The organism is Nitrosopumilus sp. S6, assembly GCF_054515815.1.
In genome coordinates, this window is record NZ_JBTNRI010000002.1 from 56,552 (window position 1) to 169,938 (window position 113,387).

At 33.0% G+C, this 113,387-nt stretch carries 139 protein-coding genes and 3 tRNA genes (2 of these 142 running past the window's edge); 70 read left to right on the top strand and 72 right to left on the bottom strand.

The annotated features are described in order from the left end of the window. Positions 1–468: the 5' portion of a V-type ATP synthase subunit E gene (locus ACX12B_RS01660; protein ID WP_459352323.1), read on the bottom strand. 129 nt of this gene lie to the left of the window's left edge; only the first 468 of its 597 coding nucleotides appear in the window; it begins with the start codon at positions 466–468; the stop codon falls past the left edge of the window. A gap of 89 nt (positions 469–557) precedes the next feature. Between ACX12B_RS01660 and ACX12B_RS01665 the strand changes: the two genes are divergently transcribed. After that, positions 558–2,657 (top strand): V-type ATP synthase subunit I, encoded by a 2,100-nt coding sequence (locus tag ACX12B_RS01665; protein ID WP_459352324.1) that lies wholly within the window; start codon positions 558–560, stop codon positions 2,655–2,657. A gap of 16 nt (positions 2,658–2,673) precedes the next feature. Here the strand turns inward: ACX12B_RS01665 and ACX12B_RS01670 are convergent, their stop codons facing one another. The 4 genes from ACX12B_RS01670 to ACX12B_RS01685 form a co-directional block, all read right to left on the bottom strand. After that, positions 2,674–2,838, bottom strand: a complete 165-nt coding sequence (locus ACX12B_RS01670) for a hypothetical protein (protein WP_459352325.1) — start codon at positions 2,836–2,838, stop codon at positions 2,674–2,676. A 56-nt stretch (positions 2,839–2,894) separates the two neighbouring features. Next, on the bottom strand, positions 2,895–3,674 hold the full coding sequence (locus tag ACX12B_RS01675; RefSeq protein ID WP_459352326.1) for a hypothetical protein: 780 nt from the start codon (positions 3,672–3,674) through the stop codon (positions 2,895–2,897). A 99-nt stretch (positions 3,675–3,773) separates the two neighbouring features. Next, the gene (locus tag ACX12B_RS01680; RefSeq protein WP_459352327.1) at positions 3,774–4,550 is read right to left on the bottom strand and encodes a sulfurtransferase; all 777 of its coding nucleotides are present in this window, start codon (positions 4,548–4,550) and stop codon (positions 3,774–3,776) included. A 415-nt stretch (positions 4,551–4,965) separates the two neighbouring features. Beyond that, on the bottom strand, positions 4,966–6,531 hold the full coding sequence (locus ACX12B_RS01685; RefSeq protein ID WP_459352328.1) for an ammonium transporter: 1,566 nt from the start codon (positions 6,529–6,531) through the stop codon (positions 4,966–4,968). Positions 6,532–6,659: 128 nt separating this feature from the next. Here ACX12B_RS01685 and ACX12B_RS01690 point away from each other — a divergent pair, with 128 nt between their 5' ends. Genes ACX12B_RS01690 through ACX12B_RS01705 form a run of 4 tightly spaced genes read left to right on the top strand, consistent with a single transcriptional unit; the run spans position 6,660 to position 9,345 of the window. Next, positions 6,660–7,325 carry a hypothetical protein gene (locus tag ACX12B_RS01690; protein WP_459352329.1) on the top strand — a complete coding sequence of 222 codons (666 nt, stop codon included), beginning with the start codon at positions 6,660–6,662 and terminating at the stop codon, positions 7,323–7,325. A gap of 59 nt (positions 7,326–7,384) precedes the next feature. Then, positions 7,385–8,419: a V0D/AC39 family V-type ATPase subunit gene (locus ACX12B_RS01695; RefSeq protein ID WP_459352330.1), complete on the top strand. Its 1,035-nt coding sequence runs from the start codon at positions 7,385–7,387 to the stop codon at positions 8,417–8,419. 8 nt (positions 8,420–8,427) lie between these two features. Beyond that, complete coding sequence (locus ACX12B_RS01700) at positions 8,428–8,664, top strand: hypothetical protein (protein ID WP_459352331.1); 237 nt, start codon at positions 8,428–8,430, stop codon at positions 8,662–8,664. Positions 8,665–8,697: 33 nt separating this feature from the next. Then, positions 8,698–9,345 carry a hypothetical protein gene (locus ACX12B_RS01705; protein ID WP_459352332.1) on the top strand — a complete coding sequence of 216 codons (648 nt, stop codon included), beginning with the start codon at positions 8,698–8,700 and terminating at the stop codon, positions 9,343–9,345. Between the two features lie 42 nt (positions 9,346–9,387). On the opposite strand, the gene ACX12B_RS01710 is transcribed toward ACX12B_RS01705, so the two are convergent. Then, the gene (locus ACX12B_RS01710) at positions 9,388–9,549 is read right to left on the bottom strand and encodes a hypothetical protein (protein ID WP_185736689.1); all 162 of its coding nucleotides are present in this window, start codon (positions 9,547–9,549) and stop codon (positions 9,388–9,390) included. Positions 9,550–9,587: 38 nt separating this feature from the next. Continuing rightward, entirely contained in the window at positions 9,588–10,142 is a 555-nt protein-coding gene (locus ACX12B_RS01715) for a hypothetical protein (protein ID WP_459352333.1), read from the bottom strand. A 202-nt stretch (positions 10,143–10,344) separates the two neighbouring features. Between ACX12B_RS01715 and ACX12B_RS01720 the strand changes: the two genes are divergently transcribed. The 4 genes from ACX12B_RS01720 (at position 10,345) to ACX12B_RS01735 (ending at position 12,287) form a co-directional block, all read left to right on the top strand. Next, positions 10,345–11,133, top strand: coding sequence for a hypothetical protein (locus ACX12B_RS01720; protein ID WP_459352334.1), 789 nt, complete (start codon positions 10,345–10,347; stop codon positions 11,131–11,133). A 2-nt stretch (positions 11,134–11,135) separates the two neighbouring features. Further along, on the top strand, positions 11,136–11,429 hold the full coding sequence (locus ACX12B_RS01725; protein ID WP_459352335.1) for a hypothetical protein: 294 nt from the start codon (positions 11,136–11,138) through the stop codon (positions 11,427–11,429). A gap of 55 nt (positions 11,430–11,484) precedes the next feature. Further along, positions 11,485–11,865 (top strand): hypothetical protein, encoded by a 381-nt coding sequence (locus tag ACX12B_RS01730; protein WP_459352336.1) that lies wholly within the window; start codon positions 11,485–11,487, stop codon positions 11,863–11,865. Between the two features lie 71 nt (positions 11,866–11,936). Then, positions 11,937–12,287, top strand: coding sequence for a hypothetical protein (locus ACX12B_RS01735; protein WP_459352337.1), 351 nt, complete (start codon positions 11,937–11,939; stop codon positions 12,285–12,287). A gap of 2 nt (positions 12,288–12,289) precedes the next feature. On the opposite strand, the gene pyrH is transcribed toward ACX12B_RS01735, so the two are convergent. Genes pyrH through tmk form a run of 3 tightly spaced genes read right to left on the bottom strand, consistent with a single transcriptional unit; the run spans position 12,290 to position 14,783 of the window. Next, positions 12,290–12,973 carry a UMP kinase gene (gene pyrH / locus ACX12B_RS01740; RefSeq protein ID WP_459352338.1) on the bottom strand — a complete coding sequence of 228 codons (684 nt, stop codon included), beginning with the start codon at positions 12,971–12,973 and terminating at the stop codon, positions 12,290–12,292. Next, on the bottom strand, positions 12,970–14,205 hold the full coding sequence (locus ACX12B_RS01745; protein ID WP_459352339.1) for an HD domain-containing protein: 1,236 nt from the start codon (positions 14,203–14,205) through the stop codon (positions 12,970–12,972). The genes pyrH and ACX12B_RS01745 overlap by 4 nt, the downstream gene beginning before the upstream one ends. After that, positions 14,202–14,783 (bottom strand): dTMP kinase, encoded by a 582-nt coding sequence (gene tmk, locus ACX12B_RS01750; protein ID WP_459352340.1) that lies wholly within the window; start codon positions 14,781–14,783, stop codon positions 14,202–14,204. The genes ACX12B_RS01745 and tmk overlap by 4 nt, the downstream gene beginning before the upstream one ends. Before the next feature lie 285 nt (positions 14,784–15,068). Between tmk and hsp14 the strand changes: the two genes are divergently transcribed. Beyond that, the gene (gene hsp14, locus ACX12B_RS01755) at positions 15,069–15,449 is read left to right on the top strand and encodes an archaeal heat shock protein Hsp14 (protein WP_459352341.1); all 381 of its coding nucleotides are present in this window, start codon (positions 15,069–15,071) and stop codon (positions 15,447–15,449) included. A gap of 2 nt (positions 15,450–15,451) precedes the next feature. Here hsp14 and ACX12B_RS01760 read toward each other — a convergent pair whose 3' ends face one another. The 7 genes from ACX12B_RS01760 to ACX12B_RS01790 all read right to left on the bottom strand — a co-directional run bounded on the left by ACX12B_RS01760 (position 15,452) and on the right by ACX12B_RS01790 (position 21,337). Then, positions 15,452–16,996, bottom strand: coding sequence for an ABC1 kinase family protein (locus ACX12B_RS01760; protein WP_459352342.1), 1,545 nt, complete (start codon positions 16,994–16,996; stop codon positions 15,452–15,454). 3 nt (positions 16,997–16,999) lie between these two features. Beyond that, positions 17,000–17,383: a hypothetical protein gene (locus tag ACX12B_RS01765; protein WP_459352343.1), complete on the bottom strand. Its 384-nt coding sequence runs from the start codon at positions 17,381–17,383 to the stop codon at positions 17,000–17,002. 55 nt (positions 17,384–17,438) lie between these two features. Further along, a complete protein-coding gene (locus ACX12B_RS01770; RefSeq protein ID WP_459352344.1) occupies positions 17,439–17,627 on the bottom strand; it encodes a hypothetical protein in 189 nt (62 codons plus the stop codon). A 167-nt stretch (positions 17,628–17,794) separates the two neighbouring features. After that, positions 17,795–18,136 (bottom strand): hypothetical protein, encoded by a 342-nt coding sequence (locus ACX12B_RS01775; protein WP_459352345.1) that lies wholly within the window; start codon positions 18,134–18,136, stop codon positions 17,795–17,797. Between the two features lie 39 nt (positions 18,137–18,175). Then, positions 18,176–19,483: a COG1361 S-layer family protein gene (locus tag ACX12B_RS01780; RefSeq protein WP_459352346.1), complete on the bottom strand. Its 1,308-nt coding sequence runs from the start codon at positions 19,481–19,483 to the stop codon at positions 18,176–18,178. After that, positions 19,483–20,160 (bottom strand): ABC transporter ATP-binding protein, encoded by a 678-nt coding sequence (locus ACX12B_RS01785; RefSeq protein ID WP_459352347.1) that lies wholly within the window; start codon positions 20,158–20,160, stop codon positions 19,483–19,485. Before ACX12B_RS01785 ends, ACX12B_RS01780 begins: the two co-directional genes overlap by 1 nt. A 19-nt stretch (positions 20,161–20,179) precedes the next feature. Next, positions 20,180–21,337 carry an ABC transporter permease gene (locus tag ACX12B_RS01790; RefSeq protein ID WP_459352495.1) on the bottom strand — a complete coding sequence of 386 codons (1,158 nt, stop codon included), beginning with the start codon at positions 21,335–21,337 and terminating at the stop codon, positions 20,180–20,182. A gap of 146 nt (positions 21,338–21,483) precedes the next feature. Between ACX12B_RS01790 and ACX12B_RS01795 the strand changes: the two genes are divergently transcribed. Both ACX12B_RS01795 and ACX12B_RS01800 read left to right on the top strand, forming a co-directional pair. After that, positions 21,484–22,386, top strand: coding sequence for a winged helix-turn-helix transcriptional regulator (locus ACX12B_RS01795; RefSeq protein WP_459352348.1), 903 nt, complete (start codon positions 21,484–21,486; stop codon positions 22,384–22,386). A gap of 24 nt (positions 22,387–22,410) precedes the next feature. Further along, positions 22,411–22,926, top strand: a complete 516-nt coding sequence (locus ACX12B_RS01800) for an NUDIX hydrolase (protein ID WP_459352349.1) — start codon at positions 22,411–22,413, stop codon at positions 22,924–22,926. Here ACX12B_RS01800 and ACX12B_RS01805 read toward each other — a convergent pair whose 3' ends face one another. Beyond that, on the bottom strand, positions 22,927–23,907 hold the full coding sequence (locus ACX12B_RS01805; protein ID WP_459352350.1) for a PhoU domain-containing protein: 981 nt from the start codon (positions 23,905–23,907) through the stop codon (positions 22,927–22,929). A gap of 65 nt (positions 23,908–23,972) precedes the next feature. Here ACX12B_RS01805 and ACX12B_RS01810 point away from each other — a divergent pair, with 65 nt between their 5' ends. The 7 genes from ACX12B_RS01810 to ACX12B_RS01840 are packed head-to-tail and all read left to right on the top strand — an operon-like array spanning position 23,973 to position 29,240. Further along, positions 23,973–24,884 carry a pantoate kinase gene (locus tag ACX12B_RS01810; protein WP_459352351.1) on the top strand — a complete coding sequence of 304 codons (912 nt, stop codon included), beginning with the start codon at positions 23,973–23,975 and terminating at the stop codon, positions 24,882–24,884. Positions 24,885–24,894: 10 nt separating this feature from the next. After that, the gene (locus tag ACX12B_RS01815; protein WP_459352352.1) at positions 24,895–25,659 is read left to right on the top strand and encodes a 4-phosphopantoate--beta-alanine ligase; all 765 of its coding nucleotides are present in this window, start codon (positions 24,895–24,897) and stop codon (positions 25,657–25,659) included. Beyond that, positions 25,652–26,491 (top strand): 3-methyl-2-oxobutanoate hydroxymethyltransferase, encoded by an 840-nt coding sequence (panB, locus tag ACX12B_RS01820; RefSeq protein WP_459352353.1) that lies wholly within the window; start codon positions 25,652–25,654, stop codon positions 26,489–26,491. Before ACX12B_RS01815 ends, panB begins: the two co-directional genes overlap by 8 nt. Further along, positions 26,481–27,725: a bifunctional phosphopantothenoylcysteine decarboxylase/phosphopantothenate--cysteine ligase CoaBC gene (gene coaBC / locus ACX12B_RS01825; RefSeq protein ID WP_459352496.1), complete on the top strand. Its 1,245-nt coding sequence runs from the start codon at positions 26,481–26,483 to the stop codon at positions 27,723–27,725. The genes panB and coaBC overlap by 11 nt, the downstream gene beginning before the upstream one ends. Next, entirely contained in the window at positions 27,722–27,895 is a 174-nt protein-coding gene (locus tag ACX12B_RS01830; protein ID WP_459352354.1) for a hypothetical protein, read from the top strand. The genes coaBC and ACX12B_RS01830 overlap by 4 nt, the downstream gene beginning before the upstream one ends. A 2-nt stretch (positions 27,896–27,897) precedes the next feature. Beyond that, on the top strand, positions 27,898–28,740 hold the full coding sequence (locus tag ACX12B_RS01835; protein WP_459352355.1) for a methyltransferase domain-containing protein: 843 nt from the start codon (positions 27,898–27,900) through the stop codon (positions 28,738–28,740). Between the two features lie 17 nt (positions 28,741–28,757). Beyond that, positions 28,758–29,240: a hypothetical protein gene (locus tag ACX12B_RS01840; RefSeq protein WP_459352356.1), complete on the top strand. Its 483-nt coding sequence runs from the start codon at positions 28,758–28,760 to the stop codon at positions 29,238–29,240. Positions 29,241–29,242: 2 nt separating this feature from the next. On the opposite strand, the gene ACX12B_RS01845 is transcribed toward ACX12B_RS01840, so the two are convergent. After that, complete coding sequence (locus tag ACX12B_RS01845; RefSeq protein ID WP_459352357.1) at positions 29,243–30,307, bottom strand: M24 family metallopeptidase; 1,065 nt, start codon at positions 30,305–30,307, stop codon at positions 29,243–29,245. A gap of 72 nt (positions 30,308–30,379) precedes the next feature. On the opposite strand from ACX12B_RS01845, the gene ACX12B_RS01850 reads away from it, so the two are divergent. Both ACX12B_RS01850 and sepF read left to right on the top strand, forming a co-directional pair. Next, the gene (locus tag ACX12B_RS01850) at positions 30,380–31,393 is read left to right on the top strand and encodes a tRNA (5-methylaminomethyl-2-thiouridylate)-methyltransferase (RefSeq protein ID WP_459352358.1); all 1,014 of its coding nucleotides are present in this window, start codon (positions 30,380–30,382) and stop codon (positions 31,391–31,393) included. A 73-nt stretch (positions 31,394–31,466) separates the two neighbouring features. Continuing rightward, positions 31,467–31,745, top strand: a complete 279-nt coding sequence (gene sepF / locus ACX12B_RS01855; protein WP_141977190.1) for a cell division protein SepF — start codon at positions 31,467–31,469, stop codon at positions 31,743–31,745. Here sepF and ACX12B_RS01860 read toward each other — a convergent pair. Together ACX12B_RS01860 and psmB are read right to left on the bottom strand one after the other, a co-directional pair. Further along, on the bottom strand, positions 31,737–33,677 hold the full coding sequence (locus tag ACX12B_RS01860) for a beta-CASP ribonuclease aCPSF1 (RefSeq protein WP_459352359.1): 1,941 nt from the start codon (positions 33,675–33,677) through the stop codon (positions 31,737–31,739). The genes sepF and ACX12B_RS01860 overlap by 9 nt on opposite strands. Before the next feature lie 7 nt (positions 33,678–33,684). Next, positions 33,685–34,317 carry an archaeal proteasome endopeptidase complex subunit beta gene (gene psmB / locus ACX12B_RS01865; protein WP_459352360.1) on the bottom strand — a complete coding sequence of 211 codons (633 nt, stop codon included), beginning with the start codon at positions 34,315–34,317 and terminating at the stop codon, positions 33,685–33,687. Positions 34,318–34,394: 77 nt separating this feature from the next. Here psmB and ACX12B_RS01870 point away from each other — a divergent pair, with 77 nt between their 5' ends. Beyond that, complete coding sequence (locus tag ACX12B_RS01870) at positions 34,395–35,459, top strand: NAD(P)-dependent glycerol-1-phosphate dehydrogenase (protein ID WP_459352361.1); 1,065 nt, start codon at positions 34,395–34,397, stop codon at positions 35,457–35,459. A gap of 1 nt (position 35,460) precedes the next feature. On the opposite strand, the gene ACX12B_RS01875 is transcribed toward ACX12B_RS01870, so the two are convergent. Genes ACX12B_RS01875 through ACX12B_RS01885 form a run of 3 tightly spaced genes read right to left on the bottom strand, consistent with a single transcriptional unit; the run spans position 35,461 to position 37,930 of the window. Beyond that, the gene (locus ACX12B_RS01875) at positions 35,461–36,207 is read right to left on the bottom strand and encodes an FKBP-type peptidyl-prolyl cis-trans isomerase (protein ID WP_459352362.1); all 747 of its coding nucleotides are present in this window, start codon (positions 36,205–36,207) and stop codon (positions 35,461–35,463) included. A gap of 42 nt (positions 36,208–36,249) precedes the next feature. After that, the gene (locus tag ACX12B_RS01880; RefSeq protein ID WP_459352363.1) at positions 36,250–37,395 is read right to left on the bottom strand and encodes a pyridoxal-phosphate-dependent aminotransferase family protein; all 1,146 of its coding nucleotides are present in this window, start codon (positions 37,393–37,395) and stop codon (positions 36,250–36,252) included. Positions 37,396–37,435: 40 nt separating this feature from the next. Then, complete coding sequence (locus ACX12B_RS01885; protein WP_459352364.1) at positions 37,436–37,930, bottom strand: nicotinamide-nucleotide adenylyltransferase; 495 nt, start codon at positions 37,928–37,930, stop codon at positions 37,436–37,438. A gap of 62 nt (positions 37,931–37,992) precedes the next feature. Between ACX12B_RS01885 and rtcA the strand changes: the two genes are divergently transcribed. Further along, entirely contained in the window at positions 37,993–39,015 is a 1,023-nt protein-coding gene (gene rtcA, locus ACX12B_RS01890) for an RNA 3'-terminal phosphate cyclase (RefSeq protein ID WP_459352365.1), read from the top strand. On the opposite strand, the gene ACX12B_RS01895 is transcribed toward rtcA, so the two are convergent. Then, complete coding sequence (locus tag ACX12B_RS01895) at positions 38,995–39,492, bottom strand: CopD family protein (protein WP_459352366.1); 498 nt, start codon at positions 39,490–39,492, stop codon at positions 38,995–38,997. The genes rtcA and ACX12B_RS01895 overlap by 21 nt on opposite strands. A 99-nt stretch (positions 39,493–39,591) precedes the next feature. On the opposite strand from ACX12B_RS01895, the gene ACX12B_RS01900 reads away from it, so the two are divergent. Further along, the gene (locus ACX12B_RS01900) at positions 39,592–40,068 is read left to right on the top strand and encodes a hypothetical protein (RefSeq protein WP_459352497.1); all 477 of its coding nucleotides are present in this window, start codon (positions 39,592–39,594) and stop codon (positions 40,066–40,068) included. Between the two features lie 8 nt (positions 40,069–40,076). Here the strand turns inward: ACX12B_RS01900 and ACX12B_RS01905 are convergent. Continuing rightward, positions 40,077–40,150: transfer RNA gene (locus ACX12B_RS01905), tRNA-Val, on the bottom strand. 82 nt (positions 40,151–40,232) lie between these two features. Between ACX12B_RS01905 and bluB the strand changes: the two genes are divergently transcribed. The 3 genes from bluB (at position 40,233) to ACX12B_RS01920 (ending at position 41,628) form a co-directional block, all read left to right on the top strand. Continuing rightward, positions 40,233–40,943 carry a 5,6-dimethylbenzimidazole synthase gene (gene bluB / locus ACX12B_RS01910; RefSeq protein ID WP_459352367.1) on the top strand — a complete coding sequence of 237 codons (711 nt, stop codon included), beginning with the start codon at positions 40,233–40,235 and terminating at the stop codon, positions 40,941–40,943. A 24-nt stretch (positions 40,944–40,967) separates the two neighbouring features. Then, positions 40,968–41,060 (top strand) — tRNA-Arg (locus tag ACX12B_RS01915). 43 nt (positions 41,061–41,103) lie between these two features. Beyond that, on the top strand, positions 41,104–41,628 hold the full coding sequence (locus ACX12B_RS01920; protein WP_459352368.1) for an NADPH-dependent FMN reductase: 525 nt from the start codon (positions 41,104–41,106) through the stop codon (positions 41,626–41,628). A 375-nt stretch (positions 41,629–42,003) separates the two neighbouring features. Here ACX12B_RS01920 and ACX12B_RS01925 read toward each other — a convergent pair whose 3' ends face one another. Then, positions 42,004–42,462 carry a hypothetical protein gene (locus ACX12B_RS01925; RefSeq protein ID WP_459352369.1) on the bottom strand — a complete coding sequence of 153 codons (459 nt, stop codon included), beginning with the start codon at positions 42,460–42,462 and terminating at the stop codon, positions 42,004–42,006. An 84-nt stretch (positions 42,463–42,546) separates the two neighbouring features. Next, positions 42,547–42,777, bottom strand: a complete 231-nt coding sequence (locus ACX12B_RS01930; protein ID WP_459352370.1) for a hypothetical protein — start codon at positions 42,775–42,777, stop codon at positions 42,547–42,549. A 235-nt stretch (positions 42,778–43,012) separates the two neighbouring features. On the opposite strand from ACX12B_RS01930, the gene ACX12B_RS01935 reads away from it, so the two are divergent. Together ACX12B_RS01935 and ACX12B_RS01940 are read left to right on the top strand one after the other, a co-directional pair. After that, positions 43,013–43,489: a peptidylprolyl isomerase gene (locus ACX12B_RS01935; RefSeq protein ID WP_459352371.1), complete on the top strand. Its 477-nt coding sequence runs from the start codon at positions 43,013–43,015 to the stop codon at positions 43,487–43,489. Further along, a complete protein-coding gene (locus ACX12B_RS01940; RefSeq protein WP_459352372.1) occupies positions 43,490–44,386 on the top strand; it encodes a hypothetical protein in 897 nt (298 codons plus the stop codon). On the opposite strand, the gene ACX12B_RS01945 is transcribed toward ACX12B_RS01940, so the two are convergent. Together ACX12B_RS01945 and ACX12B_RS01950 are read right to left on the bottom strand one after the other, a co-directional pair. Continuing rightward, positions 44,373–44,528 (bottom strand): hypothetical protein, encoded by a 156-nt coding sequence (locus ACX12B_RS01945; protein ID WP_185736579.1) that lies wholly within the window; start codon positions 44,526–44,528, stop codon positions 44,373–44,375. The two genes, ACX12B_RS01940 and ACX12B_RS01945, sit on opposite strands and share 14 nt — an antisense overlap. Positions 44,529–44,757: 229 nt before the next feature. Then, entirely contained in the window at positions 44,758–45,237 is a 480-nt protein-coding gene (locus ACX12B_RS01950; RefSeq protein WP_459352373.1) for a hypothetical protein, read from the bottom strand. 131 nt (positions 45,238–45,368) lie between these two features. Here ACX12B_RS01950 and ACX12B_RS01955 point away from each other — a divergent pair, with 131 nt between their 5' ends. From ACX12B_RS01955 to ACX12B_RS01965, 3 genes are read left to right on the top strand one after another with little or no spacing between them, the layout of a single operon-like run. Then, positions 45,369–45,818 (top strand): hypothetical protein, encoded by a 450-nt coding sequence (locus tag ACX12B_RS01955; RefSeq protein ID WP_459352374.1) that lies wholly within the window; start codon positions 45,369–45,371, stop codon positions 45,816–45,818. Between the two features lie 11 nt (positions 45,819–45,829). Beyond that, positions 45,830–46,723 carry a PfkB family carbohydrate kinase gene (locus ACX12B_RS01960; RefSeq protein ID WP_459352375.1) on the top strand — a complete coding sequence of 298 codons (894 nt, stop codon included), beginning with the start codon at positions 45,830–45,832 and terminating at the stop codon, positions 46,721–46,723. Between the two features lie 40 nt (positions 46,724–46,763). Further along, positions 46,764–47,111 (top strand): dUTPase, encoded by a 348-nt coding sequence (locus tag ACX12B_RS01965; RefSeq protein ID WP_459352376.1) that lies wholly within the window; start codon positions 46,764–46,766, stop codon positions 47,109–47,111. On the opposite strand, the gene ACX12B_RS01970 is transcribed toward ACX12B_RS01965, so the two are convergent. Further along, a complete protein-coding gene (locus ACX12B_RS01970) occupies positions 47,108–47,584 on the bottom strand; it encodes a tetrahydromethanopterin S-methyltransferase subunit A (RefSeq protein WP_459352377.1) in 477 nt (158 codons plus the stop codon). The genes ACX12B_RS01965 and ACX12B_RS01970 overlap by 4 nt on opposite strands. Then, positions 47,577–48,710: a DegT/DnrJ/EryC1/StrS family aminotransferase gene (locus tag ACX12B_RS01975; RefSeq protein WP_459352378.1), complete on the bottom strand. Its 1,134-nt coding sequence runs from the start codon at positions 48,708–48,710 to the stop codon at positions 47,577–47,579. Before ACX12B_RS01975 ends, ACX12B_RS01970 begins: the two co-directional genes overlap by 8 nt. Before the next feature lie 34 nt (positions 48,711–48,744). On the opposite strand from ACX12B_RS01975, the gene ACX12B_RS01980 reads away from it, so the two are divergent. Both ACX12B_RS01980 and ACX12B_RS01985 read left to right on the top strand, forming a co-directional pair. After that, complete coding sequence (locus ACX12B_RS01980) at positions 48,745–49,317, top strand: hypothetical protein (RefSeq protein WP_459352379.1); 573 nt, start codon at positions 48,745–48,747, stop codon at positions 49,315–49,317. A 53-nt stretch (positions 49,318–49,370) separates the two neighbouring features. Then, positions 49,371–49,559, top strand: coding sequence for a C2H2-type zinc finger protein (locus tag ACX12B_RS01985; protein WP_459352380.1), 189 nt, complete (start codon positions 49,371–49,373; stop codon positions 49,557–49,559). 8 nt (positions 49,560–49,567) lie between these two features. Here the strand turns inward: ACX12B_RS01985 and ACX12B_RS01990 are convergent, their stop codons facing one another. Next, positions 49,568–49,777, bottom strand: a complete 210-nt coding sequence (locus tag ACX12B_RS01990) for a hypothetical protein (RefSeq protein ID WP_459352381.1) — start codon at positions 49,775–49,777, stop codon at positions 49,568–49,570. Positions 49,778–49,871: 94 nt separating this feature from the next. Between ACX12B_RS01990 and ACX12B_RS01995 the strand changes: the two genes are divergently transcribed. Next, a complete protein-coding gene (locus ACX12B_RS01995) occupies positions 49,872–50,918 on the top strand; it encodes a tyrosine--tRNA ligase (RefSeq protein WP_459352382.1) in 1,047 nt (348 codons plus the stop codon). Here ACX12B_RS01995 and cobJ read toward each other — a convergent pair. The 6 genes from cobJ to ACX12B_RS02025 are packed head-to-tail and all read right to left on the bottom strand — an operon-like array spanning position 50,912 to position 56,074. Next, positions 50,912–51,709, bottom strand: a complete 798-nt coding sequence (gene cobJ, locus ACX12B_RS02000; protein WP_459352383.1) for a precorrin-3B C(17)-methyltransferase — start codon at positions 51,707–51,709, stop codon at positions 50,912–50,914. The genes ACX12B_RS01995 and cobJ overlap by 7 nt on opposite strands. A gap of 44 nt (positions 51,710–51,753) precedes the next feature. Next, positions 51,754–53,217, bottom strand: coding sequence for a DUF7482 domain-containing protein (locus ACX12B_RS02005; protein ID WP_459352384.1), 1,464 nt, complete (start codon positions 53,215–53,217; stop codon positions 51,754–51,756). A 38-nt stretch (positions 53,218–53,255) separates the two neighbouring features. Then, on the bottom strand, positions 53,256–54,659 hold the full coding sequence (locus ACX12B_RS02010) for an aspartate kinase (protein WP_459352385.1): 1,404 nt from the start codon (positions 54,657–54,659) through the stop codon (positions 53,256–53,258). A 35-nt stretch (positions 54,660–54,694) separates the two neighbouring features. Next, complete coding sequence (gene pcn / locus ACX12B_RS02015; RefSeq protein ID WP_459352386.1) at positions 54,695–55,441, bottom strand: proliferating cell nuclear antigen (pcna); 747 nt, start codon at positions 55,439–55,441, stop codon at positions 54,695–54,697. 34 nt (positions 55,442–55,475) lie between these two features. Then, a complete protein-coding gene (locus tag ACX12B_RS02020; RefSeq protein WP_459352387.1) occupies positions 55,476–55,793 on the bottom strand; it encodes a transcription factor S in 318 nt (105 codons plus the stop codon). A gap of 2 nt (positions 55,794–55,795) precedes the next feature. Then, entirely contained in the window at positions 55,796–56,074 is a 279-nt protein-coding gene (locus ACX12B_RS02025; RefSeq protein WP_459352388.1) for an RpoL/Rpb11 RNA polymerase subunit family protein, read from the bottom strand. 51 nt (positions 56,075–56,125) lie between these two features. Here ACX12B_RS02025 and ACX12B_RS02030 point away from each other — a divergent pair, with 51 nt between their 5' ends. Genes ACX12B_RS02030 through ACX12B_RS02040 form a run of 3 tightly spaced genes read left to right on the top strand, consistent with a single transcriptional unit; the run spans position 56,126 to position 57,002 of the window. Next, positions 56,126–56,662 carry a hypothetical protein gene (locus tag ACX12B_RS02030; RefSeq protein ID WP_459352389.1) on the top strand — a complete coding sequence of 179 codons (537 nt, stop codon included), beginning with the start codon at positions 56,126–56,128 and terminating at the stop codon, positions 56,660–56,662. Between the two features lie 30 nt (positions 56,663–56,692). Then, positions 56,693–56,845, top strand: a complete 153-nt coding sequence (locus ACX12B_RS02035) for a hypothetical protein (protein ID WP_459352390.1) — start codon at positions 56,693–56,695, stop codon at positions 56,843–56,845. A 10-nt stretch (positions 56,846–56,855) separates the two neighbouring features. Then, positions 56,856–57,002, top strand: coding sequence for a hypothetical protein (locus ACX12B_RS02040; protein ID WP_459352391.1), 147 nt, complete (start codon positions 56,856–56,858; stop codon positions 57,000–57,002). Here ACX12B_RS02040 and ACX12B_RS02045 read toward each other — a convergent pair. Both ACX12B_RS02045 and ACX12B_RS02050 read right to left on the bottom strand, forming a co-directional pair. Beyond that, positions 56,999–57,493: a dual specificity protein phosphatase 23 gene (locus ACX12B_RS02045; RefSeq protein ID WP_459352392.1), complete on the bottom strand. Its 495-nt coding sequence runs from the start codon at positions 57,491–57,493 to the stop codon at positions 56,999–57,001. The genes ACX12B_RS02040 and ACX12B_RS02045 overlap by 4 nt on opposite strands. 32 nt (positions 57,494–57,525) lie before the next feature. After that, positions 57,526–58,176, bottom strand: a complete 651-nt coding sequence (locus tag ACX12B_RS02050) for a cyclase family protein (RefSeq protein ID WP_459352393.1) — start codon at positions 58,174–58,176, stop codon at positions 57,526–57,528. Positions 58,177–58,251: 75 nt separating this feature from the next. Here ACX12B_RS02050 and ACX12B_RS02055 point away from each other — a divergent pair, with 75 nt between their 5' ends. After that, positions 58,252–58,509, top strand: a complete 258-nt coding sequence (locus tag ACX12B_RS02055; RefSeq protein WP_459352394.1) for an Lrp/AsnC ligand binding domain-containing protein — start codon at positions 58,252–58,254, stop codon at positions 58,507–58,509. Here ACX12B_RS02055 and ACX12B_RS02060 read toward each other — a convergent pair. Further along, on the bottom strand, positions 58,504–59,646 hold the full coding sequence (locus ACX12B_RS02060; protein ID WP_459352395.1) for an aminotransferase class V-fold PLP-dependent enzyme: 1,143 nt from the start codon (positions 59,644–59,646) through the stop codon (positions 58,504–58,506). The genes ACX12B_RS02055 and ACX12B_RS02060 overlap by 6 nt on opposite strands. A gap of 26 nt (positions 59,647–59,672) precedes the next feature. Here ACX12B_RS02060 and ACX12B_RS02065 point away from each other — a divergent pair, with 26 nt between their 5' ends. The 3 genes from ACX12B_RS02065 to ACX12B_RS02075 all read left to right on the top strand — a co-directional run bounded on the left by ACX12B_RS02065 (position 59,673) and on the right by ACX12B_RS02075 (position 62,604). After that, positions 59,673–60,281: a hypothetical protein gene (locus ACX12B_RS02065; protein WP_459352396.1), complete on the top strand. Its 609-nt coding sequence runs from the start codon at positions 59,673–59,675 to the stop codon at positions 60,279–60,281. Between the two features lie 109 nt (positions 60,282–60,390). Beyond that, positions 60,391–60,690, top strand: coding sequence for an ATP-binding protein (locus ACX12B_RS02070; RefSeq protein ID WP_012216147.1), 300 nt, complete (start codon positions 60,391–60,393; stop codon positions 60,688–60,690). Positions 60,691–60,855: 165 nt separating this feature from the next. Then, the gene (locus ACX12B_RS02075) at positions 60,856–62,604 is read left to right on the top strand and encodes a HAMP domain-containing protein (RefSeq protein WP_459352397.1); all 1,749 of its coding nucleotides are present in this window, start codon (positions 60,856–60,858) and stop codon (positions 62,602–62,604) included. On the opposite strand, the gene ACX12B_RS02080 is transcribed toward ACX12B_RS02075, so the two are convergent. Continuing rightward, positions 62,601–63,755, bottom strand: a complete 1,155-nt coding sequence (locus ACX12B_RS02080; protein ID WP_459352398.1) for a J domain-containing protein — start codon at positions 63,753–63,755, stop codon at positions 62,601–62,603. The two genes, ACX12B_RS02075 and ACX12B_RS02080, sit on opposite strands and share 4 nt — an antisense overlap. 101 nt (positions 63,756–63,856) lie before the next feature. After that, entirely contained in the window at positions 63,857–64,279 is a 423-nt protein-coding gene (locus ACX12B_RS02085; protein WP_459352399.1) for a universal stress protein, read from the bottom strand. Between the two features lie 108 nt (positions 64,280–64,387). Here ACX12B_RS02085 and ACX12B_RS02090 point away from each other — a divergent pair, with 108 nt between their 5' ends. After that, the gene (locus ACX12B_RS02090) at positions 64,388–65,683 is read left to right on the top strand and encodes an APC family permease (protein ID WP_459352400.1); all 1,296 of its coding nucleotides are present in this window, start codon (positions 64,388–64,390) and stop codon (positions 65,681–65,683) included. Here ACX12B_RS02090 and ACX12B_RS02095 read toward each other — a convergent pair. From ACX12B_RS02095 to ACX12B_RS02105, 3 genes are all read right to left on the bottom strand, one after another. Further along, positions 65,680–66,333: a hypothetical protein gene (locus ACX12B_RS02095; RefSeq protein WP_459352401.1), complete on the bottom strand. Its 654-nt coding sequence runs from the start codon at positions 66,331–66,333 to the stop codon at positions 65,680–65,682. The genes ACX12B_RS02090 and ACX12B_RS02095 overlap by 4 nt on opposite strands. Before the next feature lie 68 nt (positions 66,334–66,401). Further along, complete coding sequence (gene glnA, locus ACX12B_RS02100; protein ID WP_459352402.1) at positions 66,402–67,847, bottom strand: type I glutamate--ammonia ligase; 1,446 nt, start codon at positions 67,845–67,847, stop codon at positions 66,402–66,404. Between the two features lie 72 nt (positions 67,848–67,919). Continuing rightward, positions 67,920–69,284 carry a KamA family radical SAM protein gene (locus tag ACX12B_RS02105; RefSeq protein ID WP_459352498.1) on the bottom strand — a complete coding sequence of 455 codons (1,365 nt, stop codon included), beginning with the start codon at positions 69,282–69,284 and terminating at the stop codon, positions 67,920–67,922. 148 nt (positions 69,285–69,432) lie between these two features. Between ACX12B_RS02105 and ACX12B_RS02110 the strand changes: the two genes are divergently transcribed. From ACX12B_RS02110 to ACX12B_RS02130, 5 genes are read left to right on the top strand one after another with little or no spacing between them, the layout of a single operon-like run. Next, positions 69,433–71,214, top strand: coding sequence for a mechanosensitive ion channel family protein (locus tag ACX12B_RS02110; protein WP_459352403.1), 1,782 nt, complete (start codon positions 69,433–69,435; stop codon positions 71,212–71,214). A gap of 51 nt (positions 71,215–71,265) precedes the next feature. Continuing rightward, entirely contained in the window at positions 71,266–72,141 is an 876-nt protein-coding gene (locus ACX12B_RS02115; RefSeq protein WP_459352404.1) for a ribose-phosphate diphosphokinase, read from the top strand. Next, a complete protein-coding gene (locus ACX12B_RS02120; RefSeq protein ID WP_459352405.1) occupies positions 72,141–73,088 on the top strand; it encodes a TRM11 family SAM-dependent methyltransferase in 948 nt (315 codons plus the stop codon). Before ACX12B_RS02115 ends, ACX12B_RS02120 begins: the two co-directional genes overlap by 1 nt. Continuing rightward, positions 73,085–73,984: a ribonuclease Z gene (gene rnz, locus ACX12B_RS02125; RefSeq protein ID WP_459352406.1), complete on the top strand. Its 900-nt coding sequence runs from the start codon at positions 73,085–73,087 to the stop codon at positions 73,982–73,984. The genes ACX12B_RS02120 and rnz overlap by 4 nt, the downstream gene beginning before the upstream one ends. After that, entirely contained in the window at positions 73,984–74,706 is a 723-nt protein-coding gene (locus tag ACX12B_RS02130) for an SIR2 family NAD-dependent protein deacylase (protein ID WP_459352499.1), read from the top strand. Before rnz ends, ACX12B_RS02130 begins: the two co-directional genes overlap by 1 nt. A 1-nt stretch (position 74,707) precedes the next feature. On the opposite strand, the gene ACX12B_RS02135 is transcribed toward ACX12B_RS02130, so the two are convergent. From ACX12B_RS02135 to ACX12B_RS02145, 3 genes are all read right to left on the bottom strand, one after another. Further along, positions 74,708–75,433 carry a hypothetical protein gene (locus ACX12B_RS02135; protein WP_459352500.1) on the bottom strand — a complete coding sequence of 242 codons (726 nt, stop codon included), beginning with the start codon at positions 75,431–75,433 and terminating at the stop codon, positions 74,708–74,710. Positions 75,434–75,507: 74 nt separating this feature from the next. Beyond that, complete coding sequence (locus tag ACX12B_RS02140) at positions 75,508–75,912, bottom strand: RNA-binding domain-containing protein (RefSeq protein WP_459352407.1); 405 nt, start codon at positions 75,910–75,912, stop codon at positions 75,508–75,510. Then, positions 75,909–76,457 (bottom strand): AAA family ATPase, encoded by a 549-nt coding sequence (locus ACX12B_RS02145; RefSeq protein ID WP_459352408.1) that lies wholly within the window; start codon positions 76,455–76,457, stop codon positions 75,909–75,911. The genes ACX12B_RS02140 and ACX12B_RS02145 overlap by 4 nt, the downstream gene beginning before the upstream one ends. A 72-nt stretch (positions 76,458–76,529) precedes the next feature. On the opposite strand from ACX12B_RS02145, the gene thpR reads away from it, so the two are divergent. From thpR to ACX12B_RS02160, 3 genes are read left to right on the top strand one after another with little or no spacing between them, the layout of a single operon-like run. After that, entirely contained in the window at positions 76,530–77,072 is a 543-nt protein-coding gene (thpR, locus tag ACX12B_RS02150; RefSeq protein ID WP_459352409.1) for an RNA 2',3'-cyclic phosphodiesterase, read from the top strand. After that, positions 77,069–78,400 (top strand): CCA tRNA nucleotidyltransferase, encoded by a 1,332-nt coding sequence (gene cca / locus ACX12B_RS02155; RefSeq protein ID WP_459352410.1) that lies wholly within the window; start codon positions 77,069–77,071, stop codon positions 78,398–78,400. The genes thpR and cca overlap by 4 nt, the downstream gene beginning before the upstream one ends. Next, positions 78,375–79,136 carry a serine/threonine protein kinase gene (locus ACX12B_RS02160; protein WP_459352411.1) on the top strand — a complete coding sequence of 254 codons (762 nt, stop codon included), beginning with the start codon at positions 78,375–78,377 and terminating at the stop codon, positions 79,134–79,136. The genes cca and ACX12B_RS02160 overlap by 26 nt, the downstream gene beginning before the upstream one ends. A gap of 60 nt (positions 79,137–79,196) precedes the next feature. Here ACX12B_RS02160 and ACX12B_RS02165 read toward each other — a convergent pair whose 3' ends face one another. Further along, a complete protein-coding gene (locus ACX12B_RS02165) occupies positions 79,197–79,676 on the bottom strand; it encodes a hypothetical protein (RefSeq protein WP_459352412.1) in 480 nt (159 codons plus the stop codon). A gap of 70 nt (positions 79,677–79,746) precedes the next feature. Continuing rightward, a tRNA-Pro gene (locus tag ACX12B_RS02170) sits at positions 79,747–79,820 on the bottom strand. 56 nt (positions 79,821–79,876) lie between these two features. Here ACX12B_RS02170 and ACX12B_RS02175 point away from each other — a divergent pair. Then, positions 79,877–80,086, top strand: a complete 210-nt coding sequence (locus ACX12B_RS02175) for a hypothetical protein (protein ID WP_459352413.1) — start codon at positions 79,877–79,879, stop codon at positions 80,084–80,086. On the opposite strand, the gene ACX12B_RS02180 is transcribed toward ACX12B_RS02175, so the two are convergent. Then, complete coding sequence (locus tag ACX12B_RS02180; RefSeq protein ID WP_459352414.1) at positions 80,087–81,235, bottom strand: NAD(P)/FAD-dependent oxidoreductase; 1,149 nt, start codon at positions 81,233–81,235, stop codon at positions 80,087–80,089. A 1-nt stretch (position 81,236) separates the two neighbouring features. Further along, positions 81,237–81,977: an SDR family oxidoreductase gene (locus ACX12B_RS02185; RefSeq protein ID WP_459352415.1), complete on the bottom strand. Its 741-nt coding sequence runs from the start codon at positions 81,975–81,977 to the stop codon at positions 81,237–81,239. A gap of 101 nt (positions 81,978–82,078) precedes the next feature. Between ACX12B_RS02185 and ACX12B_RS02190 the strand changes: the two genes are divergently transcribed. Beyond that, entirely contained in the window at positions 82,079–82,300 is a 222-nt protein-coding gene (locus ACX12B_RS02190) for an AN1-type zinc finger domain-containing protein (RefSeq protein ID WP_459352416.1), read from the top strand. Here the strand turns inward: ACX12B_RS02190 and ACX12B_RS02195 are convergent. After that, positions 82,297–82,581, bottom strand: coding sequence for a hypothetical protein (locus tag ACX12B_RS02195; protein ID WP_459352417.1), 285 nt, complete (start codon positions 82,579–82,581; stop codon positions 82,297–82,299). The two genes, ACX12B_RS02190 and ACX12B_RS02195, sit on opposite strands and share 4 nt — an antisense overlap. 32 nt (positions 82,582–82,613) lie before the next feature. Further along, positions 82,614–83,171: a DNA replication complex subunit Gins51 gene (locus ACX12B_RS02200; RefSeq protein WP_459352418.1), complete on the bottom strand. Its 558-nt coding sequence runs from the start codon at positions 83,169–83,171 to the stop codon at positions 82,614–82,616. Between the two features lie 54 nt (positions 83,172–83,225). Between ACX12B_RS02200 and glnA (ACX12B_RS02205) the strand changes: the two genes are divergently transcribed. Further along, positions 83,226–84,686: a type I glutamate--ammonia ligase gene (gene glnA, locus ACX12B_RS02205; protein WP_459352419.1), complete on the top strand. Its 1,461-nt coding sequence runs from the start codon at positions 83,226–83,228 to the stop codon at positions 84,684–84,686. Positions 84,687–84,691: 5 nt separating this feature from the next. Here the strand turns inward: glnA (ACX12B_RS02205) and ACX12B_RS02210 are convergent, their stop codons facing one another. After that, the gene (locus ACX12B_RS02210; RefSeq protein WP_459352420.1) at positions 84,692–84,961 is read right to left on the bottom strand and encodes a hypothetical protein; all 270 of its coding nucleotides are present in this window, start codon (positions 84,959–84,961) and stop codon (positions 84,692–84,694) included. Between the two features lie 55 nt (positions 84,962–85,016). Then, positions 85,017–86,726 (bottom strand): thermosome subunit beta, encoded by a 1,710-nt coding sequence (gene thsB, locus ACX12B_RS02215; RefSeq protein WP_459352421.1) that lies wholly within the window; start codon positions 86,724–86,726, stop codon positions 85,017–85,019. A gap of 103 nt (positions 86,727–86,829) precedes the next feature. Here thsB and ACX12B_RS02220 point away from each other — a divergent pair, with 103 nt between their 5' ends. After that, on the top strand, positions 86,830–88,152 hold the full coding sequence (locus ACX12B_RS02220) for a serine hydroxymethyltransferase (RefSeq protein ID WP_459352422.1): 1,323 nt from the start codon (positions 86,830–86,832) through the stop codon (positions 88,150–88,152). Here the strand turns inward: ACX12B_RS02220 and ACX12B_RS02225 are convergent, their stop codons facing one another. Then, positions 88,153–91,530 carry a DNA polymerase II large subunit gene (locus tag ACX12B_RS02225; protein ID WP_459352423.1) on the bottom strand — a complete coding sequence of 1,126 codons (3,378 nt, stop codon included), beginning with the start codon at positions 91,528–91,530 and terminating at the stop codon, positions 88,153–88,155. A gap of 12 nt (positions 91,531–91,542) precedes the next feature. Then, positions 91,543–92,295 (bottom strand): phosphoglycerol geranylgeranyltransferase, encoded by a 753-nt coding sequence (locus tag ACX12B_RS02230; RefSeq protein ID WP_459352424.1) that lies wholly within the window; start codon positions 92,293–92,295, stop codon positions 91,543–91,545. Positions 92,296–92,360: 65 nt separating this feature from the next. Between ACX12B_RS02230 and ACX12B_RS02235 the strand changes: the two genes are divergently transcribed. The 3 genes from ACX12B_RS02235 (at position 92,361) to ACX12B_RS02245 (ending at position 93,750) form a co-directional block, all read left to right on the top strand. Next, positions 92,361–92,723 (top strand): hypothetical protein, encoded by a 363-nt coding sequence (locus ACX12B_RS02235; RefSeq protein WP_459352425.1) that lies wholly within the window; start codon positions 92,361–92,363, stop codon positions 92,721–92,723. Positions 92,724–92,860: 137 nt separating this feature from the next. Beyond that, a complete protein-coding gene (locus tag ACX12B_RS02240; protein WP_459352501.1) occupies positions 92,861–93,463 on the top strand; it encodes a winged helix DNA-binding protein in 603 nt (200 codons plus the stop codon). Positions 93,464–93,588: 125 nt separating this feature from the next. Beyond that, on the top strand, positions 93,589–93,750 hold the full coding sequence (locus tag ACX12B_RS02245; protein WP_012216180.1) for an AbrB/MazE/SpoVT family DNA-binding domain-containing protein: 162 nt from the start codon (positions 93,589–93,591) through the stop codon (positions 93,748–93,750). 5 nt (positions 93,751–93,755) lie between these two features. On the opposite strand, the gene ACX12B_RS02250 is transcribed toward ACX12B_RS02245, so the two are convergent. Next, positions 93,756–94,142 carry a hypothetical protein gene (locus ACX12B_RS02250; RefSeq protein WP_459352426.1) on the bottom strand — a complete coding sequence of 129 codons (387 nt, stop codon included), beginning with the start codon at positions 94,140–94,142 and terminating at the stop codon, positions 93,756–93,758. A gap of 477 nt (positions 94,143–94,619) precedes the next feature. Here ACX12B_RS02250 and ACX12B_RS02255 point away from each other — a divergent pair, with 477 nt between their 5' ends. Continuing rightward, positions 94,620–95,822 (top strand): Cdc6/Cdc18 family protein, encoded by a 1,203-nt coding sequence (locus tag ACX12B_RS02255; protein WP_459352427.1) that lies wholly within the window; start codon positions 94,620–94,622, stop codon positions 95,820–95,822. Here ACX12B_RS02255 and ACX12B_RS02260 read toward each other — a convergent pair. Continuing rightward, positions 95,799–97,244 carry a DNA-directed DNA polymerase II small subunit gene (locus ACX12B_RS02260; RefSeq protein ID WP_459352428.1) on the bottom strand — a complete coding sequence of 482 codons (1,446 nt, stop codon included), beginning with the start codon at positions 97,242–97,244 and terminating at the stop codon, positions 95,799–95,801. The genes ACX12B_RS02255 and ACX12B_RS02260 overlap by 24 nt on opposite strands. Before the next feature lie 71 nt (positions 97,245–97,315). Here ACX12B_RS02260 and ACX12B_RS02265 point away from each other — a divergent pair, with 71 nt between their 5' ends. Both ACX12B_RS02265 and ACX12B_RS02270 read left to right on the top strand, forming a co-directional pair. Next, positions 97,316–97,861, top strand: a complete 546-nt coding sequence (locus tag ACX12B_RS02265) for a stage II sporulation protein M (RefSeq protein ID WP_459352502.1) — start codon at positions 97,316–97,318, stop codon at positions 97,859–97,861. 76 nt (positions 97,862–97,937) lie between these two features. Next, positions 97,938–98,843, top strand: coding sequence for a cupredoxin domain-containing protein (locus ACX12B_RS02270; RefSeq protein ID WP_459352429.1), 906 nt, complete (start codon positions 97,938–97,940; stop codon positions 98,841–98,843). Here the strand turns inward: ACX12B_RS02270 and cbiE are convergent. Next, positions 98,840–99,556 carry a precorrin-6y C5,15-methyltransferase (decarboxylating) subunit CbiE gene (gene cbiE / locus ACX12B_RS02275; RefSeq protein ID WP_459352430.1) on the bottom strand — a complete coding sequence of 239 codons (717 nt, stop codon included), beginning with the start codon at positions 99,554–99,556 and terminating at the stop codon, positions 98,840–98,842. The genes ACX12B_RS02270 and cbiE overlap by 4 nt on opposite strands. Positions 99,557–99,558: 2 nt before the next feature. Beyond that, positions 99,559–100,050 carry a hypothetical protein gene (locus ACX12B_RS02280; RefSeq protein ID WP_459352431.1) on the bottom strand — a complete coding sequence of 164 codons (492 nt, stop codon included), beginning with the start codon at positions 100,048–100,050 and terminating at the stop codon, positions 99,559–99,561. A 72-nt stretch (positions 100,051–100,122) separates the two neighbouring features. On the opposite strand from ACX12B_RS02280, the gene ACX12B_RS02285 reads away from it, so the two are divergent. Beyond that, on the top strand, positions 100,123–101,658 hold the full coding sequence (locus ACX12B_RS02285) for a peptidylprolyl isomerase (protein WP_459352432.1): 1,536 nt from the start codon (positions 100,123–100,125) through the stop codon (positions 101,656–101,658). Here ACX12B_RS02285 and ACX12B_RS02290 read toward each other — a convergent pair whose 3' ends face one another. After that, positions 101,659–103,014, bottom strand: a complete 1,356-nt coding sequence (locus ACX12B_RS02290) for an NAD(P)/FAD-dependent oxidoreductase (protein ID WP_459352433.1) — start codon at positions 103,012–103,014, stop codon at positions 101,659–101,661. Positions 103,015–103,087: 73 nt separating this feature from the next. Further along, complete coding sequence (locus tag ACX12B_RS02295) at positions 103,088–103,738, bottom strand: ACT domain-containing protein (protein WP_459352434.1); 651 nt, start codon at positions 103,736–103,738, stop codon at positions 103,088–103,090. Between the two features lie 119 nt (positions 103,739–103,857). Here ACX12B_RS02295 and hsp20 point away from each other — a divergent pair, with 119 nt between their 5' ends. The 4 genes from hsp20 to ACX12B_RS02315 all read left to right on the top strand — a co-directional run bounded on the left by hsp20 (position 103,858) and on the right by ACX12B_RS02315 (position 107,278). Next, entirely contained in the window at positions 103,858–104,355 is a 498-nt protein-coding gene (gene hsp20 / locus ACX12B_RS02300) for an archaeal heat shock protein Hsp20 (protein WP_459352435.1), read from the top strand. 27 nt (positions 104,356–104,382) lie between these two features. Continuing rightward, on the top strand, positions 104,383–106,524 hold the full coding sequence (locus ACX12B_RS02305) for a CDC48 family AAA ATPase (protein WP_459352436.1): 2,142 nt from the start codon (positions 104,383–104,385) through the stop codon (positions 106,522–106,524). Positions 106,525–106,553: 29 nt separating this feature from the next. Beyond that, positions 106,554–106,772 (top strand): hypothetical protein, encoded by a 219-nt coding sequence (locus ACX12B_RS02310; protein ID WP_048083098.1) that lies wholly within the window; start codon positions 106,554–106,556, stop codon positions 106,770–106,772. Between the two features lie 95 nt (positions 106,773–106,867). After that, complete coding sequence (locus tag ACX12B_RS02315; protein WP_459352437.1) at positions 106,868–107,278, top strand: hypothetical protein; 411 nt, start codon at positions 106,868–106,870, stop codon at positions 107,276–107,278. A 14-nt stretch (positions 107,279–107,292) separates the two neighbouring features. On the opposite strand, the gene ACX12B_RS02320 is transcribed toward ACX12B_RS02315, so the two are convergent. Further along, on the bottom strand, positions 107,293–108,213 hold the full coding sequence (locus tag ACX12B_RS02320; RefSeq protein ID WP_459352438.1) for a transcription initiation factor IIB: 921 nt from the start codon (positions 108,211–108,213) through the stop codon (positions 107,293–107,295). A 174-nt stretch (positions 108,214–108,387) separates the two neighbouring features. Continuing rightward, positions 108,388–108,579: a DUF1059 domain-containing protein gene (locus ACX12B_RS02325; RefSeq protein WP_459352439.1), complete on the bottom strand. Its 192-nt coding sequence runs from the start codon at positions 108,577–108,579 to the stop codon at positions 108,388–108,390. Positions 108,580–108,706: 127 nt separating this feature from the next. Between ACX12B_RS02325 and crcB the strand changes: the two genes are divergently transcribed. Both crcB and ACX12B_RS02335 read left to right on the top strand, forming a co-directional pair. Next, entirely contained in the window at positions 108,707–109,087 is a 381-nt protein-coding gene (gene crcB / locus ACX12B_RS02330; RefSeq protein ID WP_459352440.1) for a fluoride efflux transporter CrcB, read from the top strand. 6 nt (positions 109,088–109,093) lie between these two features. After that, positions 109,094–109,321 carry a hypothetical protein gene (locus ACX12B_RS02335; protein ID WP_459352441.1) on the top strand — a complete coding sequence of 76 codons (228 nt, stop codon included), beginning with the start codon at positions 109,094–109,096 and terminating at the stop codon, positions 109,319–109,321. On the opposite strand, the gene ACX12B_RS02340 is transcribed toward ACX12B_RS02335, so the two are convergent. Both ACX12B_RS02340 and ACX12B_RS02345 read right to left on the bottom strand, forming a co-directional pair. After that, positions 109,322–109,594, bottom strand: a complete 273-nt coding sequence (locus ACX12B_RS02340; RefSeq protein ID WP_459352442.1) for a hypothetical protein — start codon at positions 109,592–109,594, stop codon at positions 109,322–109,324. Between the two features lie 56 nt (positions 109,595–109,650). Next, entirely contained in the window at positions 109,651–109,881 is a 231-nt protein-coding gene (locus tag ACX12B_RS02345) for a hypothetical protein (RefSeq protein ID WP_459352443.1), read from the bottom strand. 102 nt (positions 109,882–109,983) lie between these two features. Here ACX12B_RS02345 and ACX12B_RS02350 point away from each other — a divergent pair, with 102 nt between their 5' ends. Next, entirely contained in the window at positions 109,984–110,283 is a 300-nt protein-coding gene (locus ACX12B_RS02350) for a hypothetical protein (RefSeq protein WP_459352444.1), read from the top strand. Here ACX12B_RS02350 and ACX12B_RS02355 read toward each other — a convergent pair. Beyond that, positions 110,280–111,224 carry a COG1361 family protein gene (locus ACX12B_RS02355; protein WP_459352445.1) on the bottom strand — a complete coding sequence of 315 codons (945 nt, stop codon included), beginning with the start codon at positions 111,222–111,224 and terminating at the stop codon, positions 110,280–110,282. The genes ACX12B_RS02350 and ACX12B_RS02355 overlap by 4 nt on opposite strands. Positions 111,225–111,340: 116 nt before the next feature. Between ACX12B_RS02355 and ACX12B_RS02360 the strand changes: the two genes are divergently transcribed. After that, the gene (locus ACX12B_RS02360) at positions 111,341–112,246 is read left to right on the top strand and encodes a transcription initiation factor IIB (protein WP_016939443.1); all 906 of its coding nucleotides are present in this window, start codon (positions 111,341–111,343) and stop codon (positions 112,244–112,246) included. A gap of 3 nt (positions 112,247–112,249) precedes the next feature. Here the strand turns inward: ACX12B_RS02360 and ACX12B_RS02365 are convergent, their stop codons facing one another. After that, positions 112,250–113,387, bottom strand: partial view of a cation:proton antiporter gene (locus ACX12B_RS02365; protein ID WP_459352446.1) — the 3' portion only. 326 nt of this gene lie beyond the right edge of the window; the window shows 1,138 of its 1,464 coding nt (coding positions 327–1,464); its start codon lies off the right edge, out of view; its stop codon occupies positions 112,250–112,252.

Genomic DNA, 113,387 nt, shown 5'->3' on the forward strand with positions numbered 1-113,387 from the left:
ACAATCAATTGTATCAGAAGACATTTCAGCTCCTGAGAATTGAGATAAAGTTGATTGGACTACATCTTTGTCTTTTGCATTTGTAGCAACTGTAATTTCTGAAGTTCCCAAAATTTGAGTTGCTTCTTCAATCATTGTTTTAATTAAATTAGAATAATCACCACTGCGATCAGCATTTGCAATTTGTTCAAGTGCTTTTGAAAATACTTTATCGACTGCATCTTCTAATGCGATTAATTGTTTATTTCTAGCCTCAATATCGGCACTTCCCATAATCTGTTTTTCAATTTTATCGGCTTCTTTTTTTCCATCTGCAATAATTTTATCAAATTCTTGTTCAAGTTTAGGAACAGAATCATCAAGTGATTTGAGAGATTCATTTAAAGCAGATTCAACATTTGAAAGGACAGATTTCTCGGTTTGTTCAAGAATTTTGCTAATAGTGGTTTCTAAAGCAGAATTTGCCAATGAGTCGCGTAAATCCGTAATAGATTTTAATGTTTGGGAATTGCGTTTCAGAAAGATATTAAAATCAAAGGAGTTCCTGTTGGATTATCTTGGTAGTAGCCGATCTAAAACTTGGAAGCATAATTTTACCAAGAAGTGAGTCTCCAAGTGCAGTTTCTAGACTAACAGAGTTTGAATGGTTTCATAAGATCGATACTGAAAATGACTTAGTCACACCAGAAATCGATGATCTTCTGTTAGAAGCACAAAAAACCTACCAATCAATTGATGATGTGATTAAAGGACTAGGAGTTCCACCAACTGTAGGAATTTTAGAAATTTTGTTCAAAGGAACTATCATCAAAAAGAAGGATTATGAAATTGGTGAAATTGAAGATATGGTAAATGATCTCAAAAAGAGAGCTCCATCAATAATTGACGAACCAGCAAAGCTTCTAGAAGAACAAGCAGACACAAAAAGAGGAATTGAAGAATATCGTTCATTAAAAGAGACTTTAGAAGTTGCTAAGAAACTCAACATTGATCTTTCAGGATTTGGATTGATGAAATATTTCTATACAAATCTCTTTGTGATAAATTCTGAAGACTTTGAAGAAATTAGTAGAGCATTAGAAGGTATTACATTTTACAAATATGATTTAGAAAGTAAAGACAAAGCTGCAATTCTAGTAATTTGTGGAATTGACGATTCAGAAAAAGCACTCAAAGTACTAAGAGGCTTTAACGCAAATCCATTTTCCATTCCAGATGGCATGTCACAAATTCCATCAGAAGCCTATACCAATGCTGAAGCAAAATTAAAAGAACTTACAGCAAAACAGGCACAAATTGCAAAGCAGATTGCAGGAATTAAGAAAAAGATTAGACGTGATATTCTTGTATTACACGAAGAAGCACTTGTTGCAAAAGATGTTCTTGAGACTTTAAGAAAACCAGGAGGAACTAAACACTTTGCAGTAATTCAAGGATTCATTCCAAGTAAGATGGAAGAGAAGTTCAAAAATATTACAAAACAATGGACTTCACTAACTGAAGAAATTACAGATCCTAAACATAAAGAGCAAATTCCAACTTTATTTGATAACAAAAAATTCGTTAGAACTTTTGAAGTAATTACAGAAAGCCAGGGCATTCCAAGAAAAGGAGAAGCAGACCCTACACCAATGATTGCCTTGATGTGGCCAATTTTCTACGGACTGATGTTTGCAGATTTGGGTCACGGTTTATTGTTGATGGCAATGGGATTGTTATTCAAATTCAAAGGACAAGGTAATCTTTCCAGATGGGGAATGTTAATTGCTATTTCTGGAGCAGCAGCAGCTATTGCAGGTGTAGGAGCAGGAGAAGCGTTTGGTTACCATCTCGATCATATGGGACCATTAGAAGGATTGTTAGAAGAAGGAGGAGCATTACATTCAGTAAGTTGGATTGTAGGTATTCTCAGTGTTGCAGAATTAACATTTGAACAAGTAATCAATATTCTCAAAGTTTCATTATTCATTGGAATTATTCATCTTGTTTGGGCAATGGTTCTTAGAATTAAGAGATTAGCTAAAGAAGGTCATAAAATTGTGATGTACATGGAAGCAATTCCAAACATCACACTCTATGGCGGTATTGTAGTTATCATGATGTGTGCAATTGGTTCACAATATGATGTCATGAACATGTATTCCAAAGTACACACAGAAGCAGTCCCATGGGTTACAATATTCTTAGGAGAATGGGCACAAGTATGGATTGTTACAAGAATTGCAGTTGTAATTGTAATTGCATCTATGGCATTAATGATGGTTGGAGGAATATTGCATGCAAAGAAACATCCAGAAGATGGAGGTTCGGCGGCAAATGTAGTAATGGAGGTATTCCTTGGAAAAACGGTAGAAAGTTTAGCTCACACAATCAGTTATGCTCGACTTGGAATTATGTTATTGGTGCACGCAGCACTGTTACTCACAGTAAATAATGCATTTTCATCATTGGGCGGTGCAGAATCAATTGGTGCATGGGCAATGATAATTGGAGGTAACTTGGGAATTATGATGATTGAAGGATTAATTGTGTACATTCAATCACTCAGATTGCATTTGTATGAATACTTTACAAAATGGTATGATGGTGGTTCACAACCATTTAGACAAATTAGACCAGAATTAATTTACAACCAATTTGTTTGGAAAAGAAAATAAATTTTAAAAAAAGAATTTAGTCGCCTTTAGCTTTATCGTATCCTTTTTTGGCAGCATCTTTTGCTCCCTCATATCCTTTGGTTCCAAGTTCTGTACCTTTTTCAACACCTTTCTTGCCAAGGTCTGTTCCTTTTTCAACACCTGCTTCAGCAGTGTCTTTGAGTTTCTTTAGAAATCCCATGAATTCTTTAGAGAATTTCTCACATAAAACATTGTCATGAAATTCCTAAAAATGGGTTATGTCTCTATTAGATTAATAGAAATTTCTGTAATTGGTCTTGACAACTCATCAGGAACTACAATTAGCAATCCGCCATTCTTATCAACTCCATTACATGTTCCTGAGAATTTTTGAAAGTTGTTTGCAAAACATCCTTCATTAGAATAATGCTCAAAGTTTTCAGGGTAAAGGAAATAGTACCATTGCTGAACATATGAGGGTACAAAGTACACATCAAATCCTATGGTATCATCATTAACAGATACAGTGTATTCATAATTTGTTGATTCTTTAGATGTGCAAATTGGAACAAATTGTGCAAATCCATTTTGGAGTTTTTGTTTTTGAGATTCATCAGAATATGCAGAATTTGGGATTGAAGTATTTTCTTCAAAAAAGTTTAGTTGATATCCAATAAAATCAAGACCAGTCTTTGCATAATGGAACCACTGAGATTCACAGTCTCGGTAATCATATTGCACTGCAACAACTGGTTTGCTGTTAACGTATTGAAGACCATTTTGTCTTTGTTTTGCACCATGTTTTGTAATGTCAGATTGCTCTTCTTCTCCTGAAATGACTTCACGTTCCCATGTTGTTGTAACATCAACAATGAGATTCCTAGGATAGCTCTTCCATTCGGGTTGGAAATGAACATAATTTGCATATTCGTTTGTTTGACTGATTTTGATAGTATCTCTTGATTCTCTAAGAGTTCCAAAAGCATCATCAAATACTACATTAACAGATAGCAGGATCATTAGTCCTAACATTACAGAAATTATCGCAATTTTCATTTTTGTATCTCCAGTTATATCATCAAGGCATTATTCTAATTAAAGTCATAGTAGATTTTCATAGTTGTACCACAGAATGTTATACGCTAAATATTTGAGTTAATTTTCTACAGGTAAATCCAATCTATTTCCCCACTCTCCCCAAGAACCTAGATAGACTTTGATATTTTCAAATTCTAATTTTTTCAAAACCAAAAATGTGTTAGCTGCTCGATATGCCCCTTGACAATAAGTTACAATTTCAGTGTCTTTTGGAAAATCATACATTTTTGATAATTCCTCATCACTTTTGAAAGTCCCATCTTCGTTGAGATTCTGATTCCAATCAATATTGATGGCATTTGGAATGTGACCTGACTGGGCAGCACGGATTGTACTTCCATTGTATTCCCCAGGTGAACGGGCATCAAGAATTTTCAGATTTTCAAGATTGTCTTGAATATATTCAAATCCTGAAATTATATCAGAATTAATTTTGCCTGAAAAATTAGATGGTTTGAAACCATTTGGTTTTGTTTCAATTGCAAGATTTTCTTTTTGCCATTTTGTGATTCCTCCATCTAACATCATGACATTTTGATGAGAGAAATACATCAACATCCATACTCCTCTGGCTGCAAGCATTCCAGATACAGAATCATAAAAGACGACTTTTTTTTCAGGAGTTACTCCAAGAAAAGATAATAATGATTTTGATTGGTTATTGAAATTCTCAATTCCTTGTTTTGTTGTGTCAATCCAATGAAATGCAAACAAGTCTAAATGAACTGCTCCAGGGATATGACCTTCTGAATATTCTTTGAAAGAACGTGTATCAGCTACAATGAAATTAGGATCATCTAAAATAGAATTTAGTTCAGATGTGGAAATTAACATAAAATAGATTTTCAGTGATCAAATTAATTTCTTTGATTTATGGTAGATTTAGGCGTAAAGTTCCTCTATTTACTATGAGTACTCGATGAGATAGAGGAATCCCAACTTTAGGTTTTTTAATAATTCTAAGAGATTTTGTGCCCTTTTGGATTGTTAATTTCAGACCTATTTTTGAAAATTGTGTTGCGTGTTTATTTTTTGTAAATCTATTGTCATGTAGTTTTTTAGAACTAAACGATGAGGTTCCTTTACAATTATTCATTAAGAATAAATTCATATAATCATACTTTGAATCTACGTATATAGATGTTTCATATAATATGAAATTATGTAAAGATGAAAAATAAATTACATAATTTTCTTAATCTAAGATTAAAGAGTGAATAATAAAAAGAAGAAAAGAAAAGGGTTTTTTCTATTCGTTGACGTATGCTCTTTCGCCGTGCTGTGCTAAATCGAGACCAATCTCCTCTTCTTTAGGAGTTACTCTGATTCCGCCAGGCCATACTGCGTCCATTACCTTTAGGATTACAATGGTTACACCAAATGCATATCCTATTGAGACTAATGCTGCAACGATACTGATTGCTTGTTGCTCCATTCCTTCTGGAGTTCCAGTCCATGCACCAATACCATCTCCGGTATCCCATACATGTGGACTTGCTAATGTACCAGTCAAAATTGCACCGGTAAGACCACCCATTCCATGTATTCCCCATACATCTAATGCGTCATCCCACTTTCTTGCATTCTTGAATGCTACACAGGCATAACAAACTGTACCTGCGGCAATTCCCATAATAATTGCAGCCATTGGACCTACCCAACCTGAAGCTGGAGTGATTGTTACCAATCCTGCTACTGCACCTGATGCTGCACCAACAACACTTGGTTTTCCTGTATGTGCCCATGACATCAAGACCCAAGTAACTGCGGCCATACCAGTTGCGGTATTTGTAACAGTCCATGCGCTGACGGTAATGCCGTCTACCATTACTTCACTACCTGCGTTAAAGCCGAACCATCCGAACCAGAGAATACTTGCACCAAGTACTACCATTGGGATGTTGTGTGGCTCCATTGGCACTTTGCCATATCCAAGTCTTCTGCCAAGGACTAAGGCTCCAGCCAATGCTGCAAATCCTGAAGAAATGTGTACTACAGTACCACCAGCAAAGTCTAATGCATATGACGGCGAGAGGTCTGGATCAAAGTCTAATCCACCTCCTCCTATGAAACCGCCTCCCCAGACCCAGTGTGCAATTGGATCGTAAACGAAGGTACCCCATAAGAGTACGAATATGACTAACGCGCTGAATTTAATTCTGTCAATTAATCCACCAATGATAAGAATTGGTGTGATAATTGCAAAGGTTCCTTGGAACATTGCAAACATCTGGTGAGGAACAGTTCCTGGCCAAGATTGACTACAATAGTCACCATCCTTAAATTCATTCATCTGATAGGCTGCCGACCATGTATCATGACATGGGCCTAGTTCACCAATTGGTGCCCAAGCTGAAACCATGTTAAAGCCTGCATAATCTAGACTTCCCATATACATATTGGCGCCTTCATCAGCGTTTGGAGCAAATGCTAGAGAGTATCCCCATAGAATCCATTGTACTGACATGAGTCCCATAACAATGAGAGTCATACCAAGAACGTTGACGATATTCTTTGATCTGGCTAAGCCACCATAAAAGAAACCGACACCTGGAGACATGAAGAGTACTAATGATGTTGCGGTAAGCATCCATGCTGTGTCACCTGTATCTATCATACAAGGTAGCATGCCACCTTCGCCATCATCAAACCAACATTCGTTAGGGTTACCAGTGTAAATTCCACTGGTTCCTTTTACATATCCGTCCATACCATCTTCAACACTTTGTGCATATGCCTGTGACATTGCACCTGCTGCTGTGATGGATACTGCGGCTACAAGTAATAGAGCATACTTGTAGTTCCTAGAATTCATTGAATTTATCGAAATTGGATTTTATTTAAGGGTTGGAGACTCAAGAATGTCTAAAAAAGTAAATTATTATATTTTAGTATATTCTGATAGTAACATAAAATATGGAAATTATGTTAAGGTGATCGTAAATGGGCAAATCAAATACTAAACTAGCAATTTTTGATACCTTCAAGACCAAAGGGGAAGAACTGACAGGAGAAGCACAACGTCAAAGAGCAATCATTGGAATTCTTGCAAGTGATGCAAATCCAGCTGAAAAAACTAGAACAGGGATATCACAAAAAATGGCAAAAAAACAAGGAATTGCCTGGAAGAATATCTATTCAGGAATTTTCAGAGATCTAGATGAGATACTTCTTCCCATGGGAATTGCAGAAGAAGATGGGAGATTACCTCTTCAGAGAGGCCCCAAAGCTCTTCAAGAAAAAGGGATTCCATATTATCATCTTACAAAAAAAGGAATTTTGGTAGCCCTTTCAATTAATGACGTTAAGAACAGAGAAAATTTGTTAAAAGAGTTTTTTTCAAATTCAGAATCTAAAGAAAAAGAGTTTGAGAAAATACTATCGAGTCTTTTAGAGAAGAGCCCAAAATTTGCATATTCTATTTTTCAAAAATATGTCAAGGCATTTTGTGATAATAAGATCAAAGAATTGCTCCCATTTGACCTTACAAAATTAAGAGATATTTCAGATGAGTCATTGGCAATTCAAAAGGAGATTCTGATAGCTTTTGCAGAGCTCTCAAAGCAAGAAAAAGAGGATGCCATCAAATTTCTAGATAAAATCACTTAGAATTTGTTCCTAGTTAGATCGCCAAACATTAAAATCCGTTACTCATAAACAATTTTCAAATGGGCAAAAACGTCTATGCATCAGTAAAGTCATACAGTCAAAGAGGAAAATTACTCAATAGGGCTGATTTTCAGACTTTGGCAGAATCAAGAGATCTTGATGAGTTTATGACCAGAATAAAAAATACAGTCTATGGCGATTCAATAAATGATGTTCAAAAACCATACACTTCTCAAGGAATTGAATCAGCCTTCAGAGGACAATTAGCTGACGTTCATTATTCTATTGCAAAAACTGCAGGTGACTCTGATATTCTTGATGCATATTATATGAAATTCATTATCTCAAATCTAAAATTAATACTCAAAGGAAAAGTTTTAGGAAAATCACAAGAAGAGATTGAAAATCACATCAATCTTCGTGCTGAAGAATTAGTCAAACAACGAGACGTTATCATCAAATCTCTTGTTGCAAAAGATCTTGAAGAAGCAGTTGCAAGTCTAAATTCAGTTCAGTTTGGAGATGAGATTGCAAAGGCTGCAACACTTTACAATGAAACTAAAAACATACAAGTCTTTGACACATATTTTGATAAAATTTTGTACCAACAGTTAGGACGGGCTCTAAAGAATACAAGAGACAGAGATGTCATAAAGATTGTTGGAATGGATGTAGACTTTTACAATCTTCTCAGTGTAATTAGAGGAAAATTCTGGGGATTAGAAGAATCACAAATTCAAGATTTGATTGTGACTCAAACTCCAACTGTTCCAAGAGAACTTCTCGGAAGAATGATGGCAGCAGGTACAGTCAGAGATGCACTAAATGAGCTTGCCACAACCAAATACAAAGACATGATTCCACAAAATGAAAATGAGTTAGACGCAGTTGCTGAATTTGAAAGAGCATTTGAGATGAGTATCTATCATTCATCTGCCAGAGCATTTACCAAAATGTTTAGCTTTGCTACAATAATCGGAATCACAAAACTAACAGGATTTGAAGTAAGGAATTTAGCTGCAATTGCATATGCAGTAGAACAAAAAATTCCTACAGAAACAACTATGTCAAAATTGATTCTTGAAGAAGAATAGATCTGAAAATGATAAAATTTCCAAAGAAGAAAAACGAGATCACTACAGAGACAGTAATCAATACTATTTGGGTTAGTGCGTTTTTGGCCATGATATTTTCATTGCCGCCTTTAGCATTATTTTTGGGAATTTATTTCTGGGCAGGTGAATTAGTCATAGGAGCAGTAGTAGGTTTTGGAGTACATTTTGTAACATTAGCATTTGCAGGCAAAATCTCAAAATTTTTGACCAATATGATGAGTTAACCTATAAGGATCCAATTATCTAAGTGAAATACCATGATGGGAGATAGAGATTTTCGAACTACTATTCAAAATGCCATAAAATCAATTGGAAATGAATTAGAAATCGACATAGACTCTAAGAACTTTCAAACTATCCATCTTCAAGAAGTCGTTAGGTGTATGAGACGGTCATACTATGATAGAATGGATCCTCAAGAAATTGAAAGAAGAGGGTTCAATGAGCTTCTTTCAGGATTATTAAGAAAATTAGAATATGGCAGCAATCCAAAAGATTTCGATATTAACGATCTAAAGCTTAGAGGTCAAGCAGATATGATTGTAGATGATGCCATTCTCCTATTCAGATCAGCTACTGAAGAATTAGAAAATCCTCATGCAAGTGATGTTTTGTATCTTAATGCATGCATGTGGATATATGACAAGGAAGATGGAATGGTTGTCTACATCACAGGAGATAGAAAAGAATCAACATTTTCATTAACACGCAACAAAAAGATGTTTGAAGATACAATACGTAGAGTAAGGGTTCTAAACAATCTTCTCACAGAACAAAAAACACCAATTTTAGAACCATCTGCAGAATGTACTGAATGTCAATATTATGAGAGATGTTACACAAAGAGGAAAAATACCAAACAAACATCCCTTTCTGAAATGCTAGGACTTGGCAAACAAGATTAGTCTAGATAAATGAAAAATATTGTAAAGGAAAAATTCCTTTGGTTAATCTAGTGGTTCTGGATGTCCTTTACCACGAAGAGCGAAACACACTACTGCTAGTGCAATTGCGACTCCTGCTGCTGCGCCATAAGCGGCCATTCCTGCTTCTGCCATTTGATAAAATCCCAATGAAATTGCTTTTATAACTTTGCCAATATTTTGCATCTAAAAACAAATTATCATAATTTTATAATTTTATGATACTATTGAGTAAATTCAAACATTAGTTCGTTTTCCTGACCACTTGTCATAGAACTCAAATTGTAAAACACAACACCTGAAACTTTCCAAGTGTTTGTATTAGATTCAAAATTAGCCCACAATTCAGGAGTATTACCAGAATTTTTCAATACAATTTCATCTCTTAGTATGATAGAGTTTCCACCAAGTAGAGTATAGTAATTTGAACCAAATTCTACCATTCCTTCAGCTCTATGTCCAATTTGTCCTCCACCGAGTTGTTCAGAATGAGAATATCCTGTTTCATACAATTGGTAATCCATAGTTGTGACAATCATAGATCGTTCATTAGGATTTGAAATTTTAAATGCAACATCAATTGTTGCAGAACGTTCTGATATTTTTGAGACGACAACTTCTTCTAATTCAATTTCAATAGGTCTAATTTGTGGAATGTCTGAAGTACCAGAAGTTGATGTTGGAGAGTCTATATCAATAGAAGGTCCCATAATTAGAATTCCACCCAATATTGCAGCAAGTGCAACAGCTGCGATTCCAACAAAAATTTTAGGATTCATGATTTTTCAGACTCGTTAGATATCTTAAATGTTGAGATACTAACTATAAGGGATTCGATAACAAGAAATTAGTTTTGGAGAGGACTAATTCGCAAACAAGTGAGAACATACAAGTTTCATACAATATTCTTATAATTTAGATTAACGTAAACTTTCTACGCAGAAAAATAAAATATTACAGTGTTTTGCAGTAGTTTCTTTATTGTTAGTTAGTATCACTACTCCAATTTTTGCCCAAGTTCCTGGTGTTGGTCCTAGTGGATGTGTTGATCCAACTGGATGTGATGCTGATCGAGACGGTGTACCCGATAGTGTTGATGCATGTCCTAATGTTCCAGGTTCTAAATCAAACAATGGTTGTCCAGACACAAAACCAAGACCCAGTCCATCGGATGATGGTTCAGGAGTAGCAGTTGCAGCAATATTTGGATTAATTTTGGCAGGAGTAGCAATAGCTGTAATCAAAGCAAAAGCAGGAAAAGGAAAACAAGGTAAAATAGGTTCAAACTTACAACAACGCAGTACACCTTTACGAGATTACAAAAGTTATTCAGGTCCAAAATATTCTCAACCCAGTTCCCCTTCTACTACATCAAGTACTGATTCTGTTCCAGAACCAATCAAAATGGATAATGGACAAAATATTGAAGGAGTAGGGATTACAGCAGGAGGTCCAGATTTTCCAAAACCAGAAAATGTGAAATTAGTAAGAACCGGAAATTTTACAGAAATTAGTTGGAGTTTACCATCACAAACAGATTATGAAGGAAGGAAGCTTGTGGGCTATGAAGTGTATAGGGAAATTCAGAAGTATTCAGGAGGAGAATGGGTAACACAAGAAATGAGAATAGATGATCCAAATGTTACCAAACAACAATGGGAGAATGTTCATGCAGAAAAATTCTATGGAGTAAAATCGATTTATCGTGATCAGGTAGGTAATGAATTTTTTAGTATTGGCGTAAACCCAAACTTCCCTAACGAGGTATAAAATTGTCTGAATCAGATTCAAAAGATGAGAAAAAAGATAATCCATTTGACGCAATTAAGAGTCGTCTAGTTACTGGTCAGATATCATCAAAAGATTATGAGAAAATGAAGAAATTTTTAGAGAAAAATGGACCACCAAAAAATTTAGAATCAAATGCTGAATTTTTCAATGATTTTATGCTTTTGACTATGCGTTTTGCATGGGGGGAGATTGATGAAAAAGAATTCAAACAAGTAAAAAAAATTCTAGAAAAAGAAGTATCAAATAAATCGAAAAAAAATTGGTTTAGCAGGTAAGAATTGTGATGATCATATACTCAAAAACTATCAAAATTGAGGATATTTCTAACTTATGAAAAATAAGTATGTTATTGTAATAATTATTGTATTTGGTATTAGTATTCTAATAATAAATTCATTATATGTCCAACAAACACGGTTTATTGATTTTGTAGAATCAGGAGGAGATTTAACAGAAACTGAATGTTTGGCAATTGATGGAAAATGGGAGATACGGGCGTATGTTAGAAATTCACAACCACATTGTAATTTACCAACATCTGATGAGGGAAAAAGATGTACAGACTCAACTCAATGTGAAAGTTTTTGTCAAGCCGAAGATGATGTTCAATATGGAACTCAGAGTATTGGAATATGTTATGGATACCAATTTGCAACATGTGCAAATCAAGTAATCAATGGAACAGCATCAGGTATGATATGCGTAGATTAAGTTATGATTTCGTATAGATTAGAATTTTCGTGTATCATGTAGTTATTATATCAATTAGCAGAAAAAAAGCTATGCAGTATTTTCAAGCAGTGCAACAAGGCAAACAAAGAGCAGGAAAATCTCAAATGAAGATGTTTGAGGCAGCAGGATTTGGAATGTTAACTTTAACCACAAAAAAAGTGGATGGAAAATTCCAACCTGTAGGAGAGGAAGATTTTACGGCAGTTGTTAGTTCAGAAGAAGGATATGTTGCAATAATAGTAGACAAGGATGGATACACCAAAGCTCAATCAAAGGCAGTTGAAAAAGATGAAGCCTTGGCAATCTACAAGAAACTTCGAGATTCAGGAATTGAAGAATATCCAGGAAAAGAGATACTGATATGGACTGAAACTAGACCTACGATTCAAAATGAATCATAAAATTATTTTGTTGGAATAATTATCTCAGTTCCCAAATTACCACCTTTAATGGCTTTTTCAATAATTTTGGGATTGGCTTTGAGAATTCTTGTTTTAATTTTTGAGCGTTCAATAATTTTTAGTGCAACTATATCCATTAGATCATAACCTCCTGCTACTGAATCCTCATGAACTAACATATTTTTTAGATTTTTCAATTCAATTCGTTTGAATTTTTTTGCTTTTTTGAATTTGTTTGGATCCATGTCATAAACTCCATCAACATCAGTAGCATTAAGAAATTGTTCAGCTTTGACTTTTTCTGCAATCAATGCAGCAGTTCCATTGGTGCTTTGGCCAGGATGAAGACCTCCTGCAACAACGATTAATCCATCATCTACTGCATGTCTAACTTCTTGCAGAGTAGTTGGAGGATGAGAATATGCTTTGTTTTTTAGAGCATAAATCAACAGTTTTGCATTTAATCTAGAAATCTCAATTCCCAATTCATCAAGAGTTGACTCATCAGCTCCAGAAGATCTTGCATGATTAATGTAGTGTCTGGCAATATTTCCACCTCCAGCAACAATTATTGGCTGACAAACCTTGCTAATTTTTACTAGAAATTCTGCCCAATCCTTTAGGAGTTTTACATTATCCATAGCAAAAACTCTCCCAGACAGTTTGATTACAATTCTTTTTTTCACTCTAATTCACCAATGATGGATTTTGCGGCAATTTCAACTTTTTTTCTATTCTTTTGATGTGTATAGATTCTTAGAATATTCATAAAGCCTGAAATTGCTGAGACTACAGGAATTTTAGAAATAGGCATCTCCTTTGCTGATGATTTACCGTCCTCTTTTGTAATCAGTATTACTGATTTTGACTCATTTTTTGAGGGCGCAAGAGGAATTGAAGGGGTTACAGAACTATCAACAAAAATCTCATTTTCTTCGACTTTGGATTTTTTAGAAATGGCAGATCTAAGTTCGTTTGTTTTCATTTTCTTTAGGTTTTTTCTACTTGTCAAAATGCTCTCAAATACACATTTTAGCAATTTCCTATTTTGATAGTCTTGAGCAAATCTCCTTGCTCGTTTTAATTTAGAAGTTTTTGATGAAAGCAAACTGGATAGAACATATTCATCTGTTAGTTGAACAAATTCATCTAGATTAAAAGTAGAAAATCCAAACTCATCATCTGAAGATCTCAAAGCTTCAAGTAACATTACTTCTGCAGATCTTACTGTTTTGTGAAAATAAACTGCTTTGAACATTTGATATCTAGAGTGCATCATTGATTCAAAAGAATACAATGCTGAACGTTCTAAGGCAAGTTTCTTCTTATGAACATCAAGGGATTGTGTAATTCTCTTATGATCAATTTTTGCATGTTCTGCTCCTGTAAAATAACCATCTCTGAGCAAGTAATCCATCATATCTGCACTAAGAGCACCTGAAACAATTTCATTCATGTATTGAAATTTTGAGTCACCAAATGCAACTTTTGTTACAAGTTTTTTATCAAAACCGTTTTTTGTCAAGATGTCACCAATTTCAGATTTTAGAATAATCTCTTTACCAAAGTCTTCATGAGAAATTTTCTTTTCTTGAATTATTTCCTCAAACAAATGCGAGAATGGCCCATGACCAATATCATGTAAAAGACCAGCTAATCTAAGGATCTCAATATCATCAGATTTGAGAAATCCTTTTTCATTAAGGGCATGACCAGCCTGACTAGCAATGTGCATAACTCCAAGAGAGTGCTCAAATCTTGTATGCTGTGCTGCAGGATATGTCAAATGTGCTCCAGATAATTGTCTTATTCTCCTTAATCTCTGAAAAACAGGATTATCAATTATAGACAGTTCATGATCATAAACACGAATGAAATCATGAATCGGATCTATAATGTCTAGATAATTTTTTTTCATAATCCTAATTTCTTTGAAAATGTTTTCATGATTTCTTCATGAACTTCTTGTTTAGATTTTGTAGCATCAATTATTTTCCAACGTTTTTTCTTGGCAGTGGTTTTATAGATTTTAGAGATTTTTTTTAAAAATTCTTCATTTTTTTCAAATTTGTCACGGTTGGTTTTTTGTCTGTTAAAGGATTCTTTTTGACTCACATCAAGTAAAATAACAAGATCAGCTTTTGGTAATCCCTCATCTAGATTCTCAAGCCATTTTTCTTTTATTCCATTTGCCAAACCATAAACAAGATTAGAGTGGTAATACCTATTCATTATAAGAACAGAATTTTTTTCTTGAGCAACTTTGATTTGTTCTAATTTTTCCCATCTATTTGCAGATAATAGGCAGTGAATTACTTGTGGTGGAAATTTTCTTTTCCCATCAAGATATTTCCTAATTTCTTTTCCAATAGGAGTGGTGTAATCTGGAAAATGAAACAGTTTGGTTTTGATTTTCCTTTTTTTTAGTGCTTTTTCTAGCATAGTTGATTGTGTTAGTTTTCCTGCTTGATCTCCACCTTCAATTACAATAATCATAAGTTATCAAAACAGAGAAAGTAATTGATTAAAAATCTATCAAAACAGACTCTAGAATTTACGAACTGTTTAATATCCTCTTAAGATAATTCAGGATATGGCTGAAGAATACTCATGTCCTTATTGTGAATCAATATTTGAGAGTAAAGATGATCTTTCAAAGCACATAGATAGAATTCACGGAGATTCTGGAATTTTAGAAGGCTCAAAATAATCCTAAACTTTTTTGTTTTTCCAAAAATTTCTCTCAAGGTTTATAACCAAAAATTTGCCACATAACACAAAATGGGATTAGTAAAAGAAGTGATAAAAGAAATTGGAAACAAATCACGAGAATTCTATGAATTTGTTTTACCACCAATTGACATGTATCTTAGTTCTGATAATCTCAAAGTGATTATTGACATACCAGGATTCTCAAAAAAAGATATCAAGCTTACATTATGTGGAGACATTCTATCAATTCAAGCATGCAAAGAAGTAGATGAGAAAGAATCTGAATCATTAATTTCAAAACAGAGACCAAACATTATTGATAAAAAAATAAGATTACCAATTGATATCAAACAAGGAGAAGAGAAAATTGATTCAGCAAAATACGAAGATGGTGTTTTAACACTGATAATTCCTGTAACTAAAAAAGGAAAAGATATTTCAATAGAGTAAAACTAGTATTTTCTAAAAACTATAGAACCTATCATTATCAAACCAGATGTAATCATTCCAGCCATACCAAATATTTCATTTGTTTGATACAACAAGACTGAACCAACAAAAACTGCAGATGCAAAAATGCTACCACCAAGAAATGCTATTGGCTTTCTTTTTTGTAGAGAAAGTTTTGCTTCATCCATGAATTTTTCCATTTCAGGTACTAATCGCAATGCAGAATCAATTGATTTTGAAAATTTTTCAAATGAAATTTTCAACTCTTCAACGTAAGCTTTTGGAATCAGATTCTCTTCTTGAAGAATATTTCTTAGAACTTTAACAAATTTGAAATCAACATCATGTGTTTTGTAAATTCCCTCAATAATTGATGCCATCCTCATGTAGAGGGCCAAATTTTTTGGTAAAACAAAAGGAAATTTACTCATAGTTTGATTTGCAAGCTCCATCAAACTTTGGACTTCCATCTCATCAGGTTTATTTCCATGCATAGCACGAATTGATAATTCAATTCCTTTTTCGATAACTTGGCGGTTGTAATCAGGAGTAAGCATTCCTAGTTCTGCCATTGCATTAACTACTCGAGGAGGATTTTTTTCTACTAATGCAAGATATAGCCTAATGAGTTTGTATCTTGTTTCATTGTTTATTCTACCTACCATTCCATAGTCATATAGGATTAGTTTTCCATCATCTGTTACGGAGATGTTTCCAGGATGAGGGTCTGCATGGAAAAGAGAATGTTTGAGAAGCATCGTAAAAAAAACCTTATGCACATCGATTACTAGTTGTTCTCTATCAACACCTTTCTCATCAAGTTCTTGTACATTTGTAACCTTAATTCCTGGCAAATACTCCATAGTAAGGACATTTTTTGACGAATAATCATCATAAACTGAAGGAACTATTACTTTGTCATTGCTTTCCATATCTTGTTTGATTTTTTTGAGATTTTCAGATTCATTTGTGTAATCCATTTCTTCATGAATAGTTTCAATAAATTGAGAAAGCATAGCTTTTGCAGAATATCTAAGATTAGGATCAACAAATCTCAGAGCCAGTGGCAAAATTTTCTTTAAAACTTTGAGATCTTCGCGTACAACATTCTCAATGCCAGGTCTTTTTACTTTGATAACAATTTGTTGACCAGAAATCGAACCTCGATACACTTGGCCTAATGATGCCCCAGAGATAGAATTCGTATCAATATCATCAAATTTTTCATTAATTGGTCCCAAATCTTTTTCGATGATTGGTTTTACTTGTTCAAACGGTGCAGAAGGAACACTGTCTTGTAGTTTAGATAATTCTTCAAGATAGGGTTGAGGCAAAATATCTGCTCTAGATGACAACCACTGTCCTAGTTTTATGTACACAGGCCCTAAAGATACAAAAGTATCAAGAGCTTTTCTTGCATTTTTTCTAAATTGTTCAGAATCTATTGTGTTTTTTTCTTGTTGTGACCATTTTTTTCTATCTTTACGTAGCGCTAAAATTGATGGTAAAAGTTTGATCAGCACATAGATTGTTCTTCCTGCAGACATGATTTACTCCAAATAATCTTTGATCTTTTTTGATGCAACGTATCCAATGTATCCAGAAAGAACTGATGAGACCAATCCAGATGCCAAAGAAAGTTTTTTTGAATTATTATTTAAAACAGATTTTGCAATTTTAGATCCACCAAAAAGTGCACAAGCTAAACCAATCAAGACTTCTGGTGCATCATAAACAAGATGTCCAATAGGATCTTTTCTTGGATCAATTTTATCAGTATGTACTAAAAATTTGTCATCATATTCCCTAATGTGTAAGTTACCATAACGATATTGTTTTAGTGCACCATTTTTTTGTCCCAGAATAGTTTCTTCAGCTCCATCAATCATGAATTCACGTAATTCTTTGGGAACTTCAATCTCATCAAATGGCATGATCGCAAGATCGATTAATTGCTTATATTTTTAGTGTAAAGTATAGAATTCTCAATTAATTTTTGAGCCTATCTTTTGTAAATATTACAAAACTAATTCCAAATGCTATAAGCATTCCAATTCCAGTTGCATATGCATAATTGAATCCGACTCCAGGATGAGTTTCTTGGTGATAGTTATTTATCATAAATGTTGCAACCAGCAAAATAGAACCAATTATCGTTAGTTTTCTATGGGTTTCCATAATCATAATTTTTACAGTTACTATATGAATTTAGAAAAAATTACAGTAGTGGAGTTGTAATAAATCCCACAATGCTACCAGCTAGAAATAGAAATATTCCCTTTGCCATACCGATTCCCAATTTTATATCACACAATTATGATATAAGTTTTGAATTAATTTTCAGATCAAGGATTAGATTTCATTTTAGATAATCGTTGAATAACTTGTTCAAGTTCTGCCTTATTGTCATTAATTACACGTTTTACAACTTCAATCTCTTTATTGATTTGTGCCAATTGCTCATTATCAGAATTTTTTATTTGATTTTCCAAGTCTTTTAAGACTTGTTGATTGTATTGATTGATTTTTTCTAATTCATTTTTGTATTTCTCTAATTTTGTATATGGATCAGAAAGTTCTGAAAGTTCAGGAACATCTGTAATTTGTTGGTTTGTAATAAAACCAGAAATGGCGACAATGCCTCCTACTGCTAATGCTGCAATGATAACAACAATACTTGATCTCATTTTAAATTGCCTTTAATTCTCCAAAATAACATTAAAAATTTATTCACTTGCCGTGATTGTGGCATTTTTACGCCTACGCATTATGTAAATTCCTACACCAATTGCAATTACAATTGGAATGATAATCATTGAAGAATCAGGACCAGACTCATCACCATTTGTTGGTTCATTTACAAAGATAGTAGTATCTTCAATTACAAAGAGCTCATCTCTAACACTATCCTTGTATCTTAAAGTAATTGTAATGTCATGTTCTCCATATTCTGGTTCACCATCAAATTCAATTGGAATGTTAAATGGTACAGGTGCATCTATTTCAATTTCATCGATAAATTGGGTATTTGGTTTGATGTTTGAATCACCACGAGGTGCAATACTAACAAATCCAAACAAACCATCTTCATTACCTTCATTGATAATTTCTCCAATTACCATCTGAGTTCCAGACAATTCAATTACATCAACATTGAATATTGTAAGATCTATCAATCCCTTAATGTAAAAATCAACAATTTTTGAAATTACATGTTGATCACCATGTGCGTTATAGTATGATATGGTCAAAGGAATTCTAAGAGTATCACCTTTCAATCCCTCTGGAACATAGACTGTTGCTGTAAGATGTCTAGTAGATTTCGGATCAATATTTCCAACATCCCAATTAGATTCTAAAATTACAACATTTTCTACATTAGTAGTAGAAGATGCAGTTGATGCACGTTCTGTTTGTGTGTTAGATGCAACAATATCAACACTAGATATTGGTGCTGTTCCATCATTAGAAATTTCAATTACTACATTGTTTGTTCTAAGAGATGTAAGAAATGGTTCTAATGCTCTTACGTTTATCACACTATCACCAGTTACCTTAAATTGAAAGTCTTCAAACGCAGTTCTAACACCAGACTCTCTTAATCTAGAATAATCTACTTTTACTGTTCCAGGATACTGTTGAATGTTGACATTTTTATCAATATTTACAAAGAATGTCAAATGGAAATTTTCTCCTGCCAAAGAATTTGAATCACTGTCAGCTTTAATGATTGAACCTGGTCCATCAGAAGCTGAAAATCCAAAAGGCAATGATAATTGTCCTTTGATTCCTGTAATGTCTTGTGTTCCAACATTTGCAAATACTACAGTAAATGGAGCATTACTATCACCTGCTTCAACTTCGATTTTTTTATTTAATGTACCAAAATATGCATCTAAGAATTTAACATCACCAAAGTCTCGCTCAAATGGAGAGTCTCCAAATCCACCAGATGAAATTTGTGCATACGAATTACCCATGAATAATGGAACTGACAAAACTCCAAGTAACAATAAAAATAATTTTTGATTCATTATGCTAAAACCTCCATTTCAGATGGCATATCTCCTTCAAAGGCCTTACCGTCTTTAATTGTGATTACTTTGTCTACATCACCAAAATGTTGACGATCGTGTGTAACAATAACAAATGTTTGATTGAGTTTTTTTGCCATAGATTTCATCAATTGAACTATTGTTTCAGATGTAACAGAATCAAGATTTCCTGTTGGTTCATCTGCTAAAACAATTGACGGTTTATTGATTAATCCTCTTGCAATAGCTGCTCTTTGAGCTTGTCCACCTGAAATTTTATTTGCACGTTTATTCATTTGATCTTCTAGTCCAACTGCTTTTAGCAAGTCTCTTGCATCCTTCTCAGCAGTATTATTCGTTCCACCAATTTGTCGGGGTAACAAGACATTTTCTAGAACTGTCAAGTCAGAAAGCAAATTTGAGAATTGGAAGATAAATCCTAATTTTTTATTTCTAAATGAAGAAATTTTATCATCATCAAGAGTAGTAGTATCAACTCCATCAATGAAGATCTTACCAGTTGTAGGACGATCAAGTAAACCAATCATGTTAAGTAATGTAGATTTTCCTGAACCAGAACTTCCAACAATTAAAACAATTTCACCTTGTTCAACTGAAAAAGTTGCATTATCAAGAGCTTTGACTTTATTTTCTCCTTCCCCATAGATTTTGGTCAAATTATTAATCTCTAATACCTTAGACAGTTCTCATCGCCTCCACTGGTAATAGCTTAGTTGCCCTATACGACGGATAGAGTGATGCAATAATTGCTAAAATAAATGAAGTCAAAGCAGTTTGGATGATCTTTTCCCAATTGTAAGTAACCTCAAGAGGCAAACTATTGTTAAATGACATTTTTGTTTCCTTTGCATAGAATGTATAACCCAAGCCTGCAGCTGTGCCTACACCAGCACCAATTGCTCCTATAATCATTCCTTGAAAAATAAAGATAATTAGAATGTCTTTTCTTTTTGCTCCAATTGATCTCATTACACCAATTTCACGAGTTTTTCCATTTACTAACATCATCTGAATTGTTACAATAGCAAAAGCTGAAGACATCATTCCAAAATAACCAATCATGTTAATCATTGCAATACCAGATCGAAAACCAGCAAGTTGTTCTTCAGCTGATTCCTCTATTGTTTCAGCTTTAAAATCATCATTTGGAAATGAACGTAAGAAAAATTCTTTTACTTCAAATGCTTTTGTAGGATCATTTAATTTTACCATAAAAGATCCTGTATCACCTTGTCTATCCATCATGTCACGTAAGGTATCAATATGGATAACTGCAGTATAATCAAATCCTTGACCACCAGGAGATTGTGCAATTCCTGAAACAGTAAATCTTCTGATTTGATCTTCTCCCCGTCTATCAACTACTAGAACTTTAATGCTATCACCAACTTGAGCTCCACCAAGATCTCTTGCAACATTAGAACCTAGTACAATTGAATTTCTTGAAAAGACATAACTTCCTTCTGAAACAGTTTCATGAACAGTTGATGCTCTAATATCTCTGAAAGGATCAATTCCAACTATGGGTACACGTGTTTCTTCAATTAGTTTTCCATTTTTTGTCATATTCATTTCGGCAGTTGATGAAAGCCGCGGTGTTGCCGCCTCTACATATGGAATTCTTTCAAACCAACTTACAATAGATAAATCAGATTTATCGATATAGTCTGCTTCATCAGTAACAAGTATGTCACCATTTCTGTAATCGCTAATATCCCTAACAATTGCATCAAACAATCCTTGGAAAATTACAAAATTCACATGAATTACTAAAATTCCAATTGTAACAGCTAAAACAGCTCCAATTAAGCTTCCTTTTTTGTTGAATAGCATTCTTTTTGCTAATCTTAATCGATATTCCACGAGATCAGTGAAATAGTCTGATATTTAATGTCTATGACATATAGTGCTAACAATATAGACAATTTTATATGATATTGGTTTTTTATGAATTGTAGAATAGTGTTGGAGATTACAAAATGGACAATTTAGATATGAAAATTTTGAGCAGATTGCTCAATAATTGTAGAGAATCAGACAGACAGATTGGAAAAGAACTAAGACTCTCAGGAGGAGCAGTTCGAGTCAGAATAAAAAAAATGCAAGAAAGTGGAATAATTGAGAAATTTATCGTCAAAATTGAACCGCCAACTTTGGGTCATGGCGTATTGTACTTTGTTGTATCAGGTGAAAATATTCAAGAGATTTTAGAGCAAGTTAGTTTAGTGGGTGAGCCATACATTATGGTTCCATGTATTGGCGGGGTAACAGTATGCGGTATTGCAATTAAAGAAAATTTAGAACAAAAGATTGAGCTTGCAAAAAAATTGATGAAAGATCTTAGAGTCTTGTCAATTTTTGAAGCTGAAAATTCAGTATTCAATTCAAATTTAACAAAAACAGATTTAGAAATTTTAGAAGAATTAATCAAAGAACCAAGACAAAAAATTGAAAAAATTGCAAAGAATACAAATCTATCAACAAAGACGATAACAAGATGCATAGAGAAACTACATGATAATGATGGTTTTCAATTCACTTTAATTTATGATCCAACAAAAATTGAAGATTTCATTCCACATGCAGTACTTACGTGGGTTAATGGGGATTTGAAGGAGGTATTAGAAAATTTGAATAACACATTTTCAGAATCATATTTACAAATTCCTTTTATTGCTAAAAATCAGATTGTATTATTTTTGTATAGTGACAGCATATTCAAGATGGATGAATTAACGCAAAAAATTAGAACAAGTAAAAATGTAAAATCTGCAGATCTGTTCATCCCTAAAAAAATCTCATTTTATACAAATTGGATTAAAAAATCAATTGAAGAGTCAAAAAAATCACCAAAATTGCATCTTACATATCAAACCAATTAAATAATAATAATTTCATCAAATTACATGAAGAAAAAGAAGATCTATGAAGGAAAAATTCTAGGTCTTAGTGTTTATGATGGAAAAATTGAAGGAAGAAAAGTAAAACGAGAAGTAATAGAACACAGAGGAGCTGCAGCTATGCTTGCCTTTGATGAAAATAAAAAAGTGATTTTGGTAAAACAACATAGGTTTCCACACGGATATGTTCTAGAGATTCCTGCAGGAACATTAGAGAAGAGAGAACAGCCTATCAAATGTGCATTTAGAGAATTAGAAGAAGAAACAGGATACAAAGCAAAGAAAATGACTCCTCTAATCACTTACTACCCATCAATTGGCTATAATTCAGAGGTTATCCACTGTTTTGTAGCCTCAGGATTAAAGAAGATTGCAGATTTGAAACTTGATGAAGATGAGATCCTCTCAGTAGTAAAAGTGGATATGAAAAAATTACTTAGCATGATAAAGTCTGGAAAAATTCAAGATTCAAAAACCATTTGTGCCGTTTTAACATATGCTGCAAAAAAGAAGCTATACTAGTTATTCATTATAGATTGGTTGAACAAGATCTGCCACATCAGCCCAAGATTGAGCTATACGCTCAAACATAAACACTATATCAAGAAAATCTATTGGAATTTCTTTTTTATTGTCTAATGTGGTTCTGAGTTTACCAAGTTGTTCTTCAAATTTTTTGTGTAAAGATATTGCTTCAATTGCTAAGAATCTATCAGGTTTTGTAAAAGCATCAATTGATTTTTCGGCTAATGCATTAAAGTCTTTTACAACATTATGAATTTTTTTATATTGTTCTTTTGACAAAGATGAATTGTAAATAAAATCAGATAGTTCCACAATAGAGTCACCAGCATTTTCTAAAAGATTTGCTGCAACTCTATAATCAAGAACATCAATGTTTTCTAGATTAAATGCATTTGCTAATCTTTTATCAACAAGTGTACTACGAATTAATCGTACAAGCAAAAAGTATTGTCTATTTACTTCTGCATCACGTTTTGATAATGTTTGCAAGTTTGATTTATCATCTGCAATTAATCCATTTGACGCATCATCATACATTCCAAGTGCAATAGAACTCATACGTTTGAGAATTTTTTCAGGATTAAGGGTTGTAGAATCCAATAAGAACTGCATGTTAATGTGAGATGAATCTTCTTCAATTATTTCCATTCCAACAAGTCGTCTCATAGAATTACGAATTTTTTCTCTATCTTCTCCAGGAATTATAGAATCAGAAGTAATCTCAATAATGTCATATCCTAAAAGATAAGCACCAGTAATGTCAGCTACAATGTTTTCTTCTTTTGGTAAGGGATATGATATTACAACTTCTTTTGTTGGACGAGTTTCTCTATTTGCAGAAATTGAAATACTGTCTTGACCAGTTTCAATTTCAACTTGACTACTTTTGTCTAAATTATTTGCATCAACCCATTCTTTTGGAAGGGAAACCAGAATGCTACTTCCTATTCTTTGTAGGCGTCTAACAAATTTAGTCAATTTATACTAATTTAATTAATTTAAGCCATATTCTTATATTTTGTGTAAAATTTAAACTCAGATCAATGGAGGGAATAGCATTTTGTCCTGCACATATTACCGGTTTCTTCAAGGCTCATTTAGAGAACAATCAAAACAATTTAGAAGATCTAGGCTCAATGGGAGCAGGTTTTTCAATCAAACAAGGAGTCACAACAAAAGTAAGAATTGGTAAAAAAAATAATCAAGATTCAAACTTTAGAATTACAACAAAGGGATATCAATCTGACAAAATAGATGTGTCAGAGTTTGTATTAAATGAATTTCTAAAGATTGGGGATTTTCAAGACAAGTTCTTTGATATTGAACATGAGATTTCAATTCCAGTAGGATATGGTTTAGGTTCTAGTAGCGCAGTTGCATTATCATTATCATTTGCATTAGATCAAGCACTTGAAACAAAATTAGATAAAAACATTATTGGAAAAATTGCACATAATGCAGAAATTAATTGTAAGACAGGATTAGGAGATGTTTTAGCTTCATTTCATGGAGGATTTGAAGTGCGTGTAAAGCCGGGAGCACCAGGAATTGGAACAGTTGAGAAAATTTCTACAGATAAAATTTCAGTTATTATGATTTGCTTCTCACCAATTTCAACTAACAAATTCATCAAAGAAAGACTTTCTCAAATTAATGGACTTGGTGGAAAAATGGTTAACAGGTTATTAGAAACAAAAGATTACCAACACTTTCAAGATATGTCACTAGAATTTGCAAAATATGTAGATGTAATGACACCAAGAATGCAAAAAATAGTAAATGAGTTGGCTCAAAATAATATCAAATGTGGAATTGCACTTTTTGGTGAAACAATTTTTTCAATGGTTCCAAAAGAGAATGAAGATAAGGTTTTAGGAATTTTACAAAAATATTCTGATGGAGTGATAATAAATTCAGAATTAGATGATATCGGAGCAAGAGTTCTAAATAATTAATTGAAGTTACATGCCATTAATTCCAAAGTCACATCCAAGAGCAAAGTCACTTTTAATTCGTGAAAAACTTGTTAGTGGTTTTGACAAAGGGTTAGTAGCAAAAGAAGGACTTTTGGCTCAAGGAAGAGGAGAAGCATTTGACTATTTACTTGGTGAAAAGACAAATCAGGCTGCAAAACGGGCCATAAAGGCAGCAGCAGCACAATTACTCCAGGCTCAAAGACCAGTTATCTCAGTTAATGGGAATGTCGCAGCCTTGTGTCCAAAGGAGATTATCAAATTATCAAAGCAAATCAAAGCTAAACTCGAGGTAAATCTATTCTACACAAATGAAAAGAGAAAGCAAGCAATTATCAAAACTCTCAAAAAAAATGGCGCTAAAGAAATCTTAGGTACAAATTCTGCAAATTCTAGAAGATTAACAGGAATTGATTCTGCACGAAGGATAGTAGATAAAGATGGAATTTTTGCAGCTGATGTGGTAGTTGTGCCTCTAGAAGATGGAGATAGAACCATGGCGTTAAGGAATGCAGGAAAAACCGTGATTACATTTGATCTAAATCCACTTTCACGAACTTCACAAACTGCTAACATTACAATTGTAGATAATGTAACACGAGCAATAGAGTTACTAATTTCTGAATCTAAAAAATTAACAAAGAGAAATGAAACAAGCCTTCAAAAAATAATTTCAGACTTTGATAACAAAAAAAATCTATCAGAAAATGTGATTCAAATAAAAAATAATCTTACAAGGAGGGCAAGAGTTGCATAAATCAGTCCAAGATATCATAAACATGAAAAAAGAGAAAAAGAAAATCTCTGTAATTACAGGTTATGACTATACATTAGCATCATTATGTGACAAGGCTGGAATTGATGTAATGTTAGTTGGAGATAGTGCAGGAATGGTGATGCTTGGTTATGATAATACAATTCCTGTAACAATGGATCATATGTGTATGTTTACTGAAGCAGTTAGTAGAGCACGAAATAATGCATTGCTTGTTGCAGATTTACCATTTATGTCATATCAAGCAAGTATAGAAGATGCAATTAACAATTCAGGTAGACTAGTTAAAGCAGGAGCTGATGCTGTTAAACTAGAAGGCGGTTTAATCATGGCTGAGACAATTAGTGCAATTGTTGATATTGGAATTCCTGTAATGGGACATATTGGATTACAACCTCAAACAACAATGCTTTCACAAGGTTACAAAGTACAAGGAAGAACAAAAGATTCTGCAATGAAATTAATCCAGGATGCAAAAGAACTTGAAGAAGCTGGAGTGTTCAGTATAGCTTTAGAGATGGTAAGCCATGAAGTTGCACAAATAATTTCTGAAACTGTTAGTATTCCTACAATTGGAATTGGTTCAGGAGTAAATTGTGATGGACAGGTACTAGTGGTTCAAGATTTGCTTGGAATGTATGATAAGATAAAACCAAAATTTGCAAAAAGATACATGAATCTCTCAGAAGATATTGTAAAATCCCTTGAGGATTACAAAAATGATGTAGAATCAAGTACATTTCCTGCTGAAGAAAATTGGTTTTCAATGGATCCTGAAGAATTAAAGAAATTACGTGAGCAAATTGGCAGCTAAAAAGAGAATAAATGATCATCCATCATTAGATATTGTTTCTTCACATGGGGTAGAGTTAACGGGGAAAAAAATTGTATTGTGTGTAGCTGGGAGTGTTGCAGCATACAAAGCAATAGAGCTTGCAAGGTTGCTTATGAGACATGGTGCAGATGTAACATGTGTAGCAAGTGGAGCAGTAACAAAGCTAATTCAGCCTGATTATTTCAAATGGGCTACAGGTAATGATGTAATTACAAAACTTACTGGAAAACTTGAACACATAAAATTGGCTGATTACAATCAATCAGATTTAGTGATTGTGTATCCTGCAACTGCAAACACATTAGGAAAACTAGCAAATGGAATTGACGATACTCCAATTTCAACAGTTTTGACTGTGGGATTTGGCTCAAAAATTCCAATTCTCATGTGTTTGGCAATGCATGAATCAATGTATGATAATTCAGCGGTTAAAAAGAACATTGAATTTCTAAAAAACAAGATTCAGTTTCTTTCTCCACAAATGATTGAAGGAAAAGCAAAAGCGCCAGAACCTGAAGACGTTTTAGAATTTGTACTAAAGAAATTTGGTTTCTCATCTACATTACAAAATAAAAAAGTGTTAATGACTGCAGGGCCAACAATTGAATACATTGATCCAATCAGAGTAATAACAAATCTTAGTTCAGGAAAAACAGGAGTATTGTTAGCTTCAGAATTAATTTCAGCTGGAGCTAAAGTCACTTTGATTTACGGTCCAGGAAAAGAAGAACCCCCAAGAGGTGCCAGAATAATCAATGTTACAACAAACAAAGAAATGTTTGATGCAACAAAAAAAGAACTAGAGAAAAAATATGATATTGTGATTATGGCAGCAGCTGCATCAGATTATACTCCTGAAAATACATCAAAATCCAAGATAAAGAGTAACAAAAAATCACTCACAATTAGACTCAAAAAAGCACCAAAAATCATAGATCAGGTAAAAAAATCTCAAAAAAACATAATCTTAGTTGGATTCAAGGCTGAAACAAATCTATCAAAATCTGCTCTAATCAAATCAGCTAAAACAAAATTAAAAGAATCAAATGCTGATTTAATTATTGCAAATGATATTGGAACAAAATATCAAAAAAATCCAAATAATAATCAAATCATAATTGTTGATAACAAAAACACTACAGCATCAGGATGGAAGAAAAAAGAAAAGATTGTAAAAATAATTAGAAAAGAGATTGAAAAGAAAATAAAATGAAAAATTCAGAATTAAGAAAACTAGTATCACAATACAAAGAAATTACAAATAAACAAAAAAAGAAACATGCGGATAGCTTCAAACTAGTTGAAAAACTAAAAGAAATAGAACATAGATATTTTCATGAAACAGGAAGAACATTAAAATCAGATCTAAAAGAGTTTAAATAAAATTGAAAGTAAAACCATTTGATTATAAAAAACGAAATATGTCAGTTTGGAATGAAGTTGCACCAAGATATCATAAAAGATGGGCAACAGCTAAAAAAGGTCCATTCCAAAGCACAAAAAAGCTAATTGAATTAATTGGTGTTAAAAAAGGAGATCATGTTCTTGATGTTGCAAGCGGAACAGGTGTTGTTACAAAATTATTAAATCAAAAGGTGGGAAGATCAGGGTTTGTAGTAGGTGCAGATACAGCAACTGCAGCAATTAAAGTTGCAAAAAAATGGAATAAAAAATCTTCAAACCTATTATTTGTAAATGCAGATGCTGAAAACTTTTCATTCAAAGAAAAATTTGACATCATAACATGTCAATATGCATTGTTTTTCTTTCCAAATGCTCAAAAGGCACTAAAAAATATGAAAAATAGCCTCAAAGAATCAGGTAAATTAGGAATATCTGTTCATGGACATCCTGATAGAGTGCCATATTTTGATAGTATTTTTGAGGCCGTAACTCAATTTATCCCAAATTATGTTCCACCTGGAACTCCAGATTTTGATAGATTCGGAACAAAAAAATCACTCAAAGATGAAATAAAAAAAGCTGGTTTTAGAAAAATCACAGTAAAAGATTACAATTTTCCGTATAGCCCAGGTACCTTTGATCAATATTGGAGTAATTATCTCAAATATGTAGCAAAACCAATCAAAGAAAAATTAGATACACTTGAAAGATCTCAAAGAAAAGAGCTCAAAGAAATGGTAAAAGAAAATACAAAGCCCTACACAAAAAGGAATGGAATAATTCAATTTCCTTGGGAAGTTTTAATTTTAACAGCAAAACACTAGAAAATTAGAAGACAAAAATGGCTAAAGACAAGAAAAAGAAGGAAGAAGATAAACCAAAGAAAACAGGTTTAAAGGCATTTCTTAAAAAAAGAGCACCATTTTATCTTGCAGCCATTGCATTAATTGTGATTTCAGCTCAAAGTGTTTTATCAGAAAAAAATTTTGAGAATAGTCTACCAGAATTATCAGGAGAAGAAAAAATGGCAGTAGATTTTTTGTTAAACTATAATGCAGGTGTAGAATCCAAACTAACTGTAAAAGAAGTGATAAAAAATCAAATAGATGAAGAGTATCCAGATGAGAAAATTTATGGACACAAGAAAACTGTTCTAGACCTATCAGTTACAAATGTAAATTCAGATGAATACAATATAATTTTGAATTTCAAATCATACAAGGGTGAGATGAATTTTGATTGGAATGTTAATGTAGAGTCTCAAGAAATAACATCAAACAATTCTGAATCAAAGCACATAATTGATGTAGTAACCTTTTCTTAGGCTCAAATTGTAACTAGATCTTTAGTAAATTTGTGCATTACAACTGGTTTTTTCTTAACAATTAAGGAATCTTCAATTCGAATTCCAAATTTATTTTCAATATAGATTCCAGGTTCTACTGTAATTGCCATATTTTCTTCAAGTTTTGTATCACTTCTGTATGAAACTGTTGGGAGTTCATGTACTTCTAATCCAATTCCATGACCAGTTGAATGGATAAAGTATTGACCATAATTTCTTTCATCAATGTATTTTCTACATGCAGCATCTACATCTTTACAATGTGCATTTGGTCTTACAGCTTTTAGTCCAAGTTTTTGAGACTCTTTAACAATTTCATATGCTTCTTTTGCTTGTGATGAGATATTTCCAATTGCAAATGTTCTTGTTGCATCAGAGACATATCCCTTGTATCTTAATGTGAGATCAGTTACAACAAGATCACCTTTTTTGAATTTTCTATTTGTTACTTGAGCATGCGGTAAGGCACCATTTGGACCACCAGCAATAATTAACGGATTAAGAGTTGATTTGTATCCAGTATCAAACATTTGTTGTTCCATTGCATAAGTCATCAAAGTTGTTTGTAATTCTGACTCTTTTTGCCCTACTTTGATCTTTTTTGAGCAGATTTCAAACATTTCATCAATGATTTTAGATGCTTTTTTGAGAATTTTGATCTCATTTTCATCTTTGATTATACGAGAATTGTAAAATGGTTCTGTAGAGGATTTTATTTTTGGAATAGATTTTTTCAAAGATGTCATAATAGAGTAATTTTGACAATCAGTGCAAACACGATTTTTTTTGATTTTCTTTACAAGTGAAGATACAAGACCAGTTCCTCGTTCTGCTGTAATTACATCACAATCTTCAGATTCATCTTTGGCTCTTCCGACCTCAAGTTCTGGAGCAATAATGGTAGTTTTTCCATTTTTTTCTAACAAACCAATAGCTTCGCCCCAAAATCCAGTCATGTAAAAGAGATTTTCAGGCTCAAAAGTAACCAAGGTGTCACAACCGATCTTTTGGGCATGTTTTAGTAGATTTTTTCTACGCTGCTTCACACACAAAAAACACTTGTTTCTCAATTTATGTATGATGCAAAGTTTGTATATGGAAATTCAGCCTAGATCGCTGTGACTGAAGAAAAAGAAAAGAAGAAAGTTGTTGCATTATTGTCTGGGGGTCTAGACAGTCAGCTTGCTGTCAGAATGATGCAAGAGCAGGGATTTGATGTATCTGCAGTTGCAATAAAGACTCCATTTTGTGATTTTGATTGTGGTAGAGGTTGTGGATTTGAAATTAGAGAAAGAGCAGACGATCTTAATGTAAATTTGAAGACAGTGTATCTTGGTGATGAATATATCGAGATGTTAAAGAAACCAAAACATGGAATTGGTGCAGGATTTAATCCATGTATTGATTGCAGAGCCATGATGTTTGATGCTGCAAAAAAACACATGGAAGAAATTGGTGCTGAATTTATTGTGTCAGGGGAGGTATTAGGTCAACGTCCTATGAGTCAACATGGACCTGCATTAAGAACTATTGAAAAAGAATCAGATCTTGTAGGAAAAATTGTAAGACCATTATCTGCTGCATTATTACCAGAAACAATTCCTGAAAAAGAAGGATTGATCAAAAGAGAAAATCTTGGAATGATAAGAGGACGAACAAGAAGAAATCAATTAGAGATGGCAAAACAATATGGAATTGAAAATCCTCCTAATGCCGGTGGAGGATGTCTATTAACTGAACCACAATTTGGAATTAAAGCTAAAGATCTTTTCAAACATGTTGAAACTCCAACAATTAATGATATTGATTTGTTAAAAATTGGAAGACATTTCAGATTAGATGAAGAAACAAAATTTGTTGTTGGTAGAAATAAAGATGAAAATGAAATGATCAAAGCAATTGCATTACCAAATGATATTTTACTTGAAGCAAAAGATCATGTTGGACCAACATCAATTCTAAGAGGTAAAAATGCAAAAGATCATACAAAATTTGCAGCATCTGTAACTCTAAGATATTCAGATGCACCAAAAAATCAAGCAGAAGTTGTTTTAGTAAAAAATGGAGATGTTAGTGAAGAAATTAGTGCTAAAAGTATAGAAGAAGAAAATTACATTAAATTCAGAATTTAGGCGTAAATTTTTTAAAAAATTAGTTAAAACTAAGGAAGAGTTTTTGAGGGAGTAGATCGCATTTTCATTTAGAATGCAAAAACAAGAAAATACGACATTTCTAAAGGCCATAACCATTAGAGATATCAGCGATGTACATTCAATTCAAGAAGATATCAAAAAAGATATGATTTTGATTCTTAGAGTAACACCGCTAGCACAAAAAGATGTGGAACAGCTTCGAAAAGTTGTTGAAGAATTGTATTCTATTGCAAAAAGTGCTGGTGCAGATATTGCAAGGTTGGGTGAGGAGAGAATTATTGTTGCTCCATCCAACATAAAGATCTGGAAACCAGAATATGATCTAAAATAATTTTATTGCTTCTTGAATTTGAGGATAATGAGCAGGAACTCTGTGCATTCGTCTAATGTTCATGGCAAGATTTTCTGATTTCTTTCTTTCACCGTGATTAACCAGAACTCTTCGCAGTTTTGGTCTAAGTCTTTGTACAAAGGACATTAGTTGATTATAATCACTGTGTCCACTAAATCCATCTAGTTTTTCTACACCACAATTGATCGTAACAACTTCAACTTTACCTTCTTTTCCCAACATTGTTGCCTGTTTTGATCCGTCAAGAACTCTTCTTCCTAGAGTTCCATTTACTTGGTAGGATACAAAGAGAACTTTGTTCTTTTTGTCAGGAGCAATATTTTTGAAATATTCTAAAACAGGTCCACCTTCCAACATTCCAGATGTTGCTAAAATTATACAAGGAGAATCTTCCCTCATAGGTTCTTCTCTAGCATCTGCGTGCTCAATGTTTGTGAAATATTCAGAATCAAATGGATTATCGTCAGTTTCTAGAATTTTTTGCTTTAGCTCACGTGCAAGATATTCAGGATATGATTCATGTATTGCTGAGGCTTCTGAAATCATTCCCTCAGTAAATACTGGAGCCTCAATCATTTCACCAGATTTCATATAATGATCAATTACCATCATAATTTCTTGTGCACGACCAACAGCTGGAATAGGAATTAGAACTTTACCGCCATCTGCAAGAGTGTTATTTACGGCATTGATGAAAGCAGATTCAACTTCTTGTCTACTAGGTTGAATGTCTTCTTTAAGACCATACGTACTTTCTATGAGTAATGTTTCTACTCTAGGGAAATTCCAACTAGCGGCTTCAAACAAAATACTTTTTCCAAATTTAATATCACCAGAGTAAACAAAGTTGTGATCACCATTTCCGATATGAAAGTGGCATAATGCAGAACCTAGAATATGACCTGCATTGGCAAGAACTAGTTTAATGTCAGGAGAAATATCAGTTACAGTTCCATATGGTAAAGTAATTGTTTGTCTCATGATTTGTTTTACATCACGTTCAGAATAGATTGGAGTTCTTCCTTGAGCTGCTGCAACTTTGATTGCATCTAATTGAATTAGATTCATCATAGGTAATGTTGGCTCAGTACAGTAGATTGGTCCTTTGTATCCATATTTACACAATGTAGGTAAGAATCCAGTATGATCCAAATGTGCATGGCCAATAACTATAGCATCAAGATCATCTAGTGTGATATTCAAAGAGTCTAATCTAGGAAATGCATCCATTGGAGAACGTGCTCCAGGATTTATTCCGCAATCAATGAGTATCTTACTTTCAGGTGTAGATAATAATAATGAAGAACGTCCAACTTGACCAAATCCACCAAGAGTATAAAGTGAAACTTCTGTTCTTTGAGTTAGTCTAGGTCTGAAAATTTCATCGCCAACTTGTTTTAGTTGTTTACTTCTCTCAGCAGAAGCTTGTTTGAGAGTTGCGTTAATTGTTTGAATGGTACGAGATGGAATGGTTGTAGCCTTTCTTACACGTATTTTCCAGCCTGTTTTCTCAGTTACTTCAGCATGATTGAATTCTTTTGCATTTCTTTGTAATAACCAAGGTCGTTTTGCTTCAATTGAGACTTCACCAGTTGCAGTATCAAATAGAGTGTTCTGTAGTTTAGCATCATCTGGAACTAAACTTGCAATAATTTTTCTAGCATCATCTTCAGGTTTTCTAATTGATTCATCAGTTCTAACAACAATTCGTTTTTTGATTACACTTACAAGATTTGAAATTGTTTCGTTATGTTCCATCAAATAACGAGGAGCATTTGTATAAAGTGCAATACGCGGTCCTTCATATTCAATTTTTGTAACATTAGCTTCTTTAGGTATACTTTGCAGTATGGTGGCCATTATATTCTGGCTGCTAGGAGGTAATTCTTTTTGTTGTTGTTTTCTTTGCATTAAATCACTAAAGTTCAATGACTGCTTTCTTTTGTTCTTCAGTCAAAAGACGGAATCCATCTTTATCCATTATTGCGATGTTAATTCCATCGCCGGTACCAATGTTTCTAACAATTGCTGCTTTTACAGCTCTTAGAGCAATTTTTTTTGCTTCTTCAACTGTAAGATCTTCTCTATATTCTTCTTCAAGTAAACCATAAGCTACTGGTGAACCACTACCAGTTGTAACATATGATTTCTTTTCAACTGAACCAAACATATCGATGTTAAACAATGCAGGACCTTCTGTATCATATCCACCAACCAAAATATCAGCCATGAATGGGTAGCCTCTGTTTTGATGGAAAATCAATGAGCAAAGTCTTGCAAGTGAATGAATGGATATTGGTCCATGTTTTTCAACTCTATGAAGATTAGAATGATAACGTAAAATATCAACAATGTTTTGTGCATCAGCAACACCACCTGCTAGAGTTAATCCAGCATGATCATCTATTTTTTGGATTTTCATTGTGTTATTGTTTGCAATGAAATATCCAGCACTTGCCCTCATATCGGCACATAAAACTACACCATCCTTTGCCTTGATACCTACAGTGGTAGTCCCGTGCAGAATTTTTTCTTCGACATTATTTGACAAAAAATACACCTATTAAGATAAAGTAAATGGCATTTCACCCTTTTAAATAACTTTTTGATCTCTGGAAATCATAAATAATGACAAAAAATCAAGATCGCATGAAATCACATACAATGGAATTACCCAGGCAGATTGTTGTAGGTGAAAAAAACATAAATGAATTTGGTGAATTTTTGCACAATTTAACAAAACCAAAAAAAATTTCCCTAATTTCAGGAATTCATGTTAAAAAAGTTCTTAGACAAAGAATTGAAAAATCATTAAAAAGTAAAAAAATCAAGTTTGTATGGCATACATCAAAAGATAATCAAATTAACACTCTAAATAGAATTCAAAAAGAAGTAAAAAAAGATCATAGTGATATTATTGCAGGTATTGGTGGTGGGCGATCTGTTGATACTGCAAAATTAATTTCTTTTAATTTAGACATTCCATTTGTTAGCGTACCAACTGCAGCATCTCATGATGGTGTATCAAGTCCATTTGTTTCAGTTAAAAGTGATAAACCACATTCTATTGTTGCATCTGCACCATTAGGAGTGTTTGTGGACATAGATATTATCAAAAAAGCACCATCAAGATTGCTTGCTAGCGGTTGTGGGGATCTGATAGCAAATATCATTGCAGTCAAAGATTGGCAATTAGGCCATCAAAAAACTGGAGAGTATTATGGAACTTACTCAGCAGAATTAGCTATGATGAGTGCCATGATGGTACTAGATAATTCAAGTAGATATGCAAAAAATGGATTAGATGCAAGAGTGATCATTGAGGCTTTGATTAGTGCAGGAGTTGCGTCATGTATTGCAGGAAGTAGCAGACCATGTTCTGGTGCAGAGCATCTTTTTTCACATGCATTAGACAAAATTGCACCAAATAAGGGACTACATGGAGAAAAATGTGGAATAGGATCTATCATGATTGCAAAACTCCAAGGACAGGATTGGAAAAAAATTGTTAAAACATTGAAAAATGTTGGTGCACCAACAACTGCAAAACAAATTGGTTTAACTGAAGATCAAATAGTTGATGCTTTAGTTATTGCACAAGACTTGAGGCCTGAAAGATATACAATTCTAAAAGAGATAGAGATGACAGAAAGAAAGGCAAAAAGTCTTGCTAAGAGTACTAAAGTAATTTAATTTAAGCAGCCTTTTGTTCAGGTGCTTTTTCTTTTGTTTCGGTTTTCTTTTCTTGAGTTTGTTTGTTGACATGAGTCTCAACAAAGTTTACTTTTTCTAAAGTAGGAACAAATTTGAAAATATCTAATTGAATAAAGTGTTTCATAATTTGTAAACCATCAGCACGTAGAATCTCTTCAGGAATAGTAATGCTTACTTCTTTATCTTTCAAGTCAAATGAAATTTTTGAGTCTTCTACTGGGAGTCTGTTTTTTAGAATTCCATCAACTTTGTCGTTTGGAGAATCAAGAGATTTGATAACATTTACATCAAAAAGAATTGTTTTTCCTGCGTATCTATGATTATAATCAATTTGAACTCTTCCTGAACCAATAAAACGAATTATTCCACGTTTATTATCAACTTCAATTGTATCACCAACTGAAACTTTCTCGGCATCTTCACCTAGTTTTCTAATTGGAATCATCCTGACTTTACCAGTATCTCTTTCACCAAATCCTTTGTCAGGTGTAACTTCAACTGTAAGTTTGTCACCAACAGCTGTTTTTGCAAGAGCCTCATCAAGTCCTTTTAGAACAGGATATGAAACTTCACCAATTGAAACCAGTTTTGGTTGATACTTGACATTTTGTTCATGAATAGAATATTTTTTTGCATCTTCTTCAAGAGTCGTGTCAAATACTTCTTCACTATCTTTGACCTTAGCTGTATAATCAACTAAAACTAGTGAACCTTTATCGAAAGTCAATGTGATCGGTCTCGAATTTCCTTATATTAAGTTAACACGGTTTTAGAGAGACTTTAGTTTTTCTTCAGCAGTTTTTAGTCCTGCTTGAGCATCCACTTCATATCCCATCATTGCTAATGTTGATGAGATTGCAGAAATTGTTCTCATTACATGATATGGACTAACTTCACCCATACATCCAACTCTAAACACTTTACCTTTGAGATTTCCAAATCCTCCTGCAACAAGAACTTTGAATTTGTTTGCAAGTGTATTTCTAAATGTCTTATCTTCAAGACCGTCAAGATAGTTTAATGCAACAATAGAGATAGAACGATCTTCTTCTTTTGCAAATGGAGATAATCCCATAGCACTAAGTCCAGAGTATAATGCATCTGAACATACTTTGTGTCTATTGAATACGTTTTGTAATCCTTCTTCAAGTAGGATTGCTAATGCTTCTCTGTATGCATAAAGTAGAGGTAGTGCAGGTGTGAAAGGAGTGTGCTTTTCCTCATCATAATATTTGAAGTATCTTGCTAAATTGAAATACATTGTAGAGGGAGGATTTTCTTGCATGTATTTTTTAGCTTTAGGACTAACTGAGATTGGAGAAATTCCTGGAGGTGCTGCAATTGCTTTTTGTGCTCCAGTCATACATACATCAATGTTCCATTTATCAACTGGAAGTTGTGCACCACCTAAGAGAGATACAGAGTCTACTACATAGAATGCATCATTTCTAGAGGTTAAATCAGATATCCTATCAAGATAATTGACCATAGTTCCTGTGGAGGTTTCATTATGAACAACATAGAATGCTTTGACATCTTTGTTATTGTCAAATGCTTCTTTTACTTGATCAAAAGTTGCGTTTTCTCCAGGAGGAGTTTCAAGTTTTACTACATTTGCTCCTTGGCCTTCAATTAATTGAGATAATCTATTACTAAATTCACCATTTACTGGAATGATTACTTTATCGCCTTTCTTAACTAAATTTACAACTCCTGCTTCAACAGCACCTGTTCCAGATGCAGACAATGCTACAATATCATTTTTAGTTTCAAAGACTTGTTGGGTTTTGTCAACGACATCTGTGTATAATTCAACAAAATCATCACTTCTGTGATTAATGATTGGTGCCAACATAGCTCTCATTACACGATTAGGTACATTTGTTGGTCCTGGAAGCATTGAAAGATATTCCATGTGTATCTACCAGTCAGTACTATACGGGGTTTATTTATAATTAGAGATTTTTCAGACGTTCTTTGGCATTATTATTTATCAAAAAATTTTCTGTACCTTTGGGTACCAATACATTCCAGTTCTGATCGCTAATTATCAAATCTCTAACATTTGTTCCAGATAATTCGTTTCTTTTCAAAAAAGGAATTGGAGCAACTTGAATATCTCGTTTTGAATACAAATGATTAGTCAGTTCATCATTTGAGAAGACAATATCAAATTCAGGAACTATTGTATCTATTTTTTCAATCCATTTTATGTGATTATCTAAATCTGGGATAAAATAGATTGAAATTTTTTCTTTCATGGAATCATCTATGGAGGATAGAATCATTTCTTTACGTTCTTCAGCTGAAAAAGGATTATTCTTTTCTGGAGATTTGTTAGAACTACCCAAGCCTACCCATAATTTATCAACTTTTGATAAAGCAAATCGTAGTGCCTCAAGATGACCTAAATGAAAAGGTTGGAATCTTCCTATTAACAAACCATTCATACAAAATGATAGATAATTTCTTTTTAAAAAACTATCATAAAGAGTCCTACGAAGAAAAAATTATGAAATTTCTTAAAATCAATGGTGCATTTGGCGAAGGAGGAGGACAAATAATTCGCTCTGCAATTACTCTTTCATGTATTACAAAACAACCAATACATATTGAAAATATCAGAAAGAATAGAAAGGTTCCAGGATTAAAGCCGCAACATCTAACTGCAATTAAAATTTTAAAAAAAATTTCAGATTCAAAAGTTATTGGAGATGAAATAGGTTCTACAGAATTAAAGTTCATTCCAGGAGAAATTAAAAGTTCAAAATTATTTGAAGATGTAGGAACTGCAGGAAGTATTTCATTAATTTTACAAATTTTAATTCCAATAGTATCAATTTCACAAAATAAACTTGAACTTTCCATCAAGGGAGGTACAGACGTACAGTGGAGTCCTACAATGTATTACACTCAACATGTTTTAAAAGAAGCATATTCAAGAATGGGAATCAAATTTTCATTTGAGTTAAAAAAAAGAGGGTATTATCCAAAGGGGAATGGAGAAATAAATTTAGAAATTAATCCATCAAATGTTAAAGCTGTTTCATTATCAAAAAGAAAAACAAATCAAGCCAAAATTCTATGTACATTTTCAAAAATATCAGATGAAAAAATTGAAAATGAAATTAAGAGAATAAATGAAAAATTAACCAATGAAAATTTTGTTGTTGAAGTAGAAATCAAAGAGCAAGAAGCATTAGATTCAGGTGCATCTTTACTAGTTTACAGTATTGATGAGAATTCAATTATTGGGATAGATGTATTATTTGATAAAAAGAAACAGAGTTTTGATATGAATCTTGATGGGTTTTTGGAAAATCTATCAGTAGACGAAAATCTGGCAGATATGCTTGTAGTTCCAGCAAGTCTTGCTAAAGGTAAAACTACATTCCAAGTAAAAAAAATTACAAAACATTTGGAAACTAACTTGTTTGTAACATCAAAAATTACAGGTTGCAAATACGGGATAGGGAAATTGCCTAATGGTTTTGAAGTAATTATTGAGGGAATATCATACCCCAGCATCAAGTAACGCTGCAAAAAACAATATTGCTATGGATAAAACCACAGTAACTTCTCCAAGAATAATGATTTTTTTTCTTAATATTTGAATTTGGTCTTCAGGCATTTGGTTTGACATTATTTTATCTTCAACATCTTTTCTAATTACTCTAACATGTATAATGTATGTAATAATTAATGCAATTACAAGAAGTATTTTGATTATAAGAAAAGTTCCATAACTTGTTGCCACAAGAAGGTCTGGTTTGCTTAGCAACACATATGAACTATACAATCCTGTTGCCATTAAAATAATCAGGGAAGGAACAGCTACTTTGTTAAATCGTCTTCCAACACGAATCATTATTTTCATTCTTTCTTCAATAGAATTTGTCATAGTTTTGAGAAGTGGAGAAAAAACTATTCCAATGAATAATGAACCACCAACCCATATTGCAGCTGCAACAAGATGAATCCAAGTTAAAATTGCTTGTTCTAATGCTGCCATGATTAATCATATTTTGAATGAAATATTATGTATTTGGATCCTGACAACCTTTTTTAGTTGTACGTAATGTGATACATTGAAATGGCACTTCAGAGCAAAATGACAGTTTATGTTGCAATAGCAGGAGTTCTTGCTTTAATGGGAGGAATTGTTTTCTATGCAAGTTTAGATAATGCTCAGTTAGAACAAGCAGAAATTGAATTGTTTAGTGTTGAATTGATAGATGTAGATAACGTGAATAATCAAGCAAAGTTTAACGTTACATTTCTTATAAAAAATCCAAGTGACAAAGCATTTACAGTTGGAGTTATTGATTATCAACTTTTTACTAATGGAATTGAATTAGGTTCAGGGCAATATTCTGCAATGGATGTTGCATTACCAGGTAGAGCAGTATTTTCTTCAGGTGATCAGATACCCTTGAAGAGCATATTTGTTCTAACAAAATCTGAGACAAATCCAGAAATTTACGAAGATATGATAAATGAAAGAATCAATAGTTTTTCTGCTGAAGGAATGCTCACCACTCAGACTTCATGGAGTACTATTGACAAAGAATTCAGTACTGGTTTTTAATTAAAAAGTGGGCCGAGAGAGATTCGAACTCACGATCACCGCCGTGTCGAGGCGGTATCCTAACCAGCTAGACTACCGGCCCATTGAAATACAAAACTAAATGGTGGCATTATTAACGTTTAACAAAAGAAAGGATGAATAAAAAGAAGAAAGGCGTGAATTAGTTGAAAGATAATTTTACTGAAGAAGAAAAAAGAGGATTCTACAAGGCAATTTATTCGAGAAGGGATGTGAGATCTCATTTTACATCAAAGCCTATAGAAGACGAAATTCTCTCAAAAATTCTTCATGCAGCACATCATGCACCATCTGTAGGATTTTCCCAACCATGGAATTTTATTTTGATAAAAGATATTGAAACAAAAAAGAAAATCAAAGCATCATTTGAGGAAGAAAAGAATCGTTCATCACAATTAGTAGAGGAGCCAAAAAGATCCAAATATCTCTCATTCAAACTAGAAGGGATTTTAGAATCTCCAGTTAATTTGTGTGTAACATATGACCCATCAAAATTTGGTCCATTTGTAATTGGAAGATCCAGTATTCCAGAAGCAGGATTGTATAGTGTATGTTGTGCAATTCAGAATTTGTGGTTATCAGCAAGAACAGAAGGAATTGGTCTGGGATGGGTAAGTATTCTATCAAATGAAACACTAAAAGAAAATTTAGATTTACCAGAACATGTTGTTCCTGTAGCGTATTTGTGTTTAGGATATGTAGATGATTTTGCAGAAAAACCAGATCTTGAAACTGCAGGTTGGTTACCAAGACTTGAACTAAAAGACGTTGTGTATTTTGAAAAATGGAATAATCAAGAAAATGAAAATTGGAAAAGTATTCAAGAAATGATCAGGAAAAATCTTGACTACGCTTAAATAATTAAGAATGTTTTTTTTGCTGGGCTTGTGGCGCAGAGTCAATTTGACGCGAAACATGGATAGCGTGGTAGCCTCCTAAGTTACAGGTCGAGGGATCGAAGCCCTCCAAGCCCGTTTTGTTTTAGAAATTTAAATAGAAACACAATTGGTTGAATATATGAAAGTCGTAGTAATTTCTGGCAGCCCAAGAAAAAATGCCAATACACAGATCTTAATGAAATATGTTTACGAATATACTAAATCAAAAAATCATGATACAAAATTTATCAATTTATCAGATGGTGAAGTTGAATGTTATAGAGGGCCTGATGAGGAATACAATCAGGCAACAAAGAATGCTGCACAAGAAATCACAGATGCAGATGTGTGGCTTATAGGCTCACCAATTTACAATTCATTTTTTAGTTCTGCACTGAAAAATTTGTTTGAATATATTAATTACAAAGAGACGGCTGGAAAAGTTGCCGGAGTGACAATTTTGGCTGCAGGAAATATAGGATTTATTGATGTTCAGACATTGATTACTCAATTATTATCATATTTTAGAGTAATCACAAACCCAAAGGCTGTTTTTCTAACTACAGAATCAATAACTGAAAATAATGTTTCAGAAGATGGGCAGACTAGACTAAAAGAAATGGTTGATGAAACTTTGGAGATGGCAAAAAAACTAAAAAGTTGAACTGATTTATTTTCTAAGAATACACTACATACAAAATAAAAAATAATTTTTTAAAAAAATCTTAATTATACATGAATTCCAAAATCATAGAATTTGTTTTAGGAAACTTTATGATTGTTTGTTAGTTTTCAAAATTAGTAATAAACATATTTTTAGAAACTAATTTTAAAGATAGATGATTTCTATTATGAATTCGTAAATAATGCTATAAAAGTCAAATACTAACAAGATATAGAATATGTATAATTGAGTAACAAAAAAGATCCTACAGAATTATGTTCATGTAAATGTCATTATGGAGGTGCTGAAAGTTGTCCAGGTTGTAAGAGCAATCACGGAATTGTATGTTCTCATTGTAAGGAATGAGTTACGAGTTTATTTTTTCTTAGATGCCAACATTTTCAAATTAGCTAATTCAGTTTTTAATGATTCAATCTGAACTAGAGTTTGAAGATTAGATATTTCTTGATTTAGTCTTTCTATTTCACTATCTTTGAGTTTTACAGTTTCTTTTAGATTGTTTAATTCAGAAGATAATTCAGTTTGAATTTGTTTAATTTCTGAAATACTAATTTGTGTACCAGTAGTTGTAGCTTGAATTGTTTGCACATTAGAAGTTTTTTTTTCGCTGTGGAGTGCATGGTTATGCATGTAATCTGTACTTTTTTGTGAAATCCAGCAAGTAAATGTAAGGAACCAAGTAATTGGAACTGCCATAATGAATATGAAGTTCAATAGAGGTGCAAAGTCTAGAAACCATGGCCAAAGTCCGGTTAATACTGCTGCAAAAACACCAGTTGAGATTGTTGCCAAATGGTTTCCCAAGTATCCCATAAATGATTTGAAAAATTCATTGTTTATAATAGTAATGGTAAAATTCAGAAAATAATAATAATTAAAAAGAAAAAAGAGTCGAATTTACTCGTCTTCTTCAGTAGCAACAGTTGCTTTAGGCATATCAGATTGTAGAATTTGGATTTTTTGTAATAATTCAGTTCTTAGATCCCTTGCAACTCTTCTGACAGTTGGTCTTGGAACACCAAGTTCATCAACCACTTTTGTATAGATGTCTTGTTTGTCAGTTACCCCTTTGTCAAGATAAGAATTAATTGCTTCTTTAATGATCGTACTCTGGTTTGTGCGATTCAACGAATTCTAAATTTTAATTGTTCTATATAAGACTATAACTTTTGAAATTACAAAATTTTAATTTATAAGAAATTCATACTTTTTACTAAAAAAAATCTAAGTCTTCAAAAATTTTATCTATCAACGAAAAACGTACAGAGTATTATAGATTTTTCAAAATAGGTATACAATCTATAAGAATTATCAAATGGATTTTCGCAAAAGACTCTTATGATAATAGTGTAGAGTGCATTTGATGACTACAGCAAATATTGAAACAAATTTTGGAAAGATTTCATTTAAACTTCTACCAGATTTGGCTCCTGAAACAGTAAGAAATTTTGAAAAGTTAGCTAAAGATGGATTTTATGATGGAACTCTTTTCCATAGAGTAATTCCAGGATTTATGATTCAAGGCGGAGACCCCAATACAAAAACAGATAACAAAAGTTCATGGGGTATGGGCGGGCCAGGATATAACGTAAAAGCAGAATTTAGCTCTAGATCACATTTACGTGGAATCGTTTCAATGGCTAGAGCACAAGATCCAGACAGTGCAGGCTCACAATTCTTTATAGTAACAGCAGATAGTACTTTTCTAGACAGACAATATACCGTATTTGGAGAGGTTACAGAGGGTATGGATGTAGCAGATAAAATTGTAAATCTTGAAAGAGATGGAAATGACTGTCCTTTAGAAAAAGCACAGATGACTCGTGTAATTGTGGAATAAATGAATTTAAAAATTTTTGCAATTTTAGTTATTATTTCTCTTGTAACTGTTATTCCAACATCTTATGCACAAGTTACAATTGCAGAAAAAGCCAATCAGAAATTAGTTGAAGTCAGAATAGATTTAGAAGGAAATGTTCATGTGATACATGTTATTAGTAATACAAATGCACCCCGACAAGTTGATTTGATTCCTGGAACAGTTTCAAATATTTCAGTTACAGGTGAAGAAGGCGATAAAAGACAATTTTCAGTAATTGGTGATGATAATGCAGTATTAATAATGCCATCCAATGAAGACTCAATTTTACAATATGAACTTGATAATGTTATTTCTGAAATAGATGGTATATGGACATGGAATTTTTTGTATCTAGATACAACAAATTTCATTTTACCTGAAGAAGTTGATTTATTATTTGCAAATGAACGTCCAGTTTTTCTAGATGAACAAAAAGGAATTTCGTGTCATGGATGCCAAATGCTTTTAGAATATTCCATAAATGAATCAAGAACTTATGAAAATGTAAAGTGGGAAGAAAAAGAGTTTGTTGTAGAAATAAGGAATCAAAAAGGTATTGACAAATTTAATTTTGATCAGCCATCAAAAAGCATTACATTTGAAATTATAGGAGAAAATAGATTTGTCACAACCATAATTCCTTTAGAACTATTATGGGAACCTTATACAGTATTTCTTGATGATGAAAAAATTCCAGTTCAACAATACATCAATAATGGAACACATGTTTGGCTTAATATCAAACCAGATACATCTGGACAAGTTAACATTATTGGAACAACTGTAGTGCCTGAGTTTTCAATAATGGCACCACTAATCATAGGGTTTTTTGTAATTCTTGCCTTACCTTTTATGAAAAAATTTAATCTCCACTAGAACCACACGAACAAAAGCCATATTCATCAATTCTAACATCACAAACAGGGCATTTTTCACCATAATCTACTTCCCAAGGTTCTTTTCCAAATAATCTGAAATGATCATCAATCTCAATTGGAATTTCTCGTTTCTTTTCCAATAATTTGTATAGGTGCTGCAACTATACATACATTATCAGAGAAAAATAATGAAAATTGAATGCGGATGTCATTGTATTAAATGCAAGAGTACCAATTTAGAATCCAACAGAATTGGTGAGGTAGAAAAAGATGGGTATTTTGACATGCATCATACATGCAATGATTGTAATACACATTTTGATCACTTAGATGGAGAAATCTTTTCTAATTGTAAAAAATGTAATTTTCCTAGTTAGTTACTAGAGCTTCTTCAACAAAGTAATGAGTTCTATTCTCACTAGAGTTTTTCAAAATTTGTTTGTTTAATGCCATTTTTGCTAATGCTTTTGATACATCTAAAGGACTTGCTGCCCAACCATATTCACGTAATTGTTCAACAGTTTCTGTAACTGTTCTAGGTGAATCAAAGAATCTACTAGTTTCCAAAATGCGTAATTTTGATTTTATCGCGTTTGGAGCAATATGTGTAGGTTCATTAAATTCGGGTTCAAATATTTCTGCATCCTCAAGTGATTCTAATCCAGATTGAATAGAGGTTTCAGCTGATGTGATAACAGGTTCAGTTTCATAAACAACTTTTGCATGGTTTTCTGGTAAATGACTTGACATACTTTCAATAATTTCGCCTAATGTTTGATTATCAACATAGAAATCTCTAGAATCAACCTCAATTTCATTCTCTCCTAACTTGAGTTTTATTCTAGCCATCAACAAATAATCATGGAATTTTGATTTATTTTGTTAGCTCTAAGGAGCTTAAAGAGTAGATCAAATCTTTTACACAATTTATTGGGATTTTTTCCCTTTTAGGTTAAAATGCAATTTTCTCAAAATTAATCATGAATTCATCAAAGAAGGCAGGATTAGTTGTTCTCTTCATTCTAGGAATGAGTATTTTTGGGTATTCACAATATGCTTCAGCATCACAAATAGGAATAAGCATGACTCAGAGTGAATTATTAAGCGAGAATGATAAAGGAGCAGAATACAATATTGAATTACAGTTTGAAAACCCATCCTTACTAATACTGACTTCAGGCACAACTGAGTTTTTTATTATTGCAGATGATCAAATGGTAGGCAAAGGTCAGTTAGAGCCATTTACAATACAGCCTCTAGATAGTAGTTATGTGAAAGGAACTTTTCATACAGATTCAGATGATAAGGATGCACAATCAGTAAAAATTACAGGCACAACAAAATATGATGCATTTTTCACATCAATTGAAATTCCATTTGTGTACTATCCAACAGAAGAACAAGCAAGAGAATTTATACATCAAAATTAATTTCTTCACAAATGCTTACTGTTTTTGGTTCTACTGCATTAGATACAATTAGAACTCCAAAAAAAACACTAAAGAATGTTTTAGGAGGTGCTGCAACTTTTGCAGCAATTTCTGCAAGTAATTTTGTTGACACAGGATTAATTGCAGTTGTAGGAAAAGATTTTCCAAAACAACACCACAAGACTCTGTCTAAATATCTGGATTTAGAAGGATTGTCTATCAAAAATGGAAAAACATTTCGTTATGATGGAAAATATGATAATACGTTAAGCACTAGATCAACACTAAAGACAGAACTAAATGTTCTAGCAGATTTTAAACCGACAGTACCTGACGCATATAGAAAATCTCAATTTGTGTATCTTGCAAACAATGATCCTGAACAAAATACTGCACTAATCAAAGAATTTGATAAAGTAAAATTTTCTATGTGTGATACGATTGATTTTTGGATTTCTACTAAAAGAGATGCCGTAATAAAGATGATAAAATCTGTAGATGCAGTTGTGATTAATGATGAAGAAGCTAAACTTCTCACAAAAGAGTTCAACTTGATAAAATGTGCAAAAAAAATGATGCAATGGGGTGCAAAGTATGTAATTATTAAAAAAGGTGAACATGGCTCACTCATGTTTTATGATGACGTAATATTTCCAACAGCTGGCTTTTCATTAGAAGATGTGGTGGATCCTACAGGTGCAGGAGACTCTTTTGCAGGAGCTATGATAGGTTATCTAGCAAGTAAGAATTCAACTAGCCTTTCTGAGATCAAAAAAGCAGTAGTTTATGGGAATGTTTTAGGTTCATTTGCAGTTGAGAGATATGGATTGGATGGTTTGTTGAAGATCAAAAATGGAGACATTACAAAAAGAGTCAAGATATATGAAAAAATGATTAGATTCTAAAAAAGACTTAAGTTCAATAATTTCTCAAATTAATTTATCATTGTCACAAGAAGTAACTGAAGACAGACTAGATACTATTTTCCAACTTCAAAAAGGATTATCAGAGATGATGAAGCCAGATAGATACCCAAAAGATTCTGAAGGTAGAGTATCTGCATTATGTACTGCAATTATGCATGAAGCAGTAGAATTGCAAAGAACTACCAACTGGAAATGGTGGAAAACACCTACAAAGTTCAACGAAGCTGAAGCAAGAGAAGAATTAATCGATATTTGGCATTTTGTAGTTCAAGCATCACTTGAATTAGATCTTACACCAGACGATATTGTAGCAGAATACAAAAAGAAAAATGAGATCAATAGAGAAAGACAAAGAAGCGGTTATTAAGAAATTTTAATTTTTTTAGAAATTATTTCAAGATTTGTTTCATCAATTAAATCAACTATGACAATATTTTTTTGAAAATATTCTATCATATCTTTAGATACTGTAAGGTATGGATCCGGACTGGTTGAATTAATTATTCTAAAATTTTCATCAACTCCATTCTTGTGTAATTGTAATAATGAATGTCCAGATTTATGACCCCAAACTTCTTTTCCACAAAGAATTATTTTTTTTATGTTCTTGTTTTCGTAGACATATTGTATCATACTATCAATTCCCTTATTCTCTGAGAACAATCTACCAATAATCGCAACTTTAGACAACATTCCTGAATCTTTCAAATCATCAAGTAATGATATGCTTGAAAGTGTGCATATAGCAATTTGTGAATTTGGGTTACCAGAGTAAAATTCCTGTTTTATAGGCAGAACAACCTTACATATTTCTCCAATAATGTTTCCAAGGCTATTCATGTACTAAATCACGCACAGTTTTTGCGATATATTCAATATTTTTGGCAGATACATTTGGGTGGACAGGCAAGGACAAGACATGTTTTGATGCCCAATCAGTATTTGTTAATTTTGATTTTATTTTGTAGATAGGAATTTTGTGAACAGGTGTTGGATAGTAAGCTGCGGCACCTATTCCTTTTGAATTTAATTTCTTTAAAATTGAATCCCTGTTTTTTGTTGTAATGGTGTATAATGACCAATTGAATTTTTCATTTTTTCTTTCAAAAGGAATTTGTATTTTTGTGTCAGATAGTAAATCAGACAATAATTTTGCATTACGTCTCCTTGATTGAATAAACTTTGGTAATTTTTTAATTTGAATTTTAGCTATTGCAGCATTAATTTCAGGTAGTCTTAGATTTAATCCAAATATTTTAGAATCATATCCTTTAATCATTCCGTGATTTCTAATCATCTGTAATTTTTCATAAAGTTTTTTGTTGTTAGTAACTATCACACCACCTTCTCCAGAAGTTATCACTTTTCCCGGATAGAGACTATAACATCCAAGTTCAAAAAATGTTCCAGTTTGTTTTCCTTTAAAAGATGAGCCAAGAGATTGTGCAGCGTCTTCAATTACTGAAAGATTATGTTTTTTTGAAATTTCTCTAATTCTATCAAGTGATGATATATGACCATACAAGTGTACAGGCATTATTGCTTTAGTTTTTCTAGTAATTTTTTTTGTAATTGATTCAGGATCAATTGTGAAATTTTCTTTTAAAATATCAGCAAAAACAGGTTTTGCACCAGTAGATGCAATAGCATTTGCACTAGCAACAAACGTAAAAGAAGGAACAATAACTTCGTCCCCTTTTTTTATATCAAGTGCATATAGTGCTGCTTGCAATGCTGCAGTACCAGAATTTACTGAAACAGCATATTTAGTTTTAACAAAAGTTCTGACTAATTTTTCAAATTCCTGTACATTCTTTCCACCATCCTTGGATGCTGAAGTAAGTCCTCCTGATTTTACTACTGAGACTACTGCTGAAAGTTCTTCTTTGCCTAAGATAGGCGTGTTAATTGGAATTTTCACAAATTTTGTCCTTAGTACTACTGTATAAAGACAATCACTACGCATGAATTTTATATTTCAAAATTTGGCAATCGGCATAATGAAACCACGTCATCTAGAAAAGACAGACAAAGGGTACAAAGTTTTTCTGTATGTTTTCTATGTTTGCGGATTTATCATGGCATCGTCACTAATCTTTGGAGTATATGTTACAATGATTGAATGGATGGAAAATGGTACATATGTAATGGGAGAAGCCATACATAATACAACTATTCCATTTGAAAATTTTGCAAGAGTATCAACGTGGATATTTTTTTCTACAATAATTGGATGGTATTGTGTATCTAGAATAGGTTGGAGAAGAACTGCAGGAGATAAAATTGTTGGAACGCGGATGGCATTATTACAATTAATGTTGTTAGGATTTTCTATTATCACTTTGTTTGAAGTAATGTACAACTTTTCAATATTAACTGCTCAAATTTCTGCAGGAATTATTGATGGAGTACTACCAGATATAGACAAATTATCCATTGCATATCCGGATCCAGATCGGCCATGGAATACAATTTTTGCGATCAAAATGTTTCTAGCCGCATTCATCATTAGCACTCACGCATTTTATCTTAGTACAAAGCCCAGAAAACCATTAGATGAACCAGAAGTTTAGGTTTATGAAAATTTTCTATTAAGACTTTTGTTCTAGGATAATCATATAATATCATGGGATTATTTGGTGGAAATAAAAATGAATTAAAATGTAAAAAATGTGGAACTATACTTTCAGATTCAGAGAGATTAAAAAAACATCAAGAAATAGCCCACAACAAGAAAAAAGAAAAATGTAGAGTTTGTGGAACAGAATTTAATACTCAAGAAGATTTGAGAAAACACAAAAAAAATTGTAAATAGATTTTTGATTATTCAGAGAGGCCTGATTCATTCTTTGTAGGTCGTTTAAGGGCTTTTTCTATGGATTCTAGATTTTTTATTTCATTTTTTGAATTCATAGTCAAAGTTTTGATCATTTCTGTGCCTAATTGAACAGATTGTTCAGGTAATGTCTCTAAAAATTTTTCAAGACCTTTTTTGTAATTATCAATTAATTCCAATCCTTCTTCAAGAGTCATAATAGTAAATGAGACATCTTCTATTCAAAGGTTCTAATTTTTCAAAAATTCTTTGAATAACTTTATACGTTTACTACTCAAAAGTTGATTTGATTTGGACATAACTGAAAAAGTTGATTTAATTGAAAAACCACCAACTGAAGAAGTTGTTACACGTGATGAATTAATTGAATTATTTAAAACAAATTCATCTCCAAAGCATTACATCGGATTAGAGATTTCTGGTTTTTTACATCTTGGTAGTCTAATCAGTACCGGATTCAAAATTAATGATTTTACAAAAGCTGGTGTAAAGTGTACAGTGTTTCTTGCAGATTGGCACACACTAATTAATGATAAATTAGGAGGAGACTGGGAAACAATTTCCAAAGTTTCAAAATATTATCAAGATGCATTCAAGTTAGTTTGTCCTGATGCTGAAATTGTATTAGGTTCAAAACTTTATGAAGAAAAAACAGAATATTGGTCAGAGCTTGTAAGATTCACAAAACACATGTCGTTAGCTAGAACAATGAGGACTTTAACAATTATGGGACGTTCTGAAAATGAGGAGAAGATAGATGTTGCAAAATTACTTTATCCAGCAATGCAAGCAGTTGACATTCATTCTTTGGGGGTAGATATTGCACATGCTGGAATGGATCAAAGAAAAATCCACATGCTAGTCAGAGAAATATTTCCTAAAATGAAATGGAAAGTACCAGTAGCTGTTCATCACAAATTATTACCAGGGTTATCCAAGCCTGCAGACACTAGTGATTCACAAGTTTTAGGAAAAATGAGCAAATCTGATCCGAATTCAGGTGTTTTTATTCATAACACAGATGAGGAAATTAAGAAAAAGATGAACAAAGCCTGGTGCGAAGAGGCAAACATAGAAAATAATCCGTTGTTAGAAATTGCAAAGACAGTGGTTTTTCATGAATTTAATGAAATAAACATAGAAAGACCTGAAAAATTTGGAGGTAATGTATCATACCATAACTATAATCAACTTGAAACAGATTTTGCTGAAAAGAAACTGCATCCAGGAGATTTGAAACAAACAGTTGGAAATTATTTGGTAAAAATAATATCCCCTATTAGAGATAAGATTAATCTAACTGAAGAATTACATGAAGCAATTAAGAAGAGTTACTGAACTTTAAGATCTGGATTAGTCTGTTCTTCTAGATTGTATTTTGATTTGTATCCTCTTGGATTTATCATTAAATCTTTGTAAGAATATGTAGATGAATTTCCTACTATTACAGTACTAGTCATTCCCAATTGATCTGAATGATTTGGTAAATTTTCTAAATCAGTCATTACAATTGTTTCAGATTCTCTATATGCGCCAACAATAATTGCAACAGGTGTTGTAGGTTTTCTGTATTTTAATAGAATTTTTCTTGTATCTTGTAACTGATGAACTCTTTTCTTACTGGCAGGATTGTAAATTACTAATACAAAATCTCCTTTTGCAGCAGACTCTACTCTATTTTCAATGACTTCCCATGGAACTAACAAATCACTCATACTTACTACTGCAAAATCAGACATTAATGGTGAGCCAACAATAGATGCACAAGAATTTAGTGCAGAGACGCCTGGAACTATCTCTACTTGAAGTCCATCTTTTGGATCCCAACCACTTTCAGCTAGAGTTTCATAGATTAGTCCAGCCATTCCATAAATTCCAGGATCTCCACTAGATACAAGAGATACAACTTTTCCTGACTTTGCAAGATCAATGCACTGATGAGCTCTTTCAACTTCTTGAGTCATTGCATAACGATGAACTGTTTTTCCTTCAAGAAGATCTGAAACTAAATTCACATATGTTTCATAACCAATAATAATATCACTTTGACCAATGACTTCCTTTGCTCTAAATGTCATATGATCATTGTGTCCAGGACCAACACCAACAATGTTCAATTTTCCAGTCAATTTTACAACAAATTACCTTCGAAGTAATTTATCCCTTTAGTGAATTATTGAAAAGGATCTACAAATGGACAATTAACTATATGATCACTATTAGTTGGTCGTGCTATACTAACAGTAATTAGATCATCTGCTCTGAATGAATCAATATCAGATTTTGTTTCAAGAATTTTTGCATTATCTGATTCATTCCATTCAACCAGATAGATTCTCCACATTGGACTATAATTCTCATCACCTAATGCAGCAGCAGCAATTCCAGGTTGAAACCCTAATGGCCCAGTACCTTTAATCCCATTTTTAAATTGGAAAAGATCAACTGCTCCTGAATGTGCAATTAGATTTGCAGAAGTTGGTGATGAAGACACTCCCATCATCTCAGCTGGTCCAGATGGAGTAGCATCAGTTACAATATAGTAGATTGTTCTTCCGTCAGGTCCCCATCCTCTATGGGCCACAAATGTTACAGTCATTTCTTCTTCATTAATTTCAGTAATTTGCCCTCCTCCATATGGCATGTCATCAGTAATTTCTTTATCTGAACGCACCTGCATCTGTCCATCAGGCCAGACAATATGTGGAGTGTTAAGTACAACTCCTGTTTCATTAAATTCAATTCTTCCACTCTCTTTAGCTGCAATAACATCATTGGCAGATTCAAAGACAATTTCTTTTTGACCTGTTTTCCATGTTACTTCAATGACAGAAGATAATGCACTGTACTCTGATTCTTGTTGTGGAGTGTTAGAAAATACTTCATTTTGGAATCCATATAACCCATCTCCTTTAACTCCATTTTTAAAAACAAATATTTTTTGTAGAGCGTCTTCTGGAACATCAGCTAGAACAGGTGCAAGTTCTACATTCCATTCTTGTTTCTCTGAGATAGTTTTTGCATATTCTTCATCACTTCCATCAGTAATAATATACAAAACTTTTTCACCACCATAGATTCCTTTATGCATAGGAATTGTAGCTGGAACATTTGCTCTTGAAAGTAATGATGATGGTTCTTCTTTTTCGAATTCAATTTTTTGCATGATAACTTCAGTAGGTTGTCCTCTAATCCATCCATCAACACTTACAGTAGATGTAAATGGTTTGGAGTTTGGTGAGTGTAATCCAAGTGCGGCTCCTGTAAATTCAAAAGAGCCAGATTTTGTTTGTAAATCTATTAGAGATAACCCATAAACAGTATCACCATCAATGCTCCAAGTTGGTTGGCCTTTTGCATCATTTGAGTTAATTTCATGTAAAACAACAATCTGAACGGGTTCACTAGAGGTAAATGTCATAGAACCATCATAGATTGTTCCTTCATTAGGCGACAAAATTAGAGATAATTGATGATTTTCATGTCCTTGACCTGGATCTTGAGAGGATGAAAAAGTTTGTGTAAAATGAATTTTTTTTCTAGAGCCTGCATCAGCAAACTGATCAGACAATGAAGAAATCGTAATAATACTTGTTGCAAAAATTCCAATAATCAATATGGCAAGTAATTTTCTCAACAAACTTCATTTAGATTATTCCCTTAAATGATTTTGTCTTAGTTGATCTTGTCTAACGCAAATGCATTATGTAATGCGCGAACAGCTGCATTTGTATCAGAATTTTTAACAACAAATGCCAAGTTTAGTTCAGATGAGCCCTGAGTAATCATTGAAACATTTACTTTATTTTTCTCAGCAGCACCAAAAACTTTAGAGGCAACACCTACAGTTCCACGCATTCCAGACCCAATAAGTGCTATAATTGCAACATTTGTTGTTACTTCTAGTTTTTTGATAATTTTTCCTAAAAGTTCCATTTCAAGTGAGCTTACAGCTTTATCAAGATCAGTATTTTTTACTACTATTGTTATGCTAGATTCAGATGGATTTTGAGAAATCATCATTACATTAATTCCAGCTTTTGCTAATGTTGCAAATATTTTTGCAGCAGTACCAGGAGTTCCAACCATACTTCCACCTTGAATGTCGATTAATCCATTGTTTCTAACATTACTAACACACTTTACAGTATTTTTTACAGATGATGAAGGAGAAGCTGTAACTAGAGTTCCTTCATTTTTTAAATTAAAGGAACTTCTAATTTTCATTGGGATTTTCTTTGATAGTAGAGGCTCAAATGTGCGTGGATGTATCTGTTTTGCGCCAAATAATGCCATCTCGATTGCCTCAATGTATGAAACTTCTTTGAGTAATTTTGCATTCTTGACTATCTTTGGATCTGCAGTCATTAGACCGTCTACATCACTCATTAACCAGATTTCATCTGCTTTTATGCAAGTTCCGATAATTGTTGCTGAATAATCTGAACCACCTCTTCCAAAAGTTGTAATGTGACCATGTTGATCGGCACCAACAAAACCTCCAACAACAGGTACTGTTTTCTTTGAGAAAAGATTTTCCACAGTTTTTGATACTCTTAATCTAGTTGTATCAATTAGTGGTTTAGATTCACCAAAATTGGAATCAGTAACTATTCCTACTTCTTTTCCAGTTAAAGGAATTGATTTCTTTCCTGTGTCACTAAGTGCCATTGAAACTAGTTTTATTGATAAGCGTTCACCAAAGGAGAAAAGATAATCCATTGTTCTGGGAGTAACTTCTCCAAGTAACACCATTCCATCAATTAATGCAACAAGTTCTGCAAAATCATCATCAAAATTTTTTAATAATTTTTTACGCAAGTCAGATTTTTTGATTGTCTGTTTTGCTAACTGTTTATGTCGATTAGTTATTTTGGATGCAAGTTGCTCAGCTTTAGATTTATTTTCTTTTTTTATTGATTCAGATATTTCTATTAGATCATCTGTTGTTCCACTAGTTGCAGAACACACAACTACAATTTGATTTTTCTTTGATAATGAATTTAGATGGTTAGCTACTGCTCTAATGTCTTTTGCAGAGGAAATCGATGTTCCACCATATTTTATTACAAGTCTCAATTCAAAATACCTGAATTAGTTAATCTTTAAATGCTTTAACTTTCCACGCGTGGAGCTAAGTAAAAGTGAATTCTACCAATATTGGCTACTTTGAATTCAATTCTAAGTGGTTTTGCGCTTGAAAATTCACATGTGATAAAGCCTGCAGTAGTTCCTACTGCTTTTACCACTGGATTAAGATATTCTAAACTGTAGGTTCCAACACTGTCTTCTTTTGAAGAAATCTCTTCTATATCGTCATCATCTTTATCTAAATCAATTACAACTTCTCCTGAATCTCCTTTTCCTGAAAAATCACCTTTAGAATCAGATGTATGTATCGTCAAATAGTCTGATACAACTTGAACATCACCTAAAATTTTATCAAATTTTGATGAAGATAATACAATTTTAGAATCATATGGTATCTTTGGTAATGGTGTATCTGTTGCAGAACTTTCAATCAAACGCATTTTGTATTTTTTATTTTTCCCAACTGTAACAAGCAACATGTTTTGCTCAGAGATACTAATCTCAATGCTATCTTTTTTGTCTGCTCTTTTAATGAGTTTTGAGAATTCATCTATTCTTACTCCAAATTTTATATCACTATCACATTCGTATTTCTCAAATGCAGAATTAGGCCATGAGATATCTATAAGAGCAACATGTGATGGATCCATTCCTCTAAAAGAAATTCCTTCTGCAGTTGCAACAAATGTTGCCTCTTCAACAAGTGTTGAAATTGCAGATATGATTGCCTTTAGATCATCAGAACCACTTGTTTTTGCTTCAAAAGTCAAACCAACTTTGTTGACTTTATGTTCCAGTTAAACGTTATGCGTAATTACGCCAAGTATTCTTACATTTTGTACAGCGATAAAATTGTGTGGTTGGTTCATCTGCACTTCTTGTTTGAAGCATCCACCAAATTGCTTCATCATGTCCACACTTCTCACATTCTATTTTGATAGTTGGATGAGATTCCTCTCCCTCATTTCCTTCAAAAGCTAAAATTGATTCTTCATGTGCTTCATTTTCAATAATTTTTTTGGTCTGTTTTTCTTCTTGTCCTTCAGTATAACCACACTTGGGGCATTGAAGGCCAGAAGTACCTTTTTTTAATTTGACCTCACATTTGGGGCAAAACTTCAATTCTAATTTACCTTAAGTTTTGAATTAAATAGTTGTTTGAACTCATCTGCCATTTTAATTGCTGAATCTGTAGCTTTCTTTATTTCACCTAGTGGTTTTGAACTAGAATTAATTCTCATCCAACACTCGTTAGTTAGTGGATGTTTTACAATAACACCTGCAAAATCAATACTTGATTCTTTTAGAAGCTCATGTTGAATTAGGTACAAAATCCCAATATCGGTTTCTGTGATTGAGAGGTTGATTTCTTTGGCTTCTGAACTGATTACTTGTGCGTTCATGTATTCAGAAAAAGCACTTATTGCGGATATAAATCATTATGAGCAGTAGAAATGGGCGAAAGTAGGATTTCAGACATAGAATTAGTAAAATCTAAGGATGAATACGCTTTAGATGAAAATATTGAGATAAATGTCCAATTTTCAGTTGAAGGTGACCTAAGAGATGCATTTAACGAGACAAATTGGACTAATGCATACAACAAAAACGATGTTTCATTCAAATTGAAATGTGGTGTGAAATTGACTTCAGGCGGCTTTAGGAAAAAAGAGTTAGGAAGAACAATTGATACCTACAGAAAGGCATCCATATTTTGGACAAGAAATCCTAAACTTGTTAATCCTATGAAAGACAGGAGAATTTGGGTCCAAGTAGCCAAAAATTTTGAGCCATTTATCAGACTTACAGAAGAAGAAGTTAGGCAGGAGTTATTTGATTTTAATGAGAAATTTGTTTTCAAAGCCGAAGATTTGGGAAAGGGCACACACAAAATTAGCGCTGAGGCCTTTGCATCATGGCAAAAACACGAGTTTACAGAGCCGGGAAATGTCAAGAACAATTCTAGAGAAATTGAAATAAAAATCAATTAGGGATATAAAGAACTTTTTTGGTGAATTAGTATGGCAAAATATGACGGTTTGTTAGGACAACCACTTCTTGAAATAGAAGATCCTGATAAAGAAGGGGGCATAACTTTCATTATGAAAGATAATAGATTTCTGTTCATTAAAGTGGTTGACGGTAAAATTGAGACGGTGTCAATTCCAGAATAGGTGAAAATGAATGATAGATGTTGAAGAATTCAAAATGAAAGAAATTCTAAAAATTGAAGACTCTGATTCAAATGATGAATTAACAGTAACTTTTTCAGATAACAAAATTATGAAGATCAAAATAGTTGATGGTAAACTAGTTTCAGAATCTAGTTAATTTCTTACATGTTTTTCATAAAAACCAATAGCTAGTTCTTGTACTTCAGATTGTATAGAACCAGGTCTTTCTTCACGAATCATTTCAATAGCTTTTTTTGCTGAAAACTTTTGGTATTTTACAAAGTAACATGCAAGTATTGTTCCAGCTCTTCCCATTCCAGCTGCACAATGAACCATTACTGCTTGATCATTTGTAATTTGTTCATGTATAAAATCAACTGCAGTATCAATCTTGTCCATATCAGGTGCTGTCAAATCAGGAGTCGGAACATGAAGATAATCAATATTTTTTGTCCAATTTTCAGGTAGAGCATTTTCAGTCATAGTTACAATTGATTTTACCCCTTGATTTACAATCCAATCAAATTCATCAGAACTTGTAGGCATACCAGAGCCTGCTAATTTTTCTTCAATCAACCAGGAAAAGTTTGTAGGTTTTTTTGTAATCTTTCCATGAACCTTTCTCCATAGATTTCCAGGCTTGCTCATGCTAGATGTTAACATTCACTATATTTTTAGCATTACGAAATGTTGTGTGCAACTGCTCTTACAGGCGAACCTGTTGCATCTTTTAGTTTTAGTGGAAGAATTGTAAAATCAAATTCCTTTGATTTTATCTTATTCAAGTTTGCCAAGTTTTCTACTATCAAAATATCATTGTTTGATAAAACATGATGAACGCTAAATGATTCATCTTTTCCAAGATCTATACTTGGAGAATCTATTCCAACAAGATTTGTCTTTTTTTGTGCAAGATACATAGCAGCTGAAAATGCTAACCCAGGATTTTCTGTAAAATAATTATCTTTTTTGAGGTTTTTTTGCCAATCTGTAAAAAAGAAGACAGATGATTTGTTAGGAATGACTCCATTTTTTTTCTCAAATTGAATGATTTCTGATTTTGTGATTGGAGAGTTTTTTGATTTTTTTATTTTAATTAAGATGGCTTTGCCCATTAATCTCTCAAGGGGGATTTGATCAATTTTGATACCATTCTTGACAAAATGAAAAGGAGCATCAAGGTGGGTTCCAGTATGGGAACTAAGGAATAATAATTCAAGATTATAACCATCGTCTTTGAGATTTGACCAAGAAATGAACTGAGGTTTTGGAGAACCAGGAAAACTCGGGATAAATTTTGATATTGTAAGTGTTAGATCTATGGGTTTCACATCAATAAGACAAAATGCTAATTAATCAATTTTTGAATTATGAAAAGTTAAATACTCTTTGAGTAAAAATTTCGTGTGCCTACTGCATATGTTCTACTAAATTCTGATTTAGGATCAGATGAGTCAATCATCAATGAAGTAAAGCAAATCCTTACAGATGAAAAGGTAACCTACGAGGTCCAAGGAGTATACGGAGTATATGATATCGTCTTAAAATTATCTTCAGATGATGCTGAAAAACTACGCTCAATTATTACCAATAAAGTCAGAAAGATTACCAAAGTACAGTCTACGTTAACCATGATGGTTATAGAAGAACAAGAGAATCTATAATCTCTTTATTACATCAATTACTGACATAATTTCTGATTCAGAATTAAAAAAGTGAGGAGAAGCTCGCACAATTTTTTTTTCCATAATTTCTCTTAAAGCCAAAATAATATTTTGTTTTTCAAGTCTATCGACAACTTCTTGTGAATCCATTCCATCTATGTTAAAAGATACAATACTAGTTCTAGAATTAGGATCTTCAGGACCATACAAAATAATTTTTGGTATTTTAGATAATTCTTCTCTTAAAAGATTTGACAAGTATTGATTTTTTTCACGGATGTTTTTGAGACCAAAGTTAAGTAAATAATTTGCAGAAGATTCCAAGCCAACAATTCCAACATAATTGCGAAATCCAGTTTGAAATTTATCAGGAAGTTCTTTGAATGCTAAATTTGTGTCATCATAGATTATTGCAGATTCTCCACCAATAGTTCTTGGTTCTAACAACTCACTTGATTTTCTATTACAATAAAACAGACCAGTTCCCATTGGCCCACAAAGCCATTTTGAACCATTAAAGGACATAAAATTGCAGTTTATTTTTGAAACATCAACATCAATACATCCTACAGTTTGTGCACTATCAACAAAAAGAGGTACATTGAGAATTTTTGAAATTTTTTCTAATGGCAAGATAGAACCAGTATTGTAAAGAGCATGACTTAGAGCAACTAACTTGGTATTTTCATCAACTAACGCTTCTAAATCTTCAAGTTTGAAAAATCCATCTTTGTCAATTGAAAGATTTTTCACAGAAATTTTTTCTTTTAATTTTAACCAAGGATAAAAATTTGAATGGTGTTCATGAGTCATTCCACGAATGATTATATTTGATTTTTCATCAAATGTAAGACCATTGGCTACAATATTGATGCCATCAGTAGTACTTTGAGTAAGTACAACTTCATCAGGTTGACATGAGATAATTTTTGCTATAGTTTTTCTTGTATCTCTTAATTTTTCAGTTACAAATGGTTCTGATTCTTTTGAATCAGGACCAATAGAATTGTAGGAAGTTAGAAAATCTTTCATTGCTTCAATACTTTGATTAGGCATTAGAGAAACTGACGCATTGTTTAGATAGATTTTATCTGATATTGGAAAATCATTTGAAATGTCCTTTGATACTAAATTCATTATTATATCTGTAGAATGCTAGATGGGTGTTGGATAAAAGTCCTGACCAGATTTTAGATAGTAAATTAGTTCACATTCAAAATGAGTTTAAAGAGAGACTCCCCAACATAGTACTTTGCTCAGAACCATTTCACAAAGCAGAGTTTCTCAATAAATTAATCAACTCTGTTGACACACCAGTAATTTTTGTAGACATGGATCTACTTTATACAGGATACATTGAGTCAGGTCTAATTCAGAAGAAAGACAATCTAACAGTATTTCATCCTACTAAAGAAAATTGGAAAGAAGAATTCACTAAGATAATTTCAAGAGTCTCTAAAGAAAAATTTCTTGTAATTATTGATTCATTCAATGGAGTATACAACATGTTTGAAGATTTAGAGTCAGCCATATTCATCAACTCATGTATTATGTTACTTGCATCATTGGGAAAAGATGCAGATTCGTCTATCATCATAACGGCAATGGCTAGAAAAAAAGAAAATGAAGGTTGGATTCTTACTCCAGGAGGCAAACAAATCATAAAATCTACAAAAACAGGAGTTTACATTCTAAAGAAAACAGAAGATAACTTGATTATTCGTTCCATTGATGAAAATTCACAGATTTTCAAGATTCCATCATTAATCTAACCTAAAATGCGATCAAAAATACAAACGCTGTTATAAAATTTCAAACGCCGTTATAACATGATATTTTTAGGCAAATTATATTAATGCCAAATCAAGATTTTATTTTGTTATGCCAGTAGGAATTATTCCAGACATAAGTGAACAAATGTGTATCGGATGCGCACTATGTGTAGAAATCTGTACAACACTTGGCCCTGATGTCCTTAGAGTAAAACCAGTTGAAGGCTGGAAGAGAGGTAAAGCATTTGTCTTTTACCCAGAAAGATGTATTTCTGATGGTGCATGCATTGGTGTATGCCCAACAAAAGCAATCTTTTGGATGAGACCAATGGACTTTACTGTTGGACAACCAGTTCCACTCCACAAAGATTCAGTCTTCGTAAAAGGTTGGACCGAATTAATCGATTAGATTAGTTCAACTTTAATTTCTTTTTCTTATTTTAGATTTTTACAATTTTATACATGATATTTTCTTTTGCCAAAATAATTATCAACTTGAAGAATTATTGTAAGCATAATAGACTAAAAAATAGTAGAAGCCTTGATATTCACATAAAAATAAAATAGAATCAAATTGTCAATCTCATTTAATTTAGATAGGAAACTCATTTTGTTGGTAATGCTAGTATCAGTCATTGCTCTATCAGTTATAGGATATTTTAGTTTCAATTATGCTGATCAAATTCTAAAACAAAGAACAGGAGATCAGTTACTTGGCGAATCAACAATTCGTGGCGAAACTTTAAGATTACTTTTTGAATCTAGAATAGAACAAAATCAAATTTTAGCAAATGATCCAATGATTCGACTCTTGACTGCAGAGATGAATAAAATTCCCATAGAGCAGTTAAAAGATATCAAAGAAGAAAAACGCAGGGATTTTCTAATTCAGATACAAGCATTTCAAAAACTAATTGGATTCTCAATTGGATTTGAAGATGTGAAGGTAATTGGTAATAATGGGAATGTCTTTTTTTCACTTGTAGGAATATCTGATGAGGATTATTCTCAAAATGAATATTTCCAGAGAGGATTAAAGGAATCTTTTGTTGATTTTGAACATGTTGAATCAGGTAAAAAGATGATTGTTGTATCTCCTGTTTATGCATCAGATAATAAAATTGATGATGAACCAATTGGAGTCATCATCTCTAAAATGAGAACCGCTGCAATTGATAGTATTTTACTTAGTAGAAGTGGACTGGGTGAAACAGGTGAAGTGTACATTGTCAATGATGACTTTGTTATGCTATCTGAATCACGATTTTTTGAAAATGCCATATTCCAACAAACGGTAAATACCGTAGGTGTGCAAAAATGTTTCAATGAAGGCCAAGAACATATTGGATTTTATCCTGATTATAGAGATATCCCAATTTATGGATCATCATATTGTGCACAAGATTTAGGAATTGTTTTGCTTGCTGAAATTGATGAAGACGAAGTGGAAAAACCAATTAGCATACTACGAGATAGGATCATCCTAACAGGAATTGTAATTATTGGGATTATGGCAATTGTTGCATTTATCATGTCAAAATCGCTTTCAAGACCTTTGATAAAATTGAAAGATGCTGCAAATAAAATTGCCAGTGGTGACTTTGATGTAAGAACCGATATTAAAACAAGAGATGAGATAGGGGAGTTATCTAGTGCATTTGATTCAATGGCACAAAAGCTTCAAGAGTCGTTAATTGAGATTAAAAAGAAAGAAGAAGTCATTAAACAACTTGAAGGAGGTGGCGTGTTAAAATTTTCTCAACATGAACAAAATGATTGTGTTGGTGTAATTGATATGACTGATTCAACTAGAATAACATCTAAGTTATCTGATAAAGATGTAACAAAATTGTATGAAATATTTCTAAACTTTATGGCAAAAATTATTCTTAAACATAAAGGAGAAGTGGTGAAAAATATAGGAGATGCATTAATGTTTAGATTTGCAAATATTGATACTAATGACAATACCGCAATGAGAAATGTATTGGAATGTTGTTTGTCGATGATAGATTCGCATGAAGAACTAAAAGAACAACTTAAAGTAGAAAATTTACCTGAATTAGATTATAAGGTAAGTGCAACATATGGCTCTGTGAAAGTAGCTGAAAGTACAACTTCCAATATTAGTGATGTATTTGGATCAACTGTGAATAAGTGTTTTAAAATTAATTCACTTTGTCCAAAGAATAGTCTTGTAATTGGAGATAAGTTGTATGAAATTTTAAAGAATTTTGAGGGTTACGAGTTTACACAATTACATATTGCTGAATTAAAACAAAAATATGATTATAACATTTTTGAGGTAAAAAGGAAAAATTAGTTTTTAGAAAAACCAAATCTTGATACCCAACTTGATTTTTGTTTTTTTGTTGGTTTTTTGGAGAGATTATCTAGCATTTCATATGTGATTGTAAATCCATGACCAACCATTGTTGCATTATTTGAATAATTTTCTTTGTTGGGGACAAATTCATCAGCTAAATCCTTGATTTTTTTTGTTTTGAGATCAAATAATCTAATTTTTTTACCATTTTCTAACTCAATTTTAGCATCACCACTTAATCCTTGAATTGAAAAATTTTCAAAAAATCTGATAGAGCCACCTTCTTTTAATTTAATTACAGAATCATAGGTAAATTTGCCTCCATAAAACAAGACTTCACGTGCAGAAATTATTACATCATCTTCTACATTTAGAACAATAATTGTATCGGCGTTTAATGATACAGTGTTAACTGCATTTTCAGCAATAATTTTTCCATTTGGAGCAGAGATTTGAGTTCTATGTTCCAAAATTTTATAGACGCCTACTTTTCCATCCGGATCTTCAACTCTAAATTTTCTTCCAAAAATATTTCCCACTACAATATTTCCATTATCTACAATAATTTTAGCTCCATTTTCAATTTTATACTTGTTTTCTACAGGATCAAGAAATTTGAAATCTCCTTTTGTCAGATGAATATTTGTTTGAAATTCTCGAGTCCATGATGGACTTGTAATACTTCCTTGCATGATAATTGGTCCATCATAAGTCAAATTTCCTGCCATGAAATTTCCTTTAATAGACAAAGCACCATTAGCTTTTCTTTCAAATTCCATTTCACCTAGGGTTTTTGATCCAAATAATCTTGATCCAGTTGAATTTGCTCTGTTATGTGCTGCTGCCCACTCTTCAGCTGTTTTCATTTCTTTAGATAGTTGTTGTCCAAGAATCTGATTTTTTCTTCTTACATCAGATTCAGATTCATCAGAATATACTCTTGAGTTTTTTATTTTTTCAATATCTGTTTCAGGATATTTTTTACCAATTTTTAGATCTTCATAGGCTTGTTTAATTTTTATGAATTGTTCATTCTCTCCACCACGATCAGCATGGTATTGAAGAGCTAATCTTCTAAATGCATCACGAATTTCTTTTTCAGTAGTTCCTTCAACGATTCCTAAAATATCATAATTACTTTCAACCATGTTTCAGATCCCCCTTATTTTCCAGAATTTACTATACTTGTAGTTTATTACATTATAGAATATTAGATATCTAAAATAAAAATAAAAATTGTAAAAGATGTTTATTTTACAACTAACACTGGGATCTTAGTTTTGTGCATAACATAGTTGGATGTACTTCCAAGAAATGCTTCTTTTGCACCACCCACGCCTCTTGCACCAATTACAATCATGTCAAATTTACCCTTTTGAGCATATTTAACAATCTCAGAACCAGTATGACCACCACCTGTTTGATACTTGAATTTTGCACCAGCATTTTGTGCTTTTTTCATCGCAGGGCCAATAGCTTTTACAGCCTTTTTTTGGGCTTCATCTTTCATTTTTTGTGTATATTTTATTCCTGCTGCGATAGGTAAGTGAAATACGTAAAAGCCAGTAATTTCAGCACCACTACCTTTTGCAATTTCAATTGCTCTATCCAAACCACGTGTAGCATTTGTAGAACCATCAAGTGGCACAAGAATTTTTGAGAAACTTCCCATGAATAAAAAAATAAAATTATTCAATATAAAAAACAGAGATGATTTTCATTGTTGGAAATTATGTTGTATGATATAGGTTAAATTTTTTAATTAAATAAGAAAACAGAAATGTCTGAACTACATCGTCACATGGGATTATTTCATCTTACCATGTATGGTGTGGGATTAATTCTAGGTGCAGGAATCTATGTCTTAATTGGAGAAGCTGCAGGATTTGCAGGTAATTCAATGTGGATTTCTTTTTTGTCAGGTGCAATTGTTGCAATTTTTGCAGGATTAAGTTATGCAGAGTTATCAGCATTATTTCCAAAAGCAGCTGCAGAGTATACTTTTGTAAAAAATGCTTTCAAGAATAATTTTTTTGGTTTTATTATTGGATGGTTAACAGCAATCACATCAATTATAGTTGCTGCTACTGTCTCATTAGGATTTGGTGGATATCTAACTCAGTTTATTGATTTACCAATTACAGTTGGAGCAGTTTTTCTAATCATAATTTTATCGATTGTTAATTTTGTAGGGATAAAAGAATCTGCATGGGCAAACACGATTTTTGCATTAATAACTGCAGCAGGACTTGTTCTCATTATTTTTCTTGGTTTTTCAATGGAGCCAGTTGAGACAATTGATTATTTTGAAGCACCTAGTGGACTTACAGGCATAATTCTAGCATTTGTATTGATTTTCTTTGCATTTATTGGATTTGAAGACATGGCAAATGTTGCTGAAGAGGTTAGAAAGCCAAAAAAAACAATTCCAAGAGCAATAATTTTGTCAATAGTCATTACTGCAATAATTTACGTTTTAGTTTCTTTAGCATCAATTCGAATTATGAATTGGGAAGATTTAGCTGCATCATCAGCTCCATTAGCAGATGTTGCACACTCAGCAGTAGGTATGAATGGCAGCATCACACTTTCACTAATTGCACTTTTTGCTACTGCAAGTACGGTTCTAATTACATTAGTTGCAGGTGCCAGAATCCTATATGGAATGGCAAGAAGCAAATCTCTTCCTGAATTTTTAGGTAGAGTTCATCCTAAAACAAAGACACCATGGATTGCAGTAATTGTAATTTTAATGACCTCAATAGGATTTGCTTTTGTTGGAGATATTGTAATTATTGCAAATATTGTGGTTTTTGCAGTAGTCATTACTTTTGCTGCAATTAACTTGGCAGTAATTGTCCTACGATATACAGAACCAGTTTTAGAAAGACCATTTAAAGTTCCAATAAATATTGGAAAATTCCCAATTTTGCCATTATTTGGTTTTGGAACAACTGTTTACATGGCACTACAATTTGATGTGGAAGTAGTTCTTGTGGGATTAATTATTATTGCAATTGGAGCTGTTTTGTATTTAATTTTAAGAAGAAGAAAAGATTTTATGAGTTCTGATTAATTCTTTTTAGATTTTGCAAGTGCAACAATTGCAATCACTATACCTATGAATCCAATACCTATTCCTGCATAACCTACATCCATTTGTTTAGTTTCTTCTAGATTAGTGACAGAATCTTTCAGATCGCCAATATCCTCAATTAATGCAGTATGTCCATCAATCATTTGTTGGACGGTTATATCAGAAGGTTCTGGAAATTCAATGTAGGAGCGTTCTGCAACTTTTGGAGGATGCATAGATAAACTAATTGGTGTCTCATTAATCGATCCTAAAATATTTGCTTGGTAAAATCCAGAGACTGTTGGATTAACAAAGGCATAATATTTTCCAGGAATGTTGTGATCAGGTGAAAGTGGAAGTGTTATACTTTCATCTTTGTAGATTAATTGCATCTTTACAGTTTTTTTCAAGTCTTCTACTCCATTTTGGAATTCTTGAGACTCTGCACATTTGATTGGTTCTGGAATTTCAGGACAAGGAATTAATGGACTTACATAAAATTCAATTGCATTAGTTTCACCAGAAACAACTGGTTCATTCATCCATCCAATTTCCACTCTATATTCTCCAACTGCATCAACAGTATGTCCATAAGCAACACCAAATGAACCTGAAATTAATAATAAAATAAATAGAATTTTGAGTTTCATATTAAAAAAATCATATTTGATTTTAAAAATGTTCTATATTTTTTGGAACAGTTTGATATTTGTACCAACTATGCATCAGCATACATTGAAACCTCCCAAGCAGTAGGAGTTTGGGCAAATGCAACGTATTCTTTGTATTTTAATTTAGAATATACATCAAGAAAATCTTTTGTAAATACTTCTTCAAGAAATTTTGAATCAGAGGCCAAAGAATCAAGAGCACCTTTTAGGGATACAGGCAATGAACCAATTTTGTATTCTCTTTTCTTTTCTGCAGAAAGTTTGTAAACATTTTCTTCAATTGGATCACCAGGATCAATTTTATTTTTAATTCCATCTAAACCTGCAAGCAATAATGCAGCTTCTAGAAGGTAGATATTTGCAGTAGGATCAGGAACTCTATATTCAAGTCTCTTACTTTTTTCTTGATTTCTATTATACATTGGAACTCTAATTGCAGCAGACCTATTACCTAATCCCCAACATACATTGACAGGTGCCTCAAAACCAGGAACAAGACGTTTGTAGGAATTTGTTGTTGGGTTTGAAATTGCACATAAAGCTGATGCATGACTCAGAATTCCTCCAATATAGTATCTTCCCGTTTGACTCATTTGTGCAAGTTTATCATTTTCATCATACATTGCATTTGAATCTCCATTCCACAAGCTTTGGTGAGTATGCATTGCTGATGCGTTATCACCAAAAATTGGTTTTGGCATAAATGTTGCAACTTTATTTTTTCGTTTAGCTTTGACTTTTACTAAATTTTTTACTCCAATAACATGATCTGCCATTTGTATCATTTCATCATATACAAGATTAATTTCACATTGACCAGAAGTTGCTACTTCATGATGTTCAGCTTCTATTCTAATTCCAAAGTAATTGTAGAGATCATCACACACATCTTTTCTAAATCCTTCAAGTGTATCTTTAGGTTGAGATGGATAATATCCTTCTTTGATATCAATGGCAGTACTTACATTTCCTTTAGCCCATGGAGATTCTTTAGATTCTATAGAATAACCAGAACCACCATACGAATGCGTTGCAGCATATGGCGATGGATAAACATTGATGGTATCAAATACAAAAAATTCTATTTCAGGTCCCCAGTTAGTATGAGTAAATCCAAATTCACCGAGTTTCTTTGATGCTTTATGTGCAATACCTCTTGAATCTCTGTTGTATCTTGAACTTTCTGCGGTACTGCCATCATACAAATCACAAAATATTCTAGCATTCTTACGATTACCAGGATCATAATCAGGTGGAAGAATCTTAAATGAATTTGGATCAGGCATTAAGATCATATCAGAATGATTTACAGATTTGAATCCAACAATCGAGCTTGCATCTAATTTTTCAAGACCGTTAACAAAACTATTTTTATCAATTGCATAGCTTGGCATTCCAACATTATGTAATTCACCAAAAATATCTACAAACCAAAAATCAATGAATGAAATTTTTTCATCTTGTATAGTTTGTAATACTTGTTCTACGTTCAATTGATATGTTTAGAAAACCGATTTACTAATGTTATCATGTAAGATAGAATTGTCAAGATGGTCAGGTAAATTTTAAGATTCTGGATAATCATCAACAGGATGAGATTTTTTGAAATTCTTCATCTCATCTTCAAAAAAGAATTTTTCAGTTAATGCAGGTTTTAGATCATCTAACCAAATTGCATTTTCATCATATTTTGCAAAGAATGGGACTTGAACCCAATCAGGATTTCTACCCTGTAAGAATCTTAAAACAATGACTTTTTGATCATTTAATTGAGCAGTTCCAATAACGTGTACTTTTCCAGGGGTTGCAGACATACTAGGTCCACGAACAGTTCGTGCTAGACCACTTACTGACGAATATGCTTTTCTAAAAATATTGTATGCTTTTACCAATGGAATTCCAAAATAGTGCTGAGCGCCAGTATCTCTAACAACGAACATGTAATACGGCACACATCCTAGCTGTACTTGCTTAGTCCACATCTTTGCCCACATTTCTGCGTCGTCATTTATGTGAGATAAAATAGGGGATTGTGTTCTAATTTGAGCACCAGTTTTTCTAATTTCCTTGATTGCAGATTTTACAGCATTTGTTGATAATTCGTTTAGATGATTGAAATGGGCCATAAATGCTAAGTGCAAACCACTATCAGTAATCTTTCTAAAAACATCAAGCATTTCTTGTGAGTCAGAATCAGTCAAGAATTTGTATGGCCAATAAGAGAGAGCTTTTGTTCCAATTCTAATTGTTTTAAGATTTGGTAATTTTGATTCAATTAAAGCATCCACATACTTTGAAAACATTTTTGCTTTCATAATCATTGGATCACCACCTGTAAAAAGAACATCAGAGATTTCTGGATGTTCTGAAACATATTGCACAAGTTGTTCACCTTCTTGCATTGCGAATTTCATTTCATCCATACCTACAAATTGTGGCCATCTAAAACAAAAGCTACAGTAAGCATGACATGTTTGACTTTGGCTGGGGAAAAACAGACATGTTTCATTGTATTTATGCTGCATTCCATAAAGTTTGGTTCCATCTTTTAATGCAGGAACATTTAGTTCCATTTGGCCTGCAGGATGGGGATTAAGTTGTAAACGAATTTCATTTGCAATATTTGCTATTTCTTTTTTATCAGAATTATTTTTTAAAGCAGTTTCCATTTTGGAATAATGTTCAGGTTTTAACATTCCTTTTTGAGGAAAGGTTAGAACATACATTGGATCGGTGGGAATGTTATTCCAATCAATTAATTGTTCAACGACATAATTGTTTGCTTTAAATGGTAAAACATTTCCTACAACTTCCATTTCAAATTGTTTTTCTTCAGAAATATTCTGAATTTGTGGAAGATCACGAAAATTTGATAGTGTGTAAGATTTTAGTGATGGAGAACCATCCCAAATTGATTCTTGAAGGGTCACTTTGTTAGTAGTACACATTCCATTGTTAAAGGTTACACGTATGTTACGCATGAAATTTTCATTGATTTTATATTAAATTTGAAAATTTTATCAAAAATGATAATATGGGTTAAACTTTGTATTCTACGAATAGGAGATTAAGAGATACATGGCTGAAGAGATTATTGATGCAGTTGCAGGACAAACCAATGAATTTCAGAGTGTTACTGAATTAATTGCATCTTCAGAGGCACTACAAGCTGCATTTTTGGTGTTAATTGTTGGAATCATATCAATAGTTTCAGTTTATCGTATTTTTTCAAAGTGGGTGAGATCTCAAAAATTTCACTATGTCAGACCGCATCTTTCTAAATTTATTCAGGTGGGAGTATTACCGTTCTTCGCTATAATTCTGATTACAAGTATGAATTTCTACATCCAGTCTTTTGACATTTTTGAAGAAGCAAAGATAGAATTGGAAGAGGCTATCAAAGATGCAGAAGAATCAATAGTAAATATTGATAGATTAAGTCCCGCAGAGACATTTGCAAAAATACTAAACAGCATTAACATTTTGGTTATAGGCTATTCAATAGCTCATCTAATTCCAATAGCACTTAATAAAAGACAAAAATCAACTGAGGAAAAAGAGGATTTTGAAGCATGGAAAGAGATGAGGGGATTCAAAGATGACGAAGGAGATTTATTCCATAAACTTTTCAAATGGGTTCCACCTGTAAACACACCTGAAGATATTTCTGAAGAAGAATTTCAAAAACATCTACAAGCTGATGGGGGAGTAAAATTTCTTGAAGAGTTTAGAACAACTAAGGGATTACCTATTGGTAGTTACGAAGAGCTTGTAAAGAATCCATTTGAAGAATGGAAAAAAGCTGAAAGAAAAAAATATCTAGATTACTTTAAGAAATGTGTTTCAGGAAACAACCAATCAGGGAAAAAACTAAGAACTGGACAAGAAGATGAAGAGATTTATCCAATAGATACATGGAGAGAAGAAAAAAGATTAAACGGATATGAGCCAATTATTCCTGGCGGTAGACCTCCAGGATATGCAACAAGAAAGAGAAAAAATCTTCCAAAATCAATTTCACAAATTTTACCTTTAGGAATTTTCATTGCCGTAATTGTTGGTATTATTAGTTGGTGGGGAGTAGATCTTATTGTACTTGCTACTGCTACAGGTGGACTAGCAATTGGAATTGGTTTAGCATTACAAGAAACAATGCAAAATTACTTTGCGTATATTTTGATTCGTAAGGATAAGATATTTTCTGAGGGGGAGAGAATATTGTTAGATACTGGGTATAATGGATATGTACACAAAATTACGCCTAGAGTAACGTATATCAGAAATGCACTAAACGAATCTTTTGCAGTAATTCCAACAAGACAATTAGTGAATTCTCAGATTATCAACTATTCAAAAGAGATCAAGATGGTACCTGCAATAGTAGAAGTAGGTGTTTCATATCTTAATGATCCTAAACAAGTTGCAGCAATTCTTGTTAAAGTTGGAAAACGTGGAATGAAAGAAATAGTTGACGATAAACAAAGACACCTAGTTGTACAATTAAGATGTCCATATCTAGATGAAAATAAACCAAGTTGTGGATGCGATAAGGACATTCATGTAGATATAGCTCAACCAGTTGTGAGATTTAATCAATTCAATGATTCAGCATTAGATTTCTCATTATGGCTTTATGTAAGAGATTACGGAGCACAATTCAAGGCTAAGACAGAAATGAGAATGATCATGTATGAAGAATTCAAAAAATATGATATTAGAATTCCATGGCCAATTCGAACAGTCTACCAGGGAGATGAAAAAAGAGAATCTGAAGAAATCGGTAAACGTGATTCAGATAGAGACAAAGTAATTGACGAATATGGAATAGGAGACATAGGACGTGGTAGTGGAGAGGATTGATCTTACTTCTTTTCTCAAAACTTAAGAATCCCATTAATTTACAATTTCTTGATGAGCAAACTTTCAGTAATTTCAGGAAAAGCTTCTGAAGATTTAGCAAAAAGGATTTCAAGAAAATTAAAAGCAAATCTTGTAAAATCTGAAATTAGAGTTTTTGCTGATGGAGAAAGTAAGATTACACTAAAAGGAATCATATCTAAAAGAAAATCAATTGTTGTTCAATCAATTTATCCACCTGTTGATACAAATCTCGTACAAGCATTATCATTAATCTCAAAAGCTAAAGAAACATCATCTGAGGTTATCGTTGTAATTCCTTACATGGGATATGCTAGACAAGATAGAGAGTTTTTACCAGGAGAAATTGTTACCATGAAGGTTTTAGCAAAATTATTCAAAGGTGCAGGTGCATCAAAGCTCATCGCAGTAGATATTCACAGTTTAATTGGACTCAGGCATTTCACTATAAAATCAAAAAATGTATCAGCTGTTCCAGATTTGGCCACATATTTTAAAAAATTGAGCCTAAAAAATCCACTAATTGTTTCGCCTGATCAAGGTGGAAAAGAAAGAGCAAAAGAGTTTGCAAAAGAAATGGGAATAGAATACATTGCATTACAGAAAAAAAGAGATAGGAAAACTGGGAAAGTTCAGATAAAAACAAAAAAAGCTGATGTTACTGGACGAGATCTAATTTTAGTTGATGATATGATCAGTACTGGTGGAAGTATAGTTAATGCTACAAAATTTCTTAAAAAAGAAAAATGCAAAAGAGTTTTTGTTGCATGTACACATGCCCTTTTGATGAATGATGCTGAAAAGAAAATAAAAAAATCTGGAGTGACAAAAATTGTAAGTGCAAACACCATTCCAGGTAAAACATCAATTGTTGATGTATCAAGTACAATTGCAAAGGCAATAGTGTAATGCCAGAAAGTTTTTTCGTATTATCTAAAGATCAATTAGAAATTGCAATAGATGAAATTAGTGTGATTGCCAAGACTTTTGACAGATTTTCAAAAATTAAAGTTATTTCAAACTTAGTAATTATTCAATCAAAAACTAATTGGTATGAAATTTCAAAGAGAGCATCATTTGTAAAGACATCAGGTCAGATATTACGGAAAATGTCTGGATTATTTTTAGATGAAGGGAATTTTGAAATATTAAAAAATGCAAAAACGTTTGTTTGTAGAATTATTAATTTATCATCAAATCAATTTGACATACCAGAATTAGAAAATTCTATGGGAGATATGATTTCAAAATTCTCTAATGCAAAGGTAAAACTTGAAAATCCAGACATCACAGTATATCTAATTTTTACAAACAAAGAAAATTTTTTTGGGTTTTCAAAAATAATCAAGACAAAAGAGAGGCCAAAAAAGGCAATATCTCAGCCACATGAATTAGATTGGAAGTTAACAAGAGCTATGATTAACCTAATTGGGTTAAAAAAAGGACAAACAGTATGTGATCCATTTTGTGGCACAGGTACAACGCTTTTAGAAGCAGAATCTATGGGTATTCATGGAATCGGTTTAGATTTTGATGAAAAAATGGTTGAAATTACAAAAAAGAATCTTAAAGAAAATGGCTATAAATCAAAAGTAATTCATTCAGATTTTCAAGAAATTAAGAATATTTCTGACAAATTTGATGGTATCGTGACAGACTTTCCATATGGAAAAAATACAAAGACGTCAGAAAAACCTGAAGAAATTATAAAGAGATTTCTGACCATTATGCCAAAAAGAAAGAAGATGGCAATAATGTACAAAAAAGAATTCGGAGACAGTCTAAAGCTAAAAGGATTAAAAAAATATCAAATCTATAGGCATAAAAGCTTGACAAGGATAATTTTGATAAAATGAAACTTGTATTTCTGGGAACTTCAGCTGCACAACCAACTGAAAACAGAGGATTATCCTGTATTTGTTTAGAAAGAGAAGGGGAAATTCTCATGTTTGATGCAGGTGAAGCTGCACAGATTTCCTATATGAAATCAGGATTAGGTTGGAATAAAAAAATGAAAATTTTTGTAACACATCTACATGGAGATCATTGCGTAGGGATTTTAGGATTATTGCAAACAATGTCAATGCAAAATAGAACTGAAACATTAGAAATTTTTGGACCTAGTGGAATTGAGGAATTTATTGCTGCAAATATCAAAGTTTTAAATTTCGGATTATCATTTCCTATCTTAATCAATACAATTAAAGATGAAAAAATTTTCGAAAATGAAAAATTTTCAATACGTGCATGTAAAGCAAATCATTCAATTGTTGCATTTTCATACCTATTCGAAGAAAAAGATAAGCCTGGAAGATTTAATGTTGAAAAAGCTAAGGAATTAGGAATACCTGAAGGAGAATTATGGAATAAACTCCAAAATGGAAATGAAATTAGAATTAATGAAAAAATAATAAAACCTGAAGACGTGTTAGGAAAAAAACGTCCAGGTAAAAAAATAGGTATTTCAGGAGATACAATGCCAACAAAAGAGTTAGAAAAATTTTTTGAAGAATGTGATTATCTTGTATTTGATTCTACGTTTCTGGAGGACGAAAAACAAAAGGCCCAAGATACATGTCACTCAACTGCAAAGCAAGCTGCTACATTAGGAAAAAATGCTAAAGTTAAGAATCTTATCTTAACACATTTTTCAGCAAGATACAAAGATGAAGTTGGACATTTGAAAGAAGCAAAAGAAATTCATGATTCAGTGATTACTGCAAGAGATCTTTTAGAAATAGAGATTAAATGATGTTTGAGTCACTAAAAGAAAAAGTAAAGAATTTTCAAAAAATTGTTTTTGTTACAGGTGCAGGAATTTCTCAAGAAAGCGGAATTCCTACATTTAGGGGCAAAGATGGCCTATGGAGGAATTATGATGCCATGAAATTGGCTACAATAGATGCATTTTATAATAATCCTAAGCTTGTTTGGGAGTGGTATAATGAAAGAAGGAGTAATATTTTTTCAGCGATTCCAAATGAGGGTCATAAAGCAATTGCAGAACTAGAGAAATTTGCAGATGTGGTTGTTTTAACACAAAATATTGATGGATTACATCAAAAAGCAGGCAGCACTAATGTGTTAGAATTACATGGAAGTATTGTAAAAATAAAATGTACTGTTTGTGATTTTCGCGATGAAATCATGACAGAATTTTCTGAAAATCCTCCTTTATGTAAATGTGGAAATATTTTGAGACCAGATGTTGTTTGGTTTGGAGAATCTCTTCCACAAGATGTATGGCAAAAAGCAATAATTCATGCAAACCAATCAGATTTAATGATAATTGCAGGAACATCACTTGTAGTATCTCCTGCAAACACCATTCCAATTTATGCAAAACAAAATAATGCTATGTTAATAGAAGTCAATCCAGAAAATACTGAAATGTCATCAGAGATGGATATGACAATTAGAAATACTAGTGCAAAAGTACTGCCAGAATTTGTTTCATTGTTTAAAACAAATTAAATTATGATTGTGAAAATATTCCATTTATTTGTGAATCAGAAGAATCACCAGGATTAAACACTGATGATGTAACTGTACCATAATCTTCGTGTTCAACTATCATATCTACGTAATACGGGGTACTTGAAATATCATGTACTGTTGTTTCAAAATTTGAAGTAAAAAATGTTCCAGAAAAAATTTCTTTTTCGTTAGTTCGAATAATTACGTCAACACTTTGTGTTTTTCCACTTGAATCAGAATATTGAAGAAGGATTTCATCAGTTGATTCTTGTGTAGTAGATAATGATAATGTTTCATGTATTAGTGGAGATTGATTGTTTGTGGTAATTGTTTCAGATTGAGAAGATTGTGTGGTTGTTGTAGTTTCAGAATTATCTGAGAAGAGATTTTTGATAGATTCCACAGGATTAAAATTTGAAATTTCTTCACTAATAATTTCTTGAGAAGATTCTCTTGTTTCTGTTATTTCATTACTAATTTTATCTCCAGCCTCACTAATTTCTTCAGTTATAGCATTACTTGTAGAGTCAACAATTTTATCAATTGATTGATCAATTCGTTTTTCTACAGAATCAGATGCTTTAGCACCAAAATTTGAGACATCACTCTTAATGGAATCAACAACAGTTGCAGATGTTGATGGAAATAGGGTATCTATCTCATTTGAGAAAACCATTCCTCCTAAAACAACTATTCCTATGATTATGCCTAATTTTATGAACATTTGTTGATAATCCAAAAAAATGGATTTTAGATTCATACTAAAAAAAATAGTTAAAAATGATTGAATTTTCTTAGCTAATTCTTATCTCCATAGACAAACCAATCAATAATTTCATCAATTTTTGATGAAGTGAAAATTACTTTGATTGGTCCTAATGGGGATTCTTCAGATTCCTCACAAATTGCTATTTTTTCTACATATGCAGCTTGTTTGTTTAGATAAAACCAAGTTGAATTATCTCTTAGGTTTTTTTGCATATTTCTTCGATAGGTTTTTTGAGATTGTTTTGAATGAATTGTCTCGTATATCTTTTCTAAAGAATTAAGATCTTTTGATTCTGCATAAATGGAAGAATTTTCAATTTTAATTTTAGAATGTGGAAAAATGTTTGATATCGTTTTTTGAGTTTTTTCAGAATCTTCTGAGGGATTTATTGCACAAAACATTTCAATTTTACAATTAAAATTTGGAATCTTCATTCTACCCAACTTTGGATAATTTCATATGCTGATTCTATTAATTCGTCTTTTGTTAATCCAATGTTTGATATTGCATAATCAGATAATGCAATAGAGTTACTAATTCCAACACCTAATTCACGATTATCTCGTTCCTCAAAATGCTCTTTTGTTTGAGGATCATCTGATCTACCTCTCTTTTGTAGAAAATCAAATCTGGTGTCAGTTGATGCATGAATAGCTAACAATTTTACATTTCCAATCTTTCTAAGAACTTCAATTTCATCATTTGAACGAATTCCATCAATTAAAATTACATTAGAAGTTGATGACTCAATTTCTGGTTTGATTAATTCAGCTACAGCACCAGGACCATTTTTTTCTCTAAGTTCAAGCATTAATTTTCCAAGATTTGATCTTGAAGGCTCCAGGTTTCTTTTTTTAGCTTCTTCCCTTACAGTATTTCCCATATTGATAATATCATAGCCTTTTAGTTTTAGACCATCAGCAATGGTGGATTTGCCTGCACCTGGCATGCCTGTTAAACATACAATTAATTTTGTCAACGTATATCAAAAAATAAACTCGTCTATGAAGCTACCGGAAATTATTATAAAGATACAGCAAAAAAAGTTGTAATGCGAACTTTTGTAGCAATTGAAATTTCAAATAATGACGTAAAAAATGCGGTAAAAAATTTTCAAAATAATTTAAAAATTAATGCAAAACCAGTAAATTCAGAACAATTACACTTTACATTACAGTTTTTGGGAGAAATATCAGAAGAACTAGTAGACAAGGTAATTGAATCATTACAAACAATCAAGTTTACTGAATTTAGTATAAACTTGAAAGGAATAGGGGCATTTCCTAAACCAAAGTTTCCACGAGTAATTTGGATTGGAACTGATGAGGAAGGTGGAAGGAATCTAATTGAATTAGCAAAAAAGGTACAAAATGTGCTAAAACCCTTAGGATTGGTTTCAGACAAGCCATTCAAACCACATATTACAATATTTAGGATTAAAAAGAAGATTGGAGACATAACAAAGGAATTGAATGAAGAGAAACTCATGGATTTTGGAATACAGAGAGTTTCTAGTATTAAACTGAAAAAAAGTGAACTTACATCTAGTGGACCAATTTATTCTAATTTAGAGGAGGTAGTTGCTGTAAGATGAAGAAGATCATTTCTAGTGTAATGAAAAATGTAATTCCAACAAAGACAGCAGAAAAATCAAAAAATCAAATTGCAGAATCAGCATTAGAGTTAGTAAAAAAAGAAATTGTGAAATTTCCTGAAATTATTGGATTAGAGTTTGGAGGATCGTTTGCTAAAGGTACATGGCTAGCAAAAGACGCAGATGTTGATATTTTTGTAAGATTCAAAAAATCAACTTCAGAAGAGAAATTTGAAAAAATTTCTAAAAAAATTGGTTTTGATTCATTGAAAAAATTTTCTCCGTATGTAAGATATTCTGAACACCCATATGTTGAGGCTAAAATGAAGGATACAAAGATCAATGTGGTTCCATTTTATGATGTTAAAGTTGGGGAATGGAAAAGTGCTGCAGATAGATCACCATTTCATACAAAATTCATGGCAAAATCATTAACACCAAAAATGAGAAATGAGGTTAGAATTCTCAAAGCATTTCTAAAATCAAATGGAATTTACGGTGCAGAAATTGCAAAACAGGGATTTAGTGGATATGTTTCAGAAGTTTTAGTTTTACATTTTGGTAGCTTTGAAAATGTCATTAAATCAATTTCAAAAATTGAAGAAAATCAAATTATAGGAAAAACTTCAAAAAAATTTAATACCTCTTTAGTAATAATCGATCCAATAGATAGCAACAGAAACTTAGCTGCAGCAATTTCTGATGAGAATATTGGAAAATTCATCCTTGTTTGTAGAGCCTTTAAGGAAAATGCCAATATGGGATTTTTTAAAAATAAGAAATCAAAAATGGCAAAGAAACATTGGGAAAATCTGTTATCAGTAAAATTTAGTTTTAAAATTAGAAGTCCAGATATAATTTGGGGACAGATCAAAAGGGCTACTTCATCATTGAGTACACAATTAGAATTAGCGGGTTTTACAGTACTAAGGAGTAAAGCCTACACAGACCAACAAAAGGAAGCATACCTCTTTTTCTTTTTGGAATCAACAAAAATTTCTAGTCTTTATGCAAAAAGTGGACCAGAATTTTTCAGAGAAGGTAGTTCTAAGAGTTTTATTTCTAAAAATCTATCAGATGCAGAATTAATCTGGATAGGACATAATAAAAAAATAATTTCTCTAGAAAAGAGAAAATATGTAGATGCTGACAAATTCATGGCTAAATTTTTGAAAAACAATCTTCAAACCGGTATGCCAAAAGGACTGCAGGCTGACTTTAAGCGTGGTTTCAAAATTGGTGTTGGAGAAAAAGGATTAAGTAAATCAATTAAAGAGGTTGCAAGTGAGTTGATCTCAACAGATGGCACACTCCTTCATTTCAATTAAGAAATTTTTGGATGAGCCATACTCAAGAATCCTTGGATATCCCAAAGCAACGCCACGTCAAATAAAATCTCGAATAACTGAATTAGAGAAATTAAAAATTAAATCAATTTCATTAACTGGTCCTATGACTCTTGGAAAATTAGAAATTCTTGGAAAGGGATACGTAGGCATAGTGGTTCTTGCAAAAAGAGGCAGTAAACAAGTTGCACTAAAAATTAGAAGAACAGATTCGCAAAGAAAAGAAATGAAGAGTGAGGCAGGATTATTAAAAATAGTAAATTCTGTGAGTGTTGGACCAAAAATGTTTGATGTAAGCAAGAATTTTTTGATAATGGAATACATTGAAGGAGTAAAAATTATTGATTGGATTAATTCATTAAAAGGAGTAGGTAGTGCAAAAAAACTAAAAACTACAATAAGGAAAATTCTTGAGGATTGTTATAGTTTAGATCAAATAGGTTTTGATCACGGTGAATTAAGTAATATCTCAAAACATGTTATTGTTGGAAAAACAAAATCAACCTTAATAGATTTTGAGAGTTCTAGTGTCAAGAGAAGGCCATCAAATGTGACATCAATTACTCAGGCAATTTTCATTGGTTCAGGAATTGCAAAAAAAGTACAAAAAATTTACAAAAATCCACCTAAGGAAAAAATTATTGGTGCTCTAAAGCAGTATAAACAAGAAAAGTCTCTTGAAAATTTTCAAAGTCTCTTGAAAATTTTAAAATTGTAATGCAAAATTGAATCAATTTTGAATAATAATTTAGATGTAAAATGAAAATAAATTATTTATCTAACGACCGCCGCCATCATCGCCACCGCCAGAAGTTACAAAGAATGGCAAATCATCAAATCGGGGTTCAGATGCGCCTTGTTCTGTTACAGATACAAAGTTTAGTACATTTGTACTAGCACCTACAGGAACTTCACCTGTTACTTGGGTTCCATCTGGAGTTATTGTAAGTTCAAAATTTGGAATTGTGATACCATCCTGAGGATCTGTAAATTCTTCATAAAATATTACTACGTCTCCTTGTTGAATTCTTCCTTGAGGATCAGTTATTGTAAAACTAGTTTCTATAGGTCCAGAGGTTGGATCAATTGTTGGAACTGCAGCGTTAGGGTTTTTCTCACATGATTTTGCATTTGGATTTGATTTCTCACATCCATTGTTTCCATTGTTAGAATCTCTATCTGCAAAGACATCATAAGATAATCCTATTCCACCTAGAATCAGAATACTTGCAATTAGTGGAATGACTATTTTATTCACTAATCTGGAAATGTCATAGATTTACTTAAAGATGATCTGAATACGCAAAGATGTGAATTGATTGGTAGAATGGGACCGGCAGGATTTGAACCTGCGACCACTAGTCCCCCAGACTAGTATCATACCAAGCTAGACGACGATCCCTTGTTTCAGAGGCACAAAATGAAATTATTAAATCGTCGTATTAACATACAAAGAATATGAAGATTTGTAATATTTGCCATAAGATTTCTGGAACTGGACAAGATCACATAGATTGTATCCAGAAAAGAAGTATAGAGTTAGAAGCTGAAGATTTCAAAAATAGTATTCCTGAGAAATTGAATCTTTCTAAAAACGATCAAGATTTGGGTGTGGAAGTTAGAGCAGTTCTAGAGCATCTAACAAGAGAAAAAGATAATTCTGATTGATTAAAGCCACTTTGATAGTCTTTCTTTTTCAAATTCATGTTTGTTTGATAGGTTTTCAGATGTTTGCTCAGAGATACTAGTGGAAGGTTCTGGGTTTGAAAACATATCAACTTCAATAATTGAAGCTGTTTCTCTACCAGATTCAATGAAGCAACCTCCTTTTCCATCAAATAATTCAGATTCTTCTTTTGATTGAAGTTTTGAAATAATATTTTTTGCAACAGTGATACCTTCACCTTCTGCAAAAATTCCTGCTTTTGGCACTGCCTTATTTTCTGAAACAACCAAGCTAGTAACATCGCCTATTGCAAATACATTTTCAAAAGGAGTTTTACAATCTCTATCTATTGTAATAAATCCAGGTTCTTTAGCTAATCCAGAATCATAGATAATTTTTGGAGCAATATGAGGTGGAACTGCTAATAGTAAATCAAATTCAGCTTCACCACTTTCAAAAATCATTTTGTTTGGTTCAACTGATTTTATTTTAGATGAATTATGAAAAACAATCTTTTCAGAATTAACTAGTTTGAGAATTTCTTTGCTAACTTCTGGACCTGCTGCAGGCAAAGTAATTGGAGCTGGGCTGTAAAAATCAATTTGAACATCATCACGTACTCCACGCTTTCTGAGCATAGAATCTATCAATAAACTAGCCTCAAATGGTGCTGGAGGACACTTGTATGGCATTCCCATTATAGAAATAGCAATTTTTCCAGAATCAATATTTTGGAGTTTGTTATGAATTTCTAAGAGTTGATCATGATCATACAAATTAAATCCATTCTCTGTTAACCCAGGAATTTTTTCTGGAGCTAAAACTGCACCTAGTGATATCACAAGAAAATCATATGATATGTTTTGTTGTTTTGCCTTAACATTTTTGTTTTGCAGATCAATTGATAATATCTCATCTTGTATGAAGTTGATTTCTTTTTTTTCTAGTTCATTCAAGTGGCCAATAGAATTTTCAAAAGTTCTAGTTCCATTAATGATCCATAATTTAGCAAACCCTACCATAAACCAGTCTTTTTTATCAATTATTGTGATTTTTACTTGAGATGAAGATAATGAATTTCTTATCTCATTTGCAGTAGAGAGTCCACCAAAACCCCCTCCCAAAATAACAACGTGTGGAATGTCTGTCAAGTTAACGTTCTTGTGTGGTAGGTCTTATTAGAATTTCATTAACATTGACGTATGATGGTGAATCTACTGCAAATAAAATTGCATTTGCAATATCTTCAGATTGTAGAGCTTCCATCTTTTTTGCATTCTCTACAAAACCTTTCAATGATTCATCAGTGATTGTATCGTTAAGTTCTGTGTCTACAACTCCAGGTTCAATACTTGTTACCCTAATGTTTGAGCGAACACTAAATTCTTGTCTCAGCCCTTCACTAAATGCTGCAACTGCATGTTTTGTTGCACAATAAACACTGCCAGCAGGAAAAACAATTCTTCCTGCTACAGACGATAGATTAACAATATGACCTGATTTCTTTTCTTTCATATGAGTGATAACTGCTGCAGTAGAATACAATACACCTTTGATATTTACATCAACCATTCTATCCCATTCGTCTACTTTGAGATTCTTAAAGAAGCTCAGAGGCATGAGTCCTGCATTGTTTACTAAAATATCAATAGAATTCCATTTTTCTAAAACAGCTTTTGCAAAGTCATCACATTCTGATTTTTTTGTGACATCTAGTTTTTGATAAAATACTTCTCCACCATTTTCAGTTATTTTTTTTGCAAGTTCTTCTAATCTGTCAACTCTTCTGGCACCAATAGCAACTTTAGCACCTGCTTTTGATAATGCTAATGCAGTAGCAAATCCAATACCGCTACTAGCTCCAGTTATTATTGCTACTTTATCTTTAATCAATTAATCACAGTGAATTATGACATCGTAAAAATGTTTAGACAAGAGAAAAATTCTCAAGAAAATTTGGCAACTTTATTAAAAGAAAAATGGTAAAGGAAATTATGAAGTCTGAAAAATGTGCATATTGTGGAGATTTAACGGATTTACCATTTCAATGTAATTACTGCAAGGATCCATTTTGTTCAGAACATAGACTTCCTGAAGAACATCGATGTGTTAAACTAAGCCAGATCAGAGCAAAACGATTTGGAGAAAAGAAAGTTATCAGAGATGGGGGAAGAGATAGACCAAATATTTTTAAAAGAATTTTTGGGCGTTTTTAGTAAGGACTCTTTTCAGGAGAAATTTTTGCACGTCTTCCTTGATAAATTAGTGCAATAGCAAGAGCAAACATTACCAATGCAGTTAATGGAAAGTTTTGTGGTGCTGGTAAAATGAACCAGTAGTATACCCCAAAACCAATTGAAACTACAGCTTGAGTCCATAGTTTTATCCACTTTGGGGCCTTTACTAATCTGCTAATTCCCTCAACAAGAAAAATTCCAATTACAGGATAAATTGTATAAAATAGAAAATCAATTACATCAACACCTGTATGAGACATCTAATTAGAAATGAATACGGTATAATTTCTATCTAATCTTCCAAACGAACTTTTGTTGCAGCGTTTTTGGCAATTAATGCCTGTGCATTTTCATATGGAATAGTCGCAATATCCTCAGTTTTGAATGGTCCATATTTTTCAAGATCAGCGCCTACGATTTCATCTACTTCTTGCAAAAATCTCACTGCAACTCTCTTTGTTTTGTGATTTTGAGACAAAGATTCAAGAAATTTTGATTTTCCATTAATTGTTGCTGAAAGAATCATTTCTTTTCTATCTTTTTCTTCTTCTTGTGAGTCTAGAATGAATTTTTCTTCATCAAGTAGAAAACCAATTTTAAGATCTTTTGATTTTGAAATTTTTTCTAATCTAATATTTATCAGCAAAGATGTTAGTTCTGTGGCCATTTCTATCATAGCATCTTTAATTTTGCTTTCAACACCATCAAATTCCTGTTTTTTCAAATTTCCTATAAAGTCAGACAGATTTCTGTAAAAGTTTGGATCGATTTCTAGTAAAGAATCATCTTCGGTTTCACGTAATACTACATGGTGCAGATAGTTGATATCAATTTGATTTGTTTCGGACATTTCTTACCTAATCCTTAAATGCTGGATGTATTTGTGTTTGATTGAAGTATAAAATTGCCCTATAAAGTCAGTCACGGAAAAGCAATTCAAGTATCGTATTCATCTGACGAAGTTTTCTCAAGAATTCAACATGAAGGTATTCAGTTCATTGATCTTCAATTTACTGGTTTAACTGGTCATTTTCATCACACTACAATTTCTGCAAATACTTTTACTCCTGAACAGATGAGAGACGGATTACCAAAATTAGATGGTTCATCAATTGTTGGATTTACAAGTATTGATGATTCAGATTTACTACTAAAACCTGATCCAAATACATTTGCAATAATTCCATGGATGACTGAAAATAAAACTGCTAGACTACTATGTGATGTCTATTGGGGGGAAAACAGAGGTAGATTATCAAGAGATCCCAGAGGAATTTCTCAAAAAGCTGAAGAGTTCATCAAGACACAAGGATTTGATTTTAGTACATGGGGTCCAGAGGTAGAATTTTTTGTTTTTGACAAAGTACATTGGGATGTTCTAACACCATACAAAGGACAGTCTTACTCAATTGAATCCAAAGAAGCTCCATGGACTCAATCAGGTGATGGATATCCTATGGGATTACAAGAAGGATACTATCCTAGTACCCCTGCAGATACTCTTACGCCATACAGAAATGAATGTGTAAATATTCTCAACAAGAATTTTGGAATTTTATGCGATAATCATCATCACGAAGTAGCAACAGCAGGACAATGTGAAATTGATATCAAATATGATTATATGACAAACGCTGCAGATGCTGCACAATCTTACAAGTATGTAATTAGAAACGTTGCACAAAAGTACGGTAAAGTTGCAACAATGATGCCAAAACCAATTGCAATGGATTCAGGTTCAGGAATGCACGTTAATGTTAGTTTATGGAAAGGAAATGAAAATGCATTTTATGATCCAGATGACGAAATTGAATTAAGCCAACTTGGAAGATACTTTTGTGGTGGAATAATTAATCACGCAAAAGCATTATCGGCAATTTGTAATCCAACTACAAACTCTTACCATAGATTAGTTCCAGGTTATGAGGCTCCAGCATACATTGCATGGAGTTCTGGAAATCGTTCAGCAATAGTTAGAGTTCCAAAACATCTGAGAGGTAAGAATTATTCAAATCTGAAGAGATTAGAGTTCAGAGCTCCTGATCCTTCATCAAATCCATATCTAGTATTTGCAGCAGTAACTGCTGCAGGAATGGATGGAGTTAAGAAGAAAATGGATCCTGGAGATGAAGTTCGTGATGATATTTTCAAAATGACAAAAGGTGATAGGAATAAGAGAGGCATAGGTGTTCTTCCAAAGAGTCTAGGAGAAGCACTTGACGAGTTAGAAAGTGACAGAAAATTCCTCAACCCAATTTATACAAATGATGTAATTGATAAAATCATTGAATTAGAAAGAAGAGATCAACGTGAGATTTCCATCAGACCGCATCCACATGAATTTTATCTATACTTTGATGTTTAGACTCTTCATATAAGTTGGAAAATATAGTGTAATGAGATTGTCATTAGAGCAAATCCTCCTCCAAGAAATATTCCTCTTCTTTTCTCTGATGTTGCAGCTTTGTATAACAATACGCCACCTGCAAGACCTACAAACAATACCAAAACTCCTACAACAAAACTATCAAAACTTGTGTTAGTGATTAACGGATGAAAGAATCCTGCGAGTAATGCAAAAAATGCAACCAAATAGACATACTTGAAACCAGTAAGGGCTTTTGATGAAGTTTTATTCAACGCTTTTCGTAAAGTTGATTATCAAATAAACTTTTGAAATTCTTTTCAAAATAATTTACATCATTCCGCCCATGTCAGGCATTCCACCCATTCCAGGCATTCCACCCATTCCAGGCATTCCACCCATTCCAGGTGGCATTCCGCCTTCACCACCGCCAGGAGGACCACCAGCAGATTTCTGGGTAGCAATTACATCATCAATTCTAAGAATCATACATGCAGCTTCAGCAGCTGCTGATACAATTTGGAGTTTTACTGCAAGAGGTTCAATGATATCACTTGATTTCATGTTTCCAATTTTTCCTTTCATGACATCTATACCAGTCCATTTCTCACCTTTCTGTTGTTTTGAGCGCAATAAAGTAAGAGTATCAATTGGATCCATTCCAGCATTCTCAGCAAGTGTTAATGGGATTGCTTCTAAAGCATCAGCAAATTTCTCTGCAGCTAGTTGCTCTCGTCCTTCAAGAGATTTAGCCCAGTTTCTTAGTTTTGTAGCAGCATATGTTTCAGGAGCTCCTCCACCTGCTACAATTTCTGGTTTTTCGATTACATCTTTTACAACCATTAAAGCATCATGAACAGAACGTTCTACTTCATCAACTACTCTTTGTGAGCCTCCACGAAGAAGTAATGTTACAGATTTTGGATGTTTACATCCTTCAACAAATACCCATTTGTCTTCCTCAATCTTTCTTTCCTCAACAAGGTCAGCATCACCAAGATCTTTTTCAAATAGATCATCAAGGTTTGTAACTATTCTTGCACCTGTTGCTTTCGCTAGTTTTGTCAAGTCACTTTCTTTAATTCTTCTAACAGCGATAATTCCAGCTTTTGCTAGATAATGTTGTGCCATGTCATCAATTCCTTTTTGACACAAGACTACGTTTGCGCCAGAACCAATAACTTTGTCAACCATTGTTTTTAGCATTCTATTTTCTTCATCTAGAAATGATTTCAATTGTTGTGGATTTGAAATGTTAATTTTGGCATCAGTTTCAGTTTTGCTGATTTCTAATGCAGTATTAATTAAAGCAATTTTAGCTTCATTGATTTTTCTTGGCATGCCTCCATGAACAATTTCTTTGTCCAAAACAATGCCTTGAACAATCATTGAATCTTTTATTGAACCACCGGCTTTCTTTTCAACTTTAATATCATCAATGTCAACATCATAACTCTCAGAGTCTTTTTCTGCAACAGCAAGAACTGATTTTACAATTATATCTGCAAGTTGATCAGAATCTTTTCTAACAAGTTTTGTTTGCATAGAAGTTTTAGCAATTTTATTTAGAATATTCTTATCATTTGGTGAAATTTTATCTGAGATGCTCTCAAGGAATTGTTTGGCTTTTCTTGCGGCCTTTCTGTATCCATCAACAATGATTGTTGGATGAACATCTTGATCAATTAATGATTCAGCATTCTCAAGTAAGGCACCTGCCAAAACTACAGCAGAGGTTGTTCCGTCTCCAACTTCGTTATCGGTTGTTTTAGAAATTTCAACAAGCATTTTTGCTGCTGGATGTTGTACATCAATCTCTTTGAGAATTGTTGCACCATCATTTGTAATAGTAACATCTCCTAGTGAATCAACTAACATCTTATCCATTCCTCTAGGACCTAAACTGGTATGAACAATTTCAGCGACTATTTTTGATGCAGCAATGTTGTTCTTTTGTGCATCTCTACCTTTAGTTTCTGAACCGCCTTCTTTAAGCAATACGACTGGCATATTTCCTTTGGAAGTAGCTTGCATACCCATTGATGCAAAAACTCCAGATTCCCCTTTTATACCTTCCAGATCAAGAGTGGAAAATTTGATAGTCCATCGGTGTTTTTAAATTGGGAAAATCAAGTTCCAAAATATGGCAAAATCACAAAATAAAGAATCTTACAATAAAATTTTTACAAAATTAAAGGAACATCACAAATGGTTTGAAAATTCAATTCCGTTAATTGCCAGTGAAAATATTCCTAGTCCAGCAGTCAGAGAAGCTATAATTTCAGATTTTGGCAATAGATATGCTGAAGGTTGGCCTGGTGAAAGAGTCTATGCGGGATGTATCTACATTGACGAGGTAGAGTTTGAATGTATGAAATTAGCTAAAAAACTCTACAAAGCAAAATTTGCTGATGTAAGACCAATCTCGGGAGTTGTAGCAAACCTTGCAGTATATTCTGCTTATTCTAATCCAGGTGATGTAATGTTGGCACCATCTATTCCAGCCGGCGGTCACATATCACATGGTAAAAAAGAGCATTCTGGAACTGCAGGATTGGTTCATGGTTTAGAAATTGAATTCTATCCATTTGATGCAGAAGAGATGACTATTGATGTTGACAAGACAAAACAGAAGGTAAAGGAGTTAGAGAAAAACAAACGACTACCAAAAATTGCAATGTTTGGAGGCTCATTATTCTTGTTCCCACATCCAGTCAAAGAGCTTTCAGATTTTCTAAAGAATTATGATATGCACATTAATTATGATGCAGCTCATGTTGCAGGATTAATTGCAGGAGGTAAATTCCAAGATCCACTTAGAGAAGGAGCAGATACAATGACAATGAGTACTCATAAGACTTTGTTTGGACCTCAAGGAGGATTGGTTTTAGGTTCTGAAAAACATGAAGAGCCAATCAAAAAAGCAACATTCCCAGGACTTACCAGTAGTCATCACATCAATAACATGGCAGGAAAAGCAGTTGCATTTGCAGAAGCATTAGAGTTTGGAAAAGATTATGCCATACAAGTCATAAAGAATGCAAAGATATTGGCTGAGGCATTAAGTGATGCAGGATTCAAAGTCTTAGGTGAGAGTAGAGGATTTACACAATCACATCAAATCGCTGTAAATGTATTAGATTATTCTGATGGTGGAAAAGTTGAGGCTGATTTGGAGAAAGCCAACATAATTGTAAACAGACAACTAATTCCGGGAGATATCAAGGCCGGAAGAAACTATTTCCATCCAGGTGGAATCAGATTGGGAGTTTCAGAAATTACTAGACTTGGAATGAAGAAAAATGAGATGCAAGAAGTTGCTTCATTCATCAAACAAGTGGTAATAGAAAAGAAAGACCCAAAGAAGTTGCTTCCCAAAGTAAAGTCATTTAGAAAGAATTACCAAAAAGTAAAATTCTGTTTTGACAACAAATTAGGCGGATACGAATACGTCAAATTGAGATAATCAGGCATAATCAGTAAGAAGTGATTGGTCGCCTGGACTTTTCCCAAACACTAATTCAATCTCATCAGAAAGTGCATGAATTCTTCCTCTTTGATATTCACTAACATCGTATTTGTCAACAAGTCTTTTTGCAAGTTTTAGATATTTTTCAACAGAACCACGAGTTATTGTAGGAATTAGTTTATGACCACAAACACAAGTTTGGATCAATGGCATACGACGATATGATTTACCACAACCAGTACACCTAAAGTTTTGTCTGGCATATGCTCTCAAATTTCCCATAATGTCAGGTACAAGATGAGTTGAAATTACATCTGAAACAATTTCTGAAGTATTTACAGCATCAATTAGTTCAGCATTTCTAACTTGCATATCAAATTTGTCAAGCATTGAACCAAGTGTAGAGTATGCACTACGTGATTTTGAAGTTGTAAGAGATGAAGTGGTATGAGTAAAATGATAATCATAGAACTGTCTTTCTGTTTCAAGTCTAGATTTGATTATCTCAATTGATGAGATGTCAGGTGCTTTAACTTGTTGTAATGTTGATTCAAAGAATTCCAATGGGAGTGATTTTGTGACTTCTAGATTGTGTGCCTGTGGTTGAGATTCGTGTGGCAAAACAAGAGGCTGAACAAGTAATGGTGCATCCATCAATCCACCTATTGCATCTGAAAGGAACTGTCTAGAGAAATTCAAAAGGCTATCCATTAGGAGCATTATAGAGTCAGCATCACCATCGGCATCTCTTCTTTTTGCAGAATGCCAATTTGGAGTTGCAAAACACACATGGGTTTCAGAGTATCCAATAATTCTACCTACAATCCCAACTGAAGTATGAGGAGCAAGACCAATGATTAGATGTCCAATTAATTCCTCAGAGTTGTTAACATTATAGAATGCTGTTTTTCCATAGAATTTTTCTAAAAGTGTATCAATGTATTTACAAATAGAAACGAGATATCTCCCACTCTCATATGGAATAATTACATCTTGCATGCGTAGTTCAATCATCTGTTCAGTGTTTTCAAGTGGATTGCCATCAATATCATGAGAATATCCTAGTTCTTTGAGTTTCTCAATAGATGTTCCAATCCAGGAGGGTTTGAATTGTGTTAAAGGAGAATTTGTTGCATCAAATCTAACTGTGCCATCTTTGAATACTGTTAGTCCAAAGTTCTGTCGAACCAGGCCCTTTTCTAGAGGTTCAGCAATCTTGTCTTGGCTGATTAGTTCCTTAACACCTTTGAATGGTTCTTGGGCACGTAGACGGATTTTTTCTTGAGCTTCAAGAAGTTTTGATTTTAATGGAAATTCTTTGTGGGAATAAGCTAGAGCGTTTCGTTTGCATTTTTCACAAAATGGTTCCTCAAGTGTATCTCTACAATGAGGACATCTGTAGGTAACAGTTGTTTTTGTGCCACATTTTGAGCATTTTATCCCAATTGATGGAAGATTACATTGAGTACAATGTCTATTGTGAATATTAGTGAAAAAGTGTTCATTTCTAGATGCCTTTAGAAGATCTCGTGTTGGTCCTCCTTTATCGCTAATAGGAAATAGTACGTGTGTCGGTGGCTTCATCTGTCTAGGGGCAGCCTTCTCTGGTCTTCCAATCCTTACACCAATAGATGTAGAAAATTTGTTTCTAATTTTGATTCCAGAAGACTTTGAAATTATTTGAGGAACAGAAGAATCATCAATTTTTGGTTGTTCTCTAAATAACAAATTAAAGAAAATTTTAGCTTCAGAATTTTCAAGGGTAATATCATCATCTCCAACTGTATGGGGAACGCCCAAGTTCTCAAGAATTTTCTTTATTTTTGTAGGATATTGGATTGATGTTTCATTGATTTTTTTAGGTTCCAAAAGCAACTCAAGTTCTTTAGTAGATATCTTATCCCAAAAATAGAGATAGTGAGGGTGAAGAGCCATATCAAAATCAAGGGAGATTTTTAGTGCTTCATCTATTGTTGGAATTCTGTTGAGAAATTGAGTTAGATATTGATCCTCAGGCTCATATTTCTCAATTTTTTGTTTTAATTCCTCTATCCAATATTCTTCTACATATCCTGATGGAATAAGTTGAGCGTTGTTTTCAAGAAAGTCCCCAAAAGATATCAGAATGTCTCCTAGATGAAGTATTTTTTCAATATCATTTTTGATTTCAATTCCATGTTTCACGTTTTTGATTTTTACAACATTACCATTTTTCAAACGGACTACAGGAGTTTCAATTGAATCAACAAATGCCACAGTTGCGCCTTTTCCTGGGATGTCAATTTTAACTTGGGTTCCAACTGCAATTGTATGATCAAGTATCTCAGCTATTACAGGATGAATTCCAACTGCAGCAAAACCAGTATTACATGATCTTCCATATCTTAGTCGAAATCCACCTAGTTTGTTAGGCATGGACAAGACTGATCTGCCTGTAATTACCTCATGCATCCTTTTAGTGGCAGCATCCTCTTGTTTTTCACCAGTCTGAACAGCGCCTTTTAGATCATTGAGCCACTCCCAACCATCAAGATTGTACATTTCAATTCTTTTGAGTAGTTTCTTGGATCTTCCAATAAGACCGTCATTTAGAACACGTAAAGCTCCACCTCTCACCCTATCGGTTTTGATTCGTGCCATAGATTTGTGATTGACAACCTCATATGGGTCCGTATCAACACCGTCTAGTTCTACTGGCAGATTTGCAATCACATGTTCAATATCTTCATCTAATATATGGAATTGAAAGCTACTGGCTTCTCTTTCATAGATTCGTAATTCTTCAACAAATCGACCAGTTTCATCATCAAATGAATTGGCCTGGAATTTTGATAGTCCTGCAGTCTTTCTGACATGATCTGCTATGAGCATAGTTACGGCAGATTCTGTTCCACCAGCAGAACGCATGGGACCTGCAATAGAGACGGATAGATATTCAGAGCCATCTTTGTTTTTCTTTATTTTTACTTCACTAATTCCTTGTAATGGGGCAATGGTAACTCCTTCTGTAACTATTGCCAATCCAACACGAACTGCCAGATCAAGTTTTTCTTCCAATGTAGAATCAGGCAGAGAGTATTTTCCTTGTGCAATCTCTTTTGAGAGAATTAATGCAGAGAGTTCTTTTCCGTTAATTTTTAGAAGTTCTCTAAGTGGTTCAGCAATATCTATTTCGTGCATTTTGGCAACACGGTCTGCCAGATCAAATGCGATTTTCGGCTCAATTATGCCTGAAGAATCAACTAAGCTTGATTTTGCCTCAGCAGCATGCTCAAAAATAGAGTATGTTTCTGTAGACAGACCAGAATAGTAATCAAGATAATAATCAGGCATTTTGATGCCACTAATACGAGAAATTGCGTCGTTTTCAGACATAATAGAGTACTATTACTTGCTTCTTTGAATTGCTTTTGTTATTTCTTGGAGTTTTTTGAGACTTCCACCTTTCTCAAGAAAAGTACCTATCACTAGAGCATCAGCTCCTGCTTTAACCAAGTTTTGGGCAGTTTTTACATCCTTTATTCCACCACCCACAATTAAAAATCCATTAAACATGTGTCTTACAGTCTTGACCATCTCGGGAGTAACACTAGATTTTGCACCAGAACCTGCTTCCAGATAAACAAATCTCATTCCAAGAAATTGAGCTGCTAAAGCATATGCTGCTGCTATTTTGGGTTTTTCAAATGGTATTCCTTTGGCAGAACCAACAAACCATGCAGTTGTCCCTTCCCCTATAACCAAATATGCTGTGGGTAATGGTTCTAGACCAAATTTTAACACGCTTGGTGCCCCCAAGGCCTGTGCTTGTGTGATAAAGTATGGATTCTCCGAATTCATTAAAGAACTAAACAAAATAGCATCGGCGTCAGGCACAACTCCTGTAACGTTACCTGGAAACAGGATTATTGGGATTTTTATGCCTTTTTTGATGCCCTTTACCACCTGTGCCATCTCTATCTGATCAGTAGCAGATGATCCACCAACTAGGATTGCAGAAGCTCCTATCTTTTCAACATCTTTAGCTAATTTAGCAGATGCCTCTAGATTTGATACCTCTGAATCTATTAGAACAAACAATAATGCATTTTTCTTTTTTAATTCTGATTTTAGGAATGTTTCAACTTTATTTCCGGCCATAGAAATGGTTCGTATGTGGCTCTTTAAAGTTTAATTGGAATGCCATTATACAGATCTGTATAGCTATGTCGGAGTTTGAGGGATCTAATTTTAACAATATTATTAAGAAAATTATCAAAAAATCTTTGTTTACAGAGCGACAAATTGAAATTATTTTAAATAAGAAGAATCTTCTTGAGTCAGAGTTTTCGATATCAAAAGGTGCGTATTATAGGCAAGTTGGGCAATCTAGAGAGAAATTAGTCTCATTATTTTATTCAATCATTCTTTTACGAGGTTTAGGCATCATTTTGCCTGATGATATTGATGTGATATCCAAACTTTCTGAGCAGATTAATGTGATAAATGAGAGTGATATATTCCCAGAAAGGGAAGATGAAGTGATTAGTGTGATAGATAGGCTCGTAAGACAGGCATGCAGTATGTGATGTTGTGACAATTGTGTAGTTCAACATGTAAGGTTGATTGTGATAGTAGTGTGATAGTGAGTGTGAGTTTGTTAATCTAAAGTGTGAAATAATGTTGTTCTATCACGATAAATCACAATATAGGCATAAAATGTGTGATGTTAGTTGAGATTCCTGATCCAGAAGTGATTTTGAGTGTGATTTTAGCATTCATAGTAGGTTTAGGAGGTTTGTATGGGTACTATAAGATTCGTCCATTCATAAAATCTAGAAGTGATATGGTTGATGCATCACAGTCTGAGCGTTTAGAGTATTATGAAAGACAGTTAATTGACATGAAAATACGCCTGGATGCATTAGAAATACAGGGAATCGAGCAAAAGACTGAGGATCCAAATTTGGAATTAAAACAATTCTTGGAGAAATTAGCAAAAAATGAAGTACAAGAAAAGGAAACCCCAATATCACAAGAGCCACAAAAAGTACCTGAAAAACCGGTTTCCACGCCTAAAATACCCACTATTGAGCATACAAACCCCACAAATTACGTGTTGCACCTAATCACAGACAAAGCTATGACATCACGTGACATACAAATCACATTAAAGAAGAGCAGAGAGCACACTTCAAGACTAATGAAGAAGTTATTTGAGGAAGGACTTGTTCAAAGAAATACAGAAACTAAACCATATACCTATTCTATTACTAAAAAGGGGATAGCAAAGGTTGAGGAAGTTGAAACAAGCCCAACTGCTGTTTAAGATATTTTTTCGAGTTTTTCCATAGTCATTTTATGTAATTTTAGGCAAAAAAGACAGGTTTTCATTATTAATTATAATTTACATATATTATTAAATTATATATATTATTAAATTATAACTATAATATGTCTATTCAAGAGAATGAAGTTTTAGTAAAAATTACATCTGCAGGGACTATTTCCATTCCAAAACAGTTTAGAAAGTATATGGACATCCAAAAAGGCGAATATGTGAAACTAATCCTAGGAAAAGACCGCCTTATTGTTAGAAAAATCACTATATCTTAATTGATTTAGTGTTGTTTTTGACCGATTTTTATGGTTTGATAGGTCCATTCTCTACCATTTCTAATCCTATCCACCCTACCTTTTGAGGAAAATCTTGAGAGATATGTGGAAATTATACTAAGTTTGATTGGTTCATTAAATTCATCTTCATATTTTTCAAGAATGTTAGTTGATGTGAATTTTCCCATAGGGAAGAACTTATCCACAATATGCCAAATTTTAGAGCCTACTGAATCTATGTTAGTTGTCTCTTGTTCTTCTTCAATATTCATCAAGTCCATCATTTCAAATATTTTCAAGACCTTATCCCTGGTAACATTACCTTCTAATTTGATATCATAACGTGCACCATCAGAGTCTTCCATGTCTATCCGAATACGTTTTTTGGCCATAGGATCTATTCGATCTGATGTTAACAGTTCAAATGATCCGCGAAATTTTGTTAACTAGATGGTTTGTTAACGTTGACTGCATAATCCACGCCTAGCCATTATTTTGTTATTAACAATAAATCATAATTAACCCCCCTAAATTAGGAATTAATCATGCCTGGAGTGGAAATAAAGGGGTTAGATTTGAGATATTCACAATGTTAACATCAATCTTAACGCCTGGAATGGAAATTAGGGGGTTAAAATAGCCTTTTTGAGTATTTTCTTAACATAAAATTAACAGATTGTTAACCCATCTATCAACCCACACACCAATATTTCCACTCTTCTTTTTCTTAATTTTTTTTTTTTGAGAAAAAATAAAAATTAACTAAAAATAATTAATTACAAACTAAACTACAATTACTATTCTATTCTATACTCTCTTACTTCAGATATGGATATGATGATATTGATAGGAAACAAAGGTGTGTGAGTATGTCCGATCCGATTGATAGGTTGTTAGATGCAGCTGAATCTGGAAAATCAATTATTAAAAATAGAGATATCCTACATTTTACATATATTCCAAAAATCATCCAACATAGAAATAATGAGCAAGAACAAGTAACTCAATCACTATTACCAATTCTCAAACAATCAAGACCTTCAAATCTTCTAGTTTATGGAAAACCTGGTACTGGCAAAACCCTTGTCGTCAAAAAAGTCATTTCAAAAATACAAGAGAGGGTAGAGAAATCAAATTTCCCAATAAAACTAATCTATTCAAATGCAAAAAAAGAGACCACACTTTATGGATTATTGGTCAGTTTTGGGCGTCAATTAGGCCTAACAGACAAAGAACTACCCTCAACCGGCTTGGCCATTAGTGAGGTGTTCAAACGAATCCTAACTAATATTGATCAGGAAAAAATCAATGTGGTTTTTGTAATTGATGAGATTGATTATTTGGCTGAATTAGTTTCAAAGACTGGAAAGGACATCCTCTACCAATTAACTAGAGCAAATGAGAGCCTTGACACTGGTTCACTGACTTTGATTGGAATATCTAATGACCTAACATTCAAAGAAAAACTGGATCCTAGGGTGATTAGCAGTCTAGGAGAAGAAGAGATTGTTTTTACAAATTATAATGTTGAACAGATAAAAAAAATTCTAGAGGAGAGAATCTCTGAGGCTTTTGAGGCTAATTCTGTAGATGATTCTGCTCTAAACCTATGTGCTGCTCTTGCTGGAGGAGAACATGGTGATGCAAGGCGAGCAATTGATTTGATTAGGGTTGCAGGGGAATTAGCTGAAAGACAACAATCAGATAAAGTAACTGAAAACCATGTCAGAGACGCTTCTCTAAAAATTGAAGAAAACAAAGAGGAAACATCTCTCAAATCATATCCTCTACACGAAAAACTAGTCATACTTGCTATAATGAAGGCCAACGGCTCATCTACTGGGGAAATTTACTCATCATACAAAAATCTCTGTAAGGTAGTTGGGCGAGATGAACTAACACAAAGAAGAATCACCCAAATGCTAAGTGAGATTGAACTTTCTGGAATAATCTCTGGAAGACTTGTCCATCAAGGGATTCATGGTAGGACAAAAAAATACAAACTAACAGTTTCATCTGAAATGATAAAAAAGACCTTCAAAGATGATCTAACTTTGCAAGATATTGTCTAGATTAGAATTATAATTTTGGTGGAAAACCTGAAAGGTCTTCAAATTTACCAACAAAGCAATTCCTGGATTTGGAGTCATTCCAACACTTGCCTGAAATGGTGTCTGTTTTTGCCAAGAGCCTGAGTTTACTAACAAAATACCCTTGTACATATCCAATTGAGCCTTGTGGACATGACCCACATGGAAGATATCTGGAATGTCCTCAATTACCATCAAATCTTGCATTTCAGGAGCAATTGGTGTCTGGCTGCCATAAATTGGACTTAGGTGTCTTGCTCTAAGGAGATGCTTCATAACGTTTGTTGGTTTGTCATAACTAAGGCCTGGTGTGGTCTTTACAATATCATCAATGCTTTGTCCGTGAAACATCATTACTTTAACACCATTTAATGAGACAACAGCTGGATTTCCAACCATAATGACATTTTCCCTATTCCATAATCCAGAGTTGTATTTTTCTGGTATTGCTGGTTGTGGAAGAGCTCTTCTTCCTGGATCGTGGTTTCCAGGCATTATGATAATTTTGATATTTTTTGGAATTTGGTCAATCAAACTTTCAACTTTTTTGAGTTGTTCTTCTATAGTTTGGCAAACTAATTCTTTATTTTGATTTGGGTATATCCCAACTCCATCAACCACATCTCCTCCAATTAAGATAAATCGGATTTTTCTTGCAGTGGGGTCTGGACTAGATATCCAAGAGATAAACTCTGTAAACTCCTCTTCCATGAAATACTTACTTCCAATATGCAAATCAGACAAAAATATGGCATATGCTTCTGATTCAGATTTGTTTGTAGCCTGATCAGGGATATCAGGCAAAATCAAATCCTTTATGATGAATCCAGAGTTTTTTCCTACACTAACTCTTGCCATAACAAATTGGTCTAACAGAAGTGTATCTGCAGTCTTTTGCAGTTCATTATCAAAAATAATCCCCTCAAATGAGCCTGATGGGTCCTCTAAAACCAATTTTGTGACATTTCTCTCACTATTTCTTGTAGTCACTAGGCCACAAACATACATGTCATCCTCAGATCTTTCATTTTTTACAAAAGTCAGAGACTTTAACATTCTAGCTTCTGGTCTGTCTGAAATTATTCGCTTTAGTTTGTTAAATCGGCTAGAAAATAATGCATTATACCCCTTTACTCCCTCACCAGTGGTTATCTTATCTGTGGGATCCAACAAAACTTTAACTTCACTTTCTAATGATGGGTCATCTTTGATTCCAAGATATGTCTCTAGATCATCTTGGTTAATTTGAAATAATTTCTGTTTTGTTTTTTCCCTAACAATTTCCTTTATTATTTTCTCTAGTTTTTTCACATCTACATTTTCTAAGATTTTAAAAGCATCTGGATGAATCTGGAATCCTTTGTTTAATGCATAGTTTAATGCAAAGGATAATTCCTTTTTCATATCAAAAAATATGATGTGGTTTAATTAAATCTGCGCCTACGAACCCTCAAATATTGTTCTAATTGTAATGTATTGTGAATAAACTTCGAATCTCATTGTTTTTCATATTCATGGGAATCTTTGCAGGAACATATCAAATTGGTTCAATGTCTACAGTAAGCCAAGAAGAAGCAGATGTTTTCATGTCAGAATTTGAAAAACTAGTTTTGGATATTGATGGATTTGGAATATTTACTCATAATACAACAATAGCACTTCCGATGTTTATCCCAGGATTTGGTGTTGTATGGGGACTCTTTTCAGCCTGGTCAACAGGATTTGCATTTGCAGCAATAACTACAACCGCACCAATTTTACAACAAATACCACCATTGGCCATTCTATTTTTGTCTCCATTTGGATTGATGGAGTTAACAGCTTATTCTTTAGGAATTTCTAGGAGTTTTATTTTGATTAGAGCAATCACCAAAAAAATCGATCTTAAAACCTTCATCAAACCCACTGTAATTGAGATAGGAATTGTTGTTGGATTGTTATTATCAGGTGGATATCTGGAAATTTACATGATAGAGATGGCTCAAGAACAAGGTCTTCAGATGCCTGGTCTTGATATCTAATCCCTTTAGGATTTGCCTATTGAGTCTAAAATAATTTAGTAGCAAATTATAAACCAAATTAGAGGACAAATCTACTATGAAGCTAGCAATATCATTAGTAGTATTACTCATAGTTTTTTCAGGATATATTTTCAATGAATCATTTGCAGAAGTTTCTACAAATCAAGCATTTCTTTTAGAGGGATCTGGCTTTGCTGTAACTGAAGAACAAATAAAATTTACAGAAATCGATCTAGGTTTATCTTCTCAGGACCAACGTGGCAGTACCATTAATTTTGTAATTGAAGATGGATTTATCACACTTGATGATGAAGAATTCATTATTTCGGAATTAGAAGGAAAATTTTTGCGTGAAGGCCGTTATATTCGTATTAATGGAAATGTAGAAAGTTCAAGTGGAGAGGATACAACAATTAGTTTCTTTGGAAGACTAGTTGCAGAAAGTAAAGATGCAACAATTTATGGTTTTACTGGTAGAATTACAACATCTGATGATACCTACAAAATTATCTACACTACAAAATTATCTACACTATCAAAAATTAACACAGTAACCACAACAATAGAAGAACCAAAAAACACTACACTCCGTATTCTTAAAGGTGCTTCTTCACAAGGAGGATCTGATAGTTATATTGGACTCAATACAAGTGGTTCGGATTCAACAAGATTGGGGTATTTTTCTAAGGATAGAATTTCAGTAGAACCTGGTTCTACAATTACTTTAGTAAATAATGATGTTGTGTCTCATAGTATTCTTAGCGGAAAAGAAAATTATGGAGATAGGCATAATCCATTTGATCCTGATGGGAGAATTTCAACTGGTAATATTGCACCAGGAGGCTCTGTTAACATAACATTTGATGATGCAGGATTTTACAGATTATATGATCCTGATTATCCATGGATGAAAATTGTGGCATATGTGTTTCCTAGCTCAGATAATTTAGTTCTTAGACAAGGTCAAAATCTAGGAAATTAGTTTTCCCACTGCCATCTATAATTCATGTAAGAATCTAAACTTGTTTGATGAAATACCATTACTGACAAATCTGAAAATTCTTTACCCTCCAAATCGTTTACTGTTCCTTCAAAATTAGTTTCATCATTAGTAGTTATGGCTTCAAAAACATGAACCTTAATTTTTCCAGTATCAAAACCGTTTTGACGAAGATAAACTGCAATTTCTGATGGCATAAAATGCTTGTCAGGTTGTTTTGGCCAAGGTCTTGGAACTAAAACAACACTATACCCATCAATCAATGCTTTTTGCAATTCTAATTTTTTATCTTCAATCGGAGTTGTTACATGCATAGTAATTACTTTGGATTTGTCAAGTGGTACTTGTGCCCTTGCTGCTGCAACTTGTATTGAACTAATTCCTGGAACAATTTCCACTTTACCAAAAATTTCAATTAATCTATCAACAACCTCTGATTCTGAAAAATTCACATCCCCTGTAAATGGTATTACTAGAGTTTTATCTCCTAATCTTGGAAGAACTTCTTGATAAGACTCTTCTTGATTATTCATTGTAATCTCATGAATTTCTTTTCCTTCTAGAAGGTGTTCAATTGTTTTTAGAGTGTATTTGTATCCAATCACAATATCACAATTTTGAACTATCTCTTTGACGATTTCTGTTACATGTTTCGGTGAACCTGGACCTACACCTACAGCGAAAACTTTTCCCAATTTTACTTTGTAAATTTCTGTCTGTCTTTAATATATTGCACAAATGGTGCCCAGTCTACTTTCATGTATTTTGTAGGCTCTTTAGCTGGATATTTTACCCAATCTTGAGCAATAGAATACTGAAATTTTTCTTTTTTCCCGTCTTTTTCATACTCTAACTGTAAAACACTTCCCCAAGTCTTTTCTTCAAAACTAATATCAGAAATATCATCAAATGATAATTCTGTATTTCTTTTATCTTCTACATCATTCATTAACTCTTCTTCATTATAACCATCATGGCGTATCATGGTATTTTTTGATCTGATAAAATTTATCACCTGTCTTTGAGTAATTGCTTTCCACCACTTCATCTTGGCTTCAGTTTTATGAATAAACATTAGATGTTTATCAGTAAGAACCAACATTCCTTCTTTCCCACCAATTGATAGAAATTTTTTTGATTCCCTCCATATTGAAACAATATGTGCCTGAATCTTTTCATCAGGTTGCATAGGAATAATCTGTCTGACTTTGTTAAAAACTAATACAATTGGCTTTTAAGTAAGACGGAATGGGAAAAAATATTGAAAAAAATATTACTTGTAATTACATTCTCATTACTTTCAATTGGAATTATAAATGAAGCAACTGCTCAAATTGAATTTAACATGATTGAAATAACAGATCCAGTTGTAATTATTGAAACTGAGCTTGGGAAAATCGTTATAGGATTTTTCCCTAATGATGCACCAATACATGTACAAAATTTCATTAGCTTAGCACAGACCGGATTTTATGATGGAACACTTTTTCATAGAATAATTCCAGGATTTATGATTCAAGGTGGTGATCCAAATACTATTGATGGTGATCCAACCACTTGGGGTACAGGAGGTCCTGAGACAAGACTAGATGCTGAATTTAATAACATTAAACATAATCGTGGAATTGTATCGATGGCAAGATCTGCAGATCCAGACAGCGGTGGTTCGCAATTCTTTATCGTGCACCAAGATTCTAATTTTCTTGATGAACAGTATACCGTATTTGGAAGAATTGTGACTCAAGAAAGTTTTGAAACACTTGATAAAATTGCATCAGTTTCTACTGGAAATAGAGATGAGCCTTTAGATCCTGAACAAGTTAGAATTACTAAAGTTACAGTTGTAAGCCAATCTGAAATTCCAGATCTGTTAAATCTTTCAGAACCTGAAAGAACGTTATCAGATACACTGGATCCAGTTGATAATCAAAAATTTGAGAGTGTTAAACATGAAGTAATGTTTACTGCACCTGCAGGATGGCTTTTACAAGAACCTGAAGAAAAAACAGAAGGAACTCCAGATGTTTATGCTGTAGGGCCTAAAGTTGGAGCTACAAATCCTGTTATCTCTTTAACAGTACAGGATACAAATCAAAGATCATTAGATGATCTTATTGAAGAAAAAAACGAAGTTCTTAGGGAAGTAATTGAATCAGGTAGCCTCAAAATTCTTTCACAAAAAAAGACTACCATAAATGAATACCAAGCTTATGAAACAAATGCTGAAGGATATTTTTCACAAGATGGCAAAAATCTAAATGTAAAATTTAAAGAGATAATCATTTATGATAAAGAAAAATTTTATACACTTTCATATTCTAATGGGATAGATGATTTTGCCTCTCAACTTCCAAAATTTGAAGAAACTATAAACGCATTTGAAATATTGTCTAAAGATAATACAAACAATTCTTCTATCGAAGAAAACGGTGGATGTTTGATTGCAACTGCTACATTTGGCTCTGAGATGGCTCCTCAAGTTCAAAAGTTAAGAGAGTTAAGAGATAATACTATTCTTGCAACACAATCTGGAACTGCATTTATGAGCGGATTTAATCAATTGTATTATTCATTTTCTCCAACTATAGCTGACTTAGAACGTGAATTTCCGTTGTTCAAAGAAATTGTAAAATTATCAATTACTCCAATGTTATCTACACTTTCAATTCTAAATTATGCTGAAATCAATTCTGAACAAGAAATGATCTCTTATGGAATAGGAATTATTCTAATGAATATTGGAATGTATTTTGCAGCTCCTACAATAATTATCTATAAAATTAGAAAACTAAACTAATTACCAAACATCATCGACTTCATCAAGAACCTTGTATTCTTTTTCTGGTTCACGTCTCATAAATTTGAGTCTTGAGATATCTCTATCAAAAATTGCATCAGCTGTCCAATCCAGAAACACTCTAAATCGTTTATCCCATGTTGGAATTTTTGAGAGGTAAATATTTCTCCAAAGGAACCACGCAAAAATTCCATGAATATTCATTCCTAAAAATGATGCAATACCCGTTCTCTTACCAATAATTGCCATTTGGCCTTTTGATTCGTATGTGAATTCTGTTTTCTCTTCATTTCTAATCAAAGCATGAAGATTTTTTGCAGCAATTTTTGCCTGAGCTTCAGCAATTTGGGCAGTTGGTGGAAATGGTCTTTGAGTGCTAGGATCCAAAAATAATGCACAATCTCCAATTGCAAATACACCTGGAAAATCATTTACTTCCAAATTCTTATCAATAATGATTTTTCCTTTGTCTGTTTTGAACAATGATCTTTTGATTGTGTTAACTGGAGTTACTCCTGCAGTCCAAATTACAGTTTTTGATTGAATTGAACTTACAATTGAATCATCTACTACATCTTTATCTACATCTAATCTCTTTATCATCACTTCATCTCCATCAAAACTAGTCACAGCTGTCTGCAGTTTGATCTCAATTCCATGCTCTGTTAGTTTTTCTTGTGCAAATTTTGCAAGACTTTCAGAAAAACCTGGTAAAATATTTGGTAATGCTTCTAATACTACAACATGAATGTCTTCTTTTTTGATATTTGGATAATATTTTCTAACATCTAACAAAAGATCCATGATCTCTCCAGCAGTTTCAACTCCAGCAAAACCTCCACCTACAACAACAAAATTTAGAAGACTTTTTTTTAAAATTGGATTTGTTTCGTTTTCTGCTTGCTCTAACATGTCTATCATTCTGTTTCTAACCATGACTGCATCATTGAGTGTCTTCATTTGATATGCATTTTTTTCAAGGTCACTCATCCCAAAAAAGTTGGTTTCACTTCCTAATGCAACTACTAGAAAATCATAATGAAGTGAAATTCCTCTCTTGTTTCCACTCCCCCATAAATTTACTATCTTTCCATATGGATCAATGTTTTTGACCCTACCTTCATAGAAGGTTGCTTTTTTTGTAATTGTTCTAATTGGCATTACAATATGTCTAGTTTCAATAGTTCCAGATGCTACTTGTGGTAACATTGGAGTAAATAGTAGAAAATTATCTTCACTGACTAAAACAATCTCGATTTCTGAGTCATTCTTGAAATATTCCTCTAATCTCCTAGTACACCCAACCCCAGCAAAACCTCCTCCTAAAATGACAATTTTTTTCTTATTTCGAGCCATTTGCTTACCCAAGAAAATTACTGAATATATCCCTATGAGTTTATTTACATAAATTATGCATACGTGCCTACTTTTAGGCTCTCATTATGTCTGAGTGTAAAATCTCATATGCCCTAGATGCATCTTTTTCATTTAGAATGATTATGATATTATCCTGACTGAAAAAAGCATTTACAAGTTCAATACCATTTGCATGTAATACCTCTGCAACATAGGAAACTACGTCTGATTGATTTTGTGAATTTGGTATGGTGATTTTGATTTTTGCAAGACCAGTACTAAATATACCATCTCTATTTGAAACATTACCAAAAATTTCTCTAATATCTTCCATGTCTTCTGTGAGGAATCTAAAGGAATCGGACATTCTAAAAAATTCATAGTTATTTGTAATCTTTGAGAATTTATCTAAAATTGCCATTGGATCCATCTGATTGGAATCTTTAATTGAAAATTTAATATCCATTATTCCGTCAGTCAAAGCCAACCTTGCATTTTTCAAAACTGGTTCATCTTTTACTTCTTCTTTAATTTCAAATGAATCTGCATATCTCTTGATTGCTACAACTATGGTATTGAGATTAACACTATTTCCAAGAATTCTTTCAATTTCTGGTTGAATCTTTACTGCTAATGCTGTGTAATTTATCAAATCCATCTTCATACAATCATAAATTGAACGATTTCTGGTAATTATCTCTCTAACAACCTCAGGTACAGACATGCTTGTTAGTCTCATTAAGATTATTATATTATGTCAGTTATAATAGGATTATGTAAGAAATCAAAGAAATATCAATAATCTTTATATAATGTCATAGATATTACATAATATAGGTGAATATGACAATGTTCTTTGATAGTGAATTTGATAGAATCTTCAAGAGAATGTCTAGATCTTTTTTTAACACAGAAGACATGTTTGAGGAATTCAAGGGAAATGGTTCTGAATTTGGCCCATTTTATTATGGTTATACAATGACCGTGGGTCCTGATGGAAAACCTGTTGTAAAAGAATATGGAAACGTCAAACCAGGCCAACTTCCAGCTTCTGATACACGCGAACCAATAGTTGACACAATTGTTGATGAAAAAGAAAAAGTCGTAAAACTCATAGCTGAGATGCCAGGAGTTGAAAAGACTGATGTCAAAATTGTTGTCAACAACAAAATTGTAGATCTTTCTGCAGAACATGGTGACAAGAAATATCATTCCAAAGTTCCACTTAAACACAAAGTTGATGAGAATTCTGCAAAGGCATCGTACAAAAATGGAATTTTACAACTAGTCTTCAAATTAGTTGAAGAAAAACCAACAGGGAAAAAGGTGGAGGTTGAATAAACCCCCTTTAATTTTTGAGGTGAAAAAATGAGTGAAATTATTTTAAAAGTTGATGAAATTCCACAACAACATGTTGGACGAGGAAGAGCGATCATTGATCCAAAAATTATTGAGGATCAAAAATGGAATACTGGTCAAATCTTAGAATTAACATATAACAAAAAAACACATGTAAAACTTTGGCCAGGTAATCCTGAAGAATATGGAACAGGGGTTATCAAAATTGATGGAATGACAAGACAAAATATTGGAGCTGGAATTGGTGATAAAATTTCTTTAAAATCAGTTGAAGCTTCTAATGCTGAACAAATTGTTTTGTCCCCAACTGAAAAAATATCTGCTGAAGGATTACAAGAATACATGGCTTACAATTATCTTAATCATGTATTTACAACTGGAGATGCAGTATCTCTAAATACCCAAATGGGTGGACGAGTTCAATTCATTGTAACTAGTACAAAGCCTTCAAAACCAGTAATTGTTACTGAAAACACAATTTTCAAACTCGGTACAATGACTAAGGCAATAGATGCCTCTATTCCAAGAATAACCTATGACGAATTAGGCGGTCTCAAAAATGAAGTCCAAAAGATTCGTGAGATGGTTGAATTACCCATGAGACACCCAGAATTGTTTGATAAGATAGGCGTAGAAGCTCCAAAAGGAGTCTTACTGTATGGTCCTCCTGGCACAGGAAAAACACTTCTTGCAAAGGCAGTAGCTGGTGAAACTAATGCTCACTTTATCTCACTTAGTGGTCCTGAAATCATGGGCAAATACTATGGAGAAAGTGAAGAGAAGATTCGAGAAATTTTCAAACAAGCAGAAGAGAACTCTCCTAGTATAGTCTTTATTGATGAAATAGATTCCATTGCTCCAAAAAGAGACGAAGTTTCAGGAGAAGTTGAAAAGAGAATTGTTTCTCAACTTTTGACTTTGATGGATGGAATGGAATCTAGAGGAAAAGTTGTAGTGATTGCAGCTACTAATAGACCAGACTCTATTGATCCTGCTCTTAGACGACCTGGTAGATTTGATAGAGAGATTGAAATTGGAATTCCAGATGATGAAGGAAGATTTGAAATTCTTTCAATTCACACACGTGGAATGCCAATAGATGAAAAAGTAGATCTAAAACAAATCTCAAAGATAACACATGGATTTGTAGGAGCTGATTTGGAAGTATTATCAAAAGAAGCTGCAATGAGATCACTTCGCAGAATTCTTCCTGAAATAGATCTTGATGAAGATAAAATATCAACAGAAATACTTCAAAAGATAGAGATCACAAGTGAAGACTTTAGAGATGCACTAAAAGAGGTCAGACCAAGCGCATTGCGTGAAGTCCAAGTACAGATTCCTAATGTAAGTTGGGATGACGTTGGTGGTCTTGATGAACTAAAAGAAGAATTACGTGAAGCAGTTGAATGGCCCATTAAACACAAAGAGGCCTTTGACTATGTTGATGTTGAAGCGCCCAAAGGAATCTTACTTCATGGTCCCCCTGGTACTGGTAAAACGTTGATTGCAAAAGCACTTGCAAAAATGACGGAATCCAACTTTATCAGCATAAAGGGACCTGAATTACTATCAAAATGGGTTGGTGAATCTGAAAAAGGAGTCAGAGAAATATTCAGAAAAGCACGACAAGCAGCACCATGTATCATCTTTTTAGATGAAGTAGATGCACTTGTGCCCAGAAGAGGCAGTGGTGGTTCAGAATCACATGTCACAGAAAGTGTGGTATCTCAAATTCTTACTGAGATTGATGGATTAGAAGAACTACATAACGTGTTGATAGTTGGTGCAACAAACCGACTAGACATTGTAGATGACGCATTACTTAGACCTGGAAGATTTGATAGGATCATTGAAGTTCCAAATCCTGATGCAAAAGGAAGACAAAACATCTTTGTGATTCACACAAAAAAGAAGCCACTTGCAAGTGATGTAAACATTGCAAAACTTGTGGAATTAACTAATGGATTCAGTGGAGCAGAAATTGCGGCAGTTGCAAACAGAGCAGCAATTGCAGCTCTCAAAAAATATGTTGGCGGTAAAGCACAAAACTTCAAAGATATCAAGATATCTCAACAAGAACTAATTGATGCAATTGATAAGGTAAAGCCTCGAAAAAAAGAGGTACCTCCTACCCAATCCATAAAATAGTCTAAATACTAAGGACAATGAGACAAAATATGAAACTGTATCTTGACTTTGACCCATGCCAAGAATGCAATACAATGATGGCAGAGCTTAGCAGCCCTGAGATGTTATTTGCCGATGAGAAAACTAGAGCAGACGAGTCTGCAAAGTTTCTCAGACACTTGACATATAATCACAATGAAGTGGTTCAAGCTGTCATGGATGATCTTCCAAAACAAAAAAGAGATCAAGAACCTGATTTCTACAAATAATCTTCTTTTTCATTCTTAACAATCAGTAATCATATTCATATACAAAATTGTCCTAAATCTTTTGGTATAAAATGAAAATAAATTTTCTATTTAGTTTGATTGCAATTATTTTTTTGTTTAGCATACAATCTTCATTTGCATCTGAGACTGATCAAGATCCTGAACCCCCAAGACTTCCAGAACCTTCCCCAGAACCTAAACCAATGCCACTTCCAGATCCTGAACCTGTTCCAGATCCATTTCCAGGAGAAACTGAATCAGAAAAAATTCAAAGATTGACTGAAGAAAATGAAAAACTAAAACAACAAAACAAAAATCTTCAAGGTCAAATATCTACTCTAAAAAATGAAAAATCAGGATTACAATTTGAGGTATCTCAATTACATGATAGGATAAAGGACTTGGAGCAAATTACAATGGAACAATTACGTGTAATTATGGACTTGGTAAATAGATTAAAAGATGTATTTTATGAAAAAATAATTTCTCCTACAATTTACATGTAGGATTTTTAGACTTTCTACTCATCAAGCTTTAGTATTTTCTTAATCAAAACAGTTCTGTTTCTAATTGTTACATCACTTACTCCTGCTTCTATTGAGAATTTCTTTTGACTGACCTTTTCTCCATTAATTATACATGAAATGTATAATGAAGCAGCAGCTTGTGCTACAGGGTGTTTTCCAGCAGTAATTTTCTCTTCTTCACAGCGCTTTAGTATCTCAAATGCTCCACGTTTTGTTTTTTCTTTCAAATTCATGTTGTTTGAAATTTTTGAGATAAACGAGGCAGTATCATATTGATTAAGATTCAATTCAAGCCTTTTGATTATGGTTCTCAAATCTCGGGAAAGTATTCTTCTCTCTACATTACCAGCTCCTGCAATATCGTCTAATGTTCTTGGAATGTTGTTTTCTCTACATGCTGCATATAATGAGGCTGAAATCAATGATGCCATTGTTCTTCCCCGTGTTAGTTTTGCACTAACTGCCTTTCTGTAAATATATGCAGCATTTTCTACAACGTTATCTGGTACACTTAATTTTGTCTTCATTGAGTGAAGTAAAGTAAATGCTTTGCTCAAAGTAGCAGTTTTTCTTGATTTGCTTCTTTGATCCCATGTTCTGAGTCTATTGAATTCATATTTTGTTTTGCTTGATAATGCATTTCCTGAAGAGTCTTTATTATTTCCAATAACAGTTGATAGTCCCTTGTCAAACATCGTTAATGATGTTGCAGGACCTGTTCTTGATTGCTTCATAAAGTCTTCCTGAGTGTAACCATTGTTTTCGTATGATGCGTCAGCTAAGTTTTGCACTAGAATAAGACCGCAACCCCCACAAACAATTTCTCCTCGTTCAGAATCTGTTATTGCAGGGTAGGTTTTGCAAGCGTCTAGTTCACACTTGACATCATAATCGTTTGAATAATTTTCTACCACTATTAACTACTTTTAGTGAGCATAAAATAAAAATAAATTGTTATAGGAAATTTTGTAATCAAAACTATACTTTACAAACAAAAAATTCCTGATCTTTTTGGGAAAATCTACTAATTAAAATCAATACAACATACATTGTATTAAATGTTAAAAATGAAAAATTATTTTTTAAAATTATTTTTTAATTGATTCTAAAGAGTGGCCACGATTTTGAATCATTTGTGTAACTGCTTCAACAGTATAATCAATTCCGTGTTCTTCTTCAAAATGATTTCTTAATTTCTCAATTGTACCAATGGATTTCTCCTCGTCAATTTCATATTGACATTCAAAACCATAGTCGTCGCATCTTAATTTTAGAGTCATTTAGTCTGGAAAAAATATCAAACCTATAAAAACCATTGACCTGATTTCACCTCAAAACTAAATTAGGTATTTTTGAACCCAAAATGCCTCAAATAGCACTAATAACGTCTGTAACTATGAACAAAATATGAAGGGATTAGAGTTTATTTTTCTTGCAGCTGGCTCTGTTCTTGGAGCATTTCTAAGATACAAAATTACAGAATCTCCTTTGCTTTTCAACACATTACCACTAAACGTTTTGATAGTAAACATAATTGGAGCATTTATTCTTGGCGTGTTTGTTGTTCTATCACAACAATGGAATCTAGATGGAAGATATTCTCTTTTTGCAGCAGTAGGATTTTGTGGCTCTTTAACAACAATGTCTTCATTTGCACTTGATTCTAGTAATCTATTGGAAAATAATCAATACGGAACACTTGTAGCTAACATTATTGCCAATGTTGGACTATCTATTGGAGCCCTAATAGGAGGAAAATCCTTAATGAGTGCGCTAATATCTAATTGATTAGAAATGGTTTATTCATATCAAGTTGTGAAATTTCGAACAATTTCGTTTGTTCAAGGTACTCATTGGTCACAATCTGTTGGTGATAAAGGAATATTATACAAATCACTTAAAGATCCATTTTCAAAATTAATTGTACAAACTAATGATTCAAAAAAACTATACCGTGTTCCAAAAGATAGAACTGTAATTGTTACAAATGATATTGTACATTTTCTAGGTGAACTAGCCTAATTATTTGAAGAATTGATCAACTTGATCTCTGTACTTTAGTGCAATCTTTCCAAACTCTGAAAAATCTTCCACCGTTGGATTTTTCATTCTCATTGCATACTGATTTACAAATACAGACAAAGCACTACCTATGATTAAATTGTATACGCCATCAGCTACATTCTTTGAATATGGGAATGCAACTTTGATAAAAGGCAGATATGATTCTGTTTGAGATATCATTAACTTGATATGTTTTTCAACAAAATCTTCTATATCAGGTGGTATTGCCATATTTTTGATTATATCAATTTCTTATAAGTGATCTTTGATTTCTATGCGAATCAATTTTAGTTTAGAATTTTCTTTTTTATTACCATTTGAGAAAGATACTTTTCTTTCCCTTTTCTACTTCTAGGCAAGCATCTTAGTTGTCTGTTACAACATGGACAAGTCAACCCATCATAGTCTACAAACACTTCACAATAATTACATCTCTTTTGTCCAGATGCGTATCTTCCAATTTGTGAGGGTTTTAGAGCCTTGTACTCTTTGCATTTCCCAATACAATAAGTCATCATTGAAGCCAGAAATTATTCAAAGATAAAAGATTTGATTGCACTGCAACGCACTTTGAAATTCTTCCAAATTGAATTTATAACACTATTCTCCATTTTTGGCTGTTGCATTATTTAGATGAAAAAGTATTTGGAAAAATTACCACAAAAGAAATTATTGGTGCAGAACCACCTGCAATTCCTGATACACAAAATATTTTAGAAAATGAACTTACAACTCTAGTCTCAGAACTAGAATCACAATCAAAAGAGAATCTTGAAAAACTCTTAGAGCAACAACAAGCTGCAGAAGATCATGTTAATAGTAGACCTGGAGCTATGGCATTATCTCAACCAAAAATTCAACTATTCACAAAATATAGTCAAAAATACATTCAAAGTATTAAGGAAAAACTAGAATCTTAGACTTTTTTCTTTCTACTACGTTTTTTTGGAGATGTTTTTCTTCTAACTAGTAGTGATATGATTGTACCAGCTGGAATTCCTATAATTGTTCCAAGGCTAACATATGGTGCAATAAAGAAATCTCCAATCCAGATTCCACCATCAGTTGTCAATTCCATAAAAGTTCTAGGTCGTAATACTACTGAAACAGTTTGTGAATCTTCTTTTTGATCTCCAACATCATCAGTGTATTGTACAATAATTTCAAATGGTAACTTGTATTCTGTATTTACTTCATTAGTAGGAGTAATAATTCGTGATGTAATTCCTACAAGAGTATTTTTTTCTATTTTAGAAAATGAATGCATTGTTTCACCTCTAAATTCAATATCTTTAGGTGGAATAATTTTGATTTTAACATCTGTAATATCAATATCTTCAGATATCACTTCAACTTCAATTGGAAATTCTGCATTTGTAAAAATTGATTCAGGTGTCTTTGTGTGAATAGTTACATTTGGGTCTTCTTTTATTATAATTGGAATCGCAATATCATGATAAAACGGTTTTTGTGGTGTTTCGTTATTTGAAACTAGAACTTGAGAATATTTTATGTTAAGAAAATGAATTCCTGGACTGGCATCTTTTGTTATGTTAAGATTAACATTTTCTCCGTACGAACCGCCTGTAGCTAGTTTCTCAATTATCACCTTGTTTGGTTCTACAATTAATCCTGGAATTTCTGATAATGAAAACTCAAATGATATATCTTGTTTTTCTTCCCATCCATTATTTTTTACCAAAATTGAGATAATTCCTTCTCTACCAACTACAATCTCATCAGGATGAGTAATCTCAATGTTCATTCCTCCTTCTAGGTTCTGAACTAGAGTTTCAGCATGAATACTTGGTATTAGAAAGAATAATCCAACTAGAAAGGGTACAATCCAAAACTGATTCATATTTTTTATTATTACAACTGCATTATGACTATTCTGGGTAATCACAGGCTCAAAAATTACTTAAAATGACTTGTTGATTCATAAATACCATCAATTCTAGGACTCCAGAATCAATTATGGTAAGTAAAACAAAAGAGCTCTGTCCAAGATGTGCACAGGGAAAATTAGTTACTGATAATGAGTCCGGTGAGATGTTTTGCTCCAAATGTGGCTTTGTTATCACTGAAAAATTACAAGAAGCAGGTCCTGAATGGCGTTCCTTTACACAAGATGAACATGGTGACAGAGCTAGAGCTGGAGCCCCTACTTCGTTGACTATGCATGATATGGGTCTTGCAACAATAATTAATCCAGTAAACAAGGATGCATCTGGAAGACCACTTACAGCTTCAATGAAAAGTACTATTGAGAGATTAAGAACATGGGATAGTAGAAGCCAGGTTCATGAACCAGTTGACAGAAACTTTAGACAAGCATTTAGTGAGTTAAACAGACTCAAAGACAAACTAGCAATTTCAGATGCAGTAATTGAAAAGGCAGCTTACATTTACAGAAAAGCATTAGACAAGGGACTTGTTAGAGGACGTTCCATTTCAGCTTTGATGGCATCAGCACTTTATGCTGCATGTCGTGACACTGAAACTCCAAGAAATCTAAAAGACGTTGAACAAGCAGCAAACATCAAAAGAAAAGATATTGCAAGATGTTACAGATTACTAGTCAAAGAACTTGACTTGAAGATGCCAGTGACTGATTCAATTCAATGTGTTGCAAGAATTGCAAGCAGAATTGGAATTGCAGAGAAAACAAAAAGATATGCAGTCAAAGTGCTCAAAAAAGCACAAGAAAATGAGGTTTCAGCAGGAAAAGATCCAATGGGGTTAGCAGCTGCAGCATTATACCTATCATGTGTCAAAAATGGTGAGGATAAAACTCAAAGAGATATTGCTGAGGCTGCAAATGTGACTGAGGTTACTATCCGAAATAGGTACAAAGGTCTCAAAGAATCCCTTGATCTATAATTTTCACTCTTGAGAATTTACTTTTTTCACAAATCCACCTTCTTTTGACTCATCAACAATACCTTCAATATTTTCTGATTCATCTTTAGATGCATCATCAGAATCTTCGGGTGGTTTCACAAATCCACCCTCGGTTGATTCTGGAGGCGGAATATTTTTTGATCTTCCCATTCCAATTGTTGTAATAATTACTGATGATAAAATAATGAAGAAAATCATTTGCGGATAAGCTTCAGCATTTGGTAGACCCATAGTTATTGGGTATGTTGCAAGCACTGCAGCAGCTAACCCTCTAGGAATCATAGCGTTTGTAACAGCTTTATCTAATTTAGAGAATCTTTTTGTTAATGTTACTTTTGCAATAATTCCTCTTCCAAAGAAAACTGCAATTGTTATCAAAATTCCAAATATCATGTATTCTATTTGTCCAAAACTTGCCATTAATCCAACAAACACAAAGAAAAATGCTCTAACCAAAAATGTAAGTTGATTGTGAGTTGGATCATCCATCTCAATCTTTGGTAGTTTGAATCTAAGAATTCGTGCTAGATGATTTTTGTTTCCCAACATCAAACCAAACACTAATGCAGTCAAAGCACCTGATTCTCCAAATGAATTTGCCAAGAAGAATAGTACAAACAAAATTCCTAATGTGAGCATGTATGCATGTTGAGCATTTCCAAGCTTTGTTGATACATACATCCAAGGAACTCCTACACCAAATCCTAAAACTAAACCTACAACAACTGCCCTTCCAATAGTTTCTTGTAATATTTGTAAATCAAATGTTCCTGCAAGTACTGCTTCAAATAGAATGAATGCTACTATTGTAGCCAAAATATCGGTTAATGCTGATTCAAAACTTAGCATTGATTTTGTTTCTTCTGAAATTTTGACATTTCTTACCAATCCAAATACTATTGCAGAACTACTTCCTCCAACAATCGAACCTAACAATATACTCTCTAACCAAAGCCATCCTAATGCATAATGTGCACCCGCTGCAATCACTGCAACTGATAAAATAAAACCAAGAATAGCTAGTGTTGATGAAAAATGTGCAGTCTTTATCACATGTTTGATATCTAAATTCAATCCTCCATCAAACATGATAATTATCAATGCAAGTGCTGCAAAATAC

Bases quoted from the DNA above. Each gene is read 5' to 3' on its own strand.
- ACX12B_RS01960 (WP_459352375.1), top strand. From the start codon at position 45,830: ATGCTTACTGTTTTTGGTTCTACTGCATTAGATACAATTAGAACTCCA.
- ACX12B_RS01765 (WP_459352343.1), bottom strand. From the start codon at position 17,383: ATGCCATTTGATGAGATTGAAGTTCCCAAAGAATTACGTGAATTCATG.
- ACX12B_RS01675 (WP_459352326.1), bottom strand. From the start codon at position 3,674: ATGAAAATTGCGATAATTTCTGTAATGTTAGGACTAATGATCCTGCTA.
- ACX12B_RS01895 (WP_459352366.1), bottom strand. From the start codon at position 39,492: ATGGCAGCATTAGAACAAGCAATTTTAACTTGGATTCATCTTGTTGCA.
- hsp20 (WP_459352435.1), top strand. From the start codon at position 103,858: ATGACAATGTTCTTTGATAGTGAATTTGATAGAATCTTCAAGAGAATG.
- ACX12B_RS01780 (WP_459352346.1), bottom strand. From the start codon at position 19,483: ATGAATCAAAAATTATTTTTATTGTTACTTGGAGTTTTGTCAGTTCCA.
- ACX12B_RS01715 (WP_459352333.1), bottom strand. From the start codon at position 10,142: ATGAATCCTAAAATTTTTGTTGGAATCGCAGCTGTTGCACTTGCTGCA.
- ACX12B_RS02270 (WP_459352429.1), top strand. From the start codon at position 97,938: ATGAAGCTAGCAATATCATTAGTAGTATTACTCATAGTTTTTTCAGGA.
- thsB (WP_459352421.1), bottom strand. From the start codon at position 86,726: ATGGGTATGCAAGCTACTTCCAAAGGAAATATGCCAGTCGTATTGCTT.
- ACX12B_RS01800 (WP_459352349.1), top strand. From the start codon at position 22,411: ATGAAGAAAAAGAAGATCTATGAAGGAAAAATTCTAGGTCTTAGTGTT.
- ACX12B_RS01860 (WP_459352359.1), bottom strand. From the start codon at position 33,677: ATGCAAAGAAAACAACAACAAAAAGAATTACCTCCTAGCAGCCAGAAT.
- ACX12B_RS01730 (WP_459352336.1), top strand. From the start codon at position 11,485: ATGAAAAATAAGTATGTTATTGTAATAATTATTGTATTTGGTATTAGT.
- ACX12B_RS02130 (WP_459352499.1), top strand. From the start codon at position 73,984: ATGTTTGAGTCACTAAAAGAAAAAGTAAAGAATTTTCAAAAAATTGTT.
- ACX12B_RS02140 (WP_459352407.1), bottom strand. From the start codon at position 75,912: ATGAAGATTCCAAATTTTAATTGTAAAATTGAAATGTTTTGTGCAATA.
- crcB (WP_459352440.1), top strand. From the start codon at position 108,707: ATGAAGGGATTAGAGTTTATTTTTCTTGCAGCTGGCTCTGTTCTTGGA.
- ACX12B_RS02235 (WP_459352425.1), top strand. From the start codon at position 92,361: ATGTCGGAGTTTGAGGGATCTAATTTTAACAATATTATTAAGAAAATT.
- ACX12B_RS01745 (WP_459352339.1), bottom strand. From the start codon at position 14,205: ATGAAAAAAAATTATCTAGACATTATAGATCCGATTCATGATTTCATT.
- ACX12B_RS01705 (WP_459352332.1), top strand. From the start codon at position 8,698: ATGATGGGAGATAGAGATTTTCGAACTACTATTCAAAATGCCATAAAA.
- ACX12B_RS01735 (WP_459352337.1), top strand. From the start codon at position 11,937: ATGCAGTATTTTCAAGCAGTGCAACAAGGCAAACAAAGAGCAGGAAAA.
- ACX12B_RS02245 (WP_012216180.1), top strand. From the start codon at position 93,589: ATGTCTATTCAAGAGAATGAAGTTTTAGTAAAAATTACATCTGCAGGG.
- ACX12B_RS02025 (WP_459352388.1), bottom strand. From the start codon at position 56,074: ATGAACGCACAAGTAATCAGTTCAGAAGCCAAAGAAATCAACCTCTCA.
- ACX12B_RS01770 (WP_459352344.1), bottom strand. From the start codon at position 17,627: ATGGAAACCCATAGAAAACTAACGATAATTGGTTCTATTTTGCTGGTT.
- ACX12B_RS02195 (WP_459352417.1), bottom strand. From the start codon at position 82,581: ATGTCTCATACAGGTGTTGATGTAATTGATTTTCTATTTTATACAATT.
- ACX12B_RS01940 (WP_459352372.1), top strand. From the start codon at position 43,490: ATGAATTTAAAAATTTTTGCAATTTTAGTTATTATTTCTCTTGTAACT.
- ACX12B_RS02095 (WP_459352401.1), bottom strand. From the start codon at position 66,333: ATGAAACTCAAAATTCTATTTATTTTATTATTAATTTCAGGTTCATTT.
- ACX12B_RS01680 (WP_459352327.1), bottom strand. From the start codon at position 4,550: ATGTTAATTTCCACATCTGAACTAAATTCTATTTTAGATGATCCTAAT.
- ACX12B_RS02225 (WP_459352423.1), bottom strand. From the start codon at position 91,530: ATGTCTGAAAACGACGCAATTTCTCGTATTAGTGGCATCAAAATGCCT.
- ACX12B_RS01955 (WP_459352374.1), top strand. From the start codon at position 45,369: ATGAATTCATCAAAGAAGGCAGGATTAGTTGTTCTCTTCATTCTAGGA.
- ACX12B_RS02260 (WP_459352428.1), bottom strand. From the start codon at position 97,244: ATGAAAAAGGAATTATCCTTTGCATTAAACTATGCATTAAACAAAGGA.
- ACX12B_RS01710 (WP_185736689.1), bottom strand. From the start codon at position 9,549: ATGCAAAATATTGGCAAAGTTATAAAAGCAATTTCATTGGGATTTTAT.
- ACX12B_RS02295 (WP_459352434.1), bottom strand. From the start codon at position 103,738: ATGTCTGTACCTGAGGTTGTTAGAGAGATAATTACCAGAAATCGTTCA.
- ACX12B_RS02085 (WP_459352399.1), bottom strand. From the start codon at position 64,279: ATGGGAAGTTTCTCAAAAATTCTTGTGCCACTTGATGGTTCTACAAAT.
- ACX12B_RS02360 (WP_016939443.1), top strand. From the start codon at position 111,341: ATGGTAAGTAAAACAAAAGAGCTCTGTCCAAGATGTGCACAGGGAAAA.
- ACX12B_RS01795 (WP_459352348.1), top strand. From the start codon at position 21,484: ATGGACAATTTAGATATGAAAATTTTGAGCAGATTGCTCAATAATTGT.
- ACX12B_RS01830 (WP_459352354.1), top strand. From the start codon at position 27,722: ATGAAAAATTCAGAATTAAGAAAACTAGTATCACAATACAAAGAAATT.
- thpR (WP_459352409.1), top strand. From the start codon at position 76,530: ATGCGAACTTTTGTAGCAATTGAAATTTCAAATAATGACGTAAAAAAT.
- cca (WP_459352410.1), top strand. From the start codon at position 77,069: ATGAAGAAGATCATTTCTAGTGTAATGAAAAATGTAATTCCAACAAAG.
- ACX12B_RS02040 (WP_459352391.1), top strand. From the start codon at position 56,856: ATGATAGATGTTGAAGAATTCAAAATGAAAGAAATTCTAAAAATTGAA.
- ACX12B_RS01685 (WP_459352328.1), bottom strand. From the start codon at position 6,531: ATGAATTCTAGGAACTACAAGTATGCTCTATTACTTGTAGCCGCAGTA.
- ACX12B_RS01695 (WP_459352330.1), top strand. From the start codon at position 7,385: ATGGGCAAAAACGTCTATGCATCAGTAAAGTCATACAGTCAAAGAGGA.
- ACX12B_RS02080 (WP_459352398.1), bottom strand. From the start codon at position 63,755: ATGGTTGAAAGTAATTATGATATTTTAGGAATCGTTGAAGGAACTACT.
- ACX12B_RS02135 (WP_459352500.1), bottom strand. From the start codon at position 75,433: ATGTTCATAAAATTAGGCATAATCATAGGAATAGTTGTTTTAGGAGGA.
- ACX12B_RS01670 (WP_459352325.1), bottom strand. From the start codon at position 2,838: ATGGGATTTCTAAAGAAACTCAAAGACACTGCTGAAGCAGGTGTTGAA.
- ACX12B_RS02230 (WP_459352424.1), bottom strand. From the start codon at position 92,295: ATGGCCGGAAATAAAGTTGAAACATTCCTAAAATCAGAATTAAAAAAG.
- ACX12B_RS02090 (WP_459352400.1), top strand. From the start codon at position 64,388: ATGTCTGAACTACATCGTCACATGGGATTATTTCATCTTACCATGTAT.
- ACX12B_RS01760 (WP_459352342.1), bottom strand. From the start codon at position 16,996: ATGTCTGCAGGAAGAACAATCTATGTGCTGATCAAACTTTTACCATCA.
- ACX12B_RS01935 (WP_459352371.1), top strand. From the start codon at position 43,013: ATGACTACAGCAAATATTGAAACAAATTTTGGAAAGATTTCATTTAAA.
- ACX12B_RS02305 (WP_459352436.1), top strand. From the start codon at position 104,383: ATGAGTGAAATTATTTTAAAAGTTGATGAAATTCCACAACAACATGTT.
- ACX12B_RS01840 (WP_459352356.1), top strand. From the start codon at position 28,758: ATGGCTAAAGACAAGAAAAAGAAGGAAGAAGATAAACCAAAGAAAACA.
- ACX12B_RS02190 (WP_459352416.1), top strand. From the start codon at position 82,079: ATGAAGTCTGAAAAATGTGCATATTGTGGAGATTTAACGGATTTACCA.
- ACX12B_RS01920 (WP_459352368.1), top strand. From the start codon at position 41,104: ATGAAAGTCGTAGTAATTTCTGGCAGCCCAAGAAAAAATGCCAATACA.
- ACX12B_RS01775 (WP_459352345.1), bottom strand. From the start codon at position 18,136: ATGAGATCAAGTATTGTTGTTATCATTGCAGCATTAGCAGTAGGAGGC.
- ACX12B_RS01970 (WP_459352377.1), bottom strand. From the start codon at position 47,584: ATGAATAGCCTTGGAAACATTATTGGAGAAATATGTAAGGTTGTTCTG.
- ACX12B_RS02160 (WP_459352411.1), top strand. From the start codon at position 78,375: ATGGCACACTCCTTCATTTCAATTAAGAAATTTTTGGATGAGCCATAC.
- ACX12B_RS02200 (WP_459352418.1), bottom strand. From the start codon at position 83,171: ATGTCCGAAACAAATCAAATTGATATCAACTATCTGCACCATGTAGTA.
- rtcA (WP_459352365.1), top strand. From the start codon at position 37,993: ATGAAATTTCTTAAAATCAATGGTGCATTTGGCGAAGGAGGAGGACAA.
- sepF (WP_141977190.1), top strand. From the start codon at position 31,467: ATGCAAAAACAAGAAAATACGACATTTCTAAAGGCCATAACCATTAGA.
- ACX12B_RS02115 (WP_459352404.1), top strand. From the start codon at position 71,266: ATGAGCAAACTTTCAGTAATTTCAGGAAAAGCTTCTGAAGATTTAGCA.
- rnz (WP_459352406.1), top strand. From the start codon at position 73,085: ATGAAACTTGTATTTCTGGGAACTTCAGCTGCACAACCAACTGAAAAC.
- ACX12B_RS02280 (WP_459352431.1), bottom strand. From the start codon at position 100,050: ATGCAACCTGATGAAAAGATTCAGGCACATATTGTTTCAATATGGAGG.
- ACX12B_RS02240 (WP_459352501.1), top strand. From the start codon at position 92,861: ATGTTAGTTGAGATTCCTGATCCAGAAGTGATTTTGAGTGTGATTTTA.
- ACX12B_RS01985 (WP_459352380.1), top strand. From the start codon at position 49,371: ATGGGATTATTTGGTGGAAATAAAAATGAATTAAAATGTAAAAAATGT.
- ACX12B_RS01870 (WP_459352361.1), top strand. From the start codon at position 34,395: ATGACAAAAAATCAAGATCGCATGAAATCACATACAATGGAATTACCC.
- ACX12B_RS01885 (WP_459352364.1), bottom strand. From the start codon at position 37,930: ATGAATGGTTTGTTAATAGGAAGATTCCAACCTTTTCATTTAGGTCAT.
- ACX12B_RS01815 (WP_459352352.1), top strand. From the start codon at position 24,895: ATGCCATTAATTCCAAAGTCACATCCAAGAGCAAAGTCACTTTTAATT.
- ACX12B_RS02335 (WP_459352441.1), top strand. From the start codon at position 109,094: ATGGTTTATTCATATCAAGTTGTGAAATTTCGAACAATTTCGTTTGTT.
- ACX12B_RS02325 (WP_459352439.1), bottom strand. From the start codon at position 108,579: ATGACTCTAAAATTAAGATGCGACGACTATGGTTTTGAATGTCAATAT.
- tmk (WP_459352340.1), bottom strand. From the start codon at position 14,783: ATGATTATTGTAATTGAAGGTGGAGATCAAGCAGGAAAACTAACACAA.
- ACX12B_RS02250 (WP_459352426.1), bottom strand. From the start codon at position 94,142: ATGGCCAAAAAACGTATTCGGATAGACATGGAAGACTCTGATGGTGCA.
- ACX12B_RS01980 (WP_459352379.1), top strand. From the start codon at position 48,745: ATGAAACCACGTCATCTAGAAAAGACAGACAAAGGGTACAAAGTTTTT.
- ACX12B_RS02110 (WP_459352403.1), top strand. From the start codon at position 69,433: ATGGCTGAAGAGATTATTGATGCAGTTGCAGGACAAACCAATGAATTT.
- ACX12B_RS01950 (WP_459352373.1), bottom strand. From the start codon at position 45,237: ATGGCTAGAATAAAACTCAAGTTAGGAGAGAATGAAATTGAGGTTGAT.
- ACX12B_RS02345 (WP_459352443.1), bottom strand. From the start codon at position 109,881: ATGATGACTTATTGTATTGGGAAATGCAAAGAGTACAAGGCTCTAAAA.
- ACX12B_RS01700 (WP_459352331.1), top strand. From the start codon at position 8,428: ATGATAAAATTTCCAAAGAAGAAAAACGAGATCACTACAGAGACAGTA.
- ACX12B_RS02070 (WP_012216147.1), top strand. From the start codon at position 60,391: ATGCCAGTAGGAATTATTCCAGACATAAGTGAACAAATGTGTATCGGA.
- ACX12B_RS02035 (WP_459352390.1), top strand. From the start codon at position 56,693: ATGGCAAAATATGACGGTTTGTTAGGACAACCACTTCTTGAAATAGAA.
- hsp14 (WP_459352341.1), top strand. From the start codon at position 15,069: ATGGGATTAGTAAAAGAAGTGATAAAAGAAATTGGAAACAAATCACGA.
- ACX12B_RS01900 (WP_459352497.1), top strand. From the start codon at position 39,592: ATGACAGTTTATGTTGCAATAGCAGGAGTTCTTGCTTTAATGGGAGGA.
- ACX12B_RS02340 (WP_459352442.1), bottom strand. From the start codon at position 109,594: ATGGCAATACCACCTGATATAGAAGATTTTGTTGAAAAACATATCAAG.
- ACX12B_RS02060 (WP_459352395.1), bottom strand. From the start codon at position 59,646: ATGAATTTAGTATCAAAGGACATTTCAAATGATTTTCCAATATCAGAT.
- ACX12B_RS02120 (WP_459352405.1), top strand. From the start codon at position 72,141: ATGCCAGAAAGTTTTTTCGTATTATCTAAAGATCAATTAGAAATTGCA.
- ACX12B_RS02255 (WP_459352427.1), top strand. From the start codon at position 94,620: ATGTCCGATCCGATTGATAGGTTGTTAGATGCAGCTGAATCTGGAAAA.
- ACX12B_RS02310 (WP_048083098.1), top strand. From the start codon at position 106,554: ATGAAACTGTATCTTGACTTTGACCCATGCCAAGAATGCAATACAATG.
- ACX12B_RS01975 (WP_459352378.1), bottom strand. From the start codon at position 48,710: ATGCGTAGTGATTGTCTTTATACAGTAGTACTAAGGACAAAATTTGTG.
- ACX12B_RS01690 (WP_459352329.1), top strand. From the start codon at position 6,660: ATGGGCAAATCAAATACTAAACTAGCAATTTTTGATACCTTCAAGACC.
- ACX12B_RS02045 (WP_459352392.1), bottom strand. From the start codon at position 57,493: ATGAGCAAGCCTGGAAATCTATGGAGAAAGGTTCATGGAAAGATTACA.
- ACX12B_RS02290 (WP_459352433.1), bottom strand. From the start codon at position 103,014: ATGGCTCGAAATAAGAAAAAAATTGTCATTTTAGGAGGAGGTTTTGCT.
- ACX12B_RS01880 (WP_459352363.1), bottom strand. From the start codon at position 37,395: ATGGAATATCTTTCAATGCTTCCAGGACCAACAAATGTACCTAATCGT.
- ACX12B_RS01925 (WP_459352369.1), bottom strand. From the start codon at position 42,462: ATGGGATACTTGGGAAACCATTTGGCAACAATCTCAACTGGTGTTTTT.
- ACX12B_RS02175 (WP_459352413.1), top strand. From the start codon at position 79,877: ATGAAGATTTGTAATATTTGCCATAAGATTTCTGGAACTGGACAAGAT.
- ACX12B_RS02355 (WP_459352445.1), bottom strand. From the start codon at position 111,224: ATGAATCAGTTTTGGATTGTACCCTTTCTAGTTGGATTATTCTTTCTA.
- ACX12B_RS01790 (WP_459352495.1), bottom strand. From the start codon at position 21,337: ATGCTATTCAACAAAAAAGGAAGCTTAATTGGAGCTGTTTTAGCTGTT.
- ACX12B_RS02030 (WP_459352389.1), top strand. From the start codon at position 56,126: ATGGGCGAAAGTAGGATTTCAGACATAGAATTAGTAAAATCTAAGGAT.
- ACX12B_RS02220 (WP_459352422.1), top strand. From the start codon at position 86,830: ATGGCAAAATCACAAAATAAAGAATCTTACAATAAAATTTTTACAAAA.
- ACX12B_RS01990 (WP_459352381.1), bottom strand. From the start codon at position 49,777: ATGACTCTTGAAGAAGGATTGGAATTAATTGATAATTACAAAAAAGGT.
- ACX12B_RS01810 (WP_459352351.1), top strand. From the start codon at position 23,973: ATGGAGGGAATAGCATTTTGTCCTGCACATATTACCGGTTTCTTCAAG.